Consider the following 115,343-nt stretch of genomic DNA (forward strand, 5'->3'; position numbering starts at 1 on the left):
GAAGGATAAGGAAGACACCCGGAGAGATGTGAGATCGGTGGCGCTGTCCGCTGGCAGGGGGTAAAAGAGTCCCGTAGCTCAGTTGGTCAGAGCACTACACTGATAATGTAGGGGTCAGCAGTTCAAATCTGCTCGGGACTACGAGAAGCGTCTTATCTTGGGGGATTAGCTCAGCTGGCTAGAGCACCTGCCTTGCACGCAGGGGGTCAACGGTTCGAATCCGTTATTCTCCACTTTTCCCGGCGCGACGCCGGGGACAAAGTTCTTTGACATACTGGAAGAAGAAGCCGTACAGAAGACGGCGAGAGCAACAGATAGAGCGATCTATCAACAAAGAGAAAGTAAATAAGGGCACACGGGGGATGCCTAGGCTCTCAGAGGCGATGAAGGACGCGATAAGCTGCGATAAGCTGCGGGGACCGGCACATACGGTTTGATCCGCGGATTTCCGAATGGGGTAACCTAACATACTGAAGGTATGTTGCACAAGCGCGAACCCGCTGAACTGAAACATCTAAGTAAGCGGAGGAGAAGAAAACAACAGTGATTTCCGGAGTAGTGGCGAGCGAAACGGAAGAAGCCCAAACCGCACGTGTCACGGCACGTGCGGGGTTGTAGGACTGCGACAGGGTTACATTAAAGCGAAGTGGAACGGGATGGGAAGCCCGGCGGTACAGAGTGATAGCCTCGTACACGCAAGCGATAATGGCCCAGCAGGATCCTGAGTACCGCGGGGTCGGAGACGCCCTGTGGGAACCCGGCGGCACCATCCGCCAAGGCTAAATACTCCTGAGAGACCGATAGTGGACCAGTACCGTGAGGGAAAGGTGAAAAGAACCCCGGACAGGGGAGTGAAATAGAACCTGAAACCGTGTGCCTACAAGCGGTCGGAGCCCCGCCTTTTGGCGGGGTGACGGCGTGCCTTTTGCATAATGAGCCTACGAGTTGCTCCTCTCTGGCAAGGTTAAGCTTTTAAGGAGCGGAGCCGAAGCGAAAGCGAGTCTGAACAGGGCGCAGAGTCAGAGGGGGCAGACGCGAAACCTTGTGATCTACCCATGGCCAGGTTGAAGGTGCCGTAACAGGTACTGGAGGACCGAACCGATAAACGTTGAAAAGTTTCCGGATGAGCTGTGGGTAGGGGTGAAAGGCCAATCAAACTGGGAAATAGCTCGTACTCCCCGAAATGTTTTTAGGAACAGCGTCGGCATGAGAGTTTCATAGAGGTAGAGCTACCGATTGGGTGCGGGGGAGTCAAATCCTACCAAATCCAGACGAACTCCGAATGCTATAGAAATATTGCCGGCAGTGAGGCGCGGGGTGCTAAGGTCCCGCGCCGAGAGGGAAAGAACCCAGACCAGCGGCTAAGGTCCCCAAATTACTGTTAAGTTGGACTAACGGGGTCCGGCTGCACAGACAGCTAGGATGTTGGCTTGGAAGCAGCCATTCATTTAAAGAGTGCGTAACAGCTCACTAGTCGAGCGGCCGGGCATGGATAATGAACGGGCATCAAACAGTATACCGAAGCCCTGGATCCCGCTTTAAGGCGGGATGGTAGGGGAGCATTCCGTAGGGGGCGAATGGAAGGGGCGACCTTTCCTGGACCTTACGGAAAAGCAAATGTAGGCATAAGTAACGATAAGGCGGGAGAGAAACCCGCCCACCGAAAGACTGAGGTTTCCTGATCAACGCTAATCGGATCAGGGTCAGTCGGGGCCTAAGGATAACCCGAACGGGGATTCCGATGGACAACGGGTCAACATTCCCGTACCCTCTATAGCTGCGATGCGGCGACGGAGCAGTGACACTGCCGCGTGCTGACGGAATAGCACGTTGAAGGGCGTAGGTATACGCCGCCCAGGTAAGTCCGGGCGGAGTGCCGAAGCCCGACAGTACCGCGACCCCCCGGGGGAGCGGACAGCGCAGGTAACCATACTCCCAAGAAAACCCGCTAAGCTCCAGGCTATGGAGGCCCGTACCGCAAACCGACACAGGTAGTCGAGGAGAGGATCCTAAGGTGCTCGAGTGAATCATGGCTAAGGAACTCGGCAAAATGGCCCTGTAACTTCGGGAGAAGGGGCGCTCGGGGCGACCCGAGCCGCAGTGAAAAGGCCCAGGCGACTGTTTAACAAAAACATATGGCTTTGCGAAATCGGAAGATGAAGTATAAGGCCTGACACCTGCCCGGTGCCGGAAGGTTAAGAGGGGATGTCATCCCGACACTTGTCGGGAGAAGCATTGAATCGAAGCCCCGGTAAACGGCGGCCGTAACTATAACGGTCCTAAGGTAGCGAAATTCCTTGTCGGGTAAGTTCCGACCTGCACGAATGGTGTAACGATCTGGGCGCTGTCTCGGCCATGAGCTCGGTGAAATTGTGGTCCCGGTGAAGACGCCGGGTACCCGCAACGGGACGGAAAGACCCCATGAACCTTCACTACAGTTTAACATTGCCACTGGGCACAGGATGTGTAGGATAGGCGGGAGATGTCGAAGGGGCCTCGCCAGGGGCCTCGGAATCGCCCTTGAAATACCGCCCTTTCTGTGTCCGGTGTCTAACCCCGCTTAGCGGGGGACACTGTTTGACGGGTAGTTTGACTGGGGTGGTCGCCTCCAAAAGTGTAACGGAGGCTTTCAAAGGTATGCTCAGTACGCTTGGTAACCGTACGGGGAGTGCAATAGCATAAGCATGCTTGACTGTGGGGCCTACAAGCCGAGCAGGGTCGAAAGACGGATATAGTGATCCGGTGGTTCTGCATGGAAGGGCCATCGCTCAAAGGATAAAAGGTACTCTGGGGATAACAGGCTGATCTCCCCCAAGAGCTCATATCGACGGGGAGGTTTGGCACCTCGATGTCGGCTCGTCACATCCTGGGGCTGGAGAAGGTCCCAAGGGTTCGGCTGTTCGCCGATTAAAGTGGCACGCGAGCTGGGTTCAGAACGTCGCGAGACAGTTCGGTCCCTATCTGTTGTGGGCGCCGGAGATCTGAGTGGGGCTGGCCTTAGTACGAGAGGACCGGGCTGGACCGGCCGCTGGTGAATCTGTTGTCCCGCCAGGGGCACTGCAGAGTAGCTATGCCGGGATCAGATAAGCGCTGAAAGCATCTAAGCGCGAAACTGGCCACAAGATGAGATCTCCATAGAGGGCCCCCGTAGACTACGGGGTCGATAGGCCGCAGGTGTAAAGCTGGCGACAGCAAAGCCGAGCAGGTACTAATTGCCCGATACTTTCAGCAGATAACATACGTTGCGCTCCACCGCCATCTGGGCGGCTTTTTCTTCCGGTCTTATGTCAAGATATTTAAAGAAACAAAACGGGAAGCTTAAATGCTTTCCTTCTGAAGAAATTCAGGTGCCTATATCGGCGGTGTCCACCTCTTCCCATTCCGAACAGAGAAGTTAAGCCCGCCAGAGCCGATGGTACTGCGGTAAAACGTGGGAGAGTAGGTCGGTGCCGGATCTTTTACGAGCCCCCTCCCCGAACGGGAGGGGGCTTTTTTTGTGACTTTGATTTGCGGTGGAACCTCAAAGCCGATGTCTAGGGATGCTCGTGCATGGACGCCCAGTTACAGAGGCCACGGAAGATTATCCATCTGCCGGTCGCTGGGGTAGTAAGTGGCGAAACAGGTGCTTATTCTATCGTATGAGCGCCATTCGGCGGAAGCCGGATAAATAGTTGTAAACTTCCGTTCTGTTAGCGCGTTCAACATCGGCCACAGCCAAAAAGAAAACCCCCAAAAGCATGGAGCCTTTGAGGGTTTAAAATCATTTTTTGGTTTTTGCTTTAAGCTACTTGGTTAAAATTTAGCCAATATTTATGCACGTAATTAATAAAATCGCCGGTTGCTTCTAAACCTATAGGTTTTACTACATAGCTGTTTGCGTTAAGCTGGTAGCTTTTTTCGATATCAGGTTTGCATTCGCTGGAACTTAAGATGACCACGGGTATTTTTTTTAGTTTTGGGTCGATTTTAAGGCGCTCTAAAATATCGAACCCAGATATGCCGGGGAGGTCCAAATCTAATAGGATAACGCTAGGTAGGCAAGCTTCTTCTGCTAGGTGAGTCAAAAAGGAAAAACCATCAGAAAATGTGAGCAACTTGGCGTCCAGGGCTAGCTCGTCAAATTTAAGCTTAAAAAAAAGCTGATAGTCCGGATTGTCCTCGACTAATAAAATCCTTTTCATCGTTAATTATAATAATGTTTTGGCAAACTAAAATAAAAAGTACTGCCCACGCCGGGTAAACTTTCGACCCATATTTTACCTTTATGGAGCGTAATAATGCGTTTTACGATAGCTAAACCCAAACCGGTGCCTTCGATATGATTAACGTCATCCAAGCGCTTAAAAAGTTCAAAAACCCGGTCGGCGTTTTTCATATCGAAGCCTTTGCCGTTATCAGTTACAGAATAGGTAACCTCATGATCTGTTTCTATGCCTTTTATTGCCACATCTACCGTTACGTTAGGTTTGCTGTATTTAACGGCATTGCTCATTAAATTGTTGAAAACCTGGTATAGCATAGTCCGCTCGGCCTGCACATCTGGCAGCGCACCCATGGAAAAATTGATGTTTTTATCTTGGTTTCCTATTTTGATGTTTTCAACAAGTTCGCTTATAATATTTCCGGTCGCTACGTAAGCAAGTTCTTTTTCTACGCGGCCAATTTTTGAATAATTCAACACATCTTGTATCAAGTCTTTCATCTTATCTGTATTAACGATGATTTGGTTGAGGGAACGTGCCATATCATCATCAATTTTATGCCGGTGGTATCGCATTAATATTTCGGCATAACCTTTTATGGAGGATAGAGGAGTCTTTAAATCGTGAGAAACGGTATAACTAAAGGTGTCTAGATATTCGTATGCGGTTTTCAATTCGGCATTTAATGCGCGTATTTCGTTGGTTTTATTAATTAAGATGCTATTCAGATCCTCACGCAGTTTTAGCGCGGCCGCAACCTCGTTATCGCTCCACTCTAAAGAAGTATGTTGTGATAAGGTGGTGAATTTTTCAAAACTTTTGCGCGGGTTTATGCGTTGTTTATCCCCATCCCATTCATGGGCCTTCTCAGGATTGCCACCCCAGTGTATGGTTTGGGATTGCTCTGGTTTAAACCAGATGATAAAATCGTTCATACTCTGAGACAAGCCAATCATCAAGATTCCGCACGCTTTTTTTGCGTAGCTTTTAGCAGGTGGATGTATTTTGGGTAAGTGCTGCGTGATATATAAAGAATCTGCCTGTAAATCTCGTACGCGATCGGCAATTTCGGAAATTTCTGTTTGCGAGGGGCTAATGCCTACGCTGTAAAACTGGTTTTCAAAGCAAATCGCCGCTCCGTGTGCTTCATTGATGTCTGTCAGCTTCGTATCAAACTGCGTAAGTCCGCGAAGAATGTCCCACCCGTTCATCACGTTTTTCACTAAGTCGCTCTCGTTACGGTAGTAACGCTCCAAAAGCTCTTTTTCACGTGCATCTTGTTTGAATTCTATCGCCGAGGAAAATAGGCTGCCAATGAATTTACAAGTATTTCTGAACGAGTAGCTGATGTATTTTGGTGTGTAATGATGGCAGGTAAACATGCCCCAAAGCTGCCCTTTATAAATAATAGAGATAGTTAAGGACGCTTGTACACCCATATTCCGCAAATACTCTAGATGTATTGGGCTTGATGACCTTAGGGTACTGTGCGTTAAATCTAAAGGAATGTTGTTTTCGTGGATGTTGTAAATTGGCTGATTATTAGCGTCTACATCCAAAATAATACGCACCTGGTTTAGCTTAAATAATTGCCGGGCCTGTGCCGGAATATCAGAGGCGGGAAAATGCAAGTCCATCATAGACTCTAAATCAGCCCGCTTGGACTCGGCAACCACTTTACCGTCCCAGTTTTGTTTAAACTGGTATATCATTACCCTATCGTAACCGGTAATATTTCTGATTTCGGTTACCGTTTGCCATAATAAGTCTTGAAAAGAGCCACTGCTTTGTATCCTAGCCAGTGCTTTGCCCATAATTAAATGCAATTCGTTCTCGGGCAGTAGGGTTTCGGCGGGTTCAAATTCTAGGGTGCAAACATTTGCTTGTTTGTTGATGATAATTTGCATCTGCCGGTTTAAAAAATCGACCTTGGTGCCGTTAATTGTCGCAAAATCGCCACTTCTTAAGCCTACTTTAACAATATCAATAACGTTTTCTGACGCTAAGTCGCCCAGGGAAATTTTCTGCTTGAAATCTATATCATATTTAGATTTTAAGTTTTCACTGATATACAAAACCTCGAAGTTTGTGGCATCAATTGCCAAAAGTTCTCCATGCGGCTGTATATGCCCAATAATATGGATGGGTTCTTTTTCGCAATTAGATAAATTAGGAGGAGTGTAAGTTTGGACGGGCGAATTTTTTAGCATTAAGCAAAGTAAGAATTTAAGAATGAATAAATTTGTTTTTTGTGAGATTGTTTTGTTACAAACCGTTCAGTTAGCCCGGAAATTCTAATTTTATGCTGGCCAAAATATCTTGTAACAAAAGCGTGCCGAAAACCTCTAATTGATAAACTGTCTTCCGAAATTGTTTGAATGGATAACGTAGAAAATATAAAAGTAGCGCTACAATCTATCAGTAGCAATAAGTTACGTGCCTTTTTAACGGCCTTAATTATTGCTATTGGGCTAATGGCCTTGGTTGGGATTTTAACTTCTATTGACGCCATTAAAGGCTCGCTAAATAACACTTTTGCCAGTATGGGCGCCAATTCTTTCACTATTCGTAACCGTGGCACAGGTATTAGAATTGGAGGGCAGGGAAACCGGCCGAAAAGATGGCCGGTAATTACCTACCAACAGGCGATGGACTTTAAAGAGCGGTTTGACTTATCAGCAACGGTATCTGTAAATACTTTTGCTTCTTTTGCGGCCACAGTAAAATATCAGAATGAGAAAACCAATCCGAACATTTCGGTTTTAGGTGCCGATGCGGCTTATGCTGCAACCGGAGGCTATAAGCTGGCTGAGGGAAGAAACTTTTCTAATAATGAAATGGAATTTGGCGCAAGTGTGGTGATTATAGGTGACGAGATTAAACAGAAGTTTTTTAAAACCTCAAGCGCTATTAATAAGGTAATTATTATAGGTACCAATAAGTTTAGGGTGATAGGCGTTTTTGCGCCCAAGGGATCCAGCATGGGCTTTGGCGGAGATAAAGTTTGCGTAATTCCGATTGTGCGGGGCCGCCAGGTTATGACCAGCAGCAACCCCACTTATACAATATCTGTAATGGTAAACGACCCTACTTTAATGGACTATGCAACCGGCGAAGCCACCGCTTTGATGCGCAAAGTGCGGAACTTGAGCGCACAAGAAGAGAATAATTTCGAGATTACCAAGAGCGATGCGATTGCAGAAACGTTAATTAGCAACCTGAAGTTTGTACAGGTGGCGGGCGTAGCCATTGGCTTAATTACCCTGATTGGCGCAGCCATTGCATTAATGAATATTATGATGGTTTCTGTAACCGAGCGTACGCGCGAAATAGGCGTCCGCAAAGCGATAGGGGCTAACCCATCGCTAATTAGGAAGCAGTTTTTGTACGAGGCCATTGTGATTTGTCTATTGGGAGGTTTTGTGGGTATTTTATTAGGCATTGTGATGGGCAATTTGCTGGCAATGGCTATGGGCGCTTCTTTCCTAATCCCATGGTTATGGATTTTTATAGGATTGATAGCGTGTATCACTACGGGCTTAATATCCGGGATTATTCCTGCATCTAAAGCCTCCAAACTGGATCCGGTAGAGGCTTTGAGGTATGAGTAGGCGCTTTACATATAAAAAACCTCGCCAAATCGGCAAGGTTTTCTAAAAAAATTTACTTTAAAGTTTAAAGCGACAAAATATCAACTATCTTAAACAAATCTTTATTGATCTCTACGTGGTGTTTTATGGCGTGGTCAAACGGTGTAAAAGCAATTTTGCCGTTTAGTAAACCCACCATTTCATTTCTGCGACCTTCCATTAAACTTTCTACCGCGGCAACACCCAATCGGCTGGCCAAAACCCTATCCATGCAGGTAGGTTTGCCTCCTCGCTGGATGTGGCCTAAAATAGAAACCCGGATATCGTAATGCGGAAAACGTTTTTTCAATTTTTCAGATATCTCCATTGCTCCGCCAGATTCGCCTTCGCCCTCTGCCACAATCAAAATTTTCGACATTTTATCTTGACGGCCAATCTCTAAACGGTGCATCACGGCTTCCATATCGGTTTTGGTTTCGGGGATAAAGATAGACTCGGCGCCAACGCCAATACCGCTTCTTAAGGCAATTAAACCGCAATCCCTGCCCATTACTTCTACCACAAACAAACGCGAGTGCGATTCTGCGGTATCTCTAATTCTATCGATAGCTTCAACCACATTATTAATTGAGGTATCGTAACCGATGGTAAAATCGGTGCCAAACAAATCATTGTCAATGGTGCCAGGCAAGCCTAAGATGGGGAAATCAAATTCTTCACCGAAAATCTTAGCGCCGGTAAAAGTACCATCGCCACCAATGGCTACCAAAGCATCAATATTTTGCGCTTTAAGTTGTTTGTATGCTTCTTGGCGACCTTCTTTGGTGCGGAATTCTGGGCTTCTGGCCGTTCTTAAAACCGTGCCCCCGCGTTGGATAATGTTGCCTACAGATTTACGGTCCATCGGAATAAATTCTCCTAAAATCATCCCTTCATAACCTCGGCGTATGCCTACAACTTCTAAATTATAATACAAGGCCGAGCGCACAACCGCACGGATAGCGGCGTTCATGCCGGGCGAGTCGCCACCAGAGGTAAAAACCCCAATTTTTTTTATTTCGCTCATGTTTTTATTTTTTGAATACCGCAAGTCCGCGATCCAAAAAGTCAACGTAGTTTTTTACATCTAAATTAAAAGCCTCTGGCGCTGTTAAAACTTGGCCGTCCCCATTTAGCAACACATAATAAGGTTGCGAATTGGTTTTAAACACCGAGGCCTGCAAATCGCTCCACTTGTTGCCAATGGTTTTAATTTTTTTGCCCGAGTATTCTGATAGGTGCTGTTCGTTTTCCGGAAGTTCTGTTTTATCGTCCACGTAAAGTGAAATCAGCACATAATCGTTCCGCAATCTTTTTAGCACTTCCGGATCGCTCCAAACAGAGGCTTCCATTTTACGGCAGTTTACGCAACTGTGGCCAGTGAAATCTAATAAAACCGGCTTATTTTGTTTTTTGGCGTAAGCTAAACCTTCCTCATAATCAAAAAAAGCGTTTAAGCCATAAGGCGCTTTAAATAGTCCGCTGTACTTTTTGTTAAGCTGCTCTTGCTCAATATTTGGCGAAGATAAAGTATTCGTGTATAAATCAAAATCTTGGGTAGTTTGTGGAGGTAGCCACGCGCTAATTGCTTTTAACGGCGCGCCCCATAAACCTGGAACCATGTATAAGGTAAAAGCAAAAGAAATAATGGCTAAAAACAAACGTGGAACGCTAATAAAGTCCAGTTTACTATCGTGCGAAAACTGCAATTTGCCCAACAGATAAAAGCCCAATAGCGCAAAAATCACAATCCACAGCACTAAAAATATCTCACGGTCAAAAAACTCCCAGTGGTAAGCCAAATCTACGTTTGATAAAAACTTGAGCGCCAAAGCCAGTTCAATAAATCCTAAAGAAACCTTCACGCTGTTAAGCCATCCGCCAGATTTTGGTAAAGATTTAAGTAGGGACGGAAACGCGGCAAAAAGTGTAAAAGGAATGGCCAAAGCTAAGGAGAAACCTAACATACCAACTGCAGGGCCCATGTACTGCCCCATGCTGGCGGCTTGCACCAATAAAGTGCCTATAATTGGGCCCGTACACGAGAAGGAAACCAAAGCCAAAGCAAATGCCATGAAAAACAATCCGCCTAGCCCTTTCGTATTCGATTTTTGATCTACATTATTGGCCCAAGCGCTGGGTAAAGTAATTTCAAAAGCGCCGAAGAAAGATATGGCAAAAACCACCAGCAACAAGAAAAACAGAAAGTTAAACACACCATTGCTCGCCAGCTCGTTTAAAGCATCGGACCCAAAGGCTAACGTAACGCCCATGCCCAAGCATACATATATTAAGATGATAAAGAAACCATAAAGACTGGCCTTGCGGATGGCTTCTGCCTTACTGCCTGCTTTTTTGGTGAAAAAACTCACGGTCAAAGGCAACATCGGAAATATACAGGGCATCAATAAAGCCAAAACACCGCCGATTAAGCCGGCTAAAAATATGGCCCAAAGTGATTGCTCTTCTGTGGATGCTAGCTCAACAACAGGTTTTTCATACTGTTTTGTTAAGGTATCTGTTTTGGATGATGAATCTGTTAAGGTAACTGGAGCAGTAGTTTGTGCCAAAGCGGTATCTGGATTGGCCGCGCCAGCGGCCGGCGTTGCGGAACTTGCTTTTTCCGGGCTGCTTTGTTGTGCGCTTGCACCCGCTTTTACATTTATGGAAAACGCTACTTCTTCGGGCGGTAAGCACTGTTCATCGTTACAAACCATAAACTCTAAAGTGCCTTTAACGGTGGTTTCTGCCTTGTTTAGCTTAATTTTTTGTTTAAAAACCGCGCTGTTCTCATGCCAGGAAATCTGCATGTTAAAGTTAGGGTCAAAAGCCGAAACAGGTTTGGGGCTTTCGCTGGTTTTGCCAACTAAAGTAAAATCGGGGCTTTTGGTAAAGCTGAAGCTTGTAGGTATGGGACCGCCTTCTCCAATATTTTGTGCGTACACATGCCACCCTGCATCAATTTTGGCGGTAATTACCAAATTGGCTTCTTTCTCATTCAAGGTTTCTGCGCCGAAACTCCATTTCACGGGTTTCAAAATCTGGGCTTGGGCACTTATTATTAAAATAAGGAATGCCAAAAAGGCTGTAAGCTTCTTCATGCTTTGGGTTTATTGTTCATCAAAAATAAAAGCGATTTCTTTTAACGCGTATTTGGCTAGCTTACCGTTTTGCGAAAGTAATAAGCAGCCATCGTTGTCCACACCTAAAATTTCGCCCTCCACTTGCTGGTTGGCAACCTTAAAGTATCGCTTTTGGTTTAAACCGAATAAGCGTTCTTGGTATTCGGCTTTTAAAAGTTCTTGGTTGCCAGCCTTTAGCTGCAAATATCTGCGTTCTATATCTTTACAAAGTTGCCCCAATAATTCAGGAAGCTCATAATTTTGGTGTAAGATTTTCGATATAGAGCTGGCCCTGCCATTGTTGCCGTTAAAATTTTGCTGGTTTACGTTTAAACCAATCCCCACAATACTCCACTTTAAATTGGCGCCGCTTAAACCGTTCTCGATTAAAATACCGCCTAGTTTTTGTTCCTGGTAATAAATATCGTTTGGCCACTTTATTTTGCATTGCTTGCCAATAATCCGTGCTAAACAATCGTTAATACCCAAAGAAACAGCAATATTTAACAGAAATTGTTGCGATATTTTTAAAAAATCAGGAAAAAAAAGGATGCTGAAAGTTAGGTTTTTTCCGGCTTCGCTATCCCAGCTATTGCCTTGCTGCCCTCTGCCGGCAAACTGATGGTCTGCCATTATTACAGTACCCTCTGCCGGTGGCGTGGAATTTGAAAGCTGATTCTTCAGATAAGTGTTGGTAGAGTTTACAGACGATAATTTTACCAAACTTTGTCCAACAAATAGTGTTAAAAATATGTTATTTTGCAATCTGTAATTAGATTAAAAATATAAAAAGCCAAAACTAAAATTTTTTGATGGTAAAAAGTAAAGCCACCTCTCAATCCACCAACCTCTCCGAAGCTGTAATTCACGGCATTCAGGAAAAAAAAGGAAACGACATTGTTAGATTAGATTTGAGAAATATCCACAGCTCTGTTGCTGATTATTTTGTGGTATGCCATGCTGAATCGTCAACGCAAATAAAAGCTATTGCCGATAGCGTAGAGGAAGAAGTTTATAAAGCCACAGGCCAATATCCTTTCAGAAAGGAAGGTTTGCAACATGCAGAATGGGTATTATTGGATTATTTGGATGTGGTAGTGCACATTTTTAAAACCGACAAACGCCAATTTTACGGAATTGAAGATTTGTGGGGCGATGCCGAGTTTGAACATTATAAAAGCGCTTAACGCTTTTTAAAGAAAGATAATGAAAGAAAATACAAATAATAAAAGACCGTTAAAAAAGGTTCCGTCGAAGAAGATGATGCCTAAACCGCCAAAATTCAACATCATGTGGATTTATGGTGTGATTATTTTAGCCATTTTGGGCGTGCAGTTTTTCATGAGCAGCAACAACGCTCGTTTAATTACTTACCAAAAGTTTGAAAGCGACATGTTGAAACCGGGCGACGTGGAAAAACTGATAGCCTATAAGCAAGAGGATTTGGTAGTTGCCGAGGTTTATATTAAAAAAGATAAGCTTAACGAGGATAAGTATAAAGACCTAAAAAACCGGAATAATTTCTCTATTTCTGGCTCAAGTCCGCAATATTATTTTACCGATGGCTCTTTTGAATCGTTACAGGCACGTTTAAACGCGTCGCAAAAAGATTTTCCGGATGATGCCAAAGTGCCATTGAGTTTTGAGTCCCGTAGCAATCCGCTGTCATCCCTTTTTTGGTCCTTTATTGTGCCTATCGTAATTTTTGCATTGGTATGGATATTTATCATGCGCCGGATGAGTGGCGGTGCAGGTGGTGGTGCCGGTGGGCAGATATTCAACATCGGCAAATCACGCGCTACGCTTTTTGATAAAGAATCGCAGGTGAGCATTACATTTAGCGATGTAGCGGGGCTTGAGGAAGCGAAACAGGAAGTAATGGAGATTGTCGATTTCCTTAAAAACCCTAAAAAATACACCAATTTGGGCGGTAAAATCCCGAAAGGAGCATTATTGGTTGGCTCGCCCGGGACAGGTAAAACTTTAATGGCAAAAGCTGTTGCCGGCGAAGCGCAAGTGCCTTTCTTCTCGCTTTCCGGATCTGATTTTGTGGAGATGTTTGTGGGGGTAGGTGCATCGCGTGTGCGCGATTTGTTTAAGCAAGCCAAAGAAAAAGCACCTTGTATTATATTCATTGACGAGATTGATGCCATTGGCCGCGCCAGAGGAAAAAACAGCATGGTTGGCGGTAATGATGAGCGCGAAAACACTTTGAACCAACTTTTGGTAGAGATGGACGGTTTTGGTACCGACTCGGGAATTATCATCATGGCGGCAACTAACCGCCCGGATGTGTTGGATTCTGCTTTGTTGAGACCGGGCCGTTTTGACCGTCAGATTTCTATTGATAAGCCAGATTTAGTGGGGCGCGAGCAGATTTTTAAAGTGCACTTACAGCCGTTGAAGCTGGCAAAAGATGTAGATCCTAAGAAGCTATCGGCGCAAACGCCAGGATTTGCCGGAGCCGAAATTGCCAACGTGTGCAACGAGGCGGCGCTTATTGCGGCACGCAGAGATAAAGAGGCGGTGGATATGCAAGATTTCCAAGACGCGGTGGACCGTGTAATTGGAGGTTTAGAGAAAAAGAATAAAATTATCTCTCCGGAAGAAAAACGTATTGTGGCTTACCATGAGGCTGGCCACGCCATTGCCGGTTGGTTTTTAGAACATGCAGATCCTTTAGTGAAGGTAAGTATTGTACCGCGCGGTATCGCCGCTTTGGGTTACGCGCAGTATTTACCAAAAGAACAATTCTTGTACACCACAGAGCAACTGATAGATGGAATGTGTATGACTATGGGCGGCCGTGTGGCAGAAGACCTAACTTTCGGCAAAATTTCTACGGGTGCACAAAATGATTTGGAGCGTATAACCAAATTAGCTTATGCCATGATTACCATGTACGGTATGAGCGAAAAGGTGGGCAACGTTTCTTTTAACGATCAAGGCAATGAATATAGTTTTAATAGGCCTTACTCGGACCGTACCGCCGAATTAATTGATGAAGAAGTAAGGGCCTTAATTGCCAACATTTATCAGAAGACAAAAGACCTGCTAACCGAGAAACGCGAGGGTTTGGAAGCTTTAGCAGTAAAACTTCTGGAAAAAGAAATTTTATTCCAGAGCGATTTGGAAGAAATTTTAGGTAAACGCCCGTTTGATAACCGCACCACTTACGATGAGTTTGTGAACGGTAAAGAAGGCGGCGACCAGGGCATAATTGCAGAAAACATCCATCCCGAACCGGTTGGCGATAGCACCGAGCCATTAAAGACCGCCTCTACTGAGGTAGAATAATATAATTGAACCGAGCGTTGCTAAAAACAACGCTCGGTTTTGCATTTAAGAAACACCGCCAAAATTGATGCAGGATAACACCACCCCTAAAGAAAAACTTCTGAAAAAGATAAGGAAAGCGCTTTTAGAGAAACGCGAGAATCCTTATCCTAATTTAGAGGAGATGCCTTTATATCCGGAAACGGATGAAATGCTTGAGGTGATTTTTGCCGAAGAGTTGAGCAAAGTAAACGGTGTTTTTGTGTATTGCGAAAGTGAAATTCATTTTATAGAGAACGTTTTACAGCTGGCAGAAGAGCACAAATGGCGCAAAATTTATTGCTGGGAACCGGCTCTGCAAAAATTGTTACAAACCTACGGATATCCGTTTTATGCTACCGATAAAGATTTTGAGCAAGCCGAAGTAGGTTTTACTTTATGTGAAGCGTTGATAGCGCGCAACGGTTCTGTATTGGTAAGCAACGGCAACGCTGCGGGCAGGCGTTTAAGCATTTACCCGCACCAGCATGTGGTGGTGGCCTACGCATCGCAACTGGTGCTAGATTTAAAAAACGCTTTTAATCTGTTGAAAGAAAAGTACGGCAATAATTTACCCAGCATGTTATCTGTAATTACGGGTCCTAGCCGCACTGCGGATATCGAAAAAACTTTGGTTTTGGGCGCGCACGGGCCAAAAGAACTTTTTGTTTTTTTGTTGGATGATTTAGCGTAAGCTACAATAAAGGCAAAGTAAAGTAAAATGTTGAGCCTTGCCCCATCTCGCTTCTAACGCCGATGTTCCCGTTATGTTTACGGATAATTTCCGCAGCTATATATAGTCCTATCCCAAATCCCGGAAAGGTTTTTTCATTTTTGCCCTCTACCCTAAAAAAGCGCTCAAATATACGGGCTTGGTTTGCATGGCTTATTCCAATTCCGAAATCGGTGACAGAAACGCTGATTTCGTTATCGTTCACATCCAGATCAATAATGACGTCTAAAGATTCGGGCGAGTATTTAACGGCGTTGGTTAAAAAATTCACTAAAACTTGTCTAATCCCCTCCTCGTCGGCAATAATTTCTGAAGCGTTTGTTTCGCCCACGTAGTTGATTTTGTTATTGGGGTGGATGTGGCTAATCTCTGTTATTACCTCATTAATTAAATTAGATAAATTAAACTTCGATTTACGGGGCTGTAGGCGGCCTGTCTTTATTTTTGAAACATCCAGCAAATCAACCACTAAGGTGGTGAGGGTTTCCACCTGTTTGTGCATTACTTTTAAAGCGTTGTTTAAAAAAGCATCGTCGCTATTTTTATATTTTTGGCTAAGTAGCTGTGTGTACCCTTTAATAGAGGTAATTGGCGTTTTCAGCTCGTGGCTGGCCATACTTATAAAATAGTCTTTCTGCTCGTCAAGCGCCTTAATTTCTTGGATGTTGGTACTGGTGCCTACCCACATGGTGATATTTCCGTGCACATCTTTCAAGGCTTTACCGCGGCTTAACTGCCAGGCGTATTCCCCATCGTAACGCCTAAAGCGCTGTTCAGCTACATAATCTTCACCGGTTTGTACAGCTGCATTCCAAATTTTCACGCTATTTTCGCGGTCATCTGGGTGCACCATCAATAGCCAGCTGTCATCTTCTAAAATGCGCTCACTTAAACCTGTGAAGCGGTAAAACGCTTTGTTAAAGTAATTTATGCGTCCGTTTGCGTCGGCAGTCCATACAGATTGTGGCATTTCATTGGCTAAAAGCCTAAACGTTTGCTCGCGTTGCTGTAAAGCTTGCTGATGGTTTTTTTCGGCAGTAATATCTTTAATCGTTCCTAATAACTTTTCCGGATTTCCGTCGGCATCCCTAGAAAGCTTGCCCATCGCTTCAATCCACCTTACTTCTCCATCAGCTTTAAAAATGCGCGATTGATAATATAGCGTTCCTGTTTCAAAAACCTGGCGATGCGCTTCATCACGCTGGGCTTTATCATCTGGGTGCATCATGGTTAAAATATGTGCACGCGTTAAGTTTTCCCCGCGGTTTAAGCCAAATATGCTTAAATATTGTTCAGAAAAAGTAACCTTTTGGGTTTTATATTCATATTCATAAACGGCCAAGCCACTGGCATTTAATACAATATTAAGTTTCGATTCGCTTTCTTGGACCTTTTGCCGCGCTAAAACAGATGAGGTGATATCTGTGGCGGTAACTACAATATTAACTTGGTTGCTATAAACGTCTTTTACCGGTTCGTAAACAAAGTCTATAAAGAAGTCTTCCATTTTCCCATCGCGCGGAAGCGTAACCAATCTTTCTTTAGCTTCGAATTTTATTCCAGATGTGTAAACCTCGTCTAAAATAGCTTCTAAACCTTGGCCTTTTACTTCTGGCAATGCCTCAAATACCGGTTTATATAAAGCTTCTTCCGCCGTTTTGCCCCACAGTTCCAACATCCGCTGGTTAGCAATGTCTATCACTTTATCTTCGCCAACCAAAACGCACACGGCTATAGGCGCATGCATAATATTGTTGTGGAAGCGTTGGTTTAGGCGCTCCAACTCCTTACGCGCTAACACTTCTTTGGTGGTTTCAACGCATGATGTAAATATGCCGGCAATTTTTCCGTCCTCATCTACAATTGGACTGTAGCTAAAAGTCCAGTAAATGTCTTCAATTTGGCCGTTTCTGTAAAAGGGGATGAGTTGGTTTTCGCTCCAGGTAGCTTCGCCGGTTTGCAATACTTGGTCCATCATGGGCTTAATAATATCCCAAATTTCTGCCCAGGCTACTTCTCCTTTTTCGCCTATGATGTGCGGATGCTTTCCATTAACGCCTAAGCTGGAACGGTATGCGTCGTTATAAAAACAACGTAACTCATCGCCCCAAAACAAAAATTTAGGGAATTTGGAGTTTAGGATGATACTGAGGGATGTTTTTAAACTTTGAGGCCAATCTTCAGGTTTGCCTAAAGGGTTGTTGCTCCAATCTTTATCGCGAATGAGCTGCCCCATTTCGCCGCGTGATGATAGAAAGTTTAACTCGTGCATGCGGACTGAGCGCTTTTTATGTTTTTGACCTGTATAATGCCTCTCAAAGGTAGATGTTTCAATGATAAATATCCATTAAAAATTTGCAATTAAAATTTGAAAGCTTAGCTTTGGCCTATTAATTTTTATACAATGAATTTAACAAGCACATCTACTACATATACCACCACGCTTTCGCGTATGGGAAGGTAGTATCTGCTTTAACAAAAATGATATTCTGCGCCTTCCGATATTTCCGGGAGGCGTTTTTTTTTAATGTAGCGAAATGAAAGTCTTAAAATTTGGCGGAACATCCGTAGGTTCCGTAGACGCTTTAAAAGCTTTAACAGCGGTGGTACAGGCAGAACTGGCGCAAAAAGAAGAAATTATTGTGGTGGTATCTGCCATGGGTGGTGTAACCAATCAGTTGTTGCGCATGGCAGAAGCCGCCATTGAAGGCGAGGATTTTAGTGCCGAGCTGGCCGCTTTAGAGAAACGCCATTTTACCGTAGTGAAAGAACTGGTTGATTTGCAGCAACAAAGCCATGTAATCACCAAATTAAAACTGTATTTCCAAGCTTTAGAGGATATTTTAAACGGCGTTGCGGCTTTAAAAGAATTAAGCCCTAAAACTAAAGATGCCGTTTTAAGCTTTGGCGAAAAGGCTTCTGCATTTATGCTAAGCCGTATTTTACAAAGTACCGGGGCAGAGACCGAGTTTTTAGACGCTACATCCATAATTAAAACCGACAGCGCTTTTGGCAACGCTAAGGTAGATACCGAGCAGACGAACCTTCTAGTGCATGATTATTTTACCGCACAAAAAGGCAAGCTGGTGGTTGTCACTGGCTTTATCGGCAGCAACAACCTTAACCAGATTACAACTTTAGGTCGCGGTGGCAGTGATTATACCGCAGCCATTATCGGTGCGGCTTTAAACGTAGCGCAGATAGAAATTTGGACAGATGTTAACGGGATGATGACTGCCGACCCGCGCCGGGTGAAAAAAGCTTTTTCAATGGATGAGCTTTCATACACCGAAGCTATGGAACTTTCTTTCTTCGGTGCCAAGGTAATTTACCCGCCTACTATGGTTCCGGCATTTTTAAAGGCCATCCCAATTGTCATCAAAAACACTTTTGAGCCAGGCTTTGAAGGCACTTACATCCGCCACGGCTTAAAACGTTCTTCAACCGTAATTAGGGGCATTTCTTCTGTAGATGATATTAGCATTTTAAATGTGCAGGGGAGCGGTATGGTAGGCAAGGCCGGTTTTAGCGGGCGCTTGTTCTCGTTGCTATCGCGCGAGCAGGTAAACGTAATTTTAATTACACAATCGTCTTCAGAACACTCTATTACATTTGCGGTAAACCCTGCCGATGCACGCAAGGCAAAGGCTTTGATTGAACTAGAGTTTGAGCTGGAGCTGATGGCAGGTAAGCTGGAGCCGGTTAGCATAGAAACAGATTTATCTGTACTGGCCATTGTTGGCGAAAACATGAAGAAGACTCCGGGTATTTCTGGTAAACTATTTAATGCTTTGGGACGCAACGGGGTTAATGTAGTTGCCATAGCGCAAGGTTCGTCAGAATATAATATCTCGGTAATTATCCCGCATTCCGATTTAACAAAGGCTTTAAATGCCGTGCACGATGCGTTTTTTGCAGAGCTACAAAAGACTTTAAACGTATTTGTGGTGGGTGTTGGAAACATCGGCCGCGAATTGCTGAGCCAAATTAATGGGCACAAAGAGTATTTGGCCAAAAACAACCTCATCAACATTAAAATATTGGGATTAATTAATACCAGAAAAATGTTGATTGATACCGAGGGGATAGATTTAGATAATTATCAACAGGCTTTAAACGCATCAAACCTTGAAGCAGATTTGCCAAAATTTGTAGAGGCAATGAAAGCGTTAAACTTACCTAACTGTGTGATGGTTGATAATACAGCCAGCCCAACGCCGTCGCAATATTACAAAGAGGCTTTTGAAGCCAATATTTCTGTAGTTACCTGCAATAAAATTGCTAATTCTGGCGCTTATGCAGTATTTGCCGATTTAAAAGAAACGGCACAAAAACACGGCGTTGATTTTTATTACGAAACAAATGTGGGTGCGGGATTGCCGATTATCAAAACTTTAAATGATTTGATTATCAGCGGTGATAAAATTACGCGCATAGAAGCGATTGTATCTGGCACCATTTCTTTCATTTTCAACAACTTTAAGGGCGAGGCCAATTTCCATGATGTGGTAAAAATGGCACAAGAAAAAGGGTATACCGAGCCGGATCCTCGCGATGATTTAGGCGGGGTAGATTTTATGCGTAAAATGTTAATTTTGGCGCGCAATGCCGGTTTCCAAATAGAAGCTGCGGATGTTGAGCTGGGCGCAATAATTCCCGAAAGTTGTGCGAAAGCACCAAGCGTTGAAGCTTTTTATCAGGAGCTGAAAAACCATAACGAGTATTTTGAGCAGCTGAAAAAGGACGCAGAACGCAACGGACAGGTATTGCGCTATATTGGCAAGTTAGAGGACGGCAAGGTGAGCATTGGGATGCAGGCTGTTGGGCCAGATCATCCTTTTTACAGCCTTTCTGGCAGTGATAACATTATTGCCTTTACCACCGAGCGTTATAACGAAACGCAAATGGTAGTAAAAGGGCCAGGTGCGGGCGCAGCGGTTACGGCGGCAGGCGTATTTGCAGATTTAGTGAAGGTGGGAGCTAAAGCGTAGGTGGAGCAAGGAGTAAAGAGTAAGGATGAAGGAGTAAAGAATAAGGACAAAGGATAAAAGAACAAGGAGTAAGGAACAAAGTCAAAAGAAATTCAATCCTTCAAAATTCACTCCTTCTTCATTTGATAAAGCTAGTCGCTCCTTCAAAATTCAATCATTCACAATTAAAAATGAAAGAATCTATAAAAGTTTTTGCCCCGGCAACGGTAGCCAATGTGGTTTGCGGCTTTGATATTTTAGGTTTTGCCGTAAATGAGCCTGGCGACGAGCTATTGATGAAAAGCGCTACAAAACCGGGGGTGCGCATTATTTCTATTGAAGGCGATGAAGGTAAACTGCCTTTAGATCCGCAAAAAAACACGGTAAGTGCCAGCGTAATCAGTTTGTTGCGCCACCTGCGCCGAGATGATGTAGGTTTAGAAATTTCATTGACCAAAAAAATGCCGATGGGCAGCGGTTTAGGTTCCAGCTCGGCGAGTGCCGTAGCCGGGTTGTTTGCCGCTAATGAACTTTTGGGCAGCCCGCTAAGCAAGATGGAACTTTTGCCTTTTGCCATGGAGGGAGAGGCATTAGCTTGTGGCCACGGCCATGCGGATAACGTTGCTCCGGCGCTTTTTGGCGGTTTTACGCTGATCAAAAGTTACGAACCTTTAGAGGTAATTGCCCTGCCGGTGCCTAAGCTGTTTTGTGCTTTGTTATATCCGCACGTAGACGTGCCAACCAGAGACGCAAGGCAAATTATCCGCTCAAAAGTGCTGTTGAAAGACGCAGTAACGCAGTGGGGAAACATAGCCGGTTTAGTGAGTGCGCTGTATACCAACGATTACGGTTTGTTGGGTCGGAGTTTAAAAGATGTTATTGTGGAGCCTATCCGTTCCATTTTAATTCCGGAATTTGATTATATGAAAGCTTACGCCATGGAAAACGGGGCTTTGGGTTTCGGTATTTCCGGATCGGGGCCAACCGTGTTTTCGCTTTACCATTCGGTAGATGACGCGCAAAAAGTATTAACCAGCCTTCAAAAACATTTGGCCGACAAAGGCATCAAAAGCAATATTTATTTATCAGAAATTAACGAAACTGGACCGACAGTGATTTAGTTTGTTCGGTTTTGGTTTGTCCGTTTGACCGATTTCTCATTCGCTGCGGACTAACTAACAACTGACACCTAACAACCGAAACATGAAACTTTACTCTACAAACAACCATAATTTAGCCGTTGATTTAGAAACTGCTGTTTTCAATAGCCTTCCGGCAGATAAAGGTCTTTACATGCCCAATGTATTGCCTAAGTTAGATGATGCAGTAATTGCCGGATGGGATAAAAAATCGCTACAGGAAATTGCTTTTGATTTGGCCTATGCGTTGTTAAAAGATGATATTTCTGCCCAAGATTTACGTGCAATTATAAATGACGCTGCAAATTTTGATGCGCCTTTGGTGCCTCTACAGGATGATACCTACATATTAGAGCTGTTTCACGGCCCTTCATTAGCGTTTAAAGATTTTGGCGGGCGTTTTATGAGCCGTATTATGGCGCATTTCCTTAAAAAGGAGCAAAAGGAAATCCGCATTTTGGTAGCTACTTCTGGCGATACCGGAGGCGCCGTAGCTTTAGGCTTTTTAGATGTGCCGGGCATTAAAGTAACCATTCTGTATCCGAAAGGAAAAGTTAGCCCTATACAGGAATTGCAGCTTACTACCAACGGCAACAACATTGAAGCTATTGCTGTTGATGGCACTTTTGATGATTGCCAAGCCCTGGTTAAAAAAGCCTTTCATGATCCCGAGCTGAATGAGAAGTTCAACCTTACTTCGGCAAATTCCATAAATATCAGCCGTTTAATTCCGCAGATGTTTTACTATGCAAACAGTTATGCGCGTTTGAAAAACGATTATGAGGATATAATTTTCGTAACTCCAAGTGGCAACTTCGGCAATATTGCGGCCGGCATAATGGCTTATAAAATGGGTTTACCTGTAAAGCGTTTTATTGCCGCTACCAACAGCAATGATATCGTGCCGCAGTATTTAACCAGCGGAAACTATCAGCCAAGACCATCTGTGCAAACCTTAGCTAATGCTATGGACGTTGGCGACCCGAGCAATTTTGTACGTATTATGGACATGTTTGGGAAAGATTTGGATGCGCTTAAGCAAATGGTGGGCGCCTACGCCTATAATGACGAGCAGATAAAAACTGCTATTTCTGAAGTTTACAATCGCAAAAAATATGTGCTTTGTCCGCACACCGCAACCGGATATTTAGCTGTGAAAGACATCAAAGCTGATGACGAACAAAACAAAGACAAAGCGGCTTACGTGATTTTATCTACTGCACATCCGTGTAAATTTCCGGATGTTTTTGGCGAATTAGGCATTAATTACGAAGAACCAGAACAAGTAAAAGCGCTTTATCAAAAAGAAAAGCAGGTAAAACAGATGGGCAAAAGCTTTGAAGAGTTTAAAGCTTTTCTGATAAATGAATAATCGCGGGAACAACGGTTCGGTAATATTTTAAAAAGTAAAATGCGGTTGTTAAATCAGGATTAATAAACGCCGTAGCAAGTTCAGCTCATTTTTAATATCTTACCAAAACCGCGTAGGTTGTAGTATTTTAAGCTTGTTATTAAGAGTTAAGCCAAGCATAATCTCCTGGGTTCCGTCAGAAACTGTGTTCAATTGCGAACGGGTAAAGTCATAAGCGTAGCTGATGTGTAAAAGCGAAGAGATGTTAAAGCCCAGTATGCCCGAGTAAACTTTGGCGCTTCTGTAGCTGCCTCCAACCCAAAATTTATCTTTAAAAGCTAGCTTGGCGTTAAAATCTACAGATAGCGGAGCAGGCTGAGCCATTTTCGCCATTAATGACGGAATTAGCGAGATGTTATCTGTTAACCAAAATTTATAGCCGGCGGTAGCGAAATAATGCGGTACGGTTTTACGGTTTGTGAAATTATCATTTCCGTGTATTGTTGTTTTTTGCGGCAAAAGTTGTTGTACAGAGGCGCCTATAAAGTAATTATAATCATACATCCAAAACCCTATGTTTAAGTCTGGCGCTATTTTGCCACTTTGCGCAGCCACAAGAGCAGGATCGTCATCATTTTCAGGATCTAAAGTGGTGGCGTTTAGGCCTGTTTTTAAGAATCCAATACCTATACCCAAAGCAATGTTTATCCGCGAAGACAAGCCCATATGGTAAGCGTAAGTTAAGCTTCCCGAGATTTGTTTAAGCTGACCGGCTTTGTCATCCATAAATATAAAACCCAAACCATGATGAGGCTCAGAAGCCGCGTAGTCTTCGCGATAGTTATGCACATACATTCCTGTCCCCGTCATGTTGAAAGAAGTAGCGGTAGTTTTTTCATCTTTTTTGCCCAAAGGGAAATGCAGGCTTAAGTAATTTGTTTCAGGACTGCCATCTAAACCTTTCCACTGTTGTCGGTGCGATGCTTTTACATCAATGTAATTCTCTATCCCCGCCAACGCCGGGTTAACGATGTAATTATTTAAAATATATTGGGTAAACTGCGGTTTTTGTTGGGCAGCGGCGAATTTAAAAGGTGTAACTGCAAAAGCAAGGCTAAGCCAAAAAAGAAAGCGCGCTATTTCCTTCATCTTACGATAGTTACAGATCCAGAATATTTAAGCGTTTTTTCTGGGATATTGATGATGTAGTAATATGCCCCTTCGGGTAAATCTTGGTTGCCTTTTTTGCCGTTCCAGCCCTGTGTATAAATACCTTGGTAAACAATATCGCCATAACGGTTATATAATGTGAGCATAGGCGAAGGATAGCTTTCTAGATACTTAATATTCCATGTGTCATTTATCCCGTCTCCGTTTGGCGTAAAAACATTCGGGATTTGTGGCGTTTGCAACACTCTTACCGTTACACTGTCTGTTGTGCTGCAACCAAATTGGTTAGTCACAATCAGGTGGTAGGTGGTGTTTTGTGAGGGCGACGCTACGGGGTTTAAGATAGTTGAGGCACTAAGCCCTTCTTGGGGAAACCAGGCATAGCTTAAGCCGCTTCCAGAAACTAAAGGATTTAATGCGACGGATCCGCCTACTAAAATAGTTTCTTCGCGGTTTAAATTGATTTTTGGATTAGCGAAAACCTGAATAGTTTGCTGAAGCGCTTTTTTACAGCCATTGCTACTTACAAATTCGTAGTTAATGGTATGTATGCCTTCTCCGGCCACAGCTGGCGAGAATACACCGTCGCTACTAACCCCGTTACCAGAAAAAATCGCTTTTCCGGGTAAGCCGTTGTTCTCTTTCGCTTGGCTAATTAAAAAGGGGGCATCATTAATACAAACAGCCGGTATGCTGTCAAAAGCAATCTGAGGCGCAGCTTTCAAAATAATTGTTTTTTCCTGCACATCCGCGCAGCTCTGGCCCGAGTAAACAACCATTCGCACTTTAACCGTTTTACTTAGCGGTGTAAAAAACTCCGGATAAAAATGGGTGTACACTCTTTTGGATCCGCTTCCTCTCAATTCGGGATATTCATCGCTTTCTTTTTGGTCGGGACGGTTGTCGTAATCAAAATACCAGTCTATTTTAGTAATCTCACCAAAATCAACAGAAGCCAAATCTTTAAACCGTATACCTGCGTCAACACAAAGATTATCCTCGTTCACAAGCTCAAAATCAGCTTTAGGTATGCTTCCGTTTACCGTAAATGCTTTTTCAATCACGGTGGCGCATCCGGTAAGTGCGGACCTAACTGTAAGTTTTACTTGATAAGTTTTTGCTTGATGATAGAGGTGTGTGCCATCTTTTTCGGTGGAAAAATTTTTTGTTCCAGAAGCAGGATCTCCAAAATCCCACAAATAAGTGAGGTTGCTACCGTCTGCAATAGTAGAGTTGTTGACGAAAGTTGCAGATGCATCTTTAAGGCAAATATCGGGAGTTTGAAAATTGGCTATGGGCGTTGGGCCTACAACAACTTTAATCACGTTGCTTTTGCTTGTAGAGTCACATGCAGATATTACAACTCGGCGATAAGAAACGGAGCTTTGGCTTTGTGGCGGATCATAATCAATTGTAGTTGCACCCGGGATATTGTTAAAAGTTGTCCCGTCGGGTGACGATTGCCATTGATATTGGTAAGCGCCATTTCCGCCCGATGGCGTGCTTCCTTTGATAAGTTCGGCGTCGCCGGTATCGCAAAAAACGGTTTTTGCAAGTGCTATTGAATTTGAGGAAACTGCCGGCGTGGCGATGATTTTAATGTCTTCTTGGGTGGTACTTTCTCCATCGTAATTGCCGCCTGGCACAGGGCTGTTATTGGCTTCATACGATGTTTTTGCTGATCCGAAAGCATCTGTTTTCGCGGTAATAAGCCGTTGAGGGTCTGACGCCGTTCTTGTAGGGTCAAGATATAAAGCCTGCGCGCTAGCGTTCAGTATGCCTAAAGACGCAGCACAATTTACTGTGAATTTTAATTTTAAAGTTAATGTGTCTCCCGAAGGAATGTTAAACGGGCCGGTGCGAATGTTGAGTTTCCCGTGGGATACTTCAAATATGCTGCCCGGGTTAGTAACTTTAGTCTCTCCGGTTATGGTAGCCGAAATGCTATCACAAAGAAGATATTGCGAAAATAAACCCTCTACCATTACACCGCCTGCATTTCCCACGTTCTGGGCATTATAAACTTGGACAGTGTATTCTACCTTGCTGCCTTTAAAAACATTGCCGGCGGGACTTTGGCTCTTTAAAGTAGTGTGTAATATGGGATAACACGAAGCCCCGCCACTTTGCAAATACGCGGGTAAGTCGGCTATATTATAACGGATGCTCTGGCCATTTGTGCCGTCTTGGGCGCCATGTTTCTCGCCCGAGTTTTCCGGGGTGCTTCCGGCTTTGCCACCCAATATATTTATGGAAACTTTGGCTGTTTGCGGCATCGAAAAGAATACGAGTCCGCCACCTCCGCCGCCGCCAGTTCCATGTTTATTTCCCTGCTTATCAGTCGGGGTGTCTCCGCCGTTTCCGCCCTTGGCCTCAATAGTTAAGGTAGATGAAGTATCCGGATTGGAAACTTTAAGGAACACCGTTCCGCCGGCGCCGCCACCTCCGGCACCGTCTGGTGCCGATCCTACGGCACCTATCTCCCCGTTTCCGCCGTTGGCCAGCACAATTCCGCTACCGGTTATGCTGCCTACATTGATCAGTACTAAGCCGCCACCAACGCCCCCTTTTACACCACTAAGCGAATTGTTGGCATCTCCGCCACCACCACCGCCGCCCATAATCAAGCGTTTCAGATCAGGCGTGTTTTGATAAGTGGTAGAACCTGGCCTGCCCCCGTTCGGGAAATCGCTGCCCATTGTACTTACGCCGTTGCCGCCCACACCGCCGTAACCTCCATTTCCGCCGCCTCCGCCACCGGCATTATGGTCATTTCCTCCACCACCACCATTTGCGGGTGCGCCCTTTCCGAAAGCCCCTCTTGGTAAACCTTCTTCTGGCAACGTAACTTCGTTATAGCCGTCCCACATAAACTTGGGCGTTCCCGCAATACCTTCTCCTTTGCCCGAAGCTTGTGTCGAGCTAGAAGAAACCGCGTAGATATTAGCGACGTTATTACCCGAATTGGCCTTAAGTCCATATCCTCCCCTAAATCCCTTAGAAGAAGCATCTATTTTACGGCCATTAAAGTTCATGCTTCCCGAAACATCAAAAGCCACAATACCGCCTACAGACCCGTTAAAAGGCGGTGTGGAAATGTTTGATGTAAGCAACAGATTAGAATATTGAGGCACCCTTACAATTTGAAAAGTTCTTTTCCCCCTGTACGCGTCGCCCGGTTGGTTAACATAAGCGTGAACGGTGCCTTTATTTAAGCCTGCGGCCCTAAAATTAAGATTGCCTCCCGTTAATGGGACATCATTAGTGGCAATGGCATATTCAAAATATCCTGTATTATTTATGTATTTATAACCGGTGCCTCCTAAGCCGTCTGGCCCAGAATTAGGGATGCCCGCACCGTAGGTTATGGTGTTATCGTAATTTATCTGCGCATCTTGCATTTGGATGATGAGCACCATATCTCCTGCTTTAATCTGCTGACTGCCAAAGCTATTATTATAGGCGTCTGTTGCCGGCACCGCTAATAAAGTTACCGATCTACCGCCCTCTGGGATAGAAGCCTTGGCCGCTGGCGGGTAATAGGTGTTAACAGCGGAAGCTGCATTTGCAGCACCGTCTAAACCCGGTGTGCCACATATTTGCGCATAGCTTAAGCTTACTGCCAAAAAATTAAAAGCTGTTATTAAAGCAGATTTTATCATTTATTTAAGCATAGATGTTTCTATGCAGATAGGTGCAATTGGTGATTTTTTAAATATAAATGATTTGTGTTGGCATTTGATGAAAATAAAGCTAAATTATTTTCGCTCGCAGGGAAATTTGTAAAAAGAAATAGCACACGCCTTCTTTTGAAAGTTTTAGAATACTAAGTTTGGACGCTTGTTTAAGGAATGCCGTTAAGAATGATTGCCCATAAGCACATAAGAAATGTGGCAAAGCAGTGTATTAACGAAGGAAAGTGTAATCCAGCTAATTATTCAGATGCTTTTTAGGATGACGGTTTTGCGCAAATTTAAAAGCCTACTGTTGGTTTTACCCTGCTATGCGGAAAGCCGAAATATTTCTTAAATGCAATGCTAAAGTTGTTTTGATGAGAAAAGCCAACCATAGTAGCCACTTCACTTATCGCTAATTTCTCATCGCACAAAAGTTGTCGGGCTTTCTCCATGCGTAAACGCGTAATGTACTCATAAACGGTTGAGCCGAAATAGGTTTTGAAGCCTTTGCGGAGCTTAAATTCATTTAAACCTATCTCCCGCGATAAATCCTTCTGATTAGGCGGAACAGCGAACCGTCTTTTTAGCAACGCGCTCGCTTTTTCAAGTTTAATAATGTCATGGTCATTGCCAAAGTCTTTTTCTAGCTGTTGACTGCGGTAAGTTGCTTTTAGCTGGCAGTACAGTAACTCCAATAGCAGATCCTCTAACAGTTTGCGTCCGTTTTTTTTGGTGTTGTTGAAGTTGGAGAGTAGGTTTAAAATACGTTGTTTTTCTGGGCTCAGCAATATGTTACTCAAGCTATCTAGCGGTTGCGCGCCAGCTTCAATTAGTTAATTGGAAACCCTATGATGCTTTGGAGATTACCGCGGGTGGCCGGTATGATTTTATAGTAAATTACGGCTGGCGTTTAGACCCTTTTCTTGCGGTCCAGTATAAAGTTGCGCCTTTTTTAACCGCCAAAGCGGCGTACAGTACCGGCTTTAAAGCTCCGGATATGCGCAAGCTTTATCAGGTTTCGTTTAACCCGGCTTATAATTACATGATGGTGGGCAGCGCAGTACTGCGCAATACGATTAATCAACTCCGCGAAAGCGGCCAAGTGAGCCAGTACGAGTTGGAGCCAGTTTACAACGAGATAAAAGGGCTTTCACTTAATGCAGAGATGAGCAAATCATACAATGCCAGCCTCATCTTTGAAAACCTAGCACAAAATATCCGCGTTGAGGGCGGTATCTTTTATCATGATATTGTGAACCAAATTAACCCCGTGCTGGTTGGAAAAGATATACAAGGCAGATTTATATATGCTTACCGCAATTTTGCGCGTGCTTTTTATAAAGGGGCCGAGCTTTCTTTCAGTCTTAAAGCTACGGATCAACTTCAGCTAAGTGGCGGATACCAATATCTGGAAGCAAAAGACCAAAGCGTGGCTGATGAAATCCGCGAAGGCGGAAAATACGGTATGCCGCTGTTTGATCCAAGTACGGGATACGTAAATTACAGTCCGTCGCCATCAGATTATTGGGGCATCGAAAACCGCTCGGTGCATATGTTTAGCGGACGTGTTTTTTATACTTTTCCGGCGCCAAAACTTACGGCGAATGTGCGTGTAAGCTACCGTGGCAAATATCCTTTTAGCGACAAAAACAATAACGGTTATTTAGATAGGTTTGACACTTTTGTGCGCGGGCATTATCTGCTAAATGCAGGTCTGGAAAAAAAGCTTCCCAAACAAAATTTGTCCCTAAGGTTCACGGCAGAGAACTTACTGAATTTTGTAGATCAAAAAGTGCCGTCGCAGCCGGGTAGGTTATTTTTTGTGGGGATGACTTATCGTTTAAACAATAAGCTATGATGAGTGTTTTAAACACTAAAACTCGATTTGTTGTTGTTTTTACGATACTGGCCTGCCTAACACTAAGTTTAGCGAATTGTGCTAAAAGTGGTAATAAAGCCGACAAGCCCGATGTGGAGAAAGAAGATACACGACCTTTAAGACAACGCTATTCCACCGCACCGCAAAATTGGCCTAAAGCAAATTGGTACCAAGGTGTTAAACAAACGGAGCTAGCTGTTTTCATATCTAACCCTAAGCCCGCCAGTGAAGAAATGCTGGTGCTGGGCAAAGCCCTGTTTTTTGATAACCGCTTAGGCAACCGTAACAATTCTTGCGCATCATGCCATGTACCAGCAAACTACTGGACAGATAAAGCCATTGTAGCAGCCGGGGGAGGCAACAGAAATTCGCCCAACATCCAAAATTCGTGGTATTTAAATGGGAATTTAATGTTAGATGGGCGGGCGGCAACATCCGCTCAGCAAATTACTTTGGCAATAGAATCGCCACACGAAATGGCCGGCAAGGTTTCGGATCTGCCAAAACGCTTAAAGGCAATTGTGGGCTATAAGCCGATGTTTGTTGCGGCTTATGGAAACGAAGACATTACGGAAGAAAAGATTTTAAATGCCATAGCGGCGTTTTCTAATAGTATTGAGAGCGGTAAAACTGCGTTTGATGATTTCGTTGAGGGCGATTACGCGGCTTTAAGTGACGAGCAGATTGAAGGGATGCATCTTTTTCGCACTAAAGCGGGATGCATTAATTGTCATAACGGGCCGTTTTTTACCGATTTAGAGTATCATAACTTGGGTTATTCTTTGGATTTTGACGGGCAGTACGACTACGGACGTGCAAATTTTACAGATAAAGCCATTGATAGGGGAAAGTTTAGGACGCCAGGCTTGCGCAACGTTTCTTATACCGCACCTTATTTGCATAACGGAACTGTAGCATCTTTAGATGAGATGGTAGATTTATTGATAGATTCTTTGCCTCAGTTGCAAGGGCAAAAAATAGCTGGAACCTTATCGCCACATATTAAAAAGCTTAACCTAAGTTACGATGAACGCAACGCATTATTAGCTTTTTTGGGAAGTTTGAACAGTAGTCGGCCAGGCGTTCAACCTCCGGTATTGCCTCAGTAAACAGAGACTGTTAAAAATAAACCCGCCAATTTCAATCATTTGGTGGGTTATTTTTTGCATTATCTAGTTGGATAATTACGCACTCGCGCTGTTTAACAGTGCTAAATCTTCTGTGTCTAATTTCAGTTTTGGTGCATCAAATAAAGTTTGTAACTGTTGCTGGCTTGTTGCGCTAACAATTGGCGCTCCAATGTTTGGCTGGGCTAAAAGCCAAGCTAAGGCGACCGTGGCCTGCTTACTGCTGTGTTTTGTAGCTACTTTATCCAAAGCGTCTAATACGGCAAAGCCTTTATCGTTTAAATATTTTTTTGAACCGGCGCCGCGTACACTTTTTCCAAAATCGGCTTCGCTGCGGTATTTCCCGGTTAAAAATCCTGATGCTAGTGCCCAATAAGGGAAAACACTGAGCTTGTGTTTTTCAACCAAAGGCAAGTAATCTTTTTCGTAATTGGCACGCTCAACCAGGTTGTAATGAGGCTGTAAGGCCACATACTTTGGAAGATTGTTTTTCTCGGCAACATCAAAAGACGCCACCAGCCTTTCTGGAGATAGGTTAGACGCCGCAATGTAACGTACTTTTCCTGCTTTTATAATTTCGTCATATGCAGACAGCGTTTCTTCAACAGGCGTTTTATTATCATCAAAATGTGTGTAATATAAATCAATATAGTCTGTTTGCAGGCGCTGTAAACTTTCATCTACAGATTTTAAGATATGCTTTTTGCTGATATCGAAGCCGTGTTGTTTAGTTTCTGAGCCGACTTTTGTGGCTATCACCATATCTTTGCGGTTGCCTCTTTGTTTTAGCCAGTTGCCAATGATGGTTTCAGATTGGCCACCTTTTCCGTTCACCCACCAAGAGTAGGTGTCGGCAGTATCAATAAAGTTAAATCCAGCATCTGTAAATGCATCCAAAATTTCAAAAGATTGCTGTTCATTTAAAGTCCATCCAAATACATTGCCCCCAAAATTGATGCGGCCAATCTTTAAATCGGTGTTGTTAATCTGTATTTTCTCCATTTTTTCAAAAATATGTTTCGTAATGTTTTGCTTCTTAAAGCTAACCTTTATCCGTGCACCATAATAGCACCAAAAGTTGATATTCTTTTGCTGAAACGATAGATATAACCTTTAGGCAGCAATTAGGAGACGGTGGCGTATTAAGAAGTTGAGGCTTGGATAAGCGAAATTATCGATAGCTTTTCTCAGGTTTTTGGTGGTCCCGGCGAGAATCGAACTCACATCTAAAGTTTAGGAAACTTCCTTGCCTGCAATCTTCCCCTCCGCACGGCATTCAGTCAGGCTAACATTGGATTAAATGATGATTTTGCTTTTCAAATATCGTCGTCCCGCAGCGGTTTTAAAATATTTTTCCTTTAAGATTGCGTCCTTCACATTATCAAATTCCTCGAAATACACGATTTTAAATGGAATGTAAAACTTATTCGATTTCGTGTTACCGGAATTATGTTGTTTAAGCCTCTCGTTAAGATTTTCGCAATGCCCTTTATAACAATAATCGAAATTTTCGCTTTTTAAAACATAGGCGTAGAACATGAAACAACATTTTGGTGGTCCCGGCGAGAATCGAACTCACATCTAAAGTTTAGGAAACTTCTATTCTATCCGTTGAACTACGGGACCAATACATTCCTAGTTTTAAAGTTTAGGCAACTTCTATTCTATCCCCGTCCGAACGGCGTTTGGCCGGGCGGGCGTTGAACTACGGGACCAATACATTCCTAGTTTTAAAGTTTAGGCAACTTCTATTCTATCCCCGTCCGAACGGCGTTTGGCCGGGCGGGCGTTGAACTACGGGACCAATATGCTACCTAATTACGCTGCCAGGTGCAAACGTTTGGGTAGGCGTCACAAAAGTAAGTTTTCCGTCCGAATTTTCGGCCATTAAAATCATACCTTGCGAAAGTATTCCTTTTATTTCCCGCGGTTCTAAATTAATCAGGATGCTTACGTGCTGACCAACAATGTCTTCTGGGTTATAATATTCTGCAATACCCGATACCACCGTGCGTTCGTCCAATCCGGTATCTATCGTTAATTTCAGCAATTTCTTGGTTTTTGCAACTTTCTCGGCAGCTAAAATCTTTCCCGCGCGGATGTCTAAGCTGGCAAAATTATCAAAACTAATATTTGCTTTAGCCGGTAAAGCGTCTTTTGCGGTATGTTCTTCAACAACTGGTTTTTTACTGTTGAGTTTGGCCAGCTGTTTTTCTACCAGTTCATCCTCAATTTTTTCAAATAAAAGACTTGGTGTGCTTAATTGGTGACCATCTGCAAATTTAAAGTCCTGTTGGTACAAGCCGGTTTCTGGCAAATTCAACATCGCAAAAATTTTGGTAGCCGTACGTGGTAAAAATGCTTGCGATAAACTTCCTAAATGCGCAATAATGTGCAAGCAGTTTTGTAGAACCTCGCGGGTTTCTTCTGGTTTTTCTTTAAAGGTTTTCCAAGGTTCTTTTTCGGTAAGATACTTATTTCCTAAACGCGCAACATCCATCAATCTCGCTACCCCGTTCCTAAACTTAAAGTCATTTAAATAAGTATCTATTTCTGTATAAGCTTCTTTCAACTGGTTTTGCAAGGTATCATCTTTCAAAGATGTTGCGCCAAGTGTTTTACCTTCAAAATACTTGTGCATTAAAATCATCACCCTATTTACAAAGTTGCCCAATATAGCAACCAACTCGTTGTTTATGCGTGCTTGATAGTCTTTCCAAGTAAATTCGCTGTCGCTAGTTTCGGGCATAATAGACGTAAGCACGTAACGCAGTTCATCTTGTTTGTTAGGCAATTCTTCTAGATATTCATGCAACCAAACCGCGTGGTTTCTGGAGGTTGAAAGTTTGTCGCCCTCTAAATTTAAAAATTCATTGGCAGGTACATGTTCGGGCAAAATGTATTCACCATGGGCGTGTAATATAGACGGAAACGTAATACAATGGAAAACAATATTGTCTTTTCCTATAAAGTGGATTAAGCATGCATCATCTTCGGGGTTTTCTTGTTTTTTCCAATAGCTTTTCCAATCTTTTCCATGATCTAAAGCCCATTGTTTGGTAGCAGAAATATAGCCGATGGGAGCGTCTAACCATACATAAAGCTTTTTCCCCTCGGCTTCTTCTAAAGGCACATCAACGCCCCAGTCCAAATCGCGTGTCATAGAGCGGGGCTGTAAACCCTGTTTCAGCCAAGAGCTGCACTGCCCATAAACGTTGGTTTTCCAGTTGTCTTTTTTGCCTTCTAAAAGCCATTTTTCTAGCCAAGGCTGATATTTATCTAAAGGTAAATACCAATGTTTCGTAGGTTTTAAAACCGGAGTTTTGCCGCTCAGCGTAGATTTTGGGTTTATAAGTTCCGTGGGGCTTAAAGAAGTGCCGCATTTTTCGCACTGGTCGCCATAGGCACTGTCGTTACCACAACTTGGGCAAGTGCCTGTAATGTACCTATCGGCTAAAAACTGATGGTATTCTTCATCGTAATACTGGTCCGAAAACTTTTCTACAAACTCATCTTTCTCATACAAATTCAAAAAGAACTCTTTGGATAAATCATGATGAATGGGTGCGGATGTGCGGTGGTAAATGTCGAACCCGATACCAAAATCTTCAAAGCTTTGTTTGATTTGATTGTGGTATTTATCAATAATAGCTTGGGGCGTAGTACCTTCTTTTTTTGCTTTGATGGTAATTGCAGCGCCATGCTCATCAGAACCACAAACGTAAACTACATCTTTCTGCTGTAAACGTAAATGCCTTACAAATATATCGGCCGGAATGTAAGCGCCAGCCAAATGGCCTATATGAAGCGGTCCATTGGCATAAGGCAAAGCCGATGTCACCGTATATTTTTTAGGGTTTTTTGTCGTCAAAACGTAGGGGTGTTTTATTAATTTGCAAAGATAATTGATAATATTAAAATCTGTTGCCAAAAGTTATGATGAATCATCCGGGTTACCTTAAAAAAGGAGATAAAATTGCCATCACTTGCCCCGCTAAAAGTTTACGCGAACCTATGACGCAGGCTATTGCTTTGTTGCAATCTTGGGGTTTGGAGGTAGTTTTGGGTGAAACAGTTAACGCCAAATACCATCAGTTTGCCGGTACAGATGCCCTGCGCACGAAGGATATGCAAGGTTTTATAGATGACCCATCTATCAAAGCGATTATTGCTGCCCGTGGCGGCTACGGCTGTTTGCGTATTGTGGACGACATTGATTGGACGCCGCTGGTTTTAAACCCAAAGTGGATTGTCGGATTTAGTGATATCACGGTTTTTCACCTGCAATTACAGACAATGGCTTTGCAGAGCATACATGGGCAAATGCCTTCAACCATTTCCGAAAGCTCTTTCGAAGGTTTGGAAAGCTTGCGCCGTGCGCTATTTGGCGAGCCACTGTATTATCAAATTGCTACAAATCCGTTTAACAAACAGGGAAATGCAACTGGAGAAATTATAGGCGGTAATTTAACTTTATTGTTAAATAGTATAGCTTCTGCCAGCGATATAGATTATGCCGATAGAATTTTATTTATCGAAGAAGTAGGTGAGTATGCTTATGCCGTTGATAGAATGTTGCGTGCGCTTGACCGCGCCGGTAAGTTTAAGCATTTGAAAGGGATGGTACTTGGCGGTTTTACTAATATTGAGCAAGATGAACCCGCGTTTGGGTTTAGCACCGAAGAAATTTTATCGGAAATTGTAAGCAAATACTCTTTTCCGGTTTGCTTTGGTTTTCCTGCTGGGCATTTGGCCGACAATAGGGCCTTAGTTTTGGGAAGGCATGCGGAGTTGACTGTCAGCGATGATGGATGTTCTTTGCGATTTGCCGGTGCTTAATGGATATCGATAACTTCTTTTTTCTTGGTGCTTTTCATCCTTTTTGGGATACTTTGCAATACTTCCTGCTCTAAAGCATCAATCATCCGTTTTTTGATGAAGTTTTTATGGGTCACAATGCTTATTTCCCGGCTTGGTTCGGGGCTTTTGAAATAACGCACCCGGTCCATCTGTTTAACTCCGAAATCCTGCAAAGATAGCTCGGGCAAAATGGTAATTCCGTCGTTTAAATCCACCATTTTTATCAGGGTTTCAATACTGCCTGTATTGTAATTTAATTGGTGATGGTCGCCTTTACCATGCTGGCAGATATTTAAAACTTGGTTGCGCATACAGTGCCCTTCATTTAACAGCCACAGATGGTCAAAATCTAAATCCTCTGCATTTAGAGATTTCTTCTTAAATATCTTGCTGTTTTTGCTTAGGTAGCCCACAAAATTTTCGTAATAAACCGGGCGCTCTATCAAAAAATCTTCCTCTAAGGGCGTAGCTAAAATGCCGCAATCTAATAGGCCCACTTTTATTTTTTGGATGATGTTTTCGGTGGTAAGCTCGGAGATGGAGAGTTTTATTTTTGGATATTTCTCAATGAAGCCTCCAATTACTTTCGGGATGAGATAGGGCGCCACGGTTGGTATTACGCCCATTCTTAGTTCTCCGCTAATTTCGCCTTTACGCTCTTCAATTATCTCGCGCATTTTAGCGCTTTCTTGCAAAACTACCCGCGCCTGCTCTATTAATTCAACACCTATCTCGGTTGGGCTTATGGGCTGTTTTGATCGGTCGAATAGTTTTACGCCTAAATGCTCTTCCAGTTTTTGGATTTGCATACTCAACGTTGGCTGCGTTACAAAACACTTTTCGGCGGCTAAAACAAAGCTTCTGTAAGTATCAACAGCAACTGCATATTCCAATTGTACAATAGTCATTGCACAATATAGAGAAAAACTATCGAAAGTAGAAAGAGCATAAAAAAAGGAGGGTTGCCCTCCTTTAAATATTATTCGACCGTTACGGATTTAGCTAAGTTTCTTGGCTGATCTACATTACAGCCACGTAAAACAGCAATATGGTAAGATAGCAATTGTAGCGGAATGGTAGCCAATAGAGGCAAAAACGCTTCGTCCGCACTCGGAATTTCTATTGAATAATCCGCCATGCGCACCACTTCAGTATCGCCCTCGGTTACAATGGCAATTACCACTCCTTTACGTGCTTTTACTTCTTGAATGTTGGAAATTACCTTCTCGTAAGATGAGTTTTTGGTAGCAATTACAATTACCGGCATCTGTTCATCTATCAGCGCAATTGGTCCGTGCTTCATCTCTGCCGCGGGGTAACCTTCGGCATGGATGTAAGAAATCTCTTTCAGTTTCAAGGCACCTTCTAAAGCAACAGGGAAACCACTTCCGCGGCCTAAAAACAATGCGTTTCTAGAGTCTTTGAATTTTTCTGAAATCTCTCGGATCAGTCCGTCAGATTGTAGCGCACGTTCCACTAAAGACGGGATGCGTTCCAGCTCGCTCAACAAAGCAATTAATTTTGTTTGAGCAATTGTGCCTTTTTTCTCGGCCATATAAAAGGCCATCAAAGTTAAAGCAGTAACCTGCGCGGTAAACGCTTTAGTAGATGCCACGCCAATTTCTGGACCTGCGTGTGTATAAATACCAGCATCTGATAAACGTGGAATAGAAGAACCTACTACGTTACAGATTCCAAAGATGGTAGCGCCTTTAGCTTTAGCCATTTCAATGGCCGCCATCGTATCCGCCGTTTCGCCAGATTGCGATATAGCTATTACAATATCATTTTCGGTGATAATTGGGTTGCGGTATCTAAACTCCGAGGCGTACTCTACCTCAACCGGTATACGTGCATATTCTTCAATCAGATATTCGCCAACTAAGCCCGCATGCCATGATGTGCCGCAGGCAACAATGATAATGCGGTGCGCATTTTTAAATTTTTCTGTGTATTCTTTAATGCCGCCCAGCTTCACTTTTCCTTCTAGCGGATAAATACGGCCACGCATACAATCGCCGATAGAACGCGGTTGTTCGTAGATTTCTTTTAACATAAAGTGGTCGTAACCGCCTTTTTCAAGCATTTCCAGCTTAATTTCCAGCTGTTGTACGTAAGGCGTTTTTACCTCATTATCGATAGAGCGGATTACCAACTCATCTGCTTTAAGGTAGGCAATCTCGTTATCGTCTAAATAAATTACGTTTTTGGTGTACTCTACAATTGGTGTTGCATCAGAAGCAATAAAATATTCGTTTTTACCAACGCCAATTACCATTGGGCTGCCTTTGCGCGCGGCAATTAACATTTCAGGGTCCTCCTTGCTCATGATTACTATTGCATAAGCGCCAATTACCTGTTTTAAAGCTTCGCGCACTGCTTTTTGCAAGTCGATTTCTGCTTCCTGGCGGATATCCTCAATTAAATGGATAAGTACCTCGGTATCCGTATCGCTTTTGAAAACATGTCCACGGCTAATCAGCTCCTCTTTTAAAGGGCCATAGTTCTCGATAATTCCGTTATGGATGATGGCTAGTTTTTCGTCGCCGGATTGGTGCGGGTGCGAGTTGCGATCATTTGGTGCGCCGTGTGTGGCCCAACGGGTGTGGCCCATGCCGATGGTTCCAGAGTGATCCCGGCCTTCGATAAAGCCTTCCAAGTCGGCAACTTTACCTGCTTTTTTATAAATATTTAAGTTGGATGTTTCATCTAACAAAGCTACGCCGGCGCTATCGTAACCACGATATTCTAAACGATGTAAGCCTTTGATAACGATGGGATAAGCATCTCTAAATCCAATGTAACCAACAATTCCGCACATAAAAAAAACTATATTTTGTAGATGGCGGCTAATCTACAAAATATAGTTTCATTTATAAAGAGTTGAAAAATTTACTTTTGATCGGTGTAAAACACACGCAATTTTACTTTATAGTTGGTGTTGCTTCCGCCTCCCAATATAGAACGGCCTAAGTTGTTAAGACTTCCCGTGCTGCTGGTGAAATCTTCGGCGCTAATAAAGGTTCCGTAATCTTTAAGCTGGCCCCGCATTAAATCCTGAATGTAGCCGGTTAAGTTAACGGTATAAGCTTTATTGGCTTTGCTGTAAAAGCCGCCCACAAAATTTGGCCCCATGTAACGCGCATCGCTCGGGTTTTCATCCGGGACATACTGCGGACGGTGGGCGATATCCCATCTGTAAATGCGTAAACGGTCCAAAGGTGCGTAATCGTTATTGTCATCAATATAAAAAACCAATTCCGCGCGGTTGATAGTTACGTTAGAGCCCAAAGCTTTCAGTTTTTGCAGATAAGGGAAATTCACTTTTATATAAGTGCCGCCTAAACCTTTCAGGTACAGCAAATCATTGTTGGTAGTATTGCTGGCCAGCGCTGTTTCTACGGCTGTACCATTGGTTTCCCACTTTAGCTCGGTGGCTGCATTGGCCGCAGTAATGTTGAAGGTGGATGTTAGTGTATCTAAACCGCCCGATGTGTTGGTGTTGCGGTAAAAAATCTCCAAGCGTGCGGCGCCGCTGCTGGAGGTGTTAAGCCCAAACAAACCGCCATTGCCTGTAGTGGCGCTTTTATTTACCGATAAATATAAACCGTTAAAATAGTTGTTGAACGTTAGGTTTGACACTTTCTTAAGCGAGTCGGCTTCAATGATTTTGCTTTTTATAAAGTTTGCATCTAATTTAACACGCAACTGTGCAGGCACTTTTTTAACAGTATCTGATAATCCCGTACGGATATCCTGCAAAGTAATGCTGTCTTTATAGCTTGTTTTTAAAGTAGCGGAACCTAAAATAGTTGCTTTTTTATCCCACGTTTTATTAGAGAAATAAACTTTTTGTGACTCGTTATATAAAACCTCGTTTAGTTCTCTAACTTCTGCCGTGAAAGTGCTGTTTAAGCTATCGCCATAAAAGTTAAGGTAAGGGATAACCAATACCGCCGAATCTATAATGGGGTTGGTGCCAAATTTATAATTGGTGCTAGGCATGGTAAGTGCCATTGCAATGCTGGCGGTGGTTTCGCCAAAAGCCGGATCTTTAAAGTAGCCCAAAACGCTTTGATCTGTATAGTTTACCGCAATGGTATCCCGCTTTAGCAGTTTGGTAACCACCGTGCTGGTATCTACCAGTTTGCTGTTCAGTTCTATATCCGGGTCAACATCTAAGCCTATACTGCTCGGATTCTCACAGCCCGTAAAAATAAAAAGACTTACTAACAAGGTTAATAAGTCTGATTTTTGGAATCTCATATAATGTTTTGAATGTTTTTAAGCTACAGACACTAATTCATCAGTGGCAATTTCTTGGTAAAAATTGTAATAATTTTCCATATCTGCTGTAGCTTGGTGGTCTAAAACAGGTTTTTCCGATTTTTTAACAAAGTTTAACAAGTCTTCATCAATAGTCTCGGCACCTAAAACCACCCCGTCTGCATACTCTAACGCGGCTTTTACCAAAGCATTGTTTGTGCCTGCGGCGTAAGAAGCCGTATCTTTTTCTTCCATGCCTTTCATCAGCGCTTTTTTAGCAAAATTATCGCCAAGCGTGCCGTCAAAACCGTTTTCGTAAATAGAATAAACAATTTTGGCGTCTTTAAAGGTAGGGTCGTCTTTGTAGTTTGTTTTTAGGTAAGCAGGTACTAAAGAACTCATCCAACCGTGGCAGTGCACAATATCTGGCGCCCAGCCTAATTTCTTTACGGTTTCCAATGCGCCTTTACAGAAGAAAATGGTGCGCTCATCATTATCTGCATAAAATTTGCCTTTGGCGTCGTTAAAAACATATTTTCTGTGGAAATAATCTTCATTATCTAAGAAGTACACCTGCATACGGGCAGCCGGGATAGAGGCCACTTTAATGATCAAAGGATTGTCGTTCTCGTCTATTACGATATTCATCCCCGAAAGGCGGATTACTTCATGCAGTCTGTTTCTTCTCTCGTTGATGTTTCCAAAACGTGGCATTAAAATCCTAATCTCGAAGCCTTTTTCTTGCATGGCCTGAGGCAAGGTTCTTGTTATTTTTGATATTGCTGTTAAGTCCAGAAATGGCGACATTTCATGAGTGATAAACAAAAGCTTGGTTTTTCCCATCTCCTAAATCTGTGATAAGTTTTTGTTAAGATTATTTTTTTTCGAAGCGCAAATATAACAAAATTCTTGCACAGTTACAATGTTTTTCGTAAATGCCCCGTTGTATTTTCAGAACAAATTAGCCAACTTGCGCCTCTCAAATTTTAGCGTTTTTGAAAATTTTTCATACCCAAAGTCAGCTTCGCCAATATCTGCATCTACAGCGCGAAACCGGCAAAACCATCGGTTTGGTGCCTACTATGGGCGCTTTGCACGCTGGGCATCTGTCGCTCATCGGCGAAAGCAAAAAACACTGTGCCCTTAGCGTGGCCACTATTTTTGTAAACCCCACGCAGTTTAACAACGCGGACGATTTAAAAAGATACCCTAAACCTATTGAAAAGGATATTGAATTATTGACAGCCGTTGGTTGCGATGTGCTTTTTAACCCCGATGTTGCCGAAATGTATGCGGAAGGTGAAACTTGGGATTATGAGGTAGGTCCGCTCGACACGCTTTTGGAAGGCGAGTTTAGGCCGGGCCATTACAAAGGCGTAACGCAAATTGTGCATAAGCTGTTTAGTTTGGTGCAACCCGATGTGGCTTTCTTCGGCCAAAAAGATTACCAGCAGTATTTGGTGATTAAAAAAATGGTGAGCGATTTTCGCTTAGCCGTTAAATTGGTGCCTTGTGCCATCGTGCGCGAAGCAGACGGTTTAGCCATGAGCTCGCGTAATGTGCGTTTAAATGATGCGGAACGGAAGCAGTCGCTGGCGCTTTATAATACCTTATTATATATAAAGGATAATTTTGGCAAACTAAGCAACGCCCAGCTTGAACAAGAAGGAAAGGCGATACTGAGCAACTACCAGCTTGAAGCTGAATATTTGAAAATTGTAGATCGCGATAATTTATTAGCTACCGATGATAAGCTTAACGCGATAGTTTTAGTGGCTTGTTTTGTTGGCGAAACGCGCCTCATTGATAATATGATGTTGCCCTAACATTATTTGTAAATTCTATTCTTTATTTTTGCAGCATGGTAATTGAAGTTTTAAAATCTAAAATCCACAGGGTAAAAGTAACACAGTCCGAATTGAATTATGTGGGCAGTATTACCATTGATGAGGATTTATTAGATGCCGCTAACATGATCCCGAACGAGAAGGTGCAGGTGGTAAACAATAATAATGGGGCACGTTTTGAAACTTATATCATCAAAGGCGAACGCGGTACCGGCACCATTTGCCTTAACGGTTCTTGCGCACGTTTGGCGCAAATTGGCGATATTGTAATTATCGTTTCTTACGCACATATGGACTTTGAGGAAGCAAAAAAATACGAGCCGGTGTTGGTGTTCCCAGACGATAACAACAAACTTATAAAATAATTACCCACCCCCTCCCCTCTACACGGGTTTTAAAAAGATAATCTTTTCTTTCTAAATACTATGCTTGCATAACAATTGTTATATTTGGTGTAAACCAACTGCAAGCCATGGATTTTAACTTTACCGAGGAACATTTGATGATTCGCCAGGCGGCGAAAGATTTTGCCGAAACAGAGCTGAAGCCCGGCGTTATAGAGCGCGACGAAAAGCAGCTTTTTCCCAAAGACCAAATGAAAAAGCTGGGCGAGCTAGGTTTCTTGGGGATGATGGTGGATCCTGCTTATTATGGTGCCGGTTTAGATACCATATCTTATGTACTGGCTTTAGAAGAACTTTCTAAAATAGACGCATCCGCAGCGGTGGCCATGTCTGTAAATAACTCATTAGTTTGTTTCGGTTTAGAGAAATACGGCACAGAGGCTCAAAAAGAGAAATATCTGAAGCCATTAGCCAGTGGCGAGCTTTTAGGCGCTTTCGCCCTGTCGGAGCCCGAAGCTGGTTCTGACGCCACCTCTCAACATACTACCGCCATTGATAAAGGCGACCACTATGTATTAAATGGTACAAAAAACTGGATTACCAACGGAAGCTCAGCCAGTATTTATTTGGTTATTGCCCAAACAGATGTTGCCAAAGGCAGCCATGGTATTAATGTTTTAATTGTAGAGCGCGGTGCGGAAGGTTTTTCCATTGGCCCAAAAGAAAATAAGCTGGGCATACGCGGCTCCGATACGCATTCTTTAATGTTTAACGATGTTAAAGTACCTAAAGCAAACCGGATAGGTGAAGAAGGTTTTGGATTTAAGTTTGCGATGGAAACTTTAGACGGCGGACGTATTGGTATTGCGGCGCAAGCTTTAGGCATTGCAGCGGGCGCGTTTGAAATGTCCACAGCTTATGCCAAACAGCGTAAAACCTTTGGTAAGGCCATTTCCGAACATCAAGCTATCGCTTTTAAACTGGCAGATATGGCCACAGAGATAGAAGCTGCCCGATGGCTGGTGTTACATGCGGCCTGGTTAAAAGACCAAAATTTGCCTTACGCAAAGGCGAGCGCAATGGCAAAGTTATTTGCATCTGAAGTTGCTATGAAAACTACGGTAGAGGCCGTTCAGATCCACGGTGGCTACGGTTTTGTAAAAGAATATCATGTTGAGCGTTTAATGCGCGATGCCAAAATTACGCAGATCTACGAAGGCACATCAGAGATACAAAAAATGGTAATTTCTCGCAGTGTTTTGAAATAAAGGCCGTTCGCTCGTATTTTTACATTTATCGGTATCAGGTGCCGGCTTAATTCCTCAAATAATTACAGATGAATACATCAAACCCCTTTTTTAAAACAACGTTTAAATTTTTTGTTCTTGCTTTAGCGATATGTTGCTTGATAGCCTGTGATAAGCCCGATGCTAAGTTTGAAAGCGGTATGTGGCGCGGCGCTTTAATCACAGAGTCGGGCGTTGAAGTGCCTTTTAATTTTGAGGTAAAAGATAGCGCTCAGCGTTATATCATATATCTCATCAATGGCGAGGATCGCTTGCGTGTGGATAGCATTAGGCGTGTGAACGACTCGATTTTTATTAAGTTGCCGCTGTACGATTCGGAAATTAGCGGGGTGCTGCTAGATAACAAAATTGATGGCGTTTGGACTAAGCATTTGGCTGATAAAGATGTAGAGATGACATTTTATGCCAAAGCAAATGCGAACTGGCGCATTAGCGAGCGGGTAATAGAAAGCCCGTATAATGTTAGCGGGCGTTGGGCAACCACTTTTGTAAGCGAAGACGGAAAGGATACAACGCAGGCTATAGGCGAGTTTTTCCAAAACAAATCTAAGGTGACGGGTACATTTTTAACCAGCACCGGCGACTACCGCTTTTTAGAAGGCGTGGTAGATGCCGATAAACTTTCCTTGTCTTCTTTTGATGGCTCGGGAGCGTATTTGTTTACCGCAAAGGTAAACGCCGACAGCACGTTAACAGAAGGCAGGTTTTATGCTGGTTTCTCGCATATAGAAACCTTCACGGCCAAAAGAGATTCGGCTATTAGCCTGCCCGATGCTTACAGTTTAACCAAGCTGGAAGACGGAAAGAAACTGGATTTCACATTTAAAGATTTAAGCGGTGAAACTGTTTCTTTAAGTGATGCTAGGTTTAAGAATAAAGTGGTGCTTTTGCAGCTGTTTGGTTCTTGGTGTCCAAACTGCATGGACGAAACTGCTTACTTGGCGCAACTGGATAAAAAATATCGGAAGCAAGGTTTAGAGATTGTGGCCTTAGCGTATGAGCGTACTACAGACTTTGCAAAAGCGAAGAAAAATATTGGTGCCGTGAAAAAGCGTTTTGGTGCCGAACCTTTTTGTTTACCGGTTACACCAATGCCGAAGCCTCCAAAAGCTTGCCGATGTTGAACAAGGTGATGGCTTTCCCAACTTTAATTGTTTTGGATAAAAAGGGGGAGGTGCGTAAAATTCACACTGGTTTCTCGGGTCCCGGAACGGGGAGGCATTACCTAGATTTTACGCAAGAATTTGAAGGCCTTATAACTGCAATGCTGAAGGAATAAGCTATAAAAAAGAAGCGCCAAAAATCTACTGATTTTTGGCGCCTGCGGTATAACTAATGTGCTGTGCTTTAAATTTAAAGCAGAAGATTACTCAACAATAAATTTGCCTTTCATCATGGCGTGGTGGCCAGGGAAAGAACACAAGAAATCATAAGTGCCTTTTTCTGGGGCAGTAAATGTAATGGTATCGCTTTCGCCTCCACCAATTAATTTTGTGTGGGCAATAATGTTGCTGTCATCCGTAGGGATATAGCCGTTATCTTTTGCCGCCATCGCTTTAGTGGCAAAATCTTCTACATCTGTACCTTGTTTTAATAGCACAAAATTGTGGCCCATAGACTCAACCGGCAATTTGCCTGTATGGTGCAAGGTTAAAACAACTGTTTGTCCGGCTGCTACTTTAATTTCAGATTTATCAAACTGCATTGCATCGCTGCCGTTCAAAGTTATTTCCACTTTATCTTGGTTGGTGGCAGCAGCGGTATCATCTGCAACTTCTTCTTCAACAGCAACAGTATCATTGTTGCTTTCCGTTTTTTGATCATTGTTACAGGCAAAAAACATAGAAGATCCTAAGGCAAGCAATAAAAGAGACGATTTTAAACTTATTTTTTTCATAATAAAATTTTTTTGTGCAAAGCTAGGTTAAACGCGAGGATAAAGGAAGTGATCTTGGTCATATTAGGGGCATAATTTGTTTTGCTTCTTGCGTTAGGGATTGAAGCGGATACCGGCCTGTGGCTAATGCCTTGTGCAGTATGAGCGGAAAGCCCGATCCGCCAGCTGGCGGAGAACGCCCAAATAACTTTTAACCTTCGACTTTAAACCTTTCACTACTCCACTCCAACCTTTAACTTATTACCTACAACTTAAAACTCCCAAACCCTCACCAAAAAATTCCCCGCCCAACTATTTGATATATAAAAGCATAGTTCTATCTTTGCAGTCCCTAAAAAATTAGGGGAATACTATATTTTATTAATTTAATACAAAGCAAGTGAATACGTTAAGTTACAAAACTGTCTCTGCCAATAAAAAGACCGTTGACAAACAATGGGTTGTTGTTGACGCTCAGGGCGAGATTTTGGGGCGCTTGTCATCCAACATCGCTAAAGTGATTAGAGGAAAAAACAAGGCATCTTTCACCCCACACGTAGACTGCGGCGATAACGTGATTGTGATCAATGCAGACAAGGTTAAACTGACAGGCGATAAATTGTCTGACAAGGTGTACCAGAGATATACTGGTTATCCGGGCGGTCAGCGTTTTATCACTCCGAAAGAGTTGATGGAGAAACACCCTACCCGTATCATCGAGAAAGCGGTACGCGGTATGTTGCCTAAAAACCGTTTGGGCCGTGCAATTTTCAAAAATCTGTATGTATATGCAGGTACCGAGCATCCGCACGCTGCACAAAACCCTAAAGAAATTAAATTTTAAATTTAAACGGAAAAGAGATGTCAGTTACTAACACTTCCGGAAGAAGAAAAACTGCTGTTGCCCGTATCTACTTAAAAGAAGGCAACGGAACCATTACCGTTAACGGTAAAGACCATAAAGAATATTTCCCAACACTGCCATTGCAGTACATTGTTAACCAAGCTTTTACTGTTGCCGAAGTTACCGGACAGTATGATGTTAAAGTTAACGTTGCAGGCGGCGGAATAAAAGGACAAGCTGAGGCTGTTCGTTTAGCGATTGCTAAAGCTATTGTTGAGTTAGATGCGATTAGGAAACCAGCGCTTAGAGCTAAAGGTTTGATGACGCGTGACAGCCGTATGGTTGAGCGTAAAAAACCAGGTAGAGCTAAAGCTCGTAAGAGATTCCAATTCAGTAAACGTTAATTTTTGGAGGACAAGACAATGGCAAGAACAACTTATCAGGACTTATTGGATGCAGGTGTACACTTTGGTCACCTTACCCGCAAATGGAATCCGAAAATGGCGCAATATATTTTTATGGAGCGCAACGGGATCCACATTATCGACTTAAACAAAACTTTAACACGTGTTGAGGAAGCAGCTTCTGCTATCAAACAAATTGTTAAATCTGGTCGTAAAATTTTATTTGTTTCTACCAAGAAACAAGCTAAAGACATCGTTGCAGAGTACGCAAAATCTGTAAACATGCCTTACGTAACCGAAAGATGGTTGGGCGGTATGTTAACCAACTTTGCTACTGTTAGAAAATCTATCAAAAAGATGACTAACATTGACAAGATGACTAAAGACGGTACTTACGATGTGCTTTCTAAAAAAGAGAAGTTAATGATCCAGCGCGAGCGCGTGAAATTGGAGACTTTGCTTGGAGGTATTGCCGATTTGAACCGTTTACCGGCTGCTTTGTTTTTGATTGACGTTAAAAAAGAGCACATCGCGGTAACAGAGGCTTTGAAGCTGAACATCCCTACCTTTGCAATGGTAGATACCAACTCGGACCCGTCAAACATTGATTTCCCAATCCCTGCGAATGACGATGCTACAAAATCTATCTCATTAATAACCGGTATCATCATTGATGCAATTAATGAAGGTTTAGAAGAGCGTAAGCAAGAGAAAGACGCAGAAAACGATAAAGAAGCAGCGGCAGAAAAAGCCAAAGCTGATGCTCCGGAAGAAAAAGCTGAAGGTGGTAAAAGACCACGTAAAAGCGCTGACGCTGGTACCGCAGTAGCTGAAGAAGCAGTTGCTGAAGAAGCAAAAGGAGAGTAATTAAACTTGAGCGATGGGTTGTTAGTTGCGAGTTGGGAGTGATTTCAGCTTCTGCTAACAACCTTTTGCTTTTTATTATTGAAATTAAAAAAGGAAAATAAAATGTCTACAGTACAAATTTCTGCAGCAGATGTAAACAAATTACGCCAACAAACTGGCGCCGGTATGATGGATTGCAAAAAAGCTTTAACAGAAGCTAACGGCGATTTTGAAGCTGCAATTGATTATTTACGTAAAAAAGGAGCTAAAGTAGCTGCTTCACGTTCGGACAGAGACTCTAACGAAGGTGTAGTTATTGCTAAAACTACCGCCGACGGTAAAAAAGGAATTATTGTAGAGGTAAACTGCGAAACAGACTTTGTGGCTAAAAACGCAGATTTTGTTGCTTTTGCACAAGCCGTAGCTGATAAAGCAGTGGAAAGTAATGCTTCAACTATTGAAGAATTAACTGCTCAAGAACTTGACGGTGCTAAAATCTCTGACTTGATTATTGACCAAACCGGTAAAATAGGCGAAAAAATTGGCGTTTCTAAGTTTGAAACTTTAAGCGCTGATAAAGTTGTTGCTTACATCCACGGTAATTACCGTTTAGCAGTTTTAGTTGGTTTTAACCAAGATGCTGCCGGTTTAGATGAAGCAGGTAAAGACGTAGCGATGCAGATTGCCGCGATGAGCCCGGTTGGTGTTGATAAAGAAGACGTTGACAGCCGTGTAATTGAGCGCGAAATGGAAATTGCTAAAGAGCAAATTAGAGCTGAAGGCAAGCCAGAAGCGATGATCGAAAAAATTGCTGCCGGTAAATTGAACAAATTCTACAAAGAGCAAACTTTGTTGAACCAAGAATTTGTGAAAGACTCTTCAAAAGATATCCGTAAATTTTTGGATGAAACATCTAAAGGTTTAACGGTAACGGCTTTCAAAAGAGTTGCTTTAGGAGCTTAAGGAGTATCAAGATAGAAGTGTCAAGATACTGGTTATAGAGAATCCTCGTCTGTTTAGGCGGGGATTTTTTTGTGGTGAAAATAGCGTGATTTTTATTGATAACTGAGGTCTTGTCGTTTTTCCCCACATCTTGGAACCTAACATTTAAAAATTATTGCCGTCGCGTAAAAAAAATGTCATCCTCTTGTAACTAATCCTTAGGTGGCGTCGTCTATATTCCAAAAAACAATTAAAAAATTAAAAATTAAGACGATGAAAAATTTTAACCTAAAAACCTCAATCTTAGCTGTTTTAATGTTGGTAGCTTCTGTTGGCTTTGTTAAAGCTGATGACAAAACGCAGTCTGCCCAAAGTTTAAACGAGAGCGTACAGCAATATGTAAACTTAGTGAAATACGGTCAGCTCGAAAACTTTAACAAGATGTTTACTGAGGATGCAAAGTTCAGTATTTCAAGAAACGGAAAAGTGGTAAGTCACACCAAGGCAGAAGAATTTGCTTTCTTGAGGAAGAACAAAGGTGTTACGCAACAGTGCGAAGTTTTATCGGCAGTGATGGTAAACACAGAAGCTTATACCGTTGTAAAAGTAAGCATGATTTACGACGGGTTTACCCGCGAAAACTTTGTGACCTTGGTAAAAAGCGGAAAAGATTGGAAGATAAACGCGGTTTCTTCCGAATTTAAGTCATAAGCCATATTAGCGATTAACCTTAGAAAGCGGGCCGTTGTCAACAAGCAACGGCCCGCTTTTTTTTGCTTGGTAAAGTTATTGCTCCCCAGTTGATGGATAAAACACGATGCTATGCAACACTTTGATGCAATTGTAATAGGCGCCGGGCAGGCCGGAATTCCCTTAGCTAAAAAATTGGCAAAGGCCGGTAAAAAGGTGGCCCTAGTAGAAAAGCGAGAGATTGGCGGCACTTGCATTAACGATGGCTGTTCACCAACAAAAACGATGATCTACTCGGCCCGGGTGGCTTACGTAGCTAAAAATGCCGAGCATTGGGGTGTTAAAGCAGAACATATCGGTGTTGATTATGATAAGGTGTTACAACGGAAAGATGACGTGGTAGTATCGTTCAGAAATGGGGCCATCAAAGGTTTAGAAAAAACCAAGAACTTAAAAGTTATTATGGGCGATGCTTCTTTTATAGATGCCAAAACTTTAAAGGTAGCAACCGAAAAGAATGAACTCCAGCTAAAAGCGGAGTTGATTTTTATAAACACCGGATGCAGCCCGAATATTCCAAAGTTGAAGGGTATTGATGAAACAGATTACTTAACCTCTACCTCGTTGTTAGAGCTGGAAGAAATTCCAGAACATTTAATCATCATTGGGGGCGGTTATATTGCTTTGGAGCTGGGGCAAATGATGAACCGCTTTGGCGCCAAAGTGACGATTTTAGAACAATCGGCTACCTTAATGCCACACGAAGATGAGGATGTTTGTGTAGCCATAACCGAAGTTTTTAAGCGGGAGAACATCGAAATTGTAACCGGCGCAAAAGTATCAGCGATAAGCGGAAAAAAAGAAAAAAAAGTTATTGCCGATATAGAAGGCGAATGGCAGACATTTATCGGTAGTCATATTTTAATGGCGACTGGAAGAAAGCCACAGACCGAAAGCCTGAATTTAAAAGCTGCGGGCGTTAAAACCAATGATAAGGGTTATGTGAAAGTAAACACCAAATTGCGCACATCGGCAAAAAATATTTACGCCCTGGGCGATGTTAAAGGCGGTCCCGCCTTTACCCATATTGCTTACAACGACCATTTAGTGGTTTATGAAAACTTAATTCATGGTAAAAACAAAAGCATCAAAAACAGGTTGGTACCTTATTGCATGTTTACAGATCCGCAGATGGGCCGCGTTGGGTTAACAGAAAAGGAGGCGAAAGCCAAAAAGCTGGATTATAAAGTGACCACTCTGCCTATGAAACATGTGGCACGCGCCATAGAAACCGGCGAGACTATTGGCTATATGAAAGCTGTGGTAAACACAAAAAGCAAGCAGATTTTGGGCGCAACCATTATCGGCCCCGAAGGCGGCGAGGTAATGTCGGTTTTGCAGATGGCCATGATTGGCAAGGTGCCCTATACAGCAATACGCAAAATGATGTTTGCGCATCCGCTGTTTACAGAATCATTGAATAATTTGTTTATGGCTTTGGATGAAGGATAGCGAATCTGTTTTCTCGGCTACGCTTAATTTTAGTAATTTGCGGGGCTTTAGAATACAAAACAAAAATGTCCGAAGAGAAGTCACTGAATTTTATAGAAGAGATTGTAGAAGCCGATTTAAGAGAAGGTAAATACGATAAAATTATCACCCGTTTTCCGCCAGAACCTAATGGCTTTTTACATATTGGGCATGCCAGCAGTATATGCTTAAATTTTGGTTTAACCGAGAAATTTAAAGGCTATACCAACCTCCGTTTTGATGATACCAACCCCGTTACAGAAGAAACGATGTACGTAGACGCAATAAAAAAAGACATTGCGTGGCTAGGGTTTAGGTGGGAGAACGAGCATTTTGCTTCGGATTATTTTGATACACTTTACGCTTATGCGGTAAAACTGATTGAAAAAGGTTTGGCTTATGTGGATGATTTAAGTGCCGAAGAGCTGGCGAAGCAGAAAGGCACGCCAACCGAGCCGGGGGTAAACAGTCCCTTCCGTGACCGTAGCGTAGCCGAAAATCTGGATTTATTTGAGCGCATGAAAGCCGGCGAATTTGCCGACGGAAGCCATACCTTACGTGCTAAAATTGATATGGCGCATGTTAATATGATTATGCGCGACCCTATTTTGTACCGCATTAAACACGCAAAACATCACCGCACGGGCGACAAATGGTGTGTTTACCCAATGTATGATTTTGCCCACGGGCAAAGTGATGCGATAGAACACGTTACACATTCGGTTTGTACTTTAGAGTTTGTACCTCACCGCGATTTATACAACTGGCTAATAGAAAAGTTAGAAATTTACCCTTCTAAACAATATGAATTTGCGCGTCGTAACGTAAATTTCACCGTCACCAGTAAGCGTAAGTTATTGCAGTTGGTGAACGAGAAATTTGTTTCGGGTTGGGATGATCCGCGTATGCCGACCATCAGCGGTTTACGTCGACGCGGTTTTACGCCTTCCTCTATCCGGAATTTTTGCGAACGCATTGGGATTGCCAAACGCGATAATTTAATTGAATACAGCTTGTTGGAGTTCTTTATCCGCGAAGACCTGAACAAAACTTCGTGGCGGCGAATGGCTGTTTTAGATCCGATTAAGATGGTAATTACCAATTATCCGGAAGGTAAAGAAGAGTTATTACGCGGCGAAAACAACCCCGAGGTAGAAGGGCATGATGGTGAACGTGAAATTCCCTTTAGCCGAGAGCTTTGGATAGAGCGTGAAGACTTTATGGAAAACCCGCCGAAGAAGTTTTTCCGCTTAGGCCCGGGCTTAATGAGCCGTTTAAAGCACGCTTATATTGTGAGGTGCGATGATTTTGTGAAAGACGCCGAAGGGAATGTTATCGAAATCCATTGTACGTATTTCCCAGAATCTAAATCTGGCGAAGATACATCCGGGCTTAAGGTTAAAGGCACCATGCACTGGGTAAGCGTGAAGCACGCAAAAACCGCGGAGGTTAGGTTGTACGACAGGTTGTTTACCGTAGAAGAACCAGACCGCGAAGAGGGCGACTTTAAAGATTACATTAACCCCGAAAGTTTAGTGGTTATAAAAAAAGCTTATATAGAACCTGATTTGGCTAATGCACAAAAGCAGTTAGCGGAGCATCCCGACAGGCGTTATCAGTTTATCAGAAAAGGGTACTTCTGTGTGGATAAAGACTCTACGGATGAGCATTTGGTATTTAACCGCACGGCAACGCTAAAAGATACCTGGGCGAAGTTAGTTGGTTAGGAGCTAGTTTGTTAGGTGGTTAGGCGTTAGTTTGTTAGGAGCTAGTTGGTCAGTTGACAAGTGTCTTTGCTCCTTAATCCTTACTCCTTAATCTTATTAAGGGTTGATTTTAGCAAAAACAATTCCGGCAAAAATGGCCTGTAAAAGCCCGTAAAGTAACCAGCTGCTTACGGTGCCAATGGCCACATCCAAAGAGCTAAAGGTAATCCACATTACAGGCAACAGCGCGGTAAAAGCATATATCAAACCAAACTCGATACCGCGTAACAGCAGAGGGCCTTTTAAAAGTTTGCGGAACCTGGCCCAAAACCAAGAAAGTGCAAAGCTGAAAATGAAAGGGTGCAGGTAAAAAAGTAAATCTCGGCTACCGTCCGAATTAAACAGCGGGCTGTTATATTCAATAAACAATGATGGGAAAAACCTCACGGAAAGGTATAATCCGCCGTAGCTAAGTACAAACAGCACCAAACCTGCAATTAAGCCCGCTGTAAAAACCTTTTTCATTTGTTTGCTATTTAATTTGCACACTAATCTAACTGAAATTCGGTGTTTTCTAAGTTTGCTTCTTGTACGGCGCTATTATCAAAAAACACATACATTTCCCGTTTAAGCCGGTCTAAATTCTTGGTCAAATCTTTAACCTCGTCAGTTATCCGTGCGCTCTCCAACTCCAAAAAAGCATTGCTTTTATTCGCCATATTTTTATAATGTTGCGTATGGTTGCGCACAATGTTTTGATGCACCAGTTTTAAAGATGCCAAACGATTGTAAAGCAATTGCGCCCGGTTTACTTCTGCTTCATCTGCAAAATATTTAGGGAAATTTGCTTTTAAAAAACGTTTGATCATCTCTATTTCATCGCTTAAAAAGCGGAGTTCTGTGCGGTGTTTTACCAGTTGCTGTGTAAAGCCGAAGGTGTTTAAAGTTTCCATGTCGTTTAATTTTTGGTGTTGTTTAATTGATAATTTTCAGCTGTAAAACAAATTGGATGTCGAGTTCATCATTGGTTTCAATCATCCCACCCAATTTGCGCGGTGGTATTATTTTAAAATCAGAAAAATTTACCCGTTGCGTACCTACCAATGCGATAGCGTCTGCGGCAGTTTTATTGTACCTGTAATTAACATCAAAAGCTTTATTTACACCCGCTAAGGCAATATTTACTTTTCCTTTTAATTCGCCGTTTGCGTTCTTAAAATTGGGATACCGATCTAAACTAACGAAGTTGATGGTTAGGGTAGGATAGGTTTTTGCCTTTAAAGTTTTGCGTAAATCGGCTGTCATTACCGGGTTGTGGCAGTCAAACTGGCTAATTTCCAGCTCCATTTTTCCGCTAATTTTAACCGGATGGTTTCCGCTACTTTGATAAATGTTTAAAGTGTCTGGCTTGTAATAATTGGTTATATCGCAATTAAACTTGTTGATATTGGTACTGCCGGCAACTTTCAAAGAACAATTTTTACTGATTACCCATTTACTGCTTTTTGGGTTTTGAAAGCCAAAAGCGAAATACGTGATGAAGCAGAGAAGGGTTAAAGCTAATTTTTTGCTCATGACGGATTTTGCCTTGGTTAAAACAAAAGCGGACCGGATATTTTCCGATCCGCTTTTTACTTAGTCTGTGTGTTTTTTAGAAACCTACAACAGCTTGGATAACATATCCGCTAAATTCGCCTCCGTTGCGGTAATCGGCAACAGGGAAGTCTTTATATTGCTGTTTCACATATTCACCTTTTAATAAGATGTTTTTAGTTAAGAACCAGCCTGCGCCAAAAGCAATCCGGTCAATTTTTACGTCGTCTGTATAGGTGATTGCTGGGCTGGTACCGGCTGCGGCAACGTTGGCCGGACGCGCAGTTAATGCATTGTAGCGTACTCCTATAAACACATCTTCCGCTTTTCCAAATCTGTAAATGGCATCAATTGCATATTGTTTAGCATCTCTTTCGGCAGTTTCTGCTTTTGTTCTACCATTGGCAGCTTCGTAGGTTCCAAACAATTCTAAACCTTGGTATTTACCGAAAGCATTTAGCTGGAATGCTTCTACTTTTTTGGTGAACCCTGGGTTGTAACGGCCAGAGAAAGCGTTAGCAGCATAGGTTCCGCCAGCTTTTTCCATCGCCATAAAATAGTTAGATCCGGTACGGTCGCCACCATAAAGGGTTTGGCTGCCAGAGCTGCTGTTGTTGTAATAAGATGCCGCTAAGCGAACTCTTAAATCTGGGTTTATTTGTTTATCTAAACCCAATTTTGCCAATACAGCAGGAGATTTATGGATGTTATTATCTTGCGGAGTAGCTACTAGGCTGTCGATATTTCCTTTGATCATCCCGTTGGTAACGCCAACCACGCCAAAGAATATTCCTTTTCTTAGCAGCAATTCGCCGCCAATTTCTGTGGTAAAGGCATCCATAATATAGTTTTCTACAAACGGATTGTAAATGGTTTGCCCACCGTCTGATCTTCTAAAGTGCTGGTCGCCGTAGTTGATCTCCATGTGCCCCACTTTTAAAGTGGCGTATTTCATGATATTGTCCCAAACTTCACCTTTAAACGGAAGTTTATCAAACTGGATATAACCGCCTTTAACCCAAGTTTCGTTGTGGTGTCTTGAAGATAGGTAGCTGGTTAAATTTAGCAAGATACCATCTGCCAATTGCACATCCATATAAAGGTTTGCATTGGCCGTGTTAAACCCCGGAGACATTTTGTATAAGCCGCCAGCTTTGTTTTCGTGTTTTAAACCTTGGAAAGATTGGGTAAAGCCAGCACCAAATTTCACTTTAAGTCCGTTAAATACGGCAGCAGAATCTTTTGGTGCCTCAAATACGTTTATACCGCTTTTATCATAAGGCCGTACATTTGCCACCTGGGTTTGGGCTTGGGCAATTTGGCCACCTAAGCAAGCCAGCACTATTGCTGATCCGGCTAAAATTTGCAGTTTAGTTTTCATGTTCTTATTTGTTTAATGATTAATTTCTGTTTGTTATTTTTTAAGTTTTAAAGCCATATTAATGGTAACCTCGTCGCCCACTTTTAAAGCGCCCATCATAAAGGTTGGAGGCTTAATTTTGAATTCGCTCATTTTTATTGATTTAGAGCCTTTAAAGAGCACGCTTTGATCTTCGGCTACTGTATAATTTGCCTGTAGGCTGATGGCCTTTGTTACGCCAGATAAGGTTAGATTTCCGGTTACTTTCACCAGCTTTTGAGCGGCAACCACGGTAACATCGCTTACTTTGAAAGTGATTTTATCGTAAGTATCTGCATTTAAAGCTTTGTGCGCCCGTGTATCCATTAAATCTTCTTTGCTTTTCAAGTTTTTAACAGGCAACACAAAATTTAAACTCCGCACGTCTTTTAGCTGTCCGCCCGCAACGTTTAAATTGGCATCGCAGGCAAAACTAGTAGCGGCCATCGTCCAGTCGTGTAAATTGGAAGTGCCGGTTACGGTTATCTGCGACCCTGGAGCCACTCCGTAAGCAGTTTGCGCATTTAGTTTATGGTTTATACCAGAGGCGATAAAAAATACCGCTGTAGCTAACACTGCGTTTTTAATGAATTTTGGATTAAAGCGTTTCATAATAATTTGTTTTGTGAACCCTTGAATTATACACCAAAAGTAGGGTGCGCCAACAGCACAGAACATGACAGTAGCCTGTCGGAAATATGACATTTGCTACAAAATCACGAGGATAATGTCACTTATTGGATCAAAGAGCAAAGATGAAAGACGGTGTGGGTCACCGTAAGGGCAGATTAAAAAGCGTGGTGAAAAGCCCGTGCGAGGGGATATTCATTTAAATATTTACCTAAAAGACGCATTGCAGATATTTATAATATTTAAAGAAGTAAAGTATTAACTACAAAAACTAGCTCCCCTAACAATGTTTCAAAAGATGTTTGTTTACCTTTGTGGCCAAGTTGAAAAAACATCTTTTGAGAAGTATTTGCGTATATATCCTGTTGCTCACTTTAACGTTCCAGTCGCTTTACCGCTGTATCATGACTGCCGATTACGAGTTGTACGTAGCAGATTATATTGCCCAATGTATCAATAAAGATAAACCGCAGTTGCACTGTAACGGGCAGTGCGTGCTGATGAAGAAGGTAAAAGAAGCAGAGAAAGAACAGAACAAAAAAAACTTGCTGGTTTATGAGTACAGCGCTTTGTACGTGCAAGAGGAAAGCAAAGTGCTAAACATGCACTGCTGGACAGAAGAATTAGAGTTACCGCAATTTCCTGTTTACCGAAGCACCTACGCCTACAACTATTACGCGTCAGTTTTCCACCCACCACTCTTAAAATTAGCTTAACAGCGCTTTTCTTGCAAACGTTGGCTTAAACCAAAACAGAAGCTTGGCTTTTGTTGCTCTGTGGCCGATTATGCGTTTGCCAATCCACATTTATTGTTGTTTTCATAATCGATTTCGAGATGAAACCTATTGCCATTTGTGCGGCCATTTTTTGCCTTGCCTTAAGTGCTTGCACAAAAAAGAAAGCCGACTACCAGGCCGAAATTGCCAAGGTAGTTCCAGAATATATCGAATTTAAAGAAGCCACTAGCATTGAAAGCGGCGCTTACCGCATCAGTATCGAAGCATTAAACGGCAAGTTTTACAAAGGCTATAACGAGCTACGCATAAAGGTGAGCGATAAGCAAAGTAAGCAAGAAGTAAAGGTGTCGGCAGTTACCTTCTTACCTATCATCACCAAAGCAGACGGTACAAAAGCTTCGGGACCGCATCGTTATCAACCGAACTATTTGGCTAGCGAGCATTACTTCAGCGGCTATGCCGTATTTACCGATGAAAGCGGGGCTAACGGCGAGTGGGATTTGTATTTAAGTTTCGATGTGGCTAGTACAAGCTACCGCGTGCAAAAGCGTGTGCAGGTAGAGAAACAGGCCAACAAAAACTTAAACATGGTATCGTTTAAGGCTAAAGACGGAGCAGATTATATCATCGCTTTGGTATCGCCACAAAAGCCTAAAGTTGCCGAAAACGCATTGGTAGCCGGCATTTATAGGTACAATCCGCCCCTTGACGCACCTTCGGGAGAGTTTCCAGACCCCGGCCAGTTTTCGTACGCAGAAGTCGGCGGTTACACCTTGCAGCTGGATCCGCGGATGCCCGAGCCTTCCATGGGCAACCATTCATCGCTAAACAACAAAGATTTGGTGCAAAAAGATGACGGCTTTTACCACGGCGTGGTTAATTACACCATGACTGGCAATTGGACCCTCAATTTAATTATGCTAAACCAACAAGGCCAAATATTAAAAGGAACGGTGGTGCCAACAGATTTTACGCCCGGCGTTGAAGGCGTAAAGAGTGAATTATACATTGATATTTTATTCTAGCGATATGAAGAAGAGCACCCTCACTGCCTTTTTAATGCTTTTGCTTGGGATAAAAGTAAACGCACAAGCCCCATCGATATTTAACGATAGCACCAAGTTGTTGAAAGAAGTAAAAGTAACCGCCAACGCCAAAAAGAAAATTGAAACCGATATGAAGATGGCAGTTACGGTTGATGAATTTTTGGCCACGGCAGATAACATCAGCTTTATTAAACGTGGGGCATACGCTTGGGAACCTCTGCTAAATAACATGAGCACCGAACGCACGACGGTTACTATTGATGGGATGCACGTTTTTGGAGCCTGCACAGATAAAATGGACCCGATTACTTCTTACGTGGAAAGCAATAACCTATCTGCGGTCGACGTAACATCGGGACAAGGAGGGAATATGCACGGCGCTACTATAGGAGGCAGTATTGACATGACGAGGCGCAGCACGCCCTTCGGGCTCGATAAAAAATGGAACGGCAGCTACCAAACTGGTTTTGAATTTAACAACAGCCAGTTTTTTAACTTGGGTAACGTGGCTTACTCTACCGATAAATTAGTGGCCGATGGAAGCATAGCTTTCCGCAAGGCCGGTAATTATTACGATGGTTATAGCAATAAGGTAAAGCACTCGCAGTTCCAAAAGTTCAATAGCTCTTTAGGCTTAGCTTATAAAACCAGTCCGCTTTCTTCTGTAAGGCTAGATGCCATTTTTGACCGTGCAGATAATGTTGGTTTCCCCGCTTTGCCGATGGATTTATGGCTTTCGCGCGCCCTTATTACTTCTGCCACTTACAAGCAGCTTTTTAAAGACGGTTGGTTGCGCGCCTTGGATACCAAAATTTATTTTAATGCTTTAGAACATTATATGGATGATACCAAGCGTTCCGAAAACTTAGTGCACATGGATATGCCCGGTTGGAGCACCACGTACGGTATGCTGGCCAAAGCTAATTTTATCCGTGGCGATATAAGCTCGGAGGTGCAGCTGAATTTGTATGATAACCGATCTATTGCCGAGATGACGATGTATCCGCAAGACCGCAGCAAAAAAACAATGTTTGCTTATAGCTGGCCGTGGGTGACTACGCGTTATGGCGGGCTTTCTATTAATAACTCATGGGATTTTTCTGCCCGTAGCAGCTTGCTTTTCGGTGGTGCTTTGGGTTTAAATTACAACCGCTCTAAATATGTAGAGTTTAACTGGATTTTTCATCCCGGTGCGCCCCAGCAGAAAACAAGGTTGTTGCCCAGCTTGCACGCCAGCTATCAGTTAAAGCTTAACCAGTTTGATTTTTCTGTAGGTACTGGTTACGGTCACCGCGCGCCCTCTGTATCAGAAGCTTATGGCTATTACATTTATAACAGTTTTGACCGCTATGATTACATTGGCAACCCCAATTTAAAGAACGAAATTTCTTACGAAGCGAATGCCAGCGCAGGGTTTAAAAACGAAAAATTTGGGATTAAAGCCAAAGTGAATGTGTTTAGTATCCAAAACTATATTATTGGCAGGGTGCTAAGTTTAGGAAGCCCGATGAATTACCAATCTGTAGGTGTAAAAGGCTATACATCTTTAAGCCATGCCCAGCTGTTTAACTTTAGCTTGAATGCCAATTACAATATTTTAGAAAACTTAGGCTGGAAAGGTACTTTAACCTATGCCCGCGCAACGGACGAAAAAGGTGGCAATTTGCCTTTCATCCGTCCCCTAAGCTACCAAAGTTCGCTTAGTTACCGATACCGTGATTTTAAGTTCCAAACTTCCGTAAACGGCGATTTGGAACAGAAGAATTACAGTCCGGAGTACGGCGAAGATGCCACGCCGGCTTACACCGTTTTAAATCTATCGGCAGATTACAGCTTTAAGCTAAAAAATGTGAGTGCCGTTTTACAGGTAGCCGCCGAAAATCTTTTGAACCAATATTACAGCACCTATGCAGATTGGGGCAACATCCCGCGCATGGGCCGTAATATTTACACCTCGTTAAAATTTAAATTTTAACCCTTTGAAACAGGTTATAAGTTTTTTAATGATGTTTTTAAGCTTGCTGATAGGTTTTCAGCAGGCTATCATCGTTATCAACTTTCAGCTGAACCAAAAAACAATCGAACGTGAGCTGTGCATCAATAAATTAAAACCTCAGATGCATTGCTATGGCGTTTGCCAGCTAAAAAAGCGTTTGAAAGATGCGGAGCAGGCAAACTCTAAATCAACGGAAACGCATCATAAAGTAGAAATGCTGCAATTGCAAAGTACAGATTTCGATTTAGAAAGCCCTATATCACAGATGCGAATCCGTAAACAAATTCATCAAATTGGTTTTTACGCAAGTCCGCATCCCAAAATTTTTGTGCCACCGCCATCGCCCGGCTCTACTAAGGCATAAATTAAAATAATCAGAAATATGAAAAAACCATCATAAAAAAATATAGAATGAACACACTTAAAAAATATAGTTTCTTAATACTTGCTCTTTCTGTTTTTGTTTCTTGTAAAAAAGATAAAGATCCGGTAGCCAATAACATCAATCTGCACTTCAACAATACCTTTAAAGATAAAACTATTGTTTTGGGCGATGCGGCATCCAGCACGGCAACTGTAAATGCCTCTGCCAATGGGCAAGTGCACCACTTTTCGGAGCTGAAATACGTCATCAGTAATATCCGCGTAATTAAAGCGGACGGTACCGCAATACCGTACAACATTAACAATTTAGATGAGGGCGCTACCGTGATAAATCAAGCAAAAGCCCAAAGTTTAGATTACGTTTTAGGCAATATTCCGGTAGGCGAGTACAAACAAATTAAGTTTGGATTAGGCGTAAAGGCCGATTTAAACACCTTAAACGAGGCGAAATTTCCTAAATTTTATGCGGCAGCCGGCGCAAATGATACCAAAATGATGTGGGAGTGGGGAGCCGGTTACCGCTTTACCAAAATAGAGGGTTTTTATGATACAGATAACAAAACCTTATCCATACATACCGGAAGCACGGTAGAAGGTACAAACGGCGATGAAGCTACCTATACCCAAGGTGTTGATGCTTACCGCGATATTACTTTAAGCTTGCCAAAGCTTGCCGTTGTAGGTAAAAATGCACCAAAAATCACCATCAAAGCAGATTTTGATAAACTGCTAAGCGGAAAAACCAATACCATTGCTTTGGGCGGTGACAACGCCGTACCAAGCGTTCACACGGCTGTAAACATGGTAAAATATGTTGACAATTTGGGCGGTAACGGTACCAGCGATTTATCGGGTATGTTTTCAATTGCCAGCGTAAAAAATTAGTGTTTACCATTTGGCAGATAGGAAGAGCAAGTGAAAGTTTTGCTTGCTCTTTTTAAAGAATATCAAGTCGCGATGAAAAAGATAGTTTTTTTGACGGCACTTTTTTGCACATTATATGCGTGTAAACGCGATGATATTGCCGCGCCTTTTAAGTTTGATAATCCTGAAATAAGCTTAAAAATTCCGGAAGGCTTTCCTACGCTAAACAACGCTATAGAAAACAACAAGCCCACTAAATATGGTGTTCAACTGGGCGAAAAGCTATTTCATGATACACGTTTAAGCGCCAACAATACCGTTTCGTGTGCAAGCTGCCACAAACAAGGCAATGCTTTCGCAGATAATAATATCCAAGCTTTGGGTATTGAGGGTAGGGTAGGTTTGCGTAACGTGCCACCTATCCAAAACATGGCGTTTATGAAATTTTATAATTGGGACGGCGCAAAGCTGGCCTTAGAAAACCAGGTTTTAGTACCCATTATTACGCACGAGGAGATGAACTCGAGCATTTTAGAAGTGGTGGATAAAATTAAAAACGATAGCGAATATAAAGTGCTGTTTAAAAAAGCATTCGGCGATGATGCCGTTAAGCAGGAAAGGATTTACCGCAGCATTGCCCAATACGAATACACCCTAATTTCGGCAAACAGCAAGTACGACCGTGTGAAACTTAAAGGCGAACAATTTACAGAAAGTGAAGCCCGCGGTTACCAAGCCTTTAAAGTGAAGTGCGAAAGTTGCCACAGTACCGAGCTTTTTACAGACCAAAGCTTCCGCAACGTCGGTTTTCCGCTAAACCCCAGTACAGAAGAAGCCGGACGCGCACGCGTAAGCGGTGCCGAAGCTGATTTTATGCGTTTCCGCGTACCCTCTTTACGCAATGCCGAGTACACTGCACCGTATGGCAGTTTCGGGCAGTTTGCGACCTTAATGGACGTTTTAGATTATTTTGATAAAAGCGTGTTAGACGCGGATAACCTTGACCCCATTTTAAAGCAGAACGGCAACAGGATACCGCTTAGCGCGCAGGAAAAGCAAGACATCATCAGCTTTATTAAAACCTTAAGTGATAAGGATTTTGTGGGGCGCTAGCCAATTGCGGATATTTTGGGTTTTTGGAGCGCAAGATTACTGAAATCGTTATCCCTCTTTACCGCCACAGCAAACCATTTTTTCTATCTTTGGTAGCAATGGGCTTTTTGTTTCCAAACTTCTTGTACGGGCTGTTTTTTATTGCCGTTCCCATTGCGGTGCACCTTTTCAATTTCCGCAGGTTTAAAAAGGTGTACTTTACCAACGTTGCTTTTTTGCAATCTGTAGAAGCTAAAAGCGCTGCGGCGCGCCAGCTAAAAGAGCGTTTATTGTTGCTCGCACGTATTTTAGCCATCATTTTTTTAGTGCTTGCTTTTGCGCAACCTTATTTAAAAACAGAGCAGGCCCCGCCACAGTCCCAAAACAATGTAGTGAGTGTTTATGTGGATAATTCCTATTCTATGGAAGCGGTAAATGCACAGGGGCGCTTATTGGATGAAGCAAAACGTAGCGCAACAGACCTTACCGAAGCCTTTGATTTAAACACACGCTATCAACTGTTAACCAGTAATTTAGAAAGCAACAATACTAGGCTCTTAAGTAAAGATGAATTTCTGGAAGCGTTGGAACAAACAAAAATCACTGCTTTTTCGCCTAGCTATCAGCAGGTGGTGGCGCGGCAAAGCGTTTTTCTGCAAAATCAGCATCAAGGCAACCGTTATGCCTTTTTAATTTCCGATTTTCAAAAGGAAAGCAATTCCAAACCTATAAAAACCGATAGCAGCATACGCCTCAACCTAGTGCCCTTAAAGGCAAATCCGCTGCCCAATATTTCGGTAGATTCTGTTTACTTCATCAGCCCATTCCACCGCGAAGGCCAGTCGGAAAGCCTAGTTTACCGGCTTAAAAACCATTCCGATAAAAAGGTAGAAAACCTTTCCGTCAGTTTAGGCATCAACGGCTCGCAACAGGCTTTGGGCACCACAAACATCAATGCAAATGCTACCGTTTTAGATACCTTAAAATTCTCGGGCTTACGGGGGCAATGGCAACAAGCCGAACTTAAAATCAAAGATTATCCCATCACGTTTGATGATCAGCTGCTTTTTGCCTTCAGTTTACAAAAGCAAGCAAATATCACGGCGCTGTACCACCAAAAGCCGGTAAAAGCAATTGGCGCGGCTTACGGTACTGATGATTTTTTTAAGCTAACACAAATTGACCAATCGCAACTAAATTACAGTAAACTTGCCAGCCAGCAACTGGTGATTTTAGAAAATTTAACGGAGGTTGCGCCCGGTTTAGCCCAGCAGTTGCGGCAATATGTAAGCAACGGCGGCAGTTTAGCCGTTTTTATTCCGCTTAGCGCAGATTTGCTTAGCTACCAACGTTTTTTACAAAGCTTAGAAACAGATTTTCCGCAAAGCTTAGATAAGCAAGAAAACCGCGCCACCAATATAAATTTGCAACATCCGGTTTTTAATGATGTTTTTGAGCAGTTGCCGCAGCAGTTGGATTTGCCACAAGCGAATATGTTTTTCCAAAGTTCTAGCCTTACGCGCAGCACTCGGCAGGTTTTGTTGCGCGGCACCGTTTCAGATAATTTATTGAGTGCTTACAGTTTGGGTAAAGGCAAAATATACCTTTCGTTTTTACCCTTGGAAGCAGAAGCCAGCAATTTTACGCAACACGCACTGTTTTTGCCCTTTTTATTCAAAGCGGCGCTGCTCAGCTTCAATCCCCAGAAAATGTATTATACGCTTGGCGCCGATGAAAATATTAGGTTAAACAGCATTCCGCTTGGCGATAAACAAGTAATGAAAATTTATGGCGAGGGCACAGAAATTATCCCCAATTATCAAAATAGCCAAGCCGGCGCAAACGTATATTTCGCGGATCAGCTGACGCGAAGCGGTTTTTATCAGCTAAAGCTTGCCGACAGTTTATTGCAGGTTTTTGCGCTCAACCAAAATGCAAAAGAATCTGCTATGGCCTTTTATTCGGATACGGAACTGGCCCAAAAATTTGGCGTTTCAGGGGCATCCATCATCAAGGCCAAAGAAAAAATTACTGCTGCCCAAATAAAACAGTTAGCTACAGGTGCGTCGTTTTGGAAACTTTGCATAATTTTGGCGCTGGTATGTTTGGCTGCAGAAATATTTATTGTTCGGTACAAAAGCTAACATCCCAAGCACATCAAAAGCATCCGTATTATGCCTCAAAAAATCATTATCCAAGCTTGTAAAATCATTGATCCGGCATCGCCACAGCATTTAAAAACCGTCGACGTTTTAATTAACGAAGGCAAAATTGAAGCAATAGGGCAAAATTTAGGTACAGATGCGCAGCTGATTAGCGGTGAGGGAAAGTTTCTGGCACCAGGTTTTTTTGATTTAAACGCCACTTTTGGCGAGCCAGGTTTTGAAACCAAAGAAGACTTTGAAACGGGCAGTAAAGCCGCTGCGGCGGGAGGATTTACAGGTTTGGCGTTAATGCCGCACAACAATCCGCCAACAGATTCTAAATCGCAAGTGGAATATTTAATCAACCGCGCAAAAGGGAACTTGGTAGATATTTTTCCGTACGGATGTATATCGCAAAAGCGTGAAGGGAAAGATTTGGCCGAGATGTACGATATGCGCCAGTCTGGCGCTGTGGCTTTTACAGACGGAAATAAAGCCGTACAAGATGCCGGACTGATGGAACGCGCTTTACTATATGCCAAAGGTTTTGATGCTTTGGTTTTATCGTACCCAGAAGATGCTTCTATTGCCGGCAGTGCAAAAATGAACGAAGGCGCCATGAGTACTTTTTTGGGCATGAAAGGCATCCCAAACTTAGCCGAAGAATTAATGATTGTGCGCGATTTGTACTTGGCCGCTTATACCGATAGTCGCATCCATTTTTCTACAATCTCTACTGCCCACGCGGTAGAATTAATTCGCAACGCAAAAAAGCAAGGCGCAAAAGTCACTTGCGATGTTGCCGCGCACCATTTGGTGTTAACAGACGATGCGGTTGCAGGTTTCGACAGCAATTACAAGGTAAAACCGCCTTTGCGCACGCAGGCAGATGTTGATGCTTTATTGCAAGGTTTAAAAGACGGCACTATCGACGCCATTGTATCGCAACACCACCCACAAGAAATTGAGTTTAAGCAAGTGGAGTTTGAAATTGCCAAATTTGGTATAATCGCTTTGCAAACCGTTTTGCCTTTACTGTTGCAAGCCGGTTTAAATGAAGAACAAATTGTTGAAAAACTTGCGCTTAATCCGCGCAAGATTTTAGGTTTGCCGGTGCCAAGTATCGCAGTTGGCAAAAATGCCAATTTGGTGTTGTTTGATGCCAGCTCGTGGGATTATCAAGCCTCTATAAACTATTCAAAATCTGCAAACAGTCCGTTTTTGGGTCAACAATTAAACGGAAAAGTTTGGTTAACTTGCAATAATAATCAAGTATTTAGCTACTAACGGAAAACAATTATGGATACTAAAGTGAAAAACGCCCTCGAAAGTCTTTTTAACACCTTTGCCAGTTTAGAGCAGGTATCGGCACAAAAAGAACTGGGTAAACTAAATGAAGTTTTTAACGGTGGCGCCGATTTTTTGCAGAAAGTTACCTTGATGGATGCTGTTTTTGACGATGCGCCAGCCTTAGACCCCTTGCGCGAAATCACTTTTGATTTATTGCTGGTGAACTTTTTTGCCGAGGATGCAAAGAAATTAGATGCAGATTATTTAGACTCGGAAGAATGGGCGGCCATTGAAGAAGAAACTTTGGACCGTGGCACCGAACTTTTGAACCTGCTCTTATATTTAAATGAGTGCGAAGACGAAGATATAGAACCTTCTTTAGAAGACTTTTTGAAAGAGTTTTTGTTGGTTGATGATGACGAATTCCAAGACGAGCACCGCATTTATGAAGATGTAATTGCCAATCAGATTTTGATGGACAGCAGTTTGGAGGAGATTGCCCGCGTATCCAGAAACCTTTCTCAAGACTCTGAAATCCGCGATATTTTTTATCCGCTGATGGCTTACTTTTATGATATAGAACCAGATGCGCAAGCCATTAAGGAATTTTCAGATTTAAGCGAAGACCCAGCTTTTGATGCTGCCGTGCTGTCTTTGCTATTAAACTTTAAATCTTAAAACCGTATGACAGAACTTTTAAAGAAAACAGCCATCAGCAATGGGTTGGTTATTGCCGCCATCACCATTGCCATCCAGTTAATTACCTATTACGCGGCGCCCCAGCTTTTGGGCGCTACTTGGTACGGCATATTAATCACCTTCATTAGCTTAATTATTTACGTGGTGTTCACTTTTGATATGCGTAAAAAAATAGGCGGTTACTGGACCTTTAAAGAAGCTTTAAGCGGGATTTTTATCATGTCGGTTATCGCAAATTTGTCGTCTAGCGTATTCAATTTTGTTTTTTACCGATTTATAGAGCCGGGAGCTTATGATAAAGTTAAAACTTATGTGGAGGACGGTATTACCTCTACTTTTGAAAAAATGGGGATGAGTGGCGACCAGCTGGATGAGGCGATTGAGAAATCTTTAGAAAGTTTAAAGGCGCAGTACCTGCCTACATTTGGCGATTTTTTTAAAAATTTGGTGATTGCAATTTTGGTTGGCTTCGTGTTTTCTTTGATTTTTGCCGCTATTTTTAAAAAGAACCCGCCCATGTTTGCGCCGGTTGAGGGAGAGGAGTAAGAGCATTCTATTTAATTAAAGAAAGAAACCCTCGCACCATTAAAACACCCTTTATTTAGCAAATAAAAACATGGATATATCGGTAGTTGTACCTGCTTATAACGAAGTTGAATCTTTGTCCGAGCTTTGCGCTTGGATAAAAGAGGTAATGCAAAAAAACGGGTTTAGCTATGAGATAATCATTATTGACGATGGCAGTGATGACGGCTCGTGGGAAAAAACCGAGGAGCTACACCTTGCACATCCGCAGGTAAAAGGCATAAAATTTAGGCGAAACTACGGTAAATCTGCCGCTTTAAATGTAGGTTTTGATGCCGCACAGGGCGATGTGGTGATTACGATGGATGCCGATTTGCAAGATTCGCCAAATGAAATCCCGGAATTGTACCGCCGCATCAAAGAAGAAAAGCTCGATTTAATTTCCGGCTGGAAGAAAAAGCGTTACGATCCGCTAACCAAAACCATCCCAACAAAACTTTTTAACGCCGCCACCCGCAGCATGTCGGGCATATACAATCTGCACGATTTCAATTGCGGTTTAAAAGCGTACCGGAAAGAAGTAGTCAAAAACATTGAGGTTTATGGCGAAATGCACCGCTACATTCCGGTAATTGCAAAATGGGCCGGTTTTAAGAAAATTGAAGAGCAGGTAGTTGAGCACCGCGCACGTAAGTACGGCACTACCAAATTCGGTTTTAGCCGTTTCATTAACGGCTTTTTAGATTTATTGTCCATATTTTTTGTGGGTAAGTTTGGCAAAAGACCCATGCACTTTTTTGGCTCAATGGGCGTGCTCAGCTTTTTGGTGGGCACCGTAATGGCGCTATGGATTATCGGTGAAAAGCTTTATAACATTGCCAACCACATCAAAATTACACGCGAAGTAACCGACCAGCCCCTGTTTTACATCGCTTTAGTGGCTGTTGTTGTTGGCTCGCAACTGTTTTTAACAGGTTTTGTGGCCGAGCTGGTCTCTCGCAGTTCATCCAACCGGAACATTTATCAGATAGAGAAAGAGATTGGTTAGGCGGCCAGTGTGTTACGTGCTTGGTAGCGGATTTACCGACGGCGGACAACGGACTTTAAGATAAAAAATCAAATCATGGATGTTGATATAGAAAAGCTGGTTTCGGCCAACAACGAGCAAATCCGCAAGTTGCAAGAAATTGTAAAAAAGGTAATCGAAGAAGAAAAACTGATTACCAATAATCTTGCAAATCCGCCTAAAGAGATGCTTACCAAAGGGCAAAGCATATCGGACCGCGTGGCAAAATTTGGCGGAAGCTGGGCATTTATCGTTTCGTTTTTATTCCTTTTGCTCTTCTGGATTTTGTTTAACACGCTTACGCCGATAAAAGACAATTTTGATCCCTATCCTTTTATTTTGATGAACCTGATTTTATCTTGCGTGGCAGCACTGCAAGCACCAATTATTATGATGAGCCAAAACCGTCAGGAAGAAAAAGACCGCAAACGCAGTGAGAACGATTACATGGTTAACCTAAAAGCCGAACTAGAAATTAACGCTTTAAACCAGAAGATCGACTTTTTGTTAGAGGAGCAAATTAAAACCTTGTTCGAGAGCCAAGCTAAGCAGTTGGAGATTTTAAAAAAGCTGGAAGAAAAGGTTAGCGATAACCGATAAGCTTTTTTTAAAACTCAACAACGGATTACGATAAACAATAATCATTATTATGTCGATATGGTTTTCTATAACAAGATACTGAGAGCCTAATGTGTTCGCATCAAAATACATCACCATTCTGCCCGATAAACAAAAACTAATAGAAGAGGTAGAAAACGTGATAAATAAACAGTCTAAATTTTCAAGGGGACATTTTTTTAACCGATATTGTTTTTAAACCTATAAATACAATGCCTTTCTCCATCATCATCCCACTTTACAACCGCCCGCAAGAAATTAAAGAGCTTTTAGAAAGTTTAACACAACAAACTTACACAGATTTTGAGGTTTTGGTGATCGAAGACGGCTCTGCCCATAAAGCTGAAGACATCGTGAAATCCTTTTCATCGCAGCTAAATATCAGCTATTACTATAAAACTAATGAGGGTCAGGGCTTTGCGCGCAACTTCGGTTTCAGCAAAGCAAAAGGAGATTTCTTCATTTTTTTTGATTCAGATTGCCTTATTCCGTCCAATTATCTGGAGATAGTTAACCATTATCTGCAGCAGCACCAGTTAGATGCTTATGGCGGGCCAGATGCAGCGCACCCTTCTTTTTCGCCCATGCAAAAGGCGCTCAGCTATGCCATGACTTCCTCTTTAACCACAGGAGGCATCCGCAGCAAAGCAAAAAATGCCGGAGGTAAATACCATCCGCGGAGCTACAATATGGGCATATCCCGCAAAGTTTGGGAGCAAACAGGCGGTTTCCACCTTACCAACATGGGCGAGGATATGGACTTATCTAGGCGCATTCACCAGGCCGGTTTTAAAATTGAATTAATTGCCGATGCAAAAGTTTACCATAAACGGCGTACATCGTTTTACCAGTTCTGGAAACAGGTGCACTCTTTTGGGCGCACCCGCATCCAGCTGTACAAACGCTATCCAGATACTTTAAAAACCGTACATTTTTTACCCGTTGTTTTTACGCTGGGCTTAGCTTTTACGGTGATTTTTAATTTGTTAGCCTTGCCCTTCGCAAAGGTTTGTAATTTATTTCTCCTTATTTATTTATTATCCATTTTTTTCGATTCATTATATATAAATAAGTCTTTAAAAGTTGCATTTTTGAGCATCTTTGCGTCTTTAATACAACTAGTTGCCTATGGCATGGGTTTTATGCAGGAATTTGTGAGGAAGATTATTTTTAATAAATGATAGAGTTTTTAAAACAAAGTACTTTTTCGGTGAACGAGGTGATGGGCAAGGCGTGGCACATCACAAAAAACCATTACTTTTCTATTGCCCTGCTTTGTTTCTTGATGTTTGCTACGCTAAGTTTTTCCAGCTTAATGTCGATGCTTTTGAAAGACATTAACCCGGCATTAAACGTATTGTTTTTCATTATTTTCATTACGGCATACCTCATCATCAACTTATCGCTGTTTAAATTTATTTTTCACCTGTTAGATCATGAGGCCGAGGAAGTGAGTTTAGCTGGCACTTTGCCTTCAAAAACGCAGATTATACGTTTCCTAATCGGCAGTTTTTATTTTACCCTGTGCATTTTAGCGGTTTACGTTGTGGTGGCTTTATTGGTGTTTCCGTTTATTTATACCGGAATTAAACTTCAGTTATTGGTAAATTTGGCTATATCAGTAGGTTTAGTTGCCATTTTTGTTACTTGGTTGCGTATTTCTTTTTTTCCTTTCTTTATCATCGATAAAAACGAAACTCCTTTTAAATCTTTAAAGCTAAGTTTAGCCATTACCAAAGGCAATTTTACCAAAATACTGTTATTGCTTTTTGTACTTGGGTTTTTTCAGGTGATGTATCTGGTACTAAACTATTTCGAGCTAACGGTGATCGCCACTTTTGTCAGCATTTTAAGCTCTTTTGTGGTTGTCCCTCTGTCTGTTGTTGCCCTAACCGTGGCCTACCGTAAGATGATGGAGGAATACAAAGGCACTCAAGAACCGGATATTTTAACCAATATCATTTAACCGCATGGGTATTAAGGCATTTTTTTCGAAGCTTTTTGCCGCTGTGGCTGTGCGCGATATCAATCGATGGAAATACAGTGCGCCTGCTGCACAAGAGAAAACTTTACAACTGCTCATAAAAAAAGCAGCCGCAACTAAATTTGGGCGCGATCATGATTTTGCATCTATAAAAAGCTACGAAGATTTTAAAGCCCGCGTGCCCGTGGCAGATTATGAAGATTTAAAACCTTATATAGAACAAGTTTTACACGGAGAGGAAGATGTGCTTTGGCCCGGCAAACCTCTGTATTTTGCAAAAACATCGGGCACTACATCTGGCGTAAAATATATCCCAATCTCTAAAGAATCCATGCCACAGCACATCAAAGCCGCGCGCAACGCTTTGTTAAGCTACATTCACGAGACCGGCAAAGCCGATTTTGTAGATGGCAAGATGATTTTTTTGCAGGGAAGTCCTAAAATGGAGAAAAAATCGGGCATCGCCTTCGGACGTTTATCCGGGATTGTGGCCAACCATGTACCTGCCTATTTGCAAAAAAACCGTTTGCCCAGCTATCAGGTAAACTGCATTGAAGATTGGGAACAAAAAGTTGATGCCATTGTAGAGGAAACGGCCAAAGAAGATATGCGCCTGATTTCGGGCATTCCGCCTTGGTGCCAAATGTACTTTGACCGTTTGCTGGCTAAAACCGCGAAACAGCAGGTCAAGGATGTTTTCCCCAACTTTAAGCTGTTTGTTTACGGTGGCGTAAATTACGAGCCTTACCGAGCCAGGATAGAAGAAACCATCGGTTTTAAGATAGATAGCATTGAAACTTATCCGGCTTCCGAAGGTTTTATCGCTTTTCAGGACAGCCAAAAAGATAAATCGTTGCTTTTATTGGCAGATGCCGGTATCTTTTATGAATTTATTCCGGCAGATGAATATTATAACGCGCAGCCGAGCCGCTTGAGTTTAGGCGAGGTGGAGCTGAATAAAAACTACGCCATCGTGTTAAGCACCACCGCCGGTTTATGGGCTTATTCTTTAGGCGACACGGTGAAATTCGTGAGCAAAAACCCTTATAAATTATTGGTTACGGGCCGCATTAAACATTATATTTCTGCTTTTGGCGAGCATGTGATTGGCGAAGAGGTGGAAGCGGCGCTGCTAAACGTGGCGAAAGAGCATCGGCTAGAAATTACCGAATTTACGGTTGCGCCACAGGTAAATCCGCCAAAAGGCGAACTGCCTTACCACGAGTGGTTTGTGGAGTTTGTTAAAGCACCGGCAGATTTAAATGCCTTCGCTTCAGCGGTTGACCACGCATTACAGCAAAAAAACATATATTACAAAGATTTAATTAGCGGAGCGGTTTTGCAACCGTTGGTTATACGTGAACTAGAGAAAGATGCATTTATCAACTTCATGCGCGGCGAAGGGAAGTTGGGCGGTCAAAATAAAGTGCCCCGCCTAGCTAACGAACGTTTATTGGCAGATAAGCTAAGTGCATACATCAAAAAATAACAAACATTGTCATCAAATATTATTAAGCATATTGCCATTTTAGGCTCTACAGGCAGTATCGGTACGCAGGCGCTAGAAGTAATTGAAGCCAACCCGCAACTTTTTGCGGTTTCGGTGCTAACGGCACAAAGCAATGTAGATTTGCTTATCCGGCAGGCTTTAAAATTTAAACCCTTAGTAGCGGTGATAGGCGATGTGCAGAAATATCAAATTTTAAAAGAAGCATTAGCTGGCAGCGGAATTGAGGCAAAAGCGGGCGAAGAAGCACTTTGCGAGGCGGTGTTGTTGCCCCAAACGGAAATGGTGTTAACCGCATTGGTAGGTTTTGCCGGTTTAAAACCCACCATGAGCGCAATTAAGGCCGGCAAACATATCGCGCTAGCGAATAAAGAGACCTTGGTGGTTGCCGGTGATATTGTTACCGCTTTGGCTAAACAGCACAGCGTAGATATTTTACCCGTAGATTCTGAGCATTCGGCAATTTTTCAATGTTTAGTGGGCGAAAAAAGTCCGGTCGAGAAAATTTACCTCACCGCATCCGGCGGACCGTTTCGCGGTAAAGATTTCGCCTATCTTTCGGAAGTTACTCGCCACCAGGCCTTAAAACATCCAAACTGGGTTATGGGCGCTAAAATCACGATTGACTCGGCTACCTTAATGAACAAAGGTTTGGAGGTGATAGAAGCCAAATGGCTGTTTAACCTGTCTGTGCCCCAGATTGATGTAATTGTGCATCCACAATCAATTGTGCATTCTATCGTTCAGTTCACAGACGGTTCTATGAAAGCACAAATGGGCTTGCCCGATATGAAATTGCCAATTCAGTACGCTATGGCCTATCCTAACCGCGTTGCAAACAATTTTAAACGCTTCAACTTTTGGGATTATCCAAGCTTAACTTTTGAGGCGGCAGATACCAAAACCTTCCGAAATTTGGCCTTAGCATTTGAAGCATTGGAAAAAGGCGGAAATATGCCCTGCATTATTAACGCGGCAAATGAAGTTGTAGTTGCCGAATTTTTAAAAGACGGCATCGGTTTTTTACAAATGAGCGAAGTGATAGAAACCTGTATGGCTAAACTGGACTATGTAAAAGAGCCGAGTATAGAAGATTATTTTGAAACGGATAGGCAAACACGCATTTTTGCGCAGGAACTGGTTGGGGCGGTATGAGTAGTGAGTATAGGGTACTGGGGGATATTTGGTAACAAGAATTAAGGTTAAGAGTCAAACTATAAAAAAAAGAAATGGATGTAATTGTGATGATAGCCCAGCTAATTTTGGGGCTTTCTATTTTGGTGGTGTTGCACGAGTTAGGGCATTATTTAACGGCCCGGGCTTTCGGGATTAAAGTAGAGAAGTTTTACCTGTTTTTTGATGCTTGGGGCTTTAAGCTCTTCAGCATAAAATATAAAGATTGCGAGTACGGTATCGGTTGGTTGCCACTGGGCGGATATGTGAAAATTGCGGGTATGATAGACGAATCTATGGATACCGAAGCCATGGCACAACCTGTAAAAGATTGGGAATTTAGGGCAAAACCGGCTTGGCAACGCCTAATAGTGATGTTGGGCGGTGTTACCGTAAATATTATTTTGGGTATTTTTATTTTTTGGATGCTAACTTTCAAATACGGCGAAACATACATCCCAAACAGCGAGTTAAAATATGGTATAGCGCCCGGCATTGTTGGGCAGCAGATAGGCTTGCAGCCCGGCGATAAAATTGAAGAAATTAACGGCGAAAAAGTAGAGCGTTTTGAAGATATCAAAAGTTCTGATGTGTTGATGGGCAACTCGACCCTCACCGTACTGCGCAACGGCGAAGAAAAGCAGATTGCTATCCCAGCAAATATTTTAAATACGGTATCTGATTTTGGGATTGCCGAGTTTGTATCGCCACGTATTATCTCTAAAGTGGGCGAGGTAATGCCGGGCAGCCCCGCCGAAAAAGCGGGTTTAAAAAGCAACGACCAAATTTTGGAAGTTAACGGAAAAGAAGCGGTTTACTCTGATCAGTTGCGTACGCTTTTAGCCGATGTGAAAAGCAAGACCGCCAATTTGCTGGTGCGCCGAGATACCCAGATGTTACAGTTGCCGGTGCAGGTAACGGCAGATGGCACCATCGGTTTTGCTTTTGATTATAGCTATATACAAACCCGCACGCAAGATTATTCTTTAATGGCCGCTTTGCCTGCCGGCGCGTCCAAGGCTTGGGGCTCGCTAATAGATAATGCCAAAGGTTTGGGCAAGGTGGTAAAAGGAGAGGTAAAAGCAAACAAAGCTTTCTCTGGCCCAGTAGAAATTGCCCGTAAATTATACGGCGGTACTTGGGATTGGGTGAAATTTTGGGGAATTACCGGTTTGCTTTCTATGGCGCTTGCGCTGATGAACTTATTACCAATACCAGCCTTAGATGGCGGACACGCCATGTTTTTGCTGATAGAAATGATAAAGGGCAAACCGTTGAGCGATAAATTTATGGAACGCGCCCAAATGGTGGGTTTCGTGATTTTAGCCTCTTTAATGGTGTTTGTATTGGGTAACGATATTTTTAAGGCGTTTACTAAATAGGCAGGTATAAGGCTTGGGGTGTAGGTTTGAGGTATAGGGCTTGGGATAAAGTTTTCTGAATTGCTATCCGGGCTTTTGAATTTTTACTTTTCACCTTCTACTTTGAAAGATAGGCTTTTTGAATTTTTACTTTTCACTTTTTACTTTGAAAAATGGACTATTTTAAATTTTACGACATACCGCTTTCTTTTTGTCCGGATCAAAACTTGGTGAAAAAGAAGTTTTATGAGCTCAGTAAGGCCTATCATCCAGATTTTTTTGTGAACGAGCCGGAAGAGAAACAACAGGAGATATTAGATTTATCCACGCTCAACAACAAGGCTTTCCAAACCCTATCAAATCCTGAGAAGCTATTGCCTTACGTGTTGACAGAAAAAGGCGTTTTAACAGAGGGAGAAAAATATCAGCTTCCGCAAGATTTTTTAATGGAGATGATGGAAATCAATGAAGCCATTATGGATCTGGAGTTTGAACCCGATGCCCAAAAACAAGCCGAATTGCAAAAAAATGTGAGCGCGGTTGAACAAACACTAAACAAAGAACTGTTAAGCTTAACTGCTGATTTTGAGAATACTAATGAGGATGTGAAGGCACAGAAGCTGGCAGAAATTAAAGATATTTGGTATAGAAAAAAATATTTGTTGCGAATACGAGAATCAATTGATAAGTTTGCACACCGAAAATGAACTGATGTTCATTAAATGCCCAGGTGGCGGAATTGGTAGACGCGTTGGTCTCAAACACCAATATCTTCGGATGTGCCGGTTCGACCCCGGCCCTGGGTACAAAAGCCCCGATGTTTTGATGAACATCGGGGCTTTATTTTATTCCAAACTGTTAAACGGGCATCTAGATGGATCAAGCGGAAACGTTGGGGGATTTAGATTTACGCATAGATTTTTGAGAGCCTGAATAGGAAGAATTTGATATCTGTGACTCCTCTGGATGTTGCCCTGAAAGCAGCTTTGACTTTAGCATTGAAAGATTCCGCTGAAGCGTTTGTTGGCGGTTGATGAAGAATTCAGTATAGATAAATAATTTGCCTGAACAGGTCTAGAAACAGTTTTAAAAGATGATTCTTTGTCGAGTTTAGTTAATTTCGAAATAATCCAGAATACCTTCTGGAAGTAATAAACTGATTAAGGTAATTGCAGGCTTGAGTCAAAATAGGAATCGTTAATCCGGTACAAAGAAATGAAATTTCATTGCTCCCCTTTTCCGCTTGATCCACGATTTTTAGTTACCGATGCAGACCCGTCGTCAGTGGGTTTATAAACACAATAAGCGTAGGACCGAGCTCATTTGCGTCTAAGAGGTTCGGCAAAAACCTGACAACAACAAATTGCGCCTTAACAACTTTCAACAATAAATACATGCCGTAATTGAAATGGAAGATTTAGATTTACAAAACCTTATAAAACAGTTAAGCTCCAAACGGGGAGAGTGGAGCTTAAACTAACCAATTATAAACCTAAATTAAACGAAAGGGCTGTAGGGGTAGGAGTCGAACCTACACGAAGTGGTTATTTCACATTGCTGCTATTTCCCAAACCTTCGCCACCGAGACAAGGAGGTGTGTCTGCCAATTTCACCACCCTACAGTGTATTTTTTGTTTCAATTTTATCATCGGGCTTGCCCCTTTGATTTATTGTACACTACAAATGTAAGGCGAATTCTAATTCGTTGCAAATATTTCAATAAATTCTTGTAACTTTTATTAATTTTTTATTTATACTTGTTTAATATTAATATTCGTTAAAGCATGGCAGATAAATCACGACCTAATTTAGAAATTGATAATTTGGATATCGACATTTTGTCGATTTTGATGAACGATGCCACCACGGCTTATACCGAAATTGCCAAAGAACTCATCGTTTCTGGCGGAACCATCCACGTGCGCATGAAGAAAATGCAGGATATGGGCATTATCAAAGGCTCAAACCTGATTGTAGACGCGCAAAAAGTGGGTTATGATATCACCGCTTTTTTGGGTATTTATCTAGAGAAGGGCTCCATTTATCATGATGCAGTTAAAGAGATGAAGAAGATAAAGGAGATTGTAGAACTGCATTATACCACCGGTGGCTACTCTATGTTTGCAAAAATTATCTGTAGAGATACTGGACACTTGCGCCATGTGTTAAATGATAAAATTCAGGCGGTGCAAGGCATACAACGCACAGAAACGTTTATCTCTTTAGAAGAGAGCATCAAGCGCCAGATCACCTTAAAGTAATTAAGCATCTGCTATAAATTGGCAGTGGATTTGATTTATAGGCTCTAAATCAAAAGATATCGCCATGGAAAATAAAGAGAAAAAATGGGAGTCGGGGCCTATGCAACATACGCACGACGAGCGCACGGCAGAGCAGATGCAACGTGCAAAGGAAGAGTCTGAACGCCGGAAAGAGAATTTAGACGATAAAGGTGAGGGTTCTTACAAAGAAAAAAACGGAGATGAGGACAAGCAGTTTTCCGATTTAGAAAATGAACCCAAACTTGATAAAAAGCCTACGAAAACCCAAGAGTAAAGGCATTTTCAAAAACTAAGCGCTGACACACACGGTCAGCGCTTAAAAACATCTACCTGTTTTGCGTTTTAAGTTCTGCTAGTAGCGAAACGCAATTCTTTTCAATCAAATCATATACGGGTGCAAAAAGGGCATCATCATAATAAGGGTCTGGCACAATTTCGTTTTTGATCAATAACCTTACTTTTTCCCGCTGACTATCATTTTCAGCTAATCGCATTACATCCCGGTAGTTCTGCTCGTCCATTACCGCAATCACATCAAAACTGTCAAAATCTGCCACGCTAAACTGCCGTGCTTGCTGTGCAGAAATATCTATACCATGTGCTTTGGCTACCTTAATTGATCTATGGTCCGGCTTTTTGCCGATGTGATAGTTGCCTGTTCCGGCCGAATCTACCTGCCAGTTTAAGCCTTGCGCATCAGCTAAATGTCGCATAATACCTTCTGCGAGCGGAGAACGGCAAATATTGCCTAAGCAGACCATTAAAATCTTCATATCGTTTTTTATAAAGTGTTGAGAATTTTTATCGCGCCAAACGCTTGCTTATTTACATACCAGCTTTTGCTGTAAAAGCAGTTGTTGCGTAGTGCCGGTTTGCAGGTTTTTTAGATGGATAACGGAATCTGTTTTTGCTGTAATCAAAAATAAATCTGTGAATTTGCCATTGCGATAGCAACTGCCAACGGTTTTGTACTTAAATTCCGCATCCACAAAATTGCCATCAAACTTTAGCGTATCGCCCACTACTTTGTAATAACCTTTTGCGTACTCGTCCCAATTGCCTTCTTGGTAACAGGGGCCGCCGTCTAAATTAACTTTAGAAACATTGTGGATGGTAGCGTAAAAAGAATCGCAGGTGAATTTAAAGCGGAAACTTTGCCAGCTTACCAAATCCTCGTGTTTCAGCAAAGCATCTTCTTGCCATAAGCCTTGCAAATAAGCGTCGCCGGTAGATTGCTCTAGCTTGTTAAATTTACAAGCCGATAAAAAAAGAACAACCAAAGTTGCAAAAAGAATAATTTTTAGTGCTGATTGTTGGATGCAGTTAGCAAACATGCTTAGCTTTTAATCGTATAAAAAAAGCTTACAAGGCTAATGCCTCGTAAGCTTAAAATGCATTTTTATTTTAAAGAACCTACCATGGCTTCTGGTTTTACCCACTCGGTAAACTGTTCGGAAGTTAGTAGGCCTAATTCTACTGCTGCTTCGCGCAAAGTTTTGTTTTCTTTATGCGCCTTTTTAGCAATTTTGGCCGCATTCTCGTAACCGATGTGCGGGTTTAAAGCCGTTACCAACATCAACGAGTTTTCCAAATGCTTCTTAATTTCTGGCAAATTAGGCTGTATGCCCACCGCACAGTTATTGGTAAATGATACGCAGGCGTCGCCAATTAAACGTGCCGATTGCAAAACGTTTGCAGCAATTACCGGTTTAAAAACATTCAGCTCAAAATGGCCGGTGGCGCCACCTACAGAAACTGCTACATCATTCCCCATTACCTGCGCACAAACCATAGTTAAAGCTTCGGGCTGTGTAGGGTTTACTTTGCCCGGCATAATGGAAGATCCCGGTTCGTTATCTGGAATAATAATTTCGCCGATGCCACAGCGCGGTCCCGAGCTTAACATGCGTATATCATTGGCAACTTTCATTAAAGAAACGGCTGCCCTTTTTAAAGCGCCAGACATTTCTACCATCGCATCGTGCGCTGCTAAGGCCTCAAACTTATTAGGCGCTGTGATAAAAGGAAGTCCGGTTAATGTAGCAATGTGTTTGGCTACTAAAAAATCGTAACCTTTTGGCGTGTTTAGGCCCGTGCCCACGGCGGTTCCACCCAAAGCAAGTTCCCTAACTGCTTCTAACGCATTTTTGATGGCTTTTATAGAGTTGGTGATTTGTTGCGCATAGCCAGAAAACTCTTGGCCCAAGGTCAAAGGCGTAGCATCCATAAAGTGGGTGCGCCCCGTCTTGGTAATGCTTGCAAACTCTTCGGCTTTTTGCGTTAAAGTATCGCGCAACAGCGTTAAACCTGGGATGGTTACTTCCATCACTTGCTTATAAGTGGCAATGTGCATGGCCGTAGGGAAAGTATCATTAGATGATTGCGATTTGTTTACATCATCATTCGGGTGCAAAACTTTTTTGTCATCGGCCAGGGAGCCGCCGTTTAAAACGTGTGCGCGGTTGGCTATTACTTCGTTGGCATTCATGTTTGATTGTGTGCCCGAGCCGGTTTGCCAAATCACTAAAGGAAACTGATCATCTAAGCTGCCGGTTAAAATCTCATCGCAAGCTTTGGCAATCAGGTCTTTTTTCTCTGGCGATAAAACGCCCAAATCGGCATTAGCCATCGCCGCCGCCTTTTTTAAATAAGCAAATGCATGTATAATTTCGATTGGCATTGAAGCCTCTGGCCCAATTTTGAAATTGTTTCTCGAACGCTCGGTTTGTGCTCCCCAGTATTTTTCTGCCGGAACTTTTACCTCGCCCATGGTGTCATGTTCTATTCTGTATTCCATTTGTTTGCTTTTTGTTACGGCCGCAAAATTAGTGTTTTTGCCCGTCAAAGCCCAATTATTGGCAGGCTAATGTGTAAAACTCTCTTTGCTTAATTGCAGATATAATTTCTATTTTCCGCCCTCGTTTAATTCTCTAAAAATTAAAATGTTGAAATTACGTTCCGTTTATTTGCTGCTATTCCCCTGTGTTTTATTAAGTGCCTGCTTCTCGTCGGGCTCGCAAGAAAAAAAAGCTAAACAAAAGCTGATAGATACCGCTAGGCAAGATAGCTTGGCGCTGATATTTGATCCGGCAAACAATAACAAAAAGCTTGACGAGTATTTTAAGGAAATTCACCGCAAACGCAATTACAACGGCAATGTGCTGGTGGCTAAAAAAGGAAAAATCATTTACGAAGGCACGTTTGGCTGGGCCGATTATCTGCACCGCGATTCGTTAAAAATTGATTCGAAATTTCAGCTGGCTTCGGTATCTAAGCCCATGACAGCCACAGCCGTGCTGATGCTGATGGAGGAGGGTAAATTGAAACTTTCCCAAACGGTAGATGAGTTTTACCCGGAGTTTCCTTACAAAGGCATCACTATAGAAATGTTGTTGAGCCACCGCTCGGGCTTAAACAATTACGTGTACTTTACGGATGGTATTTGGAAGCAGAAATACAAAGGGATGACCAACCAAGATGTAATTAGGCTTTACGCCGAGCATAAACCTGCGCCTTATTTTCCGCCCAACCGCCAGTTCCATTATAACAACAGCAATTTTATGTTATTGGCGGCGATAGTGGAAAAAGTATCTGGGCAAGATTTTGACATTTACATGCAGGAGCACATTTTTAAGCCTAGCGGGATGAAAAACACCGCCATTTACTCTACCGCAAAGTATGAGAAAATTCCCGTTGATGTGGTAGGGCACGATAGGGTTTGGAGACGATCTGTAAGGCAGGATTTTTTAGACGGCACCACTGGCGATAAAGGGGTTTACTCTACCGTTGAAGATTTGTTTTTGTTTGACCGCGCTTTGCGCGACGGACGTTTGTTAAACCAGCAAACATTAGATTCTGCTTATACGCCGCACAGCAAATTGCGCAATACCTACTTCGGTTATGGTTTGGGATGGCGTATTTATGTTGACTCAGCAAAAAATGAAAAAGTAGTTTACCATACCGGTTGGTGGCACGGTTTCAGGCATATTTATTTGCGCGATACCAAACGTGATATTGTGATTGTGATATTAAGCAATTTGGTAAACGGAAGCATTAACCAAATTGATGAGGTTTACAAAATTTTAGGGATGCCCGTTGTGAGAAGGGGCGCGGGCAATGATGATGACTAGATGGTAAACACTCATGTTTTCTCTTGTCGCCAAAACTACAATTTGATTTAGGCTCGGAAGGCTAAAAAATGACTTTAAAATTTGTGATTATCGTAGAATTTTTGCGATGTTTCTGACTTGCCCCTCCTATGTGAGAAATCATAGGATCCAAGTCCTTAAAAGAGGGCTTTTTTTTGCCAATGAAAACAGTAGATTTCTACATTGACAAACTCAATTTTAAGATCCAGGGGGATGGAAAAAAGTCCAAATAAAATTAGCTAAAAGACCATTATACCAAGGCTTTGTTATTAAAAAGCCATGCAACTGGGAATAAATTACTTTAAATTGAATACTGAGAATTAATCCTTGGGATCAATTTTAGAGAAATCAACACCGCATTTGCCGCAACCGCTGGCGCAGCCTTTTTTAGATTTGAGGCTTCTGTAAATTTGCCTGCCTATATAAAATAAAGCGCCTAAAAATAAAACTCCTACGATAATCTGCTGTGCATTCATGGTATTACAAAACTAAGCGATTCTAAAAATTACATAGTCATTTTAAATTCAAATGATTAGCATGCTTTTTTTTTCTTTGAAAACCCTACCTTTGCAAAAATTTTTTTAGAGCTTATTTTTGAATGCAAAACATTAGAAACATTGCGATTATCGCCCACGTTGACCACGGAAAAACCACTTTGGTTGACAAAATTTTACATTCTTGCTCGATTTTTCGCGACAACGAAAACTCTGGCGAGCTGATATTGGACAACAACGATTTGGAGCGGGAGCGAGGCATTACCATTGTTTCAAAAAACGTTTCTGTTAAGTACAAAGACGTTAAAATCAATATCATAGACACGCCTGGTCACGCCGATTTTGGTGGCGAGGTTGAACGTGTTTTAAAAATGGCCGACGGTGTTTTGCTACTTTGCGACGCTTTTGAAGGCGCCATGCCACAAACCCGTTTTGTTACCCAAAAAGCTTTGTCTTTAGGTTTGAAGCCAATTGTGGTGGTAAACAAAGTAGATAAAGAAAACTGCCGCCCAGAAGAAGTTTACGAGCAAATTTTTGAGCTTTTCTTTAACCTTGATGCAACCGAAGAACAACTAGATTTTCCGGTAATGTACGGTTCATCTAAACAAGGTTGGATGGGCACCGATTGGAAAACGCCAACAGGAAGCTTTTTCCCACTAATGGACGCCATCTTAGAAAACATTCCGCCTGCACCGGTAAATGAAGGCACTTTGCAAATGCAAATTACATCTTTAGATTACTCTTCTTTTGTAGGCCGTATCGCCATAGGCAGGGTTGCGCGTGGCACTATCAAAGAAAACATGCCGGTTTCTTTGGTGAAAAGAGATGGTAAAGTAGTAAAATCAAGAATTAAAGAACTTTACACCTTTGAAGGTTTAGGCAAAGTAAAGGTAAGCGAAGTTTCTGCCGGCGATATTTGCGCAGTTGTAGGTATTGATGGTTTTGATATTGGTGATACCATCGCTGATTTTGAAAATCCGGAACAATTAGAGGTAATCAGCATTGATGAGCCAACAATGAATATGTTGTTCACCATCAACAACTCGCCGTTTTTTGGTAAAGAGGGTAAATTTGTAACCTCGCAACGTTTGCGCGAGCGTTTATATAAGGAATTAGAAAAAAACTTGGCTCTACGTGTTGTTGAAACCGATTTGCCTGATGCTTATTTAGTTTACGGTCGCGGTATCCTTCACTTGTCGGTATTAATTGAAACCATGCGCCGCGAAGGTTATGAGTTGCAAGTAGGTCAGCCGCAGGTAATTGTTAAAACTATTGATGGTGTTAAGTGCGAGCCAATTGAAACTTTAATTGTAGATGTTCCTGGAGAGGTTTCGGGCAAGGTGATTGAGTTGGTAACCCAACGTAAAGGCGAGTTGCTAATTATGGAACCAAAAGGCGATTTACAGCATTTGGAGTTTGATATTCCGGCACGTGGTATCATCGGTTTAAGAAACAACATTTTAACCGCTACAGCCGGTGAAGCGATTATGGCGCACCGTTTTAAAGCGTATGAACCGTGGAAAGGCGCAATCCCTGGCCGTTTAAACGGCGTATTAATTTCAATGGATAAAGGGATGACAACTGCTTACTCTATCGATAAGTTGCAAGACAGAGGACGTTTCTTTGTTGATCCGGGTGTGGATGTTTATGAAGGTCAGATTTTAGGTGAGCATATCCGCGATAATGATTTGGTAATTAACGTTACCAAAGGAAAACAGCTAACCAATATGCGAGCATCTGGAAGTGATGATAACGTGCGTATTGCGCCTGCTATTAAATTCTCTTTGGAAGAATGTATGGAGTACATCCAGGCAGATGAATACATTGAGGTAACGCCCGCCAGCATCAGGTTACGTAAAATTTACCTAACAGAAAATGAGCGTAAAGTAAAAGGCAAAGCGCTAATTAGTCAATAATTACTTTTTTTTACAGATATAGGCCTCAGATAAATAATCTGGGGCTTTTTTTATGATAGCAGATTTACACAATTTTAGCAACCGGCCGAACGCTTTAAAATCTATCTAACAAAAAAGCGCTAACCCTATCGGATTAACGCTTTTCAATCTTAAAAATCAATCACTTAGTCTCTTCTACCAAAAAGCATAGATGCGTAGTAAACCAAAGTAGCCAGAGATGACAGCGCAGCAACAACATAAGTCATGGCGGCCCACCAAAGTGCGTCTTTGGCTTGGGCGTTTTCTACACTGGTTTGCATAACGCCTTTTTCTGTTTGCAACCAAGCTAAAGCCCTGCGGCTGGCATCAAATTCAACCGGTAAGGTTACAAAACTAAAAAGGGTTAATATCGCTAAAGCACCCACACCAACTGCTAAAACAATTGGGTTTCCGCTAAATACCATCATTAAAACGCCAATCATCAACACCCACTGTATTAGGTTTGATGCAACGCCTACTATGGGCACCATTGCCGAACGGAACTGTAGCCAAGAATATGCACGTGCATGTTGTACGGCATGTCCGCACTCGTGCGCTGCAACGGCTGCTGCCGCAATGCTGCGTCCGTGGTAAACATCTGGCGAAAGGTTTACGGTGCGGTTTGCCGGATTGTAATGGTCCGTCAACTGGCCATCAACAGATATAATTTCTACATCGTAAATACCACTATCTGAAAGCATTTTGCGTGCAACGTCTGCCCCGCTTAAACCAGAAGAGATTGGAATCTCCGAGTACTTCTTAAACTTACTTTTAAATCTCCATTGCACTGCAAAACCTGCTAATGCAATGACAATGAATAAAATAATTGCCATTTCTTTAAATTAATTCTTTAATGATAATCAAAAAACACACCTTTCAAAAATTTCTGCCATTTAATAGCTAATTTGTGACATAAGGTGGTTTTTGGCAATTTAAACAGGCTTTGCAAGATGTCAATTTGGCAATATCAGAGGTTTTTTGCCATAACATAATCATCCAAAACGTAACCGTGATAGTCTATATTCACTTCTTCTACTATAGTGAAACCCATTTTATGGTAAAAATGCTGCGCTTGGTTGTTGCGGTTTACGTTTAAAATCAAATGCTTTGCGCAATTACCTTTGGCGTAGGCCTCTGCCGTTTGGATGAGCATTTTTCCGGCGCCTTTGCCATGCAATTGTTGATGCACATACAACTTGTTCAGTTTGTACACATCGGCGCTTTCTGCGCTAAGGCTGGCAAATCCTAAAGGTTGTCCGTCATCTTCTAAAATGAAAAAAGTTTGTCCGGCTTTCATTTGGGCCGTTAAAGCTTCATCAGAATAGCCCTCTGCAAGCATAAACGCAATTTGATCTTGGGTAATGATATGGGCATAGCACACTGGCCAAATCTGTTTAGCCAAATCGCCGATGGTTTGTGCATCTTCCGCAGATGCCCTTCTAACAGTCATCATAGTTCTTCGCTTATAAATACCAAATCATCATCGAAACTGAGCGAGAAAAAGCCGTCATTTGCCGTCAGAAACTCATCCGCGCCAAGCGCTTTAAGCCCGCTAAGCTTTAAGTTACTGATTTTTGTTGGCTCGTGGATGCGTACACGCTCACCGGCAGCTTTCCACTTTTGGAAGCCAGACTTAACGGCAAAGTTTTTCCAGCCTTGGGCAAATACCACTAAATCTAATTGCTTTGCGATTGCCCGATAGCTGATGGGGTTAAATTCTGCCGCAATTACATTTACTGCCGGGAATGCTTCTTTGATTAAATAGGCAAAGGCCGCATCTAGCACGTTGGTTTGTGCGTTAAACATTGTTGCGTGTTCCTGCAGCTGAATTGGCGCTTCGCCATATGGCACCAAAATTACGTCGACCTTTATACCCATTGACCAAAGTTTTTCGTACAGGGAAAGCGGAACAATAATCACCGGCGACCATTCCAGTAATTGGCCCAAATTTTCTGCATCAAAACCGTCAAGATTTAAAATGAGCAGTGCAGGCTCTTGTTTTTCTCTAACAATGTGGTGGCTAGACATGGCTGGCAAGTTAGTAAATATGAAAGGCAACAAACAAAAAAGCCCGATGCTTTTTTGACCGGGCTTACCCAGCCGATTTGGCTGGGGCTATTTTTTATCCTAATAATTAGGCTAGTTCTCTTTGCTTGAAAACGTCGCCAAACAAAGCGAAAGTTTCGCCGGCGGTTGCAATGGCTTGCGCCTGCTCTGCTTCGCTTTGTGCGATTTTGTTCATAACACCTATAAAGGCGCCCCACTTTTGGCCGGTTTCTGCGCCGTAGCCTGAGAAAAAAGATAGGCCTTTAGTGATGCCCGCTTTTTCGAGCATTTTTACAATTGCAAAACCGCCCATGATAGAGCCTTCCATTACGTACAATGCGCCAATAGCTTCTTGCACATTGTTTACGTTTGGCACTGTTGCGCTTAAACCTTCGGTGCTGCCGCCTAACTCTTCAATATCCTTTTTTAGGTAATCAGAAGTACGTCTGCTGCTATAATCTGGCAATACCTCTGCGGTGATAAAAGGCTGAAAAGCTTTTTCCAGACTGGAGAAATAGGCGTAGAAGTTGCTCAAAAATTCCACATAATCGGCCTCAGATGCTATGGCTTTTAACTTTTGCACCACCACTTTTTCCAGTTCCTGGTGTGGTTGCTTGGTGGCTTCTTTAATTTTTTCGCTCAACATGGTTTTCGGATTTTGAGGTTTATTTTTTGAATGATTTGAAAGAGAAAGAAATTTTGCCAACATACTTGCCGGATTCTTTCTTTTCGTAACCAAGGCTGTTCAATTGTATGATGTATATATTTGAAGCGGTTTTAATATCGGCACCTGTGTAAACTACTACATAGCGGTTAGCAATAGGCGGGGTACTGTGGTTTTCACCATACGTATACCAAGTACCTGTGCTTAGTTTTTCAACTGAGGTTAATTCGGCTTTTGTTATGTCTTCCAAGCTCAATGTAGCCAAAGTTTTTCCGTCTACGTCAACGTAGCCGAGAGACAGACCCTCATTCGCGAGGCCAAAATCTCCGCTATATAAGCCGAAAAATTTGACCTGTCCGACATTTTCAGAAGACGTTTTTGTGTCGAAGTTATAATACCAAACTCCGAAATCTCCAGACGGTCCCGGCGCAGCTTCTTTTGGAGACGAGAAAGAAACCGTTTCCACCGCTGAAGCTTTATAGCCAACTTCGTCATCGTCTTTTTTACAAGCTGTAAAGCCTATCAATAATCCAGTTGCAAGTGTTAAGATGTGTTTTGTTTTCATTTTTATGATTGTTTTAATTTTTGAATAAACGATAAGAGATGCCAGCCAAAATTACCCTGCCGGACTGTCCTGGGATATCTCTGTGGTAATAATCAAACAAATTGTCGGCGGTTATTTGCAGACTCAGTTTTTCCTGAATTTTTTTCTCGACAGAAAGATTAAAGAGGAAATAACCATCAACAAAATGATCGTACCGGTCAATGAATTGATTGTTGTTTGTATCTGCAAAAGGGTATTTGCCACGGTAGTTGATTCTAAAGTTTGCCGTTAGGCCCGCTTTTGGCAAGGTGTACAATGTTTTAAAGTTGAACATATGCCTCGATCGGTTCTCTATCCCCCAATAATCCGAAGGTTTGGCATCGCGGGTTTCGCCGGTTTCGCTGTTGCGGATTTTATTGTAAGGGTAGGTTCCAGCGCTAATTTTATCGGCCACGCTCTGGTCCTTTGATTCCAAATATTGGTAACCAAAATGGACGTCCAGATTTGTTATCGGCTTAAAGCCAAAAGAAAACTCGACGCCCTTATTTATTACTTCCGGCAAGTTTTGATAGGTGAAGATTTGTCCATTATTAGTGCCGGTAGCCACTTGTATGGCATTAATTTGATCAATTATCTGATGGTAAAACAAGCCACCCTCTAGCTTTAAATTTTTATGCGCTTGGTAGCTAAAACTTAGGTTTAATGAGTTTGATTTTTCTGCCTGCAAATTTTGGCCCAGCTGTTTCACCAAATACTCGCGCACCTCGCTAATTTGCCCCTCATCTTGCAATTCTTGCAAAGTGCTTTCCAAAATCTCGGTGCCAATTACCCTGTAATTAGCTGCGGGATTATAAAACACCAAGTAGCGGTTTTTAAAATCGGGGGCTTTAAACCCGCTGCCGCCCGCCAGTTTTAAGCTCAGCTGTGGCTTAATATGGTATTGCAAACCTAAGCTGGGATTTAACCGGCCACCATAACTGTTGTGCCTATCGTAACGTAAACCGCCAACCAAGCCAAACTTCTTGTTTAGTGTCCAATCTGCCTGGCTATAAGCAAAGGTCGAGAACACATCTTTAGGTGCAACGCTAAAAGCATCGTTCTGCATACTTTCTAGGCCTGCGCCAAAGCCTCCGGTAAATTTAAAAGCATTGTTTACGGCGTAGCTCAGTTGCTCTTCAAACCGGTGGAAGGTTTGCACAAAAACATCTTCACCGGCCACGCTTCCGGTAGCCTGCCATTGTACGCTGTTATTATTTTGAAAACGCGTAAAATAATATCGGCTTAGGCTTTGCAATCCGCTTTTAAAGGTGCTGTTAAAATATCCCGAAAGGTTAAGGTCTTTCTCGGTCTGCTCATCTTCTGTAATGTTGCCCAAACCAAAGTTTTTATCCATAAAAGATTTGCGCACCGCGTAGCGTCCCGTTAGGCCCACAAAAGACGTTTTTGCTACCTGATAGCGCGCCCTGCCCTGTAAATCGTAATTATCATAAGGTGGCGCAGTAAGGCCTTTTATATATTTAGGGTCGGTATTAAAGCCGTTGGTGTGGTAATAATTTGCCACCAAATTCACCGAACCGCGCTGCGACGCGAAAGGGGTTTCACCCTCTAAAGTGGCATCCGTAATGTTTAAAGAGCCATATTTTAAGGAAGCAAATGCTTGTGGCTGAAGGGTGCTGTGCTTGGTTACAATGTTTATGGAGCCGCCCAAAGCATCGCTGCCAAACAAACAAGAAGAAGCGCCTTTGATAATCTCAATGCGCTCTATGTTGTTTACGCTGATGCGCGAAAGGTCAAAATTGCCATCATTACGGCCTGCCATGGGCTGTCCATCAATCAATACCATTACATACTCGCTGCCGAAACCCTGCATTTGCAAACCTACCGAGCGCGAACCGCCCTTAATATTGTTTACAATGGCAATGCCGGTTTGTTCTTTCAGCACCTCATCTAACCGTCGGCTTCCCAGAAGTTCAATCGTGCGCTTATCAATCACGGTTACGGGCATGGCGCCTTTTTGGATGTTGATCAAATTATCCGGCGGTTGCTTAGTGCCGGTAACGCTCACCTCGTTTAAACCGATATCGCTCTGCGTCATTACAAAGCTGGCATTGGTATTTTTGCCCTCAATTTCTACGCTTTGCGCGATGCTGGCGTAACCCACAGCACTAAACTTTAGCGTGTAAATGCCCTCGTATAAATTGGCGAAGCTAAAGTTGCCGTTTGCATCTGTTTGGGTGTATTTATTGTCTGGAAGCAACTGTACGCTGATGCCCGGCAAATTTTGTCCATGGTTGTCCCTTACCCTTCCCGAAAGGGTAAAACGCATATTTTGTGCCAGCGCAACATGAGAGAGCGCTATCAAAATAAACAGAGAAATAAGAAAAAGCCTGCCTTGTGCCACCGGATTATTTAAGCTCGAATTTTGTACTGCCTGCCGGAACTAAAACATATTCAAAAGTGAGATAGGTTTTCTCCGAGTCTTTCTTCCAGTCTGTCCACAGAAACTGGTTTTTGTATACCGAGATCATCCGGATTTTTGCAAAATTCCCTTTTGCAGTGCGCACAAGCAAGGTGCGGACTGGTGCTGGGTTGCCATTGCTCAACTCAATTTGGTTGCCTAAAGCGTAGGCTATATGGGTTTTTGCTGCACTTCCATTGCCTATTATTGTTCCGTCAAAATCATAAAGATACCAACCCGGTAAGTTTCCGTCGCTCAGGTCTCCGGCGGGATCCGTGCCGTACACGTCTTTGCCTGTTAAAAACTTGCTGGCTTCTGGGACGTTTGTAACTTCCTCAAAAGGCTTTTCAACAATTAACACGCCACCTGTAGCCTTATTGCCGTAACCGTAATTTTTTTTATCGGCACCATTGTTCCCTGATACGAAGCTGTTAAGAATGTTGGCAAAAGCAAGGTCCCAATTTTTGGTGTTCTTTTGCTCGGCAGGGATTTGCTTTTGGGTTTCTAAACTAAAAAACACGGGATCACCAGCAGTACCGCCCATTAAATTTGCATTTACAGAGAAGTTTTCTACTCTGGTCAGTTTGTTAAACTCAACTGTGCGTGTTTCCTCCGGTTTCGTTACGGGATCATCGTCTTTTTTGCTACATGCGGTAAATGCTAAGGCGCCGCAAATAAATAAAGCTAAAGCTGCTGATTTCGTCAAATTCACTTCCATTTACTTATCTGGTTTTTAGGTTATGGCTACCGTCGGCCTGCACGTAATATCTAAAAGTATAATACGGCGCCGGCCAGTAGGCTTCGGTAATGCTTGGCGGGTTACCTTTATAAGCATTGATGATTTCCAGTTTGGCGTATTTGCCGTTGGGCAGTTTAATGGCGTAAACTCTGTTTCTAATGGCGTTCATCATGTGCAGGTTTAGGCTGTAGGTGAACCATCCGGCAGAGTCGTCATTAGAAGCCCAGCCTATTTTGTTCAACGTGCTGTTAGCAAATTCGCTGTCGGCGGGGGCTTGGTCCAATGTTTCATAAGCTTGGTCCAGCTTAATGATTTGGCCATTTGCTGTACCGCCATAACCGGGATTTCCGTTTTTGCTTCCGTTGTTTACAAATATTTCGCTGTTGTAAGGACCGGTGAAGGCTATGTCCCAATCGTTGCTTTTGAGATATTTGGCAGAGTCGGCTGCATTTTTTAGCCAAATCTGCTGTTTATCTGCAAAGCGGAACAAAAAAGCGCGGAAAGGCTTTTGTTCTTTGCCTTCGCCGGTACTGCCCATGGCTGCGTTGGTATCGCCCGCTAAGTCGTACACCACGGTGCTTTTACCGTCTTCTAAACTTTTTTGTTGTTCGTCTTTTTTACACGAATATAAAAACGTGCTTAAGCATAAGGTTATCATCATTAAGCTTCGCCCGAATTCTTCCATCACTTATTTTTATTTAAATTTATTCCAAATAAGAACGCAAATATGGCGCTTTTATTTGAACATCCCTTATTTTATGGGGATTATTTTAAGGTAGGATGGGAGAGGGGAGATTTTAGATATGAGACGGGAGATGTGTGATGTGAGATTTGAGATGTGTGATTTGTCGGTGAAAAAAAATAGTTTAACCAGAAAAATCATAAGTCTGACGCTTTTTTAATAAGCTATGAAGCGGAAAATATATAAGTTTGACTACGTTTTTACGACGCTTCTCGCTCAAAAACCACGTCAAATTCAAGTTTCTGATCTTTAGGGTTTACTCTTCAAAATCGTCATTCCGCTTCATCCTTTTCTCATTTAAGATTCACTCTTTCCTCGGCTCAGCTCAATCACCTCATTGTAGAAAGCTTCGTACATCGGCAAAATGCGGTTTAAGTCAAATTCGTAGGCTCGTTTTAAAGCATTTTCTTTAAACAAGGCTAAACGGGCATCATCTTCTAAAATATGGATGGCGTGTTGAGCCATGCTTTCAACATCACCTACGGCATCTAAAAATCCGGTTACGCCATCTATGTTCAGCTCTGGCAAACCGCCGGTGTTAGAAGAAACTACCGGCACTTTGCACGCCATAGCTTCTAAAGCCGCCAAACCAAAGCTTTCTGAGGCAGAAGGCATCAAAAATAAATCGGAAACGGAAAGAATTTCTTCAACAGCTTCTTGTTTCCCTAAAAACCGAACATGTTCGCAAATGCCCAAACTTCGGCACAATTGTTCGCAATTTACCCGCTCGGGGCCATCGCCCACCATTAATAGCTTTGCTGGCACTTTCTCTAGCACGGTTTTAAATATGTGCATCACGTCTTGCGTGCGCTTCACTTTCCGGAAGTTAGAGGTGTGGGTAAGGATGCGCTCGCCCATAGGCGCAATTGCTTTCTTAAAATGATCTTTCGGCTTTAAGCTAAAGCGCACATGATCTATAAAGTTGGGGATTACGCGTATGTCTTTTTTAATCTCGAAATGATCGTAAGTTGATTTGCGCAAATCTTCTGATACGGCCGTAACCCCGTCGGACTGGTTAATTGAAAAAGTAACCACAGGTTTAAACGTAACGTCGCGCCCAACCAAAGTAATATCCGTACCATGCAAAGTAGTTACTACCGGTATGTGAATGTTATAAGTAGCCAAAATTTGTTTGGCCATAAAAGCGGCAGATGCGTGCGGAATGGCGTAATGCACATGCAAAATATCCAGTTTCTCAAAACGTACAACATCCACCATTTTGCTAGATAGGGCCAGTTCATAGGGGGCATAATCAAACAAAGGATACTGCGATACAGAAACCTCGTGGTAATACAGGTTTTCCGAGAAAAAATCTAAGCGGGCAGGCTGACTGTAAGTGATAAAATGCACCTGGTGGCCATTATCTGCCAAAGCCTTACCCAGCTCTGTAGCTACCACGCCGCTACCTCCAAAGGTTGGATAGCAAACAATACCTATCTTCATTTATATATTTTAAACGGCGTCCAAATTAGTTTTTTCACCATGCAATCAAGTAAAGGGAATGTAAGATTATAAATTGGCGCTTACTGATTAGGCACGTAATCAATCTTCGAGTTCAATTCGCTTAATGTAGCCTCAATAGCGCTAATCTCTTTCTGCGTTTTTTTGATTTCCTTATTTACATCTTCAAGCTTGGCATTTATTTTCACTGCCTTTTTGGCGTCTTTGCCTGCTTTGTCAGATGCCCGCTCAGATTGTTTTGCTAGCTTAGCATCTCCCGGGTTTTTAGTCAGTTTGGCTGCACGCTTTTTAGCTTCATCGGCAGATTTATTTGCCTTTTCGTTAGCCTTGTCCACGTCGGCCACCAAGCTTTTTACTTTTTCGAGCTGTTTTTCCAACGAAAGATTTAGCTTATTAAGCTTCGAATTCAAATCTAGCAACTGCTGTTGCGATTGCAGACGTTGCACCTCGGGGTTCACCGTTTTTTTAGAACAAGCGCTGCTGAATGTTAAAGATGCGCCTAAAAAGCACATCAGAAAATATTTTTTGAAGGGTATAAATGTATTCATCATATTGGTTTAAACAATTACCGCGCCTTTTTGTTCTATCTGGTTTCGGTACGGATTTATGCAACCCGATTTTTACGTTTCATAAGTTACGACAAAATGCCATATGCTACTAGGCAAAAAACAGCACCACCAGAAATAGCTTTGTCTAGCTCTTTTAACTCAAAAAAAATCCGCACAGAAAAAAAATACGGACCCACATGCCCATCACGAAAATGTTACTATTTTAGTTGACGCCAAAAACGTTGCTACCAAGGCGTTTTAGCTTTTAAAACATTAACTGATAGGATGAAACTGTCGCGAATATATCTGTTTTTACCCTTACTGATACTGATTACCGCAGCATCGGCAACAGAACTCGATAGCTTAAAAAAACTTTTAGCGGTTAGCAAATCCAAATCTCAAAAAATAAATGCCTGGAATAAATTGGGGCAATATTATGCCCGAAACGGGCAACCCAAACAGGCTATTAGTACTTATAATCATGTTTTAAAAGCAGGCAGCAATTCGCCCTATTTATTATCGCAAACTTATAATGAAATTGGCAACGCACGGGCAGATTTGGGCCACAACGCAGAAGCGATAAAATTTTACCAAAAAGCACTAGATTTTATGCCCGACACGGCTTTTTCTTTACGCGCCAAGGTAAATAAAAATATAGGGGCTGTTTTTTTGAGTTTGGGCAAGTTTGCCGAAGCGCTCAAATACGACAACATTGCCGAAACTTACGCAATTAAAGCAAAAGACGAACGCACCTTAGCCGATTTGGCCAACAATAAAGGCGCGGCGCTTGAGCAACTTATGCAGTTTGATGCAGCAAAGCACAATTACCTAAAAGCCTTAAAATTTTATACAGAAAACAACATTAACGACCGCGTTTGCTTGACTTATAATAACTTAGCCATTTTGGCTAAAGTACAAAAGAAGCCTGCCGAAGCTATTTTGTACTATCGGTTGGCGGTTAGTTACGCCGAAAAAGCCAAAAATAAATGGCTTAGCGCAGCTATTGGCAATAATTTAGGGAATTTGCTAAGCGAGATGGGCAATTATGCCCCAGCTGATAAGGAATTGCAAAAAGCTTTATTGTTGGAAAAAGAGATTGATGCCGGCGAATTAATACACGAAACGCTGGAAAACCTTAGCGAAAACGAGAAAAGACGTGGCAACTATGAGAAAGCCCTTGCTTATTTAAAGGAAGGAGCCAAAGCAAAAGACCAATATTTAAATTTGGCAAACACCAAAGAATTGGCTCGCCTACGCGAGGAGTTTGACGCCAAAAACCGCGATCGTAAAATCCAGCTTTTAAGTCAGGAAAATAAAATCCAGCAATTAAGGCTGCACGAAAGAAACCTTACGATTATAAGCGTTATTGCGGCCTTTGTTGCCCTGGGCGTTATTGCCTCTTTGGCTTTTAGCCGGTACCGTTTACGGCAAGCCACAAAAATTAAATTGGCCACGGCAGAAACACGCCACCAGATCCAAGAAGAAAAACTGCGCATATCGCGTGAATTACACGATAACATTGGCGCGCAACTCACTTTTGTAAACAGCAACATACAAAACCTTGCCTTGCGCCAGGCAGAAAACGATACTTTACAGCAAACCAAACAGATGTTGCAGCATACCATTAAAGAGTTGCGCAGCACGGTGTGGCTCATTAACAAGCAAGAATTTGCTTTAGAAGAGTTTGTAGTAAAGTTACGCGAATATCTAAAACCTTACCACGGCAGTAAGCCAAATATCGATATCTCGTTACAAACAGATCAAGATTATGCGCTGGAGGCCTTTGTGGCTTCAAACCTTTTTAGGATGGTGCAAGAGCTGATAAACAACGCCATGAAACATGCCGAGGCACAGGAAATACATATTGAAATAACTGGGAAACACAGGTTTATCAACATCAATGTAAGCGATGACGGTAAAGGCTTTGATTTAAACGATAAGTGGGGTGGCTACGGCTTAAAAAACCTGCAGGCCCGTGCCGAAAGCATTAAAGGAAGATTAACTATGCACAGCGAAGCGGGCAAAGGTGCCCGGTTTAACATCGCGTTTTCGGTTTAATATTATACGCAGGTATTCGTATTTAATGCGCTAATTTTTTTAAAGATGTTTGTTGAAACTCTTAAAATGCCCATTCACATTGCCATAGCCGAAGACAACAGCTTTGCGCTGAAGGCCTGCGTTGAAAAACTTTCGGCACAGCGTGAGTTTAAGGTTGTATTTACTGCCTTTAACGGGATAGAGCTGTTGAAAAACGTGGGCCAACATCAGGTTGATTTGGTTTTGATGGACATCCAAATGCCCGGCATGGACGGCATTGAGGCTACTGCTGAACTCAAAAAATTGCACCCGGAAATAAAAGTGCTGATGCTCACTACTTTTGACGATGATGAAAACATTTTTAAAGCGATTATGGCCGGCGCCAACGGCTATCTTTTAAAAGAAGCCGATGCAGAAAACCTACGTCAGGCCGTGATAGAAACGCTTTCTGGAGGTGCGGCCATGTCGGCGGGCGTGGCCTTTAAAGTTTTAAACCTTTTGCGAAACCCGCCCCAAAATATGTTGCCACAGGTGGCCGATTTTGGCCTTACCAAAAGGGAAATAGAACTGCTAAACCAATTAAAAAACGGATTAAGTTATGAGCAGATTGCCACCAATTTGTTTATCAGTTATGGAACCGTACGCAAACATATTGAAAACATTTACCGCAAGTTGCAGGTGAATAATAAAACCACCGCCTTGGATGTGGCCGTAAAGAATAGGATTATTTGATTTATAATCGAGTTGATTGTTAAAAAGCTGGTTTAAATATGCTTCACAAGGCGCCTTTTGTTTTATATCTTAACCTAACCGTATGTCTGGTTTTATTTTTGATGGTGTTGCCAATCGTTTTAAACCGTCTGGAAGCGCTAAAAGTTAGGGTGGCGTTTTTTCTGATATTTTTTACGGTCATTATCACATGCCTCATTAATTTATTAATCCTATACTGGAGTAATTACAGGCTGGTTCCTTTAGGTTTTTTTGCATTCAGTTTCCCGCTGATGTTTGGGCCATTCATCTATTTTTATGTTAAAAGCCTACTAAATAGTCCGGTTAAAAAAAATATCTTGCTTAGTTTACTTGTGCCATTCATCTCCGTTTCTTACGGTATTTATATCTGGCTACAGAATACAGCAGAACAGCAAGAGGTTTTTAGGCGAATGATTTATGACGAAGGTTCGTTTTACCAAGTTTTGAACCTGTTTACCCTAATAATTACACTCGTGTACTGTGTAAAAGCGTGGGCTTTTTTAACATCGGCACAACTCCAAAAATCCACGGAGGAGAGTTTGTATATGCGACTTAAAAAGGCTTGGGCAAAAGAGTTTATCCTTTACATTGCGGGCAATGTTCTTGTTTTTCTGATACTGGTGATTGTGCTTACCAAGTTTTTAGATGTGCCATCCGTAGATATGGACTTAATTGGGATGCCGGTTTTTATGCTTTTCGTGTACCTGCTTATTTCTGTTAGGAGCATGATGATGTACAAAGAATTTGAGGTACAGTATGTATTAAATTATGCGGAAAGCGTAAAGCGCATTCAAGAACAAAGATTAGAGATTTCGCGTGACGTGCATGATAATATCGGCTCCCAACTCACTTTTATCCGCTCTATATTAGACAATCTAAAATCATCGCCACAATTTGAAGACGATGCCCTTGCGCCCCAACTCAAGGAACTTTCTGATTGTTGTAATGATTCAATAACCGAACTGCGCAATACACTTTGGGTGCTTAATTCGGATGAGATCCACTTAGAAGATTTACAGCACAAAATGATGAATTTCATTGATAAGGCCAGGGCAATCAAAAAAACTATCCGATTTGCAACATCGTTCAGTTTTGAAGAAAACCGTATCATCAGCTCCAAGCAGGCGGTTAATATCTTCCGGATTTTTCAGGAAATCATCAACAATGCCCTAAAACACTCGGGCGCCACAGCAGTTAGTGTTAAACTAACGCAAAACGCTGGGCTTTTGAGTTTGCATGTGAGCGATAACGGCTGTGGGTTTGATAGTGAAATTGGGTATAAAGGTTATGGGTTAAAAAACATGGTTGCCCGCGTAACAGCTATCAATGGCAAATTGAAACTCAAAAGTAAGGTAAATGGCGGAACCCGGTATGACATTGATTTTATAGGATAGATATACGCAACATTGCGTATTTACAGCATTTCATATTATGCACAAGTTTGTTGCATGTTGCCAAACCCAATTCAAATTGCTGTTGCAGAAGACAATGGTTTTGCCTTAAAAGCATGTCTAAACAAATTAGCCAATTATCCCGAAATTTCCGTTGTTGCAGTAGGTTTTAACGGCTACGAACTGCTTTCCGAAATTAGGAACAAAAATATTGATTTGGTGCTGATGGACATTCAAATGCCCGGCATGGACGGTATTGCGGCGACCTCTGCACTTAAAAAACAACATCCGGAAATAAAGGTGCTTATGCTGACTACCTTTGATGATGATGAAAACATCTTCAAAGCAATTATGGCAGGCGCCAACGGTTATCTGCTGAAAGAGGCAACTGCGGAACATCTTCGCCAATCCATCATGGAAACGCTTTCTGGCGGCGCAGCCATGTCGGCCGGCGTGGCTGTCAGGGTTCTCCATCTTTTACGTAACCCGTTACAAAATCATCCACAACACAGCTTAGATTTCGGCCTCACCAAAAGAGAAATTGAACTGTTAAACCAGCTAAAAAGCGGACTCAGTTACGAGCAAATCGCCCTTAACTTATTCATCAGTTACGGAACGGTGCGCAAACATATTGAAAACATTTACCGCAAACTGCAGGTGAACAATAAAACCACCGCATTGGATGTGGCCGTGAAGAATAGGATTATATGAGTTGGTGAATGGCGAATAGGGAGTGGTGAGTAGGATTTGGTGAACAGTCAGTAGTAAGTCTTAAGACACCTAAGGTTTTTTGAATTTCCACTTTTTCTTTTTGAATTTCTCTTTAAAATACGCAGTTCTTCGTATGGATAGCGCGCCTTTATTAAGGCAACTTTGCTTATCAAACCAACATGATGAACAAGATATTTTTACTACTAGCGCTTGCTAGCTTCACTTTTTTCGGCTGTTCAAAAAATGACGATGCCGACAACAATCCGCCTGCTTCTAACGGCGCCAGCACCGCCGTGTTTTACGTCGACACCCTTAACATTTACAGCACCGATTTAAAAGGTGCAAACCGTAAATTGGTGACATCAGAAGGCAGCAACACCGGCAATAATTACATTGCTGAGGCGGTGTACGTCCCAAAAGCCGAGCGCATCGCCTACATCTACACCGAGGCTTACGACAAACCTTTCTTTTTGAAAACCTGCAAGCTTGACGGCAGCGACAAAAAAACCATTAAAACTTTTGCCGCATTTACAGATTTAGGCTTAATAAAAGCTACCGCGGATGGACAAATCATATACACTTTGCCCGGCAAACCTTTCCCTAACCAAACGCCTTCCAAAACATTCTCTATCAAGGCTGATGGAACCGGCGAAGCCGAAATTAATGTATCTGTTTATGCCGGCGTCTCGGATCCGGATTGGATAAGTGCCGACGGAAAAGGCGTGCTGCTTTCTGGTGGCTACTTTGCCTTAATTGTAAACGGCACTTTTGATGAGCGCAACAGCTTTAATGTACTGGCTAACGAAGAAAAGGACCAAAATAAAATCAGCGAAATCAGTCTTTCCAACGATGCCACCAAACTGGTTTTCGCGCAGCAAACATCCGTTACGGGCAAATACGAAATAAGAATAAAAGATGTGAAGAAAGATGCGCCAACATCTACCGTGCTTTACACCTTAAACATCCCTGCGGATGCCGACCAGTACACGCTTTCTTTGAGCTTCGTAAGCGGCACCAAATACGTTTTGGCAAGCTATGGCAAGTTTACATCGCCCAAAGGCGCCGCAAACGACTATACCAATTGCGATTTAATTGAAACCGCAAGCGGTAAGGTTGCGCAGACCTGGAAATTTATGGGCGACGAGATTTACAATCCTTTTAGCAATTAACATTTTTATTCAACCCATTAAAACAAGCACAATATGAAAACAATCAAACAATTCAGCTTCATTATTCTAGCGCTTTTAGCTTTAACATCCTGCAAAAAAGATGATGGTGAAGTAAAAGTTAATTCTAGCGGTAAACTCACAGCTACTACCTCCACTTTCGAAAATGGTAAGTGGGTTTCAGGAACGTTTGAAGCCAGTTCGGTTACAACTGTAAAAAGTGGAAACAATTATACAATTACTGCAAAAAACACTGCTAATGATGTGATTACAGTTATAATTACAGGCGCTGCAGGAGTTGGAAAAATTCAAAGTCCAGCAGTAAAATGGGGCTACATTAAAGGAGGTAAAGATTTAGTACCTGCTAGCGGAAGCCAATCTGGCTCTGTAGAAATAACTGCTTCCACTGCCAACTCTATGATAGGGAAATTTAGTTTTGACGGAAGCAGTGGCGCTGTTACGGGAGATTTTGACGTTACGTTCTAGTTATAAAGAAAACAGCTGCACTTTTTGAAACTTCATTAAGAAAGAAGACCCAATGTTATTAAGTCAAAACTTTTTTACATCATCTCGAGGTATAAGAAATCTCACCAGCAAGTCTGAATATCGCATTTGGAACCTATTTGTGAGATGTTTCACTATCGTTCAACATGACGCTTCCATTAACATAATAGCATTGGAAGAGCCTCAAACTGACAGTTTAAAAGGATACTTAGGCAAAGCAGATTTGTATGAGGGTCGGAAGATGGCTGCTGACCAGCTGTTACCTTCATCTGTAGATGCGGGCTTCCTAGGTAAATGAATTTCTAACCAAGTCGCGCCGTAAAAAGCAGCGCGGCTTTCGCTATTAAACTCATTAATATGAAAAAACTTTTACTCTTTTTCCTGCTTGGATATTTTGCTTTTGCAGGAATTTCAAAAGCTCAGGATGGCGTAACCACTGCCTTTGCTTTTGGCGGTGGTATGACTGCTGTAGATGAAATGCGTTATGCCAGCGATGGCGACCTCTATTTCGTAGCCCGGATGGGCGGTAAAAACCAATTTGCAGGCAATAATTACGATGCCGGAGGTTATGGCGTTTACCCTTTACAACAATGGATATACGGAAAAGTAAGCACCAGCGGCCAACAAACCCTTTTAAAGGTATTCGAAAGAAATGTTGGAGAGAATAACCTGTACAATTCAATGGGCAACAACCATGTGATAGACAAAGACGGCAACCTTTTTAGTATCATGACGGGCACTTTTCCCGGCAACGACTACGGCGATGGCTTTGTAGAAACCGGTTACGGCGCAAAACTCATCAAAACCAGTAAAACGGGCGTAGTACAATGGGTAAAACCTATTAATACAGGTGTAAACATTGCTTATGGTTCAAGCGGTACAACCCTGCCCAACGTAAATGGCCTACAAGTGATGAGCGATGGCTCTATCTATACCATTATTACTTCCAACAACCAAATTACCGATAGCGGCAGCCCCTATTTTGAGAAATACCCAACACGCATTATTAAATACAACAGCAGCGGCGATGAAGTATGGCACCATGAGATGTTTTCAGGCAGCAACGGCTTGTCGTTTGTTGTAAACGCACCAAAGCAATTTGTAGCCAACAACGGCAGTATGGTGGTAAACATAATCAGCACTATCGATGCCAGCTTCATATCACAAGGCACAACCTTAACCGCTACCCACCCTAGCAGCTTTGGTTCGTACTACAATTGCTTAATGGGCTTAGACAATACCGGGGCAAGAACTTGGTTTCAATCTACCACTTGGGGTGTTTCGCTAAAAGCGGTTGACCCCAACAGCGCAACAGTTTATGCTTCTTACGGTTATACTGGTGGAAACAATACCCCACCACCCATTGCGCCTTACAGCTCGTTGCCAAACCTTAATACATTTACAAGCACATACACATGGAGCGGTATGTTAAAATTAGACATTGCCACAGGCAACATCACCAATTCTACACCAACTATACCCGTACCAAATAACAGCAGGTTTTTAACCGGTGCAGAAAAATTGCATGTACGTTCAGATGGTAGCCTTATATTTTACGCACATAAAACTGCTTTTTCTACTATAGGAAATTATTTGGTTCCAGACAGTTACAACGCCTTAATTTTTACCGACGCTAATTACAATGTAACTAAAGTAGCGCAAGCTAACATAGAGAAAGTGGAACTGATTGCCGAAAACAGTACAAACTTTGCATTTGCTGATGATTTTAAAACGGCTATTACTTTAGGCAACAATACCCTAACGCCATTTTTATTAGATACTGATTTTGGTACACGCTTTCCCTTATACGCAAGCGTAAAAGCCGATAGCTACATTGCGCAAGGAACCATTAATCAAATTGCATCTCCAAAAACCACTACATGGACAGGCGCAGCCAGTACAGCGTGGAATGATGCCGGCAACTGGAGCAACGGTATAGCCGATATAAGTACAACAGCTATTTTTGATACCAACACGGCTAATCAGCCTACGGTATCTGCAGCTACGACAGTAGGTCGGGTAATCATAAATAACGGTATTACGGCAGTATTACCTGCAAGTAATCTTACCATTAAGGACAAATTACAGGTAAACGGTACATTAAAAATTCTTGTTTCTGGATTTACCTATTTCACAGGCTATAATGCAGGAGCGATAGATGGAAATGGAACCCTGGAATTTAACGGAACAGGTTCTGCGACTATGGCTTATGTTGGTAGTTTAAGTAACCAATTGGGCTTAAAAACCAATGTGAATTTAAGTGCTTCCGGTACTTATAAAACTGTAGAATTTGTAGGTTCGGCAGTAATAATTACCGGTAATATAATTATTGCCAATACTAATGCCAATGCAATAACAGGCGCCAATGCTACCAATTATATTGATGGCAAACTTACCCACCATATTGCTGCTGGCACCAGCTATAGCTTTCCGGTAGGTAAATCAAGCTATTATTTACCTGTAACTATTAACACCAATACTTTAAGCGGGGTAAATAGTATTACGGTAGGGACAAAAACCGGCAGCCCTACTCTTCCTGATTTGAATATTGCAGGGAGTACGGTAAACCGCTTTAGCAATAATGGATATTGGACTATCACTGCCGATGCAACACCAACTTCGGGCACTTATAGCATCACATTAAATAAAAACAATGCTACTAATGGTGATACGGACGCCAGCAAATACTTAGCTTTAAAAACCACACCTGTAAGTGCAGTGTACTGTTTTGAAGGAAGTTTAGGCAACCGTAGCCAAACAGGTGGCTCGGGATCAAGCCCTAATTTCCAAAATTCGGCAATTTCTGTCAGTCAAAATGATTTGGAGAGCTTTGGTGACTTCGCCATCGCAGTAATGTCAGCACCATTATCTGAACCTTTGACTGTTAGTACAAGCATATGGACAGGCGCTACCAATACCGACTGGAACAATGCGGGCAACTGGAGCAACGGTGTACCTAACTCATTAGTAAAAGCTACTATTCCTGCAGGTTTAAGCAATTATCCTTTAATATATAATCAAACCAAATCTTATTTAAACAATTTAACTATTGATGCCGGAGTTGACGTAAATTTATCAAATAGTTTAGTGGTAACTAATGATGTAATTAACAATGGTATAATTACCGTAAATACTACAGCTAATGCAAATAGCACATTACCGGTACGCAGGTCTTATAACGCAATCACAGGTCAATACATAGATGCACCGTTTATCAACGGTAGCGGAAAAGTTGTGTTTTTGAAGGTTGGCTCTTATCCTGTATTACAAAACGGAGGAACTATTAATTGCGACGTTGAAGTAAATATTGGTGATGCCAATGAAATTAACATTAACGGTACTTACGGGGGCAATTTGAAAGTAATTTCAGGTAAGCCGGTAAATACACTCTCGGGTAGTGCTGCAGAACCAGATCATATTGTACAGCTTAACCCTAATGCTACTTTAGAAATAACTGCACCCATTAACCATATTGTAGGCCAAATTAAAAAAGCAGTAAGCAGCAATGGTACGTATGATTTCCCAATCGGGAACTATATAACCTCTACTTATACGGGCGGGAGAAAATACGGTGCAATTACCATTACCAACCATAATATTGTGAATACTTCGCAATATCAGGTTAGGTTTGATGGAGGTTCTACCAGTAATTTTTTCGCTCAAAAAAAAGGAAATGATGTTTATGGAACATCTCTTAATTCGGGTTACTGGAGTATTACTCCAAATGTTGTATCCACCTCGGGTACGATAGATTTGGTTTTAAAAACATCAAATTACACCAATGGCAGAGCCGATATAAGCGATTATGCCTTAATTCGGTTAAACAATTCCGGCTATTGGACTTTTGTAGAAAACGCTGTTTTTAGTGAAAATAGCGGAATAATAACCGTTACAGCCACTGGCTTAGCACCTTTTTCTACTACCGGAGAAACCCGCTTTTACATTGGCATTAAAGCCGGCACCACCACATGGACAGGCACCACCAATACCAACTGGAACACCGCCAGCAACTGGACAAACGGTGTGCCTACGGCAGAGGTAAAAGCCGTTTTTGGCGCCGCAAGTCAGTATCCTAGTAATCCACCAAGCTACGGAACTGCCGCTGCTGCAGTGGAAATCGCGTCTGGTACTTCACTCACGCTGCCGTCTAGCTTTTATACACCTGCCGGAATTATCAATAATGGAATCATCAACATTAGCGGAAGCGGAACTTTCTACGGATTTGGGTCGGGAACGTACAGCCCGATATCCGGCTCGGGAAAACTGGTTTTTGGAGCAGGAGGGCCGGCGAGTTTTGACCCCACTTATTTTGCAGGGCAGGTTGTGGATAATTCCGTTGAGGTTAACAATACTACAGGCTTAAATGTAGTAAATAGACCAATGACCCTAACCGGCAACCTAACGCTCACAAACGGTAAGTTAAATACATCGGGTTATGTATTAACCATGAGCAATCCTAACGCAACAGCTACAGGTAATGCTAACGCCTATGTGGTGGGTTACTTAAAACGAAGTATCAATGGAAGTGGCAACTACGAGTTTCCTGTAGGTATTGCAGGCGCTTACACACCAGTTACGCTACAACCGAACGGTTTAGGGGGTACCAGTGAGATTACCGCCAGCTTTAGCAATGCAGCTATTGCGGGGCAGCCGAACATTACCCAAGGCAGCGGGAGCATTACCCAAACTTTGGCAGGCGGCAGCTGGAACATCACACCAAATGCGCAGCCAACAGCGGGAACATATAATGTCACTTTATCAGCTCCGCTGGGCAGTTCTACCGCAACTAATTTTGCGGTAATCAAACGCGATTATAATTATAGTTCTTATCCTTGGGCTTTAGCCGGCGTGCCACAAGGCGCTAGCGTAAACAGCGAAGTGGTAACTGCCAGCGCAAACGGTGTCAGCTCCTTTTCTCAGTTCGCTTTGGGCGAGGTAGTGGGCACTTTACCGGTTAAGCTTGTGCAGTTTTTGGCTTCCGCCGATGGACATACCGCCCGTTTAACGTGGGAAACGGCCAGCGAACAAAACAACGATAGGTTTGAGGTAGAACGCAGCGAAGACGGAAAAACCTTTATTAAAATTGGCGAAGTGAAAGGCAAAGGAAACAGCAACACACTCATTCGCTACAGCTTTAAAGATGACGCACCAGCAAATGCGGTGAATTATTACCGTTTAAAACAAGTTGATAACAACGGAAAGTTTGAGTACAGCGAAATCCGTTCGCTACGCTTCAATTTCAGCGGCGCCGAGTTTGTGGTTTATCCAAACCCAGCTACAGAAGTAATTCATTTTAATGATGTGGTACAATCGGCACAGCTTTATGATTTGAGCGGAAAGCTAATAATTTCGCAGTTGCAACAAGCTAAAACGATGGTACTGCCTAAAACTTTGTTGCCGGGGGTTTATCTGCTCCGGCTAAAATTAAAGGACAATAAGGTGGTTACGAGACGGATTTTGGTAAGGAAATAGGTAGAAGTCGTTTCCTAAATCTTTGATTAATGGAATGTTCCGGTCAATACCAGACCGGAACATTTTATTTATTGTTCAGCTCCTAAACGCAACAGCTCCAAATACACCTTTTTCCAACCTCTAAATACGCCAAAGTCATTAATAGATTCATTATGCCACAGGCTTACAAAAGTTCCCTTAACATTTTTTATAGCATCCATCAGGCTTGTGATTTCCTGTACAGCTTCTTCAGGTTGTAAAGCCATGTAACGCCGTAGGGTTTGGTCCATCACCGCCGTTGGATACAACAATAAATCTGTTTCTTGTTCTTGCAGCAAATCGTACCAAAAAAATGGCGAACAGGTGCTCGCCCTAAAGCCTGCCGCATCGGCGAAAGCCAAAGTATAATCTTCGCGGATACCCGCTGCAATAAGATTTCGGTAGGTTTCTGGCAATTGCAACATCAAATAGTGCTGCCGACTTCTAAAAATTGTTGTTCCCGAGATTTGTTCTAAATCTTCCTTTTCCTTATTTATGGCGCCCGAGTTTTGGTTGGAGTAATACGAAGGATGTAAACCTACATGGTGATGTTGCACTGCCTCTTTTATCACTTTTTGATAAAGCTTATCGTTAGCACCCGGCGACACATCATTTGCGTGCTTGTTTCCCATTAAAAAGAAATACTGCGTTTGCAATCCAAACTCTTCATCCCATTTACGCACTTGCTCGTAAATATCAAAGGGATCTTTTTTAAAGCCGTTAAGCACGTATTTGGCAGCTTTACGTAAGAATCCTTCATTACGAAAATAATACGGGCGGTCGATATCTAAAGTGGGGATAAAACGGAAAGTACGCGGTTTAGTTTCAAATTCCGGAAAACGTTGCTTAATCATTCGGGACAGTAACGAAGCCCATTCATCCACTAACGGTCTGTTCAAAAAAACGTTTTTAAAAGCTAAAGAAGCTTTCGCCGGATAACGTCCGTGAACATCTTTTTCCGCATCTAAATACTCTTCATAGCGCGATAGCAGGTAAAAACTGGCAGCAAAAACATCAAATGGCAAAGCCGATGTATCTACGGCGAACGGGATTTTTAAGCCTTCCCAATCGGCGAAAGCCAAATCTACCGTAGCAACACCAACTTCGTCTATAAAAGGATGCTTCTTAAAAAACGGTGCATGGCCTAAAGCTTGTGAGGCATAGCAAATTTTTGCGCCAGCCTTTGTTGCAAATTCATCAGCATCTGTACAAAAAGCCACCTCCACGCCCAAAAACTGCCCAAAGAGCTGTTTAAACACATACGCAATGCGCGCATTCAATTTTTCGGTATAAACCCATAAAGCCATTGTAAAGTAAAAATGCAATTATCTGGCGAAAAGCCTAAACCAAAAGCCAATAAATTTCGTCTATATACACAGAACTTCGATGTTCTTATAAGGTTTGATGATGAGGGATTTACCTGCAAAAGGTAGATCCCTTTTTTTGCCTCGCAACGAAGCTTTTTTAAATAGTTATATTTGAGGAATGGATTTTAAAATCAGCTCACAGTACCAACCCACCGGCGACCAGCCCACTGCCATAAAAGAATTAGTGAACGGCATAATGGCCGGCGAAAATTACCAGACTTTGCTGGGCGTAACGGGTTCGGGAAAAACCTTTACGGTGGCCAACGTAATTGAGCAAACCCAAAAGCCCACGCTTATTTTAAGCCACAATAAAACCCTTGCCGCGCAGTTGTACGGCGAGTTTAAGCAGTTTTTTCCGGATAACGCGGTAAACTACTTTGTGTCTTATTACGATTATTACCAGCCCGAGGCTTTTTTGCCCACTACCAATACTTACATAGAGAAAGACCTGCAGATTAACGATGAGATAGAAAAATTGCGTTTGCGCACTACCTCTGCCCTCATGAGCGGCCGGCGCGATGTGATTGTGGTTTCGTCCATTTCCTGCATTTACGGTATGGGTAACCCCGAAGATTTTTCTAATTCGGTTTTCCGCTTTGGGGTAGGCACGCGCATCAGTCGCAACGCTTTTTTGCACCGTTTGGTCGAGATTTTATACGCCCGCACTACCGCAGATTTTAAGCGCGGAACTTTTAGAGTAAAGGGCGATACGGTAGATATTTATCCGGCTTATTTGGATTTGGCCTACCGCATTTCTTTTTTTGGTGATGATATCGAAGAGATTTCGGCCATTGACCCCGCCAGTGGCAAAACGCTGGAGAAAATGGATCAGGTTGCGATTTTCCCGGCAAACCTTTTTGTGACGCCAAGGGATAGATTTACCAGTGTTTTGCACCAAATTGGCGAAGATATGGTTGACCGTAAAGCGCAGCTAGAGCGTGATGGGCGATATCTGGAAGCCAAACGCCTGGAAGAACGTACCAATTATGATTTAGAAATGATGCGCGAGCTGGGCTATTGTTCGGGTATCGAAAACTATTCGCGTTACTTTGACAACCGCAAACCTGGCGCAAGGCCTTTCTGCTTGTTGGATTATTTTCCGGATGATTACCTGATGGTGATTGATGAAAGCCACGTGACCGTTCCGCAGATACGTGCAATGTACGGTGGCGACCGTTCGCGCAAGCTTTCTTTAGTTGAATACGGCTTCCGCCTACCGGCTGCTTTAGATAACCGCCCGCTTAATTTTACCGAATTTGAAAGTTTAGCGCCACAAACCATCTACGTAAGTGCAACCCCTGGCGATTATGAGCTGGAGAAAACCGAAGGCGTTTTTGTGGAGCAGGTGATTCGCCCAACAGGGCTTTTAGATCCGCTGATTGAGGTGAGGCCGGTGGGCAACCAAGTAGATGATTTGCTGGATGAGATAGATAAAACCATTCAAATGGGCGACCGCGTTTTGGTGACTACCTTAACCAAGCGCATGGCAGAGGAATTGGCGAAATATATGGACCGCTTGAATATTAAGGCGCGTTATATCCACTCGGAAATTAAGACCTTAGAGCGTGTAGAAATTTTACGCGGTTTGCGCTTGGGCGAATTTGATGTACTGATAGGCATTAACCTATTGCGCGAGGGTTTGGACTTGCCCGAAGTTTCCTTGGTAGCCATTTTAGATGCCGATAAAGAGGGCTTTTTACGCTCCGAACGTTCTTTGATACAAACCATTGGCCGCGCTGCGCGTAACGACCGTGGCCGGGTAATTATGTATGCCGATACCATTACGGACTCTATGCAACAAACGATTGATGAAACAGAGCGCCGGCGCGAGAAGCAGATTAAGTACAATGAAGAGCATGGCATTGTGCCTAAAACAGTAGGCAAATCTAAAGAAGCTATTATTGAGCAAACTTCTGTTATGGATTTTAAAGGTGGCGTGCAGCAAATTTATACCGAAGAAGATGCCGAGGTTACTTTGGCCGCCGATCCAATTGTAGCTTATATGACCAAAGCAGATATGAAAAAGTCTTTGGAGAAAACAAAAAAAGAGATGCAAACCGCTGCCAAGGAGCTCAACTTTTTGTTGGCTGCCAAACTGCGCGACGAGATGTATGCGCTAGAAAAAATGATGGTAGAAAAGTTTGGCGCGTAACATTACGCTATAATTATAGTCGGACTTTAAGAAAAAATTATATTTGTAACGATGGGATTTTTGAAGTTTTTAATCATCAGCATTTGCGTGCTTTATCTGTTGCGTGCACTCGCGCGTATTTTTCTGCCTTTTTTATTCAAGAAGGTGGTTAGCAACATGCAGGAGAAGATGAACAACCAACAAGCTGCTTACGAGAAATATCATAACCAAAACCAAAAACCAGAAGGTACCGTTTCCGTAGATTACGTTCCGCCGGTAAAACCACAGAAAAAACCGAGTTTAGATAATGCCGGTGAATTTGTGGATTACGAGGAGGTGAAGTAAGAAAGTTCATTAGTTCAAGATTCATTGGTCATTAGTAAAAGGCAGAAAAAGGGAAAGGTAAAAAGTCAAAATATCGGCAGTTTTGATGCCTGATACTTGCTACGCTAAGCGGAATCCATAGGGAAAAGTAAAGGTGTGTGATTTTTAAGTCGAATTTCTCGGTTTATCTTAAAATCATTACTTTTGAAATCATCTGATGATATGATGAATTTTAGAAAATGATCAAAAAGAAATCTTTGGCCGAAGAAGTTGCGGAAGCCTTGAGGAAAGATATCATAAAGGGGAAATATCTGCTGGACGAGAAGTTGCCGATAGAACCCGAGCTTATGAAACGCTTCGGCGTTGGCAGGTCTAGCATCCGCGAAGCCATTAAGTTACTCTCTAATGCCGGTTTTTTACGCGTACAACAGGGTTTAGGAACTTTTGTAAACTGCGTGAACGCGCAAGATGGCGCTTTAGATGAACGTCTAAAACGCGCCAATATTGAAGAACTGCAAGAAGTTAGGCAACTTTTGGAGATGAAAATTGCCGAGAAAGCTGCGCTGAACCGCTCCGAAGTGGACATTGCCAAGCTACGCCAATATTTAGATCAACGCATTTCTTATGCCGAAGCCAACGACATCTTAAATTGTATAGAAGCCGACATTAACTTCCACACGGCATTGGCGGAAGCATCTCGAAACGAATTGCTGACAGATTTATACCAAACATCATCTAAACATGTGAAAAATTGGTTCATCAGCATCTATACAGAAACTACCGATTTTCAGATATCGCATCCCCTGCACGAGAAGCTTCTGCAACATATCATTAAGCAAGAAGCAGAAAAGGCTTTTGAAACCGTAAAAAGAATTATCAGGCACCAGTATTAAAGAGAGATGTTCGATTGTGAAACGTCGGAACCATATATAACAAAGCAATGCAAACAACAGACAGGCCATTACAAAAAAACGCTTCGGCAACCGTTTATTCGGTTTTATTTACCATCAGCATCGCGCATTTGCTAAACGATATGATGCAGTCGGTAATACCGGCAATTTACCCCATGATTAAAACCAATTTCAACCTTTCATTTACGCAAATTGGTTTAATCACTTTCTGCTTTCAGCTTAGCGCTTCTATTTTACAGCCTTTTGTGGGTTTATATACCGATAAAACACCCCGTCCGTTTTCGTTAGCCACAGGTATGATGTTTACTTTGGGCGGTTTGTTGTCACTTTCTTGGGCTTCAAATTTTTGGTGGCTTCTGTTTTCCGTGTGCTTAATTGGTATGGGTTCGTCCATATTCCATCCCGAATCCTCACGCGTGGCACATATGGCATCCGGAGGTAAAAAAGGCTTGGCACAATCCATATTTCAAGTGGGCGGTAATGCCGGCAGCGCCATCGGACCATTATTAGCCGCTTTAATTGTAGTTCCATACGGCCAATTCTACATCATTTGGTTTGCTTTAGCGGCCGTAATTGCCATTATTTTGCTTATCCAAATTGGTAAATGGTACAAAAACCATCTGTATTTAAAGCAGCAAAGGCCGGCCAAAGCTATTGATCTGGAAAAACCTGCCTTACCCCGAAAAACGGTAATTAGCTCTATTGTAATTTTACTGGTGCTGATATTCTCCAAGTACTTTTACATGACCAGCATCACCAGCTATTTTACCTTTTTCTTAATCGATAAATTCCACGTATCGGTACAGGCGTCGCAAATACATTTATTCGCATTCTTAGCGGCCGTTGCTGCCGGCACCATGATTGGTGGCCCTTTGGGCGATAGGTTTGGCCGTAAATACATCATCTGGATTTCTATTTTAGGTGTAGCCCCATTTACTTTAATGTTGCCTTATGCGAGCCTGTTTTGGACGGGTGTATTGTCTGTTATAATCGGTTTTATACTTTCTTCTGCCTTTTCGGCGATATTGGTTTACGCCACAGATTTAATTCCCGGAAAAGTTGGGATGATTGCCGGTTTATTCTTCGGTTTTGCCTTCGGGATGGGCGGCATTGGTTCGGCATTGCTGGGCTGGCTTGCGGACCATACCAGCATAGCCTATGTTTTTAAAATTTGCGCGTTTTTACCGCTAATCGGTATCATCACTGGCTTTTTGCCCAATATTGAGCATCATCGCGCAAGCGAATAAAAATTTTGGTGATTGATTGTTGGAGTACAGGACTGAGGTTTGGGTTATTTCTCGATAAATTCCCTTACTTCGGTCTCTGCTTGTTTAATAAGTGCCAATACATCTTTACCGGCAGGTTCAATGGGTTGCAGTACCGTAAACTTTAAGGGAATAAAAGCATGAAGCCAAACCGAACCGTTTTTAACCACTTTCCAAGAGTTTTCAATAGCAATAGGAACAATAAGCGCATCAGGCGCTTTCTTCAGCAACACCGAAATTCCGCCTATTTGAAATTCTTTCATCACTCCGTTTTTGGAGCGGGTACCTTCAGGGAAAATCACTGCGGACCAGATATTCTTTTGCATACGCTCGCCCAACTTCATAATTTCGCCTAAAGATTGTTTTTTATCCTTACGGTCGATGTTGGCACCGCCGCCATATTTAAGGTTAAAAGAAATGGAAGGGATGTTTTTGGTCAGCTCAATTTTGGAGATAAACTTTGCGTGATATTTGCGCAAAAACCAGATCAAAGGCGGAATATCGTACATGCTTTGGTGGTTGGCCGCAAAAATTATTGGCCGGTTTGTTGGCAAGTTATGATGGTTCACAAACTTTACCGTATTGCCCAAAATATAGTAAGCGCTGGTGAGGAAAAAGTTGAGCCAATCTACCGATGTTTTGTGTGCTTTATAACCGCCAATCTTTAAGCTGAGCCACTGTATAGGCTGAAATACAATTAGGATGATAAAGAAAGCCAAATGGTGTAGCGGGCTTAAAAGGAAGCCGAAAAATCTGCTCATAACTGCAAATATAAAATCAAAAACCTTCTCTCATTAATTTAACGCGCAATATCCCGGCAACGGTTAATGAGTCGGTGATTTCTCCATTTACCACCATTTGGTATACCTCTTCAAAAGGCATTTTTTTTACTTCCAACTGCTCGGTTTCTTCTGGCTGTGGGGCAAACTGCTCAAACCCCGAAGCCAAGTAAAGCACACCTAACTCGTCGCTCACAGAATTTGAAAGGTGCATCCGTAAAACCTCTTTCCACTTTTGGGCAACTAAACCCGTTTCTTCCAAAAGCTCGCGCTTTGCAGCATCAAGCGGTTCTTCAGTTAAGGGACCGCCGCCTTCTGGCAACTCCCAAGAGTAAGCTTTTAACGGATAGCGGTATTGGCCTACCAAATAAATTTGGTCATCCGTATCTATCGCGATGATGCCGATGGCTAAATTTTTAAAGTGAACTTCGCCGTAAATGCCGCTTCCGCCAGATGGATTGATGACTTGGTGCTCTGTAAGCCTAATCCAAGGGTTGTCATAAATTTGCTTACTGCCTAAAGTTTGCCAAGGGTTGCTATCGTGCATGATGAAATTTAGCGCTTCTTCTTTTTACCGGAATTTGGGACTGTTTTTGCTTCGGATTTTCTGCGGATTTCATCACGCACCATTTTGGTGTGCCTGATTTTATAATACACGCTTAAACCGAAAGCAGCGGCGCATAAAAGCGGGATAAAATAATAATTACCGGCTTTGTAACCGTAAAAACCGATGATTACCGAGCCGATAATTAAAAAATTTAGTACGATACTGAACAGAAAATGCTTAAACATTAGTAAACCTGCATATCATTATCATACTCTGCCGCCCAAGCCAAAATGCCGCCTTTTAAGTTATATAAATTGGTGTAACCTAAATTTTGCTCCAGTTGTGCGCAAGCATTAGCGCTTCTGGCTCCGCTGCGGCACTGCATCACCACCGGCACGTCTTTACGGATTTTATCGGCTTCGATAACTACACCTGCTAAAGGAATATTTTCTCCTTCTATGTTAGACATTTCGTATTCAAAAGGCTCGCGGACATCAATTAATTGAAAGTCTTTGCCTTCATCTTTCCATTGTTTAAGTTCTTCTACGCTTATTTCTTTCATGATTTTACTGTGTTATTGAAATTCAAATTTAGAAAAATAAAGTTTGACAAGGAGGCAATTGCTATTGATAATAAGATGGAGATAAAATCTGATTCGGGCAGCTTTGAATCTGTCTTGTTTAGCCAAGCTTGTTAAGCGATAAAAACATCACCCCGGGATTGTTTTTTACTAAACCAATTAGCGCCTTTTCACGGTTAAGCTATTGTCAATCATATGCGCATTGTACTGTTGTATAAATGCTTTTAGGTAACGTTCCATTTTGGCAACCAGCAAGGGTTCTTGTTTCAACAGGTTGTTTTTTAGAAGTATATCTTCCCGGTAATTGTAAAGTTTAATTGCTTTGCCATCTCGCGAAAGCATTACATAATCGCCCACCATAATTTGGTAATCCCCGTCAATGGTGTTAATTACAAAATGTTCTTTGGGGTTCAGCATATCGTTCCCAAAAGCAAAATAAGGTTTTGGGTAATGCAGATAATTCATAATGGTAGGGAAAATATCAATTTGTTGCACTGGCGCATCTATCTGTCCCTTTAATTCTCCAGAGGGGTCAAAAATAATAATCGGCACGGCATAGGCACCTATCGAGGTTTTGTATTCATCGTGCCAGGCCACGGTAGAATGATCTGCCGTAAGCACAAAAATTGTGTTTTTGTACCAGGGCATTTTAGACGCTGTTTGAAAAAATTTGCGCAAAGCCATATCGCTGTAACCGATATTTTGGTGTATGGGCAAAGTCCCTTTCGGGAATTTCCCCTCGTATTTCTCTGGGACTTTAAACGGATGGTGCGATGAAAGCGTGAACACGTTGCTAAAGAACGGTTGCGGGAAAGTATTCATTTTATTGGCCCAAAATTGTAAAAATGGCTCGTCCCAAATGCCCCAAATGCCGTCAAAATCCGCATCGTTATTATACTCTGTTTTGCCATAGTAATGTTTAATGCCTGCCATGTTTATAAATGAACTAAACCCCATAGAACCGTTGGGTGCACCGTGGAAGAACGAAGTGTGATAACCTTCTTTGCCCAACAAACCGCCCAAGCTGTTAATACGGTTGCCCGAGTAATAGCCTAAAACAAAAGGTTCATTAATTCCGGGGATGCTGGCAATAACAGATGGTAAGCCTTCTATAGATTTACGGCCGTTGGCATAAGCGTTATTGAATGATAGCGAAACAGATTTTAAGGAATCAAGAAAGGGCGCGTAGCCTTTATATTTGCCGCCTTCTAGAGTAGGGTTAAAAGCACCAATGTATTCTCGGCTAAAACTCTCCAGCACTAAAACAACAACGTTCTTTTTGTTAAATGCTTGGCTGGTGTCGGGCAGTTTAACAGGATTGTAAATGCTGTCTAAAGTAGCCTGATTAAAATAATCCCGTTTTTTTAGCGGTTTAGTGCTGATTGTTCTGATTACTGAAAAAGGAGTATTAATAACGATGTTGATTTGCGCCGGATCTTTAACAAACTCGCCCGCATTGCTTACGGTAATTGGGCGCGTGCTGTGTCTAAAACCTCCGCGCAGGCCTGCTACACAAAACCAGGCCAAAAGCAGCATTATCCCCACAGAACTGCTGTAATACAAAATTTTTGATGGGATGTTGGGTTTTTGGGTTTTTATGCGCTTATAAAGCCAAACCATCAGCGCAAGCATAGCTATGTATAGCAGGGTGATATACCAATAATCTATGAAAATGAATTTGATGAACAAACTCCCTAAGTTTTCCTCATTAGAGAACTGCGCAAAAGCCGAAAAAGTGGTTCTTTTTAAAGTGAAAGGATAGTATACGATGTCGCCGGCGTTAGCGGCCAAACCTATTGCGTTGGTGACAAAGAATACCCATTTGAAAGTTTTTTGATAATTGCGACTGTAAACAAAGGGGAAAGGCAAAATTTGACTGAGGATGAACAGCAGATTGAGGTATAAAATTGCACTTAAATCAAACTTTAGGCCGCCCAAAAATATGCGCACAAGCTCTTCAAAATGCAATCCGGGGAAGTTGCTTAGGTTAAACAGCAAAAATAAAGCACGGGAAATGGTATAAAGAAGAAAAATGATGAGCAACCTAAGCATCAGAGCGATGTAGACGTTGCCTTTAAGATATTTTAACATTTGCGCTTAGGGAATTACGCGACAAAGTTAAGATAAAAATGGAATTACATTTTTTTAGCCGCCCTGATTTAAACTGCCGATTTTTTTAGATGTAAGGCAATTTTGCTGGCCAACTCGTCGGGTTTAAAGGGTTTAAGCTGGAAATCTGTCATGCCCGAGCGGTTAATATCATCAATGCTATCTTCCAGTACCGAGGCGGTTAACGCAATAATAGGAAGTTCTTTGAAGTAAACATCGTCTTTTTCGCGCAGTTTAAGCGTGGTTTCATAGCCGTTTAAATCCGGCATATGCACGTCCATCAGCACCAAATCAAAAGATTTATCTTCCAATAAAGCTAAGGCATCGGCGCCACTGTTGCAGGCAACCACGGTTAAACCAAATTTAGAAAGTACGCGTTGCGCTAATAAGGTATTGATTTCATTATCATCAACAACAAGGATTTTTGCGTTAAGCGTAATAGAAGGTGCAGTTTCTGGCATATCAATAGGGCCTTCGAATTTATTGAATTTTAGCGTAAAATAAAATTCGGTGCCCACATCAGGCTCGCTATTTACTTGGATGTTGCCTCCAAACAGCTCAATTAATTTTTTGGTAATAGATAAACCTAGGCCAGAACCCCCGTATTTTCTGGACGTATTGCTTTCTGCCTGCGTAAATGGTTCAAAAATAGCTTTCTGCTTCTCTTTAGCTATCCCAATTCCGGTATCGGCCACAGCAAACTTTAAAACAACCTTATTGTCTTTTTCTGGTTGTTGGTTAACGCTAACTTTAATAAATCCTTCTGGCGTAAATTTGATGGCATTGTTAATCAGGTTCACCAAAATTTGGTATAAACGGGTTTTATCGCCCCGCACCAGCTGTGGAATAGCAGCATCTACATGGTGCTCCAGCTTAATCGGCTTGCCGTCAATTTTAAAGCGCATAGAGTTTACAATATCTTGCAACAATGCACGCACATCTAAACGCTTATTTTCCAATGTCATTTTGCCTACCTCAATTTTGTTAAAGTCGAGGATGTCATTAATGAGATTTAAAAGATTGTCTGCAGAAAATTTCAGCAGGTTAATAGATTCTTCTTGGGTAGGTAGTTTTTCTTCTTGGTGCAGGATGTTCGCAAGCCCGATTACTGCATTTAAAGGTGTGCGTATTTCGTGGCTCATGATAGAAACAAAAGCTTCTTTTGCTTGGCTCAGTTTCAGGGTTTCCTCGCGCGAAGCCAACATTTGCAGTTCTGTTTCTTTGCGTTGCGTAATGTCATTGATAATTTCTACCTGTGCGCGTTCGCCAGTGGCTTCATTATAAATTGGGGTATTGTCAACAGAAACCCACAGTTCTTTTCCGTCTTTGCGGTAAAC

General features: G+C 42.4%; 98 protein-coding genes, 6 tRNA genes and 2 rRNA genes (1 of these 106 running past the window's edge). 60 read left to right on the top strand and 46 right to left on the bottom strand.

Going from position 1 to position 115,343, the window contains the following annotated elements:
• Nucleotides 1-67: 67 nt before the first annotated feature.
• The 4 genes from BCY91_RS06585 to rrf all read left to right on the top strand — a co-directional run bounded on the left by BCY91_RS06585 (nt 68) and on the right by rrf (nt 3,455).
• Nucleotides 68-141, top strand: a tRNA-Ile gene (locus BCY91_RS06585).
• Between the two features lie 18 nt (nt 142-159).
• Nucleotides 160-233, top strand: a tRNA-Ala gene (locus tag BCY91_RS06590).
• 102 nt (nt 234-335) lie between these two features.
• Nucleotides 336-3,231: ribosomal RNA gene (locus BCY91_RS06595) — 23S ribosomal RNA — on the top strand.
• Between the two features lie 112 nt (nt 3,232-3,343).
• Nucleotides 3,344-3,455 (top strand): 5S ribosomal RNA (gene rrf / locus BCY91_RS06600).
• 324 nt (nt 3,456-3,779) lie between these two features.
• Here the strand turns inward: rrf and BCY91_RS06605 are convergent.
• Nucleotides 3,780-4,181, bottom strand: coding sequence for a response regulator (locus BCY91_RS06605; protein WP_120181179.1), 402 nt, complete (start codon nt 4,179-4,181; stop codon nt 3,780-3,782).
• Nucleotides 4,182-4,183: 2 nt separating this feature from the next.
• The gene (locus BCY91_RS06610) at nt 4,184-6,412 is read right to left on the bottom strand and encodes an ATP-binding protein (RefSeq protein ID WP_120181180.1); all 2,229 of its coding nucleotides are present in this window, start codon (nt 6,410-6,412) and stop codon (nt 4,184-4,186) included.
• Nucleotides 6,413-6,580: 168 nt separating this feature from the next.
• Here BCY91_RS06610 and BCY91_RS06615 point away from each other — a divergent pair, with 168 nt between their 5' ends.
• A complete protein-coding gene (locus BCY91_RS06615; RefSeq protein ID WP_120181181.1) occupies nt 6,581-7,813 on the top strand; it encodes an ABC transporter permease in 1,233 nt (410 codons plus the stop codon).
• 64 nt (nt 7,814-7,877) lie between these two features.
• Here BCY91_RS06615 and pfkA read toward each other — a convergent pair whose 3' ends face one another.
• Genes pfkA through BCY91_RS06630 form a run of 3 tightly spaced genes read right to left on the bottom strand, consistent with a single transcriptional unit; the run spans nt 7,878 to nt 11,718 of the window.
• The gene (gene pfkA, locus BCY91_RS06620; protein WP_120181182.1) at nt 7,878-8,858 is read right to left on the bottom strand and encodes a 6-phosphofructokinase; all 981 of its coding nucleotides are present in this window, start codon (nt 8,856-8,858) and stop codon (nt 7,878-7,880) included.
• 4 nt (nt 8,859-8,862) lie between these two features.
• Nucleotides 8,863-10,932 carry a protein-disulfide reductase DsbD family protein gene (locus BCY91_RS06625; RefSeq protein ID WP_120181183.1) on the bottom strand — a complete coding sequence of 690 codons (2,070 nt, stop codon included), beginning with the start codon at nt 10,930-10,932 and terminating at the stop codon, nt 8,863-8,865.
• Between the two features lie 9 nt (nt 10,933-10,941).
• On the bottom strand, nt 10,942-11,718 hold the full coding sequence (locus BCY91_RS06630) for a biotin--[acetyl-CoA-carboxylase] ligase (RefSeq protein WP_120181184.1): 777 nt from the start codon (nt 11,716-11,718) through the stop codon (nt 10,942-10,944).
• Nucleotides 11,719-11,765: 47 nt separating this feature from the next.
• Here BCY91_RS06630 and rsfS point away from each other — a divergent pair, with 47 nt between their 5' ends.
• The 3 genes from rsfS (at nt 11,766) to BCY91_RS06645 (ending at nt 14,962) form a co-directional block, all read left to right on the top strand.
• Nucleotides 11,766-12,140: a ribosome silencing factor gene (rsfS, locus tag BCY91_RS06635; RefSeq protein WP_120181185.1), complete on the top strand. Its 375-nt coding sequence runs from the start codon at nt 11,766-11,768 to the stop codon at nt 12,138-12,140.
• A gap of 19 nt (nt 12,141-12,159) precedes the next feature.
• A complete protein-coding gene (gene ftsH, locus BCY91_RS06640; RefSeq protein WP_120181186.1) occupies nt 12,160-14,250 on the top strand; it encodes an ATP-dependent zinc metalloprotease FtsH in 2,091 nt (696 codons plus the stop codon).
• A gap of 67 nt (nt 14,251-14,317) precedes the next feature.
• Nucleotides 14,318-14,962: a LutC/YkgG family protein gene (locus BCY91_RS06645; protein WP_120181187.1), complete on the top strand. Its 645-nt coding sequence runs from the start codon at nt 14,318-14,320 to the stop codon at nt 14,960-14,962.
• A gap of 1 nt (nt 14,963) precedes the next feature.
• Here the strand turns inward: BCY91_RS06645 and BCY91_RS06650 are convergent, their stop codons facing one another.
• Nucleotides 14,964-17,237 (bottom strand): PAS domain S-box protein, encoded by a 2,274-nt coding sequence (locus BCY91_RS06650; protein WP_182995320.1) that lies wholly within the window; start codon nt 17,235-17,237, stop codon nt 14,964-14,966.
• 301 nt (nt 17,238-17,538) lie between these two features.
• Here BCY91_RS06650 and thrA point away from each other — a divergent pair, with 301 nt between their 5' ends.
• The 3 genes from thrA to thrC all read left to right on the top strand — a co-directional run bounded on the left by thrA (nt 17,539) and on the right by thrC (nt 22,482).
• Nucleotides 17,539-19,992, top strand: coding sequence for a bifunctional aspartate kinase/homoserine dehydrogenase I (gene thrA, locus BCY91_RS06655; RefSeq protein ID WP_120181189.1), 2,454 nt, complete (start codon nt 17,539-17,541; stop codon nt 19,990-19,992).
• Between the two features lie 170 nt (nt 19,993-20,162).
• Nucleotides 20,163-21,092, top strand: a complete 930-nt coding sequence (locus BCY91_RS06660; protein ID WP_120181190.1) for a homoserine kinase — start codon at nt 20,163-20,165, stop codon at nt 21,090-21,092.
• 82 nt (nt 21,093-21,174) lie between these two features.
• Nucleotides 21,175-22,482 (top strand): threonine synthase, encoded by a 1,308-nt coding sequence (gene thrC, locus BCY91_RS06665; RefSeq protein WP_120181191.1) that lies wholly within the window; start codon nt 21,175-21,177, stop codon nt 22,480-22,482.
• A gap of 99 nt (nt 22,483-22,581) precedes the next feature.
• Here the strand turns inward: thrC and BCY91_RS06670 are convergent, their stop codons facing one another.
• From BCY91_RS06670 to BCY91_RS06680, 3 genes are all read right to left on the bottom strand, one after another.
• On the bottom strand, nt 22,582-23,610 hold the full coding sequence (locus tag BCY91_RS06670; protein WP_120181192.1) for a PorP/SprF family type IX secretion system membrane protein: 1,029 nt from the start codon (nt 23,608-23,610) through the stop codon (nt 22,582-22,584).
• A complete protein-coding gene (locus tag BCY91_RS06675) occupies nt 23,607-27,293 on the bottom strand; it encodes a T9SS type B sorting domain-containing protein (RefSeq protein ID WP_120181193.1) in 3,687 nt (1,228 codons plus the stop codon). The genes BCY91_RS06670 and BCY91_RS06675 overlap by 4 nt, the downstream gene beginning before the upstream one ends.
• 311 nt (nt 27,294-27,604) lie before the next feature.
• Nucleotides 27,605-28,108: a helix-turn-helix transcriptional regulator gene (locus BCY91_RS06680; protein ID WP_182995321.1), complete on the bottom strand. Its 504-nt coding sequence runs from the start codon at nt 28,106-28,108 to the stop codon at nt 27,605-27,607.
• Here BCY91_RS06680 and BCY91_RS06685 point away from each other — a divergent pair.
• Nucleotides 28,096-29,166 (top strand): TonB-dependent receptor plug domain-containing protein, encoded by a 1,071-nt coding sequence (locus BCY91_RS06685; protein ID WP_262696787.1) that lies wholly within the window; start codon nt 28,096-28,098, stop codon nt 29,164-29,166. The genes BCY91_RS06680 and BCY91_RS06685 overlap by 13 nt on opposite strands.
• Nucleotides 29,163-30,296 (top strand): cytochrome-c peroxidase, encoded by a 1,134-nt coding sequence (locus BCY91_RS06690; RefSeq protein ID WP_120181196.1) that lies wholly within the window; start codon nt 29,163-29,165, stop codon nt 30,294-30,296. Before BCY91_RS06685 ends, BCY91_RS06690 begins: the two co-directional genes overlap by 4 nt.
• Before the next feature lie 75 nt (nt 30,297-30,371).
• On the opposite strand, the gene BCY91_RS06695 is transcribed toward BCY91_RS06690, so the two are convergent.
• The 5 genes from BCY91_RS06695 to metG all read right to left on the bottom strand — a co-directional run bounded on the left by BCY91_RS06695 (nt 30,372) and on the right by metG (nt 34,185).
• Nucleotides 30,372-31,316 (bottom strand): aldo/keto reductase, encoded by a 945-nt coding sequence (locus BCY91_RS06695; RefSeq protein WP_120181197.1) that lies wholly within the window; start codon nt 31,314-31,316, stop codon nt 30,372-30,374.
• 194 nt (nt 31,317-31,510) lie between these two features.
• A tRNA-Arg gene (locus tag BCY91_RS17570) sits at nt 31,511-31,571 on the bottom strand.
• 39 nt (nt 31,572-31,610) lie between these two features.
• Complete coding sequence (locus BCY91_RS06700; RefSeq protein WP_120181198.1) at nt 31,611-31,853, bottom strand: GIY-YIG nuclease family protein; 243 nt, start codon at nt 31,851-31,853, stop codon at nt 31,611-31,613.
• A 12-nt stretch (nt 31,854-31,865) separates the two neighbouring features.
• Nucleotides 31,866-31,940, bottom strand: a tRNA-Arg gene (locus BCY91_RS06705).
• A gap of 184 nt (nt 31,941-32,124) precedes the next feature.
• Complete coding sequence (metG, locus tag BCY91_RS06710) at nt 32,125-34,185, bottom strand: methionine--tRNA ligase (protein ID WP_120181486.1); 2,061 nt, start codon at nt 34,183-34,185, stop codon at nt 32,125-32,127.
• A 65-nt stretch (nt 34,186-34,250) separates the two neighbouring features.
• On the opposite strand from metG, the gene BCY91_RS06715 reads away from it, so the two are divergent.
• Nucleotides 34,251-35,153: a S66 peptidase family protein gene (locus tag BCY91_RS06715; protein WP_317124681.1), complete on the top strand. Its 903-nt coding sequence runs from the start codon at nt 34,251-34,253 to the stop codon at nt 35,151-35,153.
• Here BCY91_RS06715 and BCY91_RS06720 read toward each other — a convergent pair.
• From BCY91_RS06720 to BCY91_RS06735, 4 genes are all read right to left on the bottom strand, one after another.
• Nucleotides 35,150-36,082, bottom strand: coding sequence for a hydrogen peroxide-inducible genes activator (locus BCY91_RS06720; protein ID WP_120181199.1), 933 nt, complete (start codon nt 36,080-36,082; stop codon nt 35,150-35,152). The two genes, BCY91_RS06715 and BCY91_RS06720, sit on opposite strands and share 4 nt — an antisense overlap.
• 71 nt (nt 36,083-36,153) lie before the next feature.
• Nucleotides 36,154-37,995, bottom strand: a complete 1,842-nt coding sequence (gene glmS / locus BCY91_RS06725; protein ID WP_120181200.1) for a glutamine--fructose-6-phosphate transaminase (isomerizing) — start codon at nt 37,993-37,995, stop codon at nt 36,154-36,156.
• Between the two features lie 71 nt (nt 37,996-38,066).
• Nucleotides 38,067-39,440, bottom strand: coding sequence for a DUF4270 domain-containing protein (locus BCY91_RS06730; RefSeq protein ID WP_120181201.1), 1,374 nt, complete (start codon nt 39,438-39,440; stop codon nt 38,067-38,069).
• Nucleotides 39,441-39,458: 18 nt separating this feature from the next.
• Nucleotides 39,459-40,283 (bottom strand): glycogen/starch synthase, encoded by an 825-nt coding sequence (locus tag BCY91_RS06735; RefSeq protein WP_120181202.1) that lies wholly within the window; start codon nt 40,281-40,283, stop codon nt 39,459-39,461.
• A 152-nt stretch (nt 40,284-40,435) separates the two neighbouring features.
• On the opposite strand from BCY91_RS06735, the gene panC reads away from it, so the two are divergent.
• The 5 genes from panC to BCY91_RS17575 all read left to right on the top strand — a co-directional run bounded on the left by panC (nt 40,436) and on the right by BCY91_RS17575 (nt 44,217).
• Complete coding sequence (gene panC, locus BCY91_RS06740; RefSeq protein WP_120181203.1) at nt 40,436-41,266, top strand: pantoate--beta-alanine ligase; 831 nt, start codon at nt 40,436-40,438, stop codon at nt 41,264-41,266.
• Between the two features lie 35 nt (nt 41,267-41,301).
• Entirely contained in the window at nt 41,302-41,652 is a 351-nt protein-coding gene (gene panD / locus BCY91_RS06745; protein ID WP_120181204.1) for an aspartate 1-decarboxylase, read from the top strand.
• A 107-nt stretch (nt 41,653-41,759) separates the two neighbouring features.
• Nucleotides 41,760-42,899, top strand: a complete 1,140-nt coding sequence (locus BCY91_RS06750) for an acyl-CoA dehydrogenase (RefSeq protein WP_120181205.1) — start codon at nt 41,760-41,762, stop codon at nt 42,897-42,899.
• 68 nt (nt 42,900-42,967) lie between these two features.
• Nucleotides 42,968-44,062 (top strand): TlpA disulfide reductase family protein, encoded by a 1,095-nt coding sequence (locus tag BCY91_RS06755; protein ID WP_120181206.1) that lies wholly within the window; start codon nt 42,968-42,970, stop codon nt 44,060-44,062.
• Nucleotides 44,056-44,217: a thioredoxin domain-containing protein gene (locus tag BCY91_RS17575; RefSeq protein ID WP_182995323.1), complete on the top strand. Its 162-nt coding sequence runs from the start codon at nt 44,056-44,058 to the stop codon at nt 44,215-44,217. The genes BCY91_RS06755 and BCY91_RS17575 overlap by 7 nt, the downstream gene beginning before the upstream one ends.
• An 87-nt stretch (nt 44,218-44,304) precedes the next feature.
• On the opposite strand, the gene azu is transcribed toward BCY91_RS17575, so the two are convergent.
• A complete protein-coding gene (gene azu / locus BCY91_RS06760) occupies nt 44,305-44,835 on the bottom strand; it encodes an azurin (RefSeq protein ID WP_120181207.1) in 531 nt (176 codons plus the stop codon).
• A 379-nt stretch (nt 44,836-45,214) separates the two neighbouring features.
• On the opposite strand from azu, the gene rplM reads away from it, so the two are divergent.
• From rplM to BCY91_RS06795, 7 genes are all read left to right on the top strand, one after another.
• Entirely contained in the window at nt 45,215-45,658 is a 444-nt protein-coding gene (rplM, locus tag BCY91_RS06765) for a 50S ribosomal protein L13 (protein WP_120181208.1), read from the top strand.
• Between the two features lie 17 nt (nt 45,659-45,675).
• Entirely contained in the window at nt 45,676-46,062 is a 387-nt protein-coding gene (gene rpsI, locus BCY91_RS06770) for a 30S ribosomal protein S9 (protein ID WP_120181209.1), read from the top strand.
• A gap of 18 nt (nt 46,063-46,080) precedes the next feature.
• Nucleotides 46,081-46,929 (top strand): 30S ribosomal protein S2, encoded by an 849-nt coding sequence (gene rpsB / locus BCY91_RS06775; protein WP_120181210.1) that lies wholly within the window; start codon nt 46,081-46,083, stop codon nt 46,927-46,929.
• Nucleotides 46,930-47,031: 102 nt separating this feature from the next.
• A complete protein-coding gene (tsf, locus tag BCY91_RS06780) occupies nt 47,032-47,871 on the top strand; it encodes a translation elongation factor Ts (protein WP_120181211.1) in 840 nt (279 codons plus the stop codon).
• Between the two features lie 252 nt (nt 47,872-48,123).
• On the top strand, nt 48,124-48,561 hold the full coding sequence (locus BCY91_RS06785; protein ID WP_120181212.1) for a nuclear transport factor 2 family protein: 438 nt from the start codon (nt 48,124-48,126) through the stop codon (nt 48,559-48,561).
• A 111-nt stretch (nt 48,562-48,672) separates the two neighbouring features.
• Nucleotides 48,673-50,052 carry a mercuric reductase gene (locus tag BCY91_RS06790; protein ID WP_120181213.1) on the top strand — a complete coding sequence of 460 codons (1,380 nt, stop codon included), beginning with the start codon at nt 48,673-48,675 and terminating at the stop codon, nt 50,050-50,052.
• 65 nt (nt 50,053-50,117) lie between these two features.
• Nucleotides 50,118-51,797: a glutamine--tRNA ligase/YqeY domain fusion protein gene (locus BCY91_RS06795; RefSeq protein WP_120181214.1), complete on the top strand. Its 1,680-nt coding sequence runs from the start codon at nt 50,118-50,120 to the stop codon at nt 51,795-51,797.
• A gap of 96 nt (nt 51,798-51,893) precedes the next feature.
• On the opposite strand, the gene BCY91_RS06800 is transcribed toward BCY91_RS06795, so the two are convergent.
• The 5 genes from BCY91_RS06800 to BCY91_RS06820 form a co-directional block, all read right to left on the bottom strand.
• Nucleotides 51,894-52,301 (bottom strand): hypothetical protein, encoded by a 408-nt coding sequence (locus tag BCY91_RS06800; RefSeq protein ID WP_120181215.1) that lies wholly within the window; start codon nt 52,299-52,301, stop codon nt 51,894-51,896.
• Nucleotides 52,302-52,324: 23 nt separating this feature from the next.
• Nucleotides 52,325-52,729, bottom strand: a complete 405-nt coding sequence (locus tag BCY91_RS06805; protein WP_120181216.1) for a hypothetical protein — start codon at nt 52,727-52,729, stop codon at nt 52,325-52,327.
• A gap of 22 nt (nt 52,730-52,751) precedes the next feature.
• Nucleotides 52,752-53,351 (bottom strand): YceI family protein, encoded by a 600-nt coding sequence (locus tag BCY91_RS06810; RefSeq protein WP_120181217.1) that lies wholly within the window; start codon nt 53,349-53,351, stop codon nt 52,752-52,754.
• 76 nt (nt 53,352-53,427) lie between these two features.
• Nucleotides 53,428-54,750 carry a hypothetical protein gene (locus BCY91_RS06815; protein WP_120181218.1) on the bottom strand — a complete coding sequence of 441 codons (1,323 nt, stop codon included), beginning with the start codon at nt 54,748-54,750 and terminating at the stop codon, nt 53,428-53,430.
• 33 nt (nt 54,751-54,783) lie between these two features.
• On the bottom strand, nt 54,784-55,380 hold the full coding sequence (locus BCY91_RS06820; RefSeq protein ID WP_120181219.1) for a YceI family protein: 597 nt from the start codon (nt 55,378-55,380) through the stop codon (nt 54,784-54,786).
• Between the two features lie 341 nt (nt 55,381-55,721).
• Here BCY91_RS06820 and BCY91_RS06825 point away from each other — a divergent pair, with 341 nt between their 5' ends.
• From BCY91_RS06825 to BCY91_RS06920, 19 genes are all read left to right on the top strand, one after another.
• Nucleotides 55,722-56,114 (top strand): hypothetical protein, encoded by a 393-nt coding sequence (locus BCY91_RS06825; protein WP_182995324.1) that lies wholly within the window; start codon nt 55,722-55,724, stop codon nt 56,112-56,114.
• A gap of 119 nt (nt 56,115-56,233) precedes the next feature.
• Nucleotides 56,234-57,160, top strand: a complete 927-nt coding sequence (locus BCY91_RS06830; protein ID WP_120181221.1) for a hypothetical protein — start codon at nt 56,234-56,236, stop codon at nt 57,158-57,160.
• A gap of 4 nt (nt 57,161-57,164) precedes the next feature.
• A complete protein-coding gene (locus BCY91_RS06835; protein WP_182995325.1) occupies nt 57,165-59,156 on the top strand; it encodes a TonB-dependent receptor plug domain-containing protein in 1,992 nt (663 codons plus the stop codon).
• 4 nt (nt 59,157-59,160) lie between these two features.
• Nucleotides 59,161-59,541: a hypothetical protein gene (locus BCY91_RS06840; protein ID WP_147387916.1), complete on the top strand. Its 381-nt coding sequence runs from the start codon at nt 59,161-59,163 to the stop codon at nt 59,539-59,541.
• A 47-nt stretch (nt 59,542-59,588) separates the two neighbouring features.
• Nucleotides 59,589-60,446 (top strand): MbnP family protein, encoded by an 858-nt coding sequence (locus tag BCY91_RS06845; RefSeq protein WP_120181223.1) that lies wholly within the window; start codon nt 59,589-59,591, stop codon nt 60,444-60,446.
• 72 nt (nt 60,447-60,518) lie between these two features.
• Nucleotides 60,519-61,538 (top strand): cytochrome-c peroxidase, encoded by a 1,020-nt coding sequence (locus BCY91_RS06850; protein ID WP_120181224.1) that lies wholly within the window; start codon nt 60,519-60,521, stop codon nt 61,536-61,538.
• 98 nt (nt 61,539-61,636) lie between these two features.
• The gene (locus BCY91_RS06855; RefSeq protein WP_147387917.1) at nt 61,637-63,661 is read left to right on the top strand and encodes a BatA domain-containing protein; all 2,025 of its coding nucleotides are present in this window, start codon (nt 61,637-61,639) and stop codon (nt 63,659-63,661) included.
• 30 nt (nt 63,662-63,691) lie between these two features.
• On the top strand, nt 63,692-64,948 hold the full coding sequence (locus tag BCY91_RS06860; protein WP_120181226.1) for a dihydroorotase: 1,257 nt from the start codon (nt 63,692-63,694) through the stop codon (nt 64,946-64,948).
• Nucleotides 64,949-64,960: 12 nt separating this feature from the next.
• Nucleotides 64,961-65,629: a hypothetical protein gene (locus BCY91_RS06865; protein ID WP_120181227.1), complete on the top strand. Its 669-nt coding sequence runs from the start codon at nt 64,961-64,963 to the stop codon at nt 65,627-65,629.
• A 6-nt stretch (nt 65,630-65,635) separates the two neighbouring features.
• The gene (locus tag BCY91_RS06870) at nt 65,636-66,196 is read left to right on the top strand and encodes a DUF4199 domain-containing protein (protein ID WP_120181228.1); all 561 of its coding nucleotides are present in this window, start codon (nt 65,636-65,638) and stop codon (nt 66,194-66,196) included.
• A 70-nt stretch (nt 66,197-66,266) separates the two neighbouring features.
• Nucleotides 66,267-67,223, top strand: a complete 957-nt coding sequence (locus BCY91_RS06875; protein WP_120181229.1) for a glycosyltransferase family 2 protein — start codon at nt 66,267-66,269, stop codon at nt 67,221-67,223.
• 75 nt (nt 67,224-67,298) lie between these two features.
• A complete protein-coding gene (locus BCY91_RS06880; protein ID WP_120181230.1) occupies nt 67,299-67,841 on the top strand; it encodes a DUF1003 domain-containing protein in 543 nt (180 codons plus the stop codon).
• A gap of 230 nt (nt 67,842-68,071) precedes the next feature.
• Nucleotides 68,072-69,040: a glycosyltransferase gene (locus BCY91_RS06890; RefSeq protein WP_120181231.1), complete on the top strand. Its 969-nt coding sequence runs from the start codon at nt 68,072-68,074 to the stop codon at nt 69,038-69,040.
• Complete coding sequence (locus BCY91_RS06895; protein ID WP_120181232.1) at nt 69,037-69,825, top strand: hypothetical protein; 789 nt, start codon at nt 69,037-69,039, stop codon at nt 69,823-69,825. Before BCY91_RS06890 ends, BCY91_RS06895 begins: the two co-directional genes overlap by 4 nt.
• A gap of 4 nt (nt 69,826-69,829) precedes the next feature.
• The gene (locus tag BCY91_RS06900; RefSeq protein ID WP_120181233.1) at nt 69,830-71,332 is read left to right on the top strand and encodes a GH3 auxin-responsive promoter family protein; all 1,503 of its coding nucleotides are present in this window, start codon (nt 69,830-69,832) and stop codon (nt 71,330-71,332) included.
• A gap of 21 nt (nt 71,333-71,353) precedes the next feature.
• Nucleotides 71,354-72,505 carry a 1-deoxy-D-xylulose-5-phosphate reductoisomerase gene (locus tag BCY91_RS06905; protein ID WP_120181489.1) on the top strand — a complete coding sequence of 384 codons (1,152 nt, stop codon included), beginning with the start codon at nt 71,354-71,356 and terminating at the stop codon, nt 72,503-72,505.
• A gap of 74 nt (nt 72,506-72,579) precedes the next feature.
• A complete protein-coding gene (gene rseP, locus BCY91_RS06910) occupies nt 72,580-73,905 on the top strand; it encodes an RIP metalloprotease RseP (RefSeq protein WP_120181234.1) in 1,326 nt (441 codons plus the stop codon).
• Nucleotides 73,906-74,057: 152 nt separating this feature from the next.
• A complete protein-coding gene (locus tag BCY91_RS06915; RefSeq protein ID WP_120181235.1) occupies nt 74,058-74,591 on the top strand; it encodes an iron-sulfur cluster co-chaperone HscB C-terminal domain-containing protein in 534 nt (177 codons plus the stop codon).
• A 17-nt stretch (nt 74,592-74,608) separates the two neighbouring features.
• A tRNA-Leu gene (locus BCY91_RS06920) sits at nt 74,609-74,690 on the top strand.
• A gap of 704 nt (nt 74,691-75,394) precedes the next feature.
• On the opposite strand, the gene BCY91_RS17580 is transcribed toward BCY91_RS06920, so the two are convergent.
• Nucleotides 75,395-75,506, bottom strand: a tRNA-Asp gene (locus BCY91_RS17580).
• A 162-nt stretch (nt 75,507-75,668) separates the two neighbouring features.
• On the opposite strand from BCY91_RS17580, the gene BCY91_RS06930 reads away from it, so the two are divergent.
• Together BCY91_RS06930 and BCY91_RS06935 are read left to right on the top strand one after the other, a co-directional pair.
• The gene (locus tag BCY91_RS06930) at nt 75,669-76,145 is read left to right on the top strand and encodes an Lrp/AsnC ligand binding domain-containing protein (RefSeq protein ID WP_120181236.1); all 477 of its coding nucleotides are present in this window, start codon (nt 75,669-75,671) and stop codon (nt 76,143-76,145) included.
• Nucleotides 76,146-76,209: 64 nt separating this feature from the next.
• Nucleotides 76,210-76,440, top strand: a complete 231-nt coding sequence (locus BCY91_RS06935; protein ID WP_120181237.1) for a hypothetical protein — start codon at nt 76,210-76,212, stop codon at nt 76,438-76,440.
• Nucleotides 76,441-76,492: 52 nt separating this feature from the next.
• Here the strand turns inward: BCY91_RS06935 and BCY91_RS06940 are convergent, their stop codons facing one another.
• From BCY91_RS06940 to fumC, 3 genes are all read right to left on the bottom strand, one after another.
• Nucleotides 76,493-76,939 carry a low molecular weight protein-tyrosine-phosphatase gene (locus BCY91_RS06940; protein WP_120181238.1) on the bottom strand — a complete coding sequence of 149 codons (447 nt, stop codon included), beginning with the start codon at nt 76,937-76,939 and terminating at the stop codon, nt 76,493-76,495.
• 48 nt (nt 76,940-76,987) lie between these two features.
• Nucleotides 76,988-77,500 carry a hypothetical protein gene (locus tag BCY91_RS06945; RefSeq protein WP_120181239.1) on the bottom strand — a complete coding sequence of 171 codons (513 nt, stop codon included), beginning with the start codon at nt 77,498-77,500 and terminating at the stop codon, nt 76,988-76,990.
• A 65-nt stretch (nt 77,501-77,565) separates the two neighbouring features.
• Nucleotides 77,566-78,963: a class II fumarate hydratase gene (gene fumC, locus BCY91_RS06950; RefSeq protein ID WP_120181490.1), complete on the bottom strand. Its 1,398-nt coding sequence runs from the start codon at nt 78,961-78,963 to the stop codon at nt 77,566-77,568.
• A 145-nt stretch (nt 78,964-79,108) separates the two neighbouring features.
• Between fumC and BCY91_RS06955 the strand changes: the two genes are divergently transcribed.
• Nucleotides 79,109-80,296 carry a serine hydrolase domain-containing protein gene (locus BCY91_RS06955; protein ID WP_120181240.1) on the top strand — a complete coding sequence of 396 codons (1,188 nt, stop codon included), beginning with the start codon at nt 79,109-79,111 and terminating at the stop codon, nt 80,294-80,296.
• A 338-nt stretch (nt 80,297-80,634) separates the two neighbouring features.
• On the opposite strand, the gene BCY91_RS06960 is transcribed toward BCY91_RS06955, so the two are convergent.
• Nucleotides 80,635-80,790, bottom strand: a complete 156-nt coding sequence (locus BCY91_RS06960; protein ID WP_120181241.1) for a FeoB-associated Cys-rich membrane protein — start codon at nt 80,788-80,790, stop codon at nt 80,635-80,637.
• Nucleotides 80,791-80,912: 122 nt separating this feature from the next.
• Here BCY91_RS06960 and typA point away from each other — a divergent pair, with 122 nt between their 5' ends.
• Nucleotides 80,913-82,724 (top strand): translational GTPase TypA, encoded by a 1,812-nt coding sequence (typA, locus tag BCY91_RS06965; protein ID WP_120181242.1) that lies wholly within the window; start codon nt 80,913-80,915, stop codon nt 82,722-82,724.
• A 164-nt stretch (nt 82,725-82,888) separates the two neighbouring features.
• Here the strand turns inward: typA and BCY91_RS06970 are convergent, their stop codons facing one another.
• From BCY91_RS06970 to BCY91_RS07015, 10 genes are all read right to left on the bottom strand, one after another.
• Nucleotides 82,889-83,575, bottom strand: coding sequence for a zinc metallopeptidase (locus BCY91_RS06970; protein ID WP_120181243.1), 687 nt, complete (start codon nt 83,573-83,575; stop codon nt 82,889-82,891).
• A 134-nt stretch (nt 83,576-83,709) separates the two neighbouring features.
• The gene (locus tag BCY91_RS06975) at nt 83,710-84,195 is read right to left on the bottom strand and encodes a GNAT family N-acetyltransferase (RefSeq protein WP_120181244.1); all 486 of its coding nucleotides are present in this window, start codon (nt 84,193-84,195) and stop codon (nt 83,710-83,712) included.
• Nucleotides 84,192-84,770: a thiamine pyrophosphokinase gene (locus tag BCY91_RS06980; protein ID WP_120181245.1), complete on the bottom strand. Its 579-nt coding sequence runs from the start codon at nt 84,768-84,770 to the stop codon at nt 84,192-84,194. Before BCY91_RS06980 ends, BCY91_RS06975 begins: the two co-directional genes overlap by 4 nt.
• Nucleotides 84,771-84,876: 106 nt before the next feature.
• Nucleotides 84,877-85,434, bottom strand: coding sequence for a biliverdin-producing heme oxygenase (locus BCY91_RS06985; protein WP_120181246.1), 558 nt, complete (start codon nt 85,432-85,434; stop codon nt 84,877-84,879).
• 19 nt (nt 85,435-85,453) lie between these two features.
• The gene (locus BCY91_RS06990) at nt 85,454-86,017 is read right to left on the bottom strand and encodes a hypothetical protein (RefSeq protein WP_120181247.1); all 564 of its coding nucleotides are present in this window, start codon (nt 86,015-86,017) and stop codon (nt 85,454-85,456) included.
• A 13-nt stretch (nt 86,018-86,030) separates the two neighbouring features.
• Entirely contained in the window at nt 86,031-88,322 is a 2,292-nt protein-coding gene (locus tag BCY91_RS06995; RefSeq protein ID WP_120181248.1) for a TonB-dependent receptor, read from the bottom strand.
• Nucleotides 88,323-88,401: 79 nt separating this feature from the next.
• Nucleotides 88,402-89,172 carry an HmuY family protein gene (locus BCY91_RS07000; protein WP_120181249.1) on the bottom strand — a complete coding sequence of 257 codons (771 nt, stop codon included), beginning with the start codon at nt 89,170-89,172 and terminating at the stop codon, nt 88,402-88,404.
• A 4-nt stretch (nt 89,173-89,176) separates the two neighbouring features.
• The gene (locus tag BCY91_RS07005; RefSeq protein ID WP_120181250.1) at nt 89,177-89,878 is read right to left on the bottom strand and encodes an HmuY family protein; all 702 of its coding nucleotides are present in this window, start codon (nt 89,876-89,878) and stop codon (nt 89,177-89,179) included.
• A gap of 354 nt (nt 89,879-90,232) precedes the next feature.
• A complete protein-coding gene (bshA, locus tag BCY91_RS07010) occupies nt 90,233-91,378 on the bottom strand; it encodes an N-acetyl-alpha-D-glucosaminyl L-malate synthase BshA (RefSeq protein WP_120181251.1) in 1,146 nt (381 codons plus the stop codon).
• A gap of 80 nt (nt 91,379-91,458) precedes the next feature.
• Nucleotides 91,459-91,947, bottom strand: coding sequence for a hypothetical protein (locus tag BCY91_RS07015; protein WP_147387918.1), 489 nt, complete (start codon nt 91,945-91,947; stop codon nt 91,459-91,461).
• A 282-nt stretch (nt 91,948-92,229) separates the two neighbouring features.
• Here BCY91_RS07015 and BCY91_RS07020 point away from each other — a divergent pair, with 282 nt between their 5' ends.
• The 7 genes from BCY91_RS07020 (at nt 92,230) to BCY91_RS07055 (ending at nt 103,975) form a co-directional block, all read left to right on the top strand.
• Entirely contained in the window at nt 92,230-94,002 is a 1,773-nt protein-coding gene (locus BCY91_RS07020) for a tetratricopeptide repeat-containing sensor histidine kinase (protein WP_120181253.1), read from the top strand.
• 45 nt (nt 94,003-94,047) lie between these two features.
• Nucleotides 94,048-94,713: a response regulator transcription factor gene (locus tag BCY91_RS07025; RefSeq protein WP_220699448.1), complete on the top strand. Its 666-nt coding sequence runs from the start codon at nt 94,048-94,050 to the stop codon at nt 94,711-94,713.
• Between the two features lie 335 nt (nt 94,714-95,048).
• Nucleotides 95,049-96,125, top strand: a complete 1,077-nt coding sequence (locus BCY91_RS07030; protein ID WP_182995326.1) for a sensor histidine kinase — start codon at nt 95,049-95,051, stop codon at nt 96,123-96,125.
• A 54-nt stretch (nt 96,126-96,179) separates the two neighbouring features.
• Nucleotides 96,180-96,833: a response regulator transcription factor gene (locus BCY91_RS07035; protein WP_120181255.1), complete on the top strand. Its 654-nt coding sequence runs from the start codon at nt 96,180-96,182 to the stop codon at nt 96,831-96,833.
• Nucleotides 96,834-97,012: 179 nt separating this feature from the next.
• Entirely contained in the window at nt 97,013-98,002 is a 990-nt protein-coding gene (locus BCY91_RS07040; RefSeq protein ID WP_147387919.1) for a hypothetical protein, read from the top strand.
• Between the two features lie 33 nt (nt 98,003-98,035).
• Entirely contained in the window at nt 98,036-98,485 is a 450-nt protein-coding gene (locus BCY91_RS07045; RefSeq protein WP_120181257.1) for a hypothetical protein, read from the top strand.
• Nucleotides 98,486-98,860: 375 nt separating this feature from the next.
• The gene (locus tag BCY91_RS07055) at nt 98,861-103,975 is read left to right on the top strand and encodes a T9SS type A sorting domain-containing protein (RefSeq protein WP_120181259.1); all 5,115 of its coding nucleotides are present in this window, start codon (nt 98,861-98,863) and stop codon (nt 103,973-103,975) included.
• 68 nt (nt 103,976-104,043) lie between these two features.
• Here the strand turns inward: BCY91_RS07055 and BCY91_RS07060 are convergent, their stop codons facing one another.
• Nucleotides 104,044-105,300 carry a polysaccharide deacetylase family protein gene (locus BCY91_RS07060; RefSeq protein WP_120181260.1) on the bottom strand — a complete coding sequence of 419 codons (1,257 nt, stop codon included), beginning with the start codon at nt 105,298-105,300 and terminating at the stop codon, nt 104,044-104,046.
• Between the two features lie 178 nt (nt 105,301-105,478).
• Here BCY91_RS07060 and uvrB point away from each other — a divergent pair, with 178 nt between their 5' ends.
• The 4 genes from uvrB to BCY91_RS07080 all read left to right on the top strand — a co-directional run bounded on the left by uvrB (nt 105,479) and on the right by BCY91_RS07080 (nt 109,973).
• Nucleotides 105,479-107,512, top strand: coding sequence for an excinuclease ABC subunit UvrB (uvrB, locus tag BCY91_RS07065; RefSeq protein WP_120181261.1), 2,034 nt, complete (start codon nt 105,479-105,481; stop codon nt 107,510-107,512).
• A gap of 51 nt (nt 107,513-107,563) precedes the next feature.
• Complete coding sequence (locus tag BCY91_RS07070; RefSeq protein WP_120181262.1) at nt 107,564-107,836, top strand: DUF4834 family protein; 273 nt, start codon at nt 107,564-107,566, stop codon at nt 107,834-107,836.
• A 218-nt stretch (nt 107,837-108,054) separates the two neighbouring features.
• Complete coding sequence (locus BCY91_RS07075; protein ID WP_120181263.1) at nt 108,055-108,708, top strand: FadR/GntR family transcriptional regulator; 654 nt, start codon at nt 108,055-108,057, stop codon at nt 108,706-108,708.
• A gap of 47 nt (nt 108,709-108,755) precedes the next feature.
• The gene (locus tag BCY91_RS07080) at nt 108,756-109,973 is read left to right on the top strand and encodes an MFS transporter (RefSeq protein WP_120181264.1); all 1,218 of its coding nucleotides are present in this window, start codon (nt 108,756-108,758) and stop codon (nt 109,971-109,973) included.
• Between the two features lie 44 nt (nt 109,974-110,017).
• Here BCY91_RS07080 and BCY91_RS07085 read toward each other — a convergent pair whose 3' ends face one another.
• The 6 genes from BCY91_RS07085 to BCY91_RS07110 form a co-directional block, all read right to left on the bottom strand.
• A complete protein-coding gene (locus tag BCY91_RS07085) occupies nt 110,018-110,752 on the bottom strand; it encodes a lysophospholipid acyltransferase family protein (protein WP_120181265.1) in 735 nt (244 codons plus the stop codon).
• A gap of 16 nt (nt 110,753-110,768) precedes the next feature.
• On the bottom strand, nt 110,769-111,317 hold the full coding sequence (locus tag BCY91_RS07090) for an NUDIX domain-containing protein (RefSeq protein WP_120181266.1): 549 nt from the start codon (nt 111,315-111,317) through the stop codon (nt 110,769-110,771).
• An 8-nt stretch (nt 111,318-111,325) separates the two neighbouring features.
• Nucleotides 111,326-111,562 carry a DUF6358 family protein gene (locus BCY91_RS07095; protein WP_120181267.1) on the bottom strand — a complete coding sequence of 79 codons (237 nt, stop codon included), beginning with the start codon at nt 111,560-111,562 and terminating at the stop codon, nt 111,326-111,328.
• Nucleotides 111,562-111,879, bottom strand: a complete 318-nt coding sequence (locus BCY91_RS07100; RefSeq protein WP_120181268.1) for a rhodanese-like domain-containing protein — start codon at nt 111,877-111,879, stop codon at nt 111,562-111,564. The genes BCY91_RS07095 and BCY91_RS07100 overlap by 1 nt, the downstream gene beginning before the upstream one ends.
• A gap of 177 nt (nt 111,880-112,056) precedes the next feature.
• Nucleotides 112,057-113,988 carry an LTA synthase family protein gene (locus BCY91_RS07105; protein ID WP_120181269.1) on the bottom strand — a complete coding sequence of 644 codons (1,932 nt, stop codon included), beginning with the start codon at nt 113,986-113,988 and terminating at the stop codon, nt 112,057-112,059.
• 68 nt (nt 113,989-114,056) lie between these two features.
• Nucleotides 114,057-115,343: the 3' portion of a PAS domain S-box protein gene (locus BCY91_RS07110; protein WP_182995327.1), read on the bottom strand. 1,425 nt of this gene lie beyond the right edge of the window; only the last 1,287 of its 2,712 coding nucleotides appear in the window; its start codon lies off the right edge, out of view; the stop codon is at nt 114,057-114,059.

Origin of the sequence: Pelobium manganitolerans (assembly GCF_003609575.1) — a bacterium.
Classification (GTDB): domain Bacteria; phylum Bacteroidota; class Bacteroidia; order Sphingobacteriales; family Sphingobacteriaceae; genus Pseudopedobacter; species Pseudopedobacter manganitolerans.

What these genes read in the sequence shown, in the direction of transcription:
- BCY91_RS06605 (WP_120181179.1), bottom strand. Translation starts at nt 4,181, where the DNA reads ATGAAAAGGATTTTATTAGTCGAGGACAATCCGGACTATCAGCTTTTT.
- BCY91_RS06610 (WP_120181180.1), bottom strand. Translation starts at nt 6,412, where the DNA reads ATGCTAAAAAATTCGCCCGTCCAAACTTACACTCCTCCTAATTTATCT.
- BCY91_RS06615 (WP_120181181.1), top strand. Translation starts at nt 6,581, where the DNA reads ATGGATAACGTAGAAAATATAAAAGTAGCGCTACAATCTATCAGTAGC.
- pfkA (WP_120181182.1), bottom strand. Translation starts at nt 8,858, where the DNA reads ATGAGCGAAATAAAAAAAATTGGGGTTTTTACCTCTGGTGGCGACTCG.
- BCY91_RS06625 (WP_120181183.1), bottom strand. Translation starts at nt 10,932, where the DNA reads ATGAAGAAGCTTACAGCCTTTTTGGCATTCCTTATTTTAATAATAAGT.
- rsfS (WP_120181185.1), top strand. Translation starts at nt 11,766, where the DNA reads ATGGTAAAAAGTAAAGCCACCTCTCAATCCACCAACCTCTCCGAAGCT.
- ftsH (WP_120181186.1), top strand. Translation starts at nt 12,160, where the DNA reads ATGAAAGAAAATACAAATAATAAAAGACCGTTAAAAAAGGTTCCGTCG.
- BCY91_RS06645 (WP_120181187.1), top strand. Translation starts at nt 14,318, where the DNA reads ATGCAGGATAACACCACCCCTAAAGAAAAACTTCTGAAAAAGATAAGG.
- BCY91_RS06650 (WP_182995320.1), bottom strand. Translation starts at nt 17,237, where the DNA reads ATGGGGCAGCTCATTCGCGATAAAGATTGGAGCAACAACCCTTTAGGC.
- thrA (WP_120181189.1), top strand. Translation starts at nt 17,539, where the DNA reads ATGAAAGTCTTAAAATTTGGCGGAACATCCGTAGGTTCCGTAGACGCT.
- BCY91_RS06660 (WP_120181190.1), top strand. Translation starts at nt 20,163, where the DNA reads ATGAAAGAATCTATAAAAGTTTTTGCCCCGGCAACGGTAGCCAATGTG.
- thrC (WP_120181191.1), top strand. Translation starts at nt 21,175, where the DNA reads ATGAAACTTTACTCTACAAACAACCATAATTTAGCCGTTGATTTAGAA.
- BCY91_RS06670 (WP_120181192.1), bottom strand. Translation starts at nt 23,610, where the DNA reads ATGAAGGAAATAGCGCGCTTTCTTTTTTGGCTTAGCCTTGCTTTTGCA.
- BCY91_RS06675 (WP_120181193.1), bottom strand. Translation starts at nt 27,293, where the DNA reads ATGATAAAATCTGCTTTAATAACAGCTTTTAATTTTTTGGCAGTAAGC.
- BCY91_RS06690 (WP_120181196.1), top strand. Translation starts at nt 29,163, where the DNA reads ATGATGAGTGTTTTAAACACTAAAACTCGATTTGTTGTTGTTTTTACG.
- BCY91_RS06695 (WP_120181197.1), bottom strand. Translation starts at nt 31,316, where the DNA reads ATGGAGAAAATACAGATTAACAACACCGATTTAAAGATTGGCCGCATC.
- BCY91_RS06700 (WP_120181198.1), bottom strand. Translation starts at nt 31,853, where the DNA reads ATGTTCTACGCCTATGTTTTAAAAAGCGAAAATTTCGATTATTGTTAT.
- BCY91_RS06715 (WP_317124681.1), top strand. Translation starts at nt 34,251, where the DNA reads ATGATGAATCATCCGGGTTACCTTAAAAAAGGAGATAAAATTGCCATC.
- BCY91_RS06720 (WP_120181199.1), bottom strand. Translation starts at nt 36,082, where the DNA reads ATGACTATTGTACAATTGGAATATGCAGTTGCTGTTGATACTTACAGA.
- glmS (WP_120181200.1), bottom strand. Translation starts at nt 37,995, where the DNA reads ATGTGCGGAATTGTTGGTTACATTGGATTTAGAGATGCTTATCCCATC.
- BCY91_RS06730 (WP_120181201.1), bottom strand. Translation starts at nt 39,440, where the DNA reads ATGAGATTCCAAAAATCAGACTTATTAACCTTGTTAGTAAGTCTTTTT.
- BCY91_RS06735 (WP_120181202.1), bottom strand. Translation starts at nt 40,283, where the DNA reads ATGGGAAAAACCAAGCTTTTGTTTATCACTCATGAAATGTCGCCATTT.
- panD (WP_120181204.1), top strand. Translation starts at nt 41,302, where the DNA reads ATGGTAATTGAAGTTTTAAAATCTAAAATCCACAGGGTAAAAGTAACA.
- BCY91_RS06750 (WP_120181205.1), top strand. Translation starts at nt 41,760, where the DNA reads ATGGATTTTAACTTTACCGAGGAACATTTGATGATTCGCCAGGCGGCG.
- BCY91_RS06755 (WP_120181206.1), top strand. Translation starts at nt 42,968, where the DNA reads ATGAATACATCAAACCCCTTTTTTAAAACAACGTTTAAATTTTTTGTT.
- BCY91_RS17575 (WP_182995323.1), top strand. Translation starts at nt 44,056, where the DNA reads ATGTTGAACAAGGTGATGGCTTTCCCAACTTTAATTGTTTTGGATAAA.
- azu (WP_120181207.1), bottom strand. Translation starts at nt 44,835, where the DNA reads ATGAAAAAAATAAGTTTAAAATCGTCTCTTTTATTGCTTGCCTTAGGA.
- rpsI (WP_120181209.1), top strand. Translation starts at nt 45,676, where the DNA reads ATGTCAGTTACTAACACTTCCGGAAGAAGAAAAACTGCTGTTGCCCGT.
- rpsB (WP_120181210.1), top strand. Translation starts at nt 46,081, where the DNA reads ATGGCAAGAACAACTTATCAGGACTTATTGGATGCAGGTGTACACTTT.
- tsf (WP_120181211.1), top strand. Translation starts at nt 47,032, where the DNA reads ATGTCTACAGTACAAATTTCTGCAGCAGATGTAAACAAATTACGCCAA.
- BCY91_RS06785 (WP_120181212.1), top strand. Translation starts at nt 48,124, where the DNA reads ATGAAAAATTTTAACCTAAAAACCTCAATCTTAGCTGTTTTAATGTTG.
- BCY91_RS06790 (WP_120181213.1), top strand. Translation starts at nt 48,673, where the DNA reads ATGCAACACTTTGATGCAATTGTAATAGGCGCCGGGCAGGCCGGAATT.
- BCY91_RS06795 (WP_120181214.1), top strand. Translation starts at nt 50,118, where the DNA reads ATGTCCGAAGAGAAGTCACTGAATTTTATAGAAGAGATTGTAGAAGCC.
- BCY91_RS06800 (WP_120181215.1), bottom strand. Translation starts at nt 52,301, where the DNA reads ATGAAAAAGGTTTTTACAGCGGGCTTAATTGCAGGTTTGGTGCTGTTT.
- BCY91_RS06805 (WP_120181216.1), bottom strand. Translation starts at nt 52,729, where the DNA reads ATGGAAACTTTAAACACCTTCGGCTTTACACAGCAACTGGTAAAACAC.
- BCY91_RS06810 (WP_120181217.1), bottom strand. Translation starts at nt 53,351, where the DNA reads ATGAGCAAAAAATTAGCTTTAACCCTTCTCTGCTTCATCACGTATTTC.
- BCY91_RS06815 (WP_120181218.1), bottom strand. Translation starts at nt 54,750, where the DNA reads ATGAAAACTAAACTGCAAATTTTAGCCGGATCAGCAATAGTGCTGGCT.
- BCY91_RS06820 (WP_120181219.1), bottom strand. Translation starts at nt 55,380, where the DNA reads ATGAAACGCTTTAATCCAAAATTCATTAAAAACGCAGTGTTAGCTACA.
- BCY91_RS06830 (WP_120181221.1), top strand. Translation starts at nt 56,234, where the DNA reads ATGAAACCTATTGCCATTTGTGCGGCCATTTTTTGCCTTGCCTTAAGT.
- BCY91_RS06835 (WP_182995325.1), top strand. Translation starts at nt 57,165, where the DNA reads ATGAAGAAGAGCACCCTCACTGCCTTTTTAATGCTTTTGCTTGGGATA.
- BCY91_RS06845 (WP_120181223.1), top strand. Translation starts at nt 59,589, where the DNA reads ATGAACACACTTAAAAAATATAGTTTCTTAATACTTGCTCTTTCTGTT.
- BCY91_RS06850 (WP_120181224.1), top strand. Translation starts at nt 60,519, where the DNA reads ATGAAAAAGATAGTTTTTTTGACGGCACTTTTTTGCACATTATATGCG.
- BCY91_RS06855 (WP_147387917.1), top strand. Translation starts at nt 61,637, where the DNA reads ATGGGCTTTTTGTTTCCAAACTTCTTGTACGGGCTGTTTTTTATTGCC.
- BCY91_RS06860 (WP_120181226.1), top strand. Translation starts at nt 63,692, where the DNA reads ATGCCTCAAAAAATCATTATCCAAGCTTGTAAAATCATTGATCCGGCA.
- BCY91_RS06865 (WP_120181227.1), top strand. Translation starts at nt 64,961, where the DNA reads ATGGATACTAAAGTGAAAAACGCCCTCGAAAGTCTTTTTAACACCTTT.
- BCY91_RS06870 (WP_120181228.1), top strand. Translation starts at nt 65,636, where the DNA reads ATGACAGAACTTTTAAAGAAAACAGCCATCAGCAATGGGTTGGTTATT.
- BCY91_RS06875 (WP_120181229.1), top strand. Translation starts at nt 66,267, where the DNA reads ATGGATATATCGGTAGTTGTACCTGCTTATAACGAAGTTGAATCTTTG.
- BCY91_RS06880 (WP_120181230.1), top strand. Translation starts at nt 67,299, where the DNA reads ATGGATGTTGATATAGAAAAGCTGGTTTCGGCCAACAACGAGCAAATC.
- BCY91_RS06890 (WP_120181231.1), top strand. Translation starts at nt 68,072, where the DNA reads ATGCCTTTCTCCATCATCATCCCACTTTACAACCGCCCGCAAGAAATT.
- BCY91_RS06895 (WP_120181232.1), top strand. Translation starts at nt 69,037, where the DNA reads ATGATAGAGTTTTTAAAACAAAGTACTTTTTCGGTGAACGAGGTGATG.
- BCY91_RS06900 (WP_120181233.1), top strand. Translation starts at nt 69,830, where the DNA reads ATGGGTATTAAGGCATTTTTTTCGAAGCTTTTTGCCGCTGTGGCTGTG.
- rseP (WP_120181234.1), top strand. Translation starts at nt 72,580, where the DNA reads ATGGATGTAATTGTGATGATAGCCCAGCTAATTTTGGGGCTTTCTATT.
- BCY91_RS06915 (WP_120181235.1), top strand. Translation starts at nt 74,058, where the DNA reads ATGGACTATTTTAAATTTTACGACATACCGCTTTCTTTTTGTCCGGAT.
- BCY91_RS06930 (WP_120181236.1), top strand. Translation starts at nt 75,669, where the DNA reads ATGGCAGATAAATCACGACCTAATTTAGAAATTGATAATTTGGATATC.
- BCY91_RS06935 (WP_120181237.1), top strand. Translation starts at nt 76,210, where the DNA reads ATGGAAAATAAAGAGAAAAAATGGGAGTCGGGGCCTATGCAACATACG.
- BCY91_RS06940 (WP_120181238.1), bottom strand. Translation starts at nt 76,939, where the DNA reads ATGAAGATTTTAATGGTCTGCTTAGGCAATATTTGCCGTTCTCCGCTC.
- BCY91_RS06945 (WP_120181239.1), bottom strand. Translation starts at nt 77,500, where the DNA reads ATGTTTGCTAACTGCATCCAACAATCAGCACTAAAAATTATTCTTTTT.
- fumC (WP_120181490.1), bottom strand. Translation starts at nt 78,963, where the DNA reads ATGGAATACAGAATAGAACATGACACCATGGGCGAGGTAAAAGTTCCG.
- BCY91_RS06955 (WP_120181240.1), top strand. Translation starts at nt 79,109, where the DNA reads ATGTTGAAATTACGTTCCGTTTATTTGCTGCTATTCCCCTGTGTTTTA.
- BCY91_RS06960 (WP_120181241.1), bottom strand. Translation starts at nt 80,790, where the DNA reads ATGAATGCACAGCAGATTATCGTAGGAGTTTTATTTTTAGGCGCTTTA.
- typA (WP_120181242.1), top strand. Translation starts at nt 80,913, where the DNA reads ATGCAAAACATTAGAAACATTGCGATTATCGCCCACGTTGACCACGGA.
- BCY91_RS06970 (WP_120181243.1), bottom strand. Translation starts at nt 83,575, where the DNA reads ATGGCAATTATTTTATTCATTGTCATTGCATTAGCAGGTTTTGCAGTG.
- BCY91_RS06975 (WP_120181244.1), bottom strand. Translation starts at nt 84,195, where the DNA reads ATGATGACTGTTAGAAGGGCATCTGCGGAAGATGCACAAACCATCGGC.
- BCY91_RS06980 (WP_120181245.1), bottom strand. Translation starts at nt 84,770, where the DNA reads ATGTCTAGCCACCACATTGTTAGAGAAAAACAAGAGCCTGCACTGCTC.
- BCY91_RS06985 (WP_120181246.1), bottom strand. Translation starts at nt 85,434, where the DNA reads ATGTTGAGCGAAAAAATTAAAGAAGCCACCAAGCAACCACACCAGGAA.
- BCY91_RS06990 (WP_120181247.1), bottom strand. Translation starts at nt 86,017, where the DNA reads ATGAAAACAAAACACATCTTAACACTTGCAACTGGATTATTGATAGGC.
- BCY91_RS06995 (WP_120181248.1), bottom strand. Translation starts at nt 88,322, where the DNA reads ATGCGTTTTACCCTTTCGGGAAGGGTAAGGGACAACCATGGACAAAAT.
- BCY91_RS07000 (WP_120181249.1), bottom strand. Translation starts at nt 89,172, where the DNA reads ATGGAAGTGAATTTGACGAAATCAGCAGCTTTAGCTTTATTTATTTGC.
- BCY91_RS07005 (WP_120181250.1), bottom strand. Translation starts at nt 89,878, where the DNA reads ATGGAAGAATTCGGGCGAAGCTTAATGATGATAACCTTATGCTTAAGC.
- bshA (WP_120181251.1), bottom strand. Translation starts at nt 91,378, where the DNA reads ATGAAGATAGGTATTGTTTGCTATCCAACCTTTGGAGGTAGCGGCGTG.
- BCY91_RS07015 (WP_147387918.1), bottom strand. Translation starts at nt 91,947, where the DNA reads ATGATGAATACATTTATACCCTTCAAAAAATATTTTCTGATGTGCTTT.
- BCY91_RS07020 (WP_120181253.1), top strand. Translation starts at nt 92,230, where the DNA reads ATGAAACTGTCGCGAATATATCTGTTTTTACCCTTACTGATACTGATT.
- BCY91_RS07025 (WP_220699448.1), top strand. Translation starts at nt 94,048, where the DNA reads ATGTTTGTTGAAACTCTTAAAATGCCCATTCACATTGCCATAGCCGAA.
- BCY91_RS07035 (WP_120181255.1), top strand. Translation starts at nt 96,180, where the DNA reads ATGTTGCCAAACCCAATTCAAATTGCTGTTGCAGAAGACAATGGTTTT.
- BCY91_RS07040 (WP_147387919.1), top strand. Translation starts at nt 97,013, where the DNA reads ATGATGAACAAGATATTTTTACTACTAGCGCTTGCTAGCTTCACTTTT.
- BCY91_RS07045 (WP_120181257.1), top strand. Translation starts at nt 98,036, where the DNA reads ATGAAAACAATCAAACAATTCAGCTTCATTATTCTAGCGCTTTTAGCT.
- BCY91_RS07055 (WP_120181259.1), top strand. Translation starts at nt 98,861, where the DNA reads ATGAAAAAACTTTTACTCTTTTTCCTGCTTGGATATTTTGCTTTTGCA.
- BCY91_RS07060 (WP_120181260.1), bottom strand. Translation starts at nt 105,300, where the DNA reads ATGGCTTTATGGGTTTATACCGAAAAATTGAATGCGCGCATTGCGTAT.
- uvrB (WP_120181261.1), top strand. Translation starts at nt 105,479, where the DNA reads ATGGATTTTAAAATCAGCTCACAGTACCAACCCACCGGCGACCAGCCC.
- BCY91_RS07070 (WP_120181262.1), top strand. Translation starts at nt 107,564, where the DNA reads ATGGGATTTTTGAAGTTTTTAATCATCAGCATTTGCGTGCTTTATCTG.
- BCY91_RS07075 (WP_120181263.1), top strand. Translation starts at nt 108,055, where the DNA reads ATGATCAAAAAGAAATCTTTGGCCGAAGAAGTTGCGGAAGCCTTGAGG.
- BCY91_RS07080 (WP_120181264.1), top strand. Translation starts at nt 108,756, where the DNA reads ATGCAAACAACAGACAGGCCATTACAAAAAAACGCTTCGGCAACCGTT.
- BCY91_RS07085 (WP_120181265.1), bottom strand. Translation starts at nt 110,752, where the DNA reads ATGAGCAGATTTTTCGGCTTCCTTTTAAGCCCGCTACACCATTTGGCT.
- BCY91_RS07090 (WP_120181266.1), bottom strand. Translation starts at nt 111,317, where the DNA reads ATGCACGATAGCAACCCTTGGCAAACTTTAGGCAGTAAGCAAATTTAT.
- BCY91_RS07095 (WP_120181267.1), bottom strand. Translation starts at nt 111,562, where the DNA reads ATGTTTAAGCATTTTCTGTTCAGTATCGTACTAAATTTTTTAATTATC.
- BCY91_RS07100 (WP_120181268.1), bottom strand. Translation starts at nt 111,879, where the DNA reads ATGAAAGAAATAAGCGTAGAAGAACTTAAACAATGGAAAGATGAAGGC.
- BCY91_RS07105 (WP_120181269.1), bottom strand. Translation starts at nt 113,988, where the DNA reads ATGTTAAAATATCTTAAAGGCAACGTCTACATCGCTCTGATGCTTAGG.